The organism is Streptomyces auratus (genome assembly GCF_050433025.1).
Classification (GTDB): Bacteria; Actinomycetota; Actinomycetes; order Streptomycetales; family Streptomycetaceae; genus Streptomyces; species Streptomyces sioyaensis.
In genome coordinates this window covers 3,026,436-3,140,605 of sequence record NZ_JBNGCB010000003.1, presented here as the reverse complement: position 1 = coordinate 3,140,605, position 114,170 = coordinate 3,026,436, and the positions used below count along the sequence as shown (strand labels likewise).

Annotated in this window: 100 protein-coding genes and 1 pseudogene (1 of these 101 only partly in view); 52 read left to right on the top strand and 49 right to left on the bottom strand. The window is 71.5% G+C overall.

Going from position 1 to position 114,170, the window contains the following annotated elements:
* Positions 1 to 276: the 3' end of an SCO4651 family lipoprotein gene (locus tag BKA18_RS33470; protein WP_366047231.1), read on the top strand. 597 nt of this gene lie to the left of the window's left edge; only the last 276 of its 873 coding nucleotides appear in the window; its start codon lies beyond the left edge, outside the window; the stop codon is at positions 274 to 276.
* 8 nt (positions 277 to 284) lie between these two features.
* On the opposite strand, the gene BKA18_RS33465 is transcribed toward BKA18_RS33470, so the two are convergent.
* Entirely contained in the window at positions 285 to 1,151 is an 867-nt protein-coding gene (locus BKA18_RS33465; protein WP_366047230.1) for an SCO6745 family protein, read from the bottom strand.
* A gap of 133 nt (positions 1,152 to 1,284) precedes the next feature.
* On the opposite strand from BKA18_RS33465, the gene BKA18_RS33460 reads away from it, so the two are divergent.
* Complete coding sequence (locus BKA18_RS33460; RefSeq protein ID WP_366047229.1) at positions 1,285 to 2,175, top strand: S41 family peptidase; 891 nt, start codon at positions 1,285 to 1,287, stop codon at positions 2,173 to 2,175.
* A gap of 254 nt (positions 2,176 to 2,429) precedes the next feature.
* Here the strand turns inward: BKA18_RS33460 and BKA18_RS33455 are convergent, their stop codons facing one another.
* The 4 genes from BKA18_RS33455 to BKA18_RS33440 form a co-directional block, all read right to left on the bottom strand.
* Positions 2,430 to 2,660 (bottom strand): hypothetical protein, encoded by a 231-nt coding sequence (locus tag BKA18_RS33455; protein WP_006601676.1) that lies wholly within the window; start codon positions 2,658 to 2,660, stop codon positions 2,430 to 2,432.
* Between the two features lie 2 nt (positions 2,661 to 2,662).
* Entirely contained in the window at positions 2,663 to 2,899 is a 237-nt protein-coding gene (locus BKA18_RS33450) for a DUF6400 family protein (protein ID WP_173909705.1), read from the bottom strand.
* A gap of 175 nt (positions 2,900 to 3,074) precedes the next feature.
* The gene (locus BKA18_RS33445; protein ID WP_366047228.1) at positions 3,075 to 4,328 is read right to left on the bottom strand and encodes a PP2C family protein-serine/threonine phosphatase; all 1,254 of its coding nucleotides are present in this window, start codon (positions 4,326 to 4,328) and stop codon (positions 3,075 to 3,077) included.
* 175 nt (positions 4,329 to 4,503) lie between these two features.
* Positions 4,504 to 5,208 carry a TetR/AcrR family transcriptional regulator gene (locus tag BKA18_RS33440; RefSeq protein WP_366047227.1) on the bottom strand — a complete coding sequence of 235 codons (705 nt, stop codon included), beginning with the start codon at positions 5,206 to 5,208 and terminating at the stop codon, positions 4,504 to 4,506.
* A gap of 286 nt (positions 5,209 to 5,494) precedes the next feature.
* Here BKA18_RS33440 and BKA18_RS33435 point away from each other — a divergent pair, with 286 nt between their 5' ends.
* Entirely contained in the window at positions 5,495 to 7,024 is a 1,530-nt protein-coding gene (locus BKA18_RS33435) for an APC family permease (RefSeq protein ID WP_366047226.1), read from the top strand.
* A 97-nt stretch (positions 7,025 to 7,121) separates the two neighbouring features.
* Positions 7,122 to 8,837: an amidohydrolase gene (locus BKA18_RS33430; protein ID WP_366047225.1), complete on the top strand. Its 1,716-nt coding sequence runs from the start codon at positions 7,122 to 7,124 to the stop codon at positions 8,835 to 8,837.
* A 122-nt stretch (positions 8,838 to 8,959) separates the two neighbouring features.
* Here the strand turns inward: BKA18_RS33430 and BKA18_RS33425 are convergent, their stop codons facing one another.
* Complete coding sequence (locus tag BKA18_RS33425) at positions 8,960 to 9,370, bottom strand: organic hydroperoxide resistance protein (protein WP_006601682.1); 411 nt, start codon at positions 9,368 to 9,370, stop codon at positions 8,960 to 8,962.
* 126 nt (positions 9,371 to 9,496) lie between these two features.
* Between BKA18_RS33425 and BKA18_RS33420 the strand changes: the two genes are divergently transcribed.
* The 7 genes from BKA18_RS33420 to BKA18_RS33390 all read left to right on the top strand — a co-directional run bounded on the left by BKA18_RS33420 (position 9,497) and on the right by BKA18_RS33390 (position 15,143).
* A complete protein-coding gene (locus BKA18_RS33420; RefSeq protein ID WP_366047224.1) occupies positions 9,497 to 9,958 on the top strand; it encodes a MarR family winged helix-turn-helix transcriptional regulator in 462 nt (153 codons plus the stop codon).
* Positions 9,959 to 10,227: 269 nt separating this feature from the next.
* The gene (locus BKA18_RS33415; RefSeq protein WP_006601684.1) at positions 10,228 to 10,461 is read left to right on the top strand and encodes an acyl carrier protein; all 234 of its coding nucleotides are present in this window, start codon (positions 10,228 to 10,230) and stop codon (positions 10,459 to 10,461) included.
* A complete protein-coding gene (locus BKA18_RS33410) occupies positions 10,458 to 11,696 on the top strand; it encodes a beta-ketoacyl-[acyl-carrier-protein] synthase family protein (protein WP_006601685.1) in 1,239 nt (412 codons plus the stop codon). The genes BKA18_RS33415 and BKA18_RS33410 overlap by 4 nt, the downstream gene beginning before the upstream one ends.
* A 115-nt stretch (positions 11,697 to 11,811) precedes the next feature.
* A complete protein-coding gene (locus BKA18_RS33405) occupies positions 11,812 to 12,711 on the top strand; it encodes an alpha/beta fold hydrolase (RefSeq protein ID WP_366047223.1) in 900 nt (299 codons plus the stop codon).
* A 58-nt stretch (positions 12,712 to 12,769) separates the two neighbouring features.
* Positions 12,770 to 13,087: an ArsR/SmtB family transcription factor gene (locus BKA18_RS33400; RefSeq protein ID WP_366047222.1), complete on the top strand. Its 318-nt coding sequence runs from the start codon at positions 12,770 to 12,772 to the stop codon at positions 13,085 to 13,087.
* The gene (locus tag BKA18_RS33395; RefSeq protein ID WP_366047221.1) at positions 13,084 to 13,932 is read left to right on the top strand and encodes an SRPBCC family protein; all 849 of its coding nucleotides are present in this window, start codon (positions 13,084 to 13,086) and stop codon (positions 13,930 to 13,932) included. Before BKA18_RS33400 ends, BKA18_RS33395 begins: the two co-directional genes overlap by 4 nt.
* 482 nt (positions 13,933 to 14,414) lie before the next feature.
* A complete protein-coding gene (locus tag BKA18_RS33390; RefSeq protein ID WP_366047220.1) occupies positions 14,415 to 15,143 on the top strand; it encodes a transglycosylase SLT domain-containing protein in 729 nt (242 codons plus the stop codon).
* Between the two features lie 145 nt (positions 15,144 to 15,288).
* Here the strand turns inward: BKA18_RS33390 and BKA18_RS33385 are convergent, their stop codons facing one another.
* The gene (locus BKA18_RS33385; RefSeq protein ID WP_366047219.1) at positions 15,289 to 15,477 is read right to left on the bottom strand and encodes a hypothetical protein; all 189 of its coding nucleotides are present in this window, start codon (positions 15,475 to 15,477) and stop codon (positions 15,289 to 15,291) included.
* A 733-nt stretch (positions 15,478 to 16,210) separates the two neighbouring features.
* On the opposite strand from BKA18_RS33385, the gene BKA18_RS33380 reads away from it, so the two are divergent.
* The 3 genes from BKA18_RS33380 to BKA18_RS33370 all read left to right on the top strand — a co-directional run bounded on the left by BKA18_RS33380 (position 16,211) and on the right by BKA18_RS33370 (position 18,794).
* The gene (locus tag BKA18_RS33380) at positions 16,211 to 16,864 is read left to right on the top strand and encodes a transglycosylase SLT domain-containing protein (RefSeq protein ID WP_366047218.1); all 654 of its coding nucleotides are present in this window, start codon (positions 16,211 to 16,213) and stop codon (positions 16,862 to 16,864) included.
* A gap of 379 nt (positions 16,865 to 17,243) precedes the next feature.
* Positions 17,244 to 18,104, top strand: coding sequence for a lysozyme (locus tag BKA18_RS33375; RefSeq protein WP_366047217.1), 861 nt, complete (start codon positions 17,244 to 17,246; stop codon positions 18,102 to 18,104).
* Between the two features lie 240 nt (positions 18,105 to 18,344).
* The gene (locus BKA18_RS33370) at positions 18,345 to 18,794 is read left to right on the top strand and encodes a spore-associated protein A (RefSeq protein ID WP_382967364.1); all 450 of its coding nucleotides are present in this window, start codon (positions 18,345 to 18,347) and stop codon (positions 18,792 to 18,794) included.
* 130 nt (positions 18,795 to 18,924) lie between these two features.
* Here the strand turns inward: BKA18_RS33370 and BKA18_RS33365 are convergent, their stop codons facing one another.
* Complete coding sequence (locus BKA18_RS33365; protein WP_366047216.1) at positions 18,925 to 20,457, bottom strand: SDR family oxidoreductase; 1,533 nt, start codon at positions 20,455 to 20,457, stop codon at positions 18,925 to 18,927.
* Between the two features lie 319 nt (positions 20,458 to 20,776).
* The gene (locus BKA18_RS33360) at positions 20,777 to 21,100 is read right to left on the bottom strand and encodes a hypothetical protein (RefSeq protein WP_366047215.1); all 324 of its coding nucleotides are present in this window, start codon (positions 21,098 to 21,100) and stop codon (positions 20,777 to 20,779) included.
* A 358-nt stretch (positions 21,101 to 21,458) separates the two neighbouring features.
* Between BKA18_RS33360 and BKA18_RS33355 the strand changes: the two genes are divergently transcribed.
* Entirely contained in the window at positions 21,459 to 21,653 is a 195-nt protein-coding gene (locus BKA18_RS33355; protein WP_006601695.1) for an antitoxin, read from the top strand.
* 206 nt (positions 21,654 to 21,859) lie between these two features.
* Here the strand turns inward: BKA18_RS33355 and BKA18_RS33350 are convergent, their stop codons facing one another.
* The 4 genes from BKA18_RS33350 to BKA18_RS33335 form a co-directional block, all read right to left on the bottom strand.
* On the bottom strand, positions 21,860 to 22,063 hold the full coding sequence (locus BKA18_RS33350) for a cold-shock protein (protein ID WP_006601696.1): 204 nt from the start codon (positions 22,061 to 22,063) through the stop codon (positions 21,860 to 21,862).
* 292 nt (positions 22,064 to 22,355) lie between these two features.
* On the bottom strand, positions 22,356 to 23,627 hold the full coding sequence (locus tag BKA18_RS33345) for a D-alanyl-D-alanine carboxypeptidase family protein (protein WP_366047214.1): 1,272 nt from the start codon (positions 23,625 to 23,627) through the stop codon (positions 22,356 to 22,358).
* A gap of 139 nt (positions 23,628 to 23,766) precedes the next feature.
* Positions 23,767 to 24,663: an endonuclease I family protein gene (locus BKA18_RS33340; protein ID WP_366047213.1), complete on the bottom strand. Its 897-nt coding sequence runs from the start codon at positions 24,661 to 24,663 to the stop codon at positions 23,767 to 23,769.
* Positions 24,664 to 25,015: 352 nt separating this feature from the next.
* Positions 25,016 to 25,645 (bottom strand): class I SAM-dependent methyltransferase, encoded by a 630-nt coding sequence (locus BKA18_RS33335; protein ID WP_366047212.1) that lies wholly within the window; start codon positions 25,643 to 25,645, stop codon positions 25,016 to 25,018.
* A 193-nt stretch (positions 25,646 to 25,838) separates the two neighbouring features.
* Between BKA18_RS33335 and BKA18_RS33330 the strand changes: the two genes are divergently transcribed.
* Entirely contained in the window at positions 25,839 to 26,267 is a 429-nt protein-coding gene (locus BKA18_RS33330; RefSeq protein ID WP_366047211.1) for a hypothetical protein, read from the top strand.
* A gap of 17 nt (positions 26,268 to 26,284) precedes the next feature.
* Here BKA18_RS33330 and murJ read toward each other — a convergent pair whose 3' ends face one another.
* The gene (murJ, locus tag BKA18_RS33325; protein WP_366047210.1) at positions 26,285 to 28,069 is read right to left on the bottom strand and encodes a murein biosynthesis integral membrane protein MurJ; all 1,785 of its coding nucleotides are present in this window, start codon (positions 28,067 to 28,069) and stop codon (positions 26,285 to 26,287) included.
* A gap of 9 nt (positions 28,070 to 28,078) precedes the next feature.
* Entirely contained in the window at positions 28,079 to 29,026 is a 948-nt protein-coding gene (ligD, locus tag BKA18_RS33320) for a non-homologous end-joining DNA ligase (protein ID WP_366047209.1), read from the bottom strand.
* 27 nt (positions 29,027 to 29,053) lie between these two features.
* Between ligD and ku the strand changes: the two genes are divergently transcribed.
* Entirely contained in the window at positions 29,054 to 30,187 is a 1,134-nt protein-coding gene (gene ku, locus BKA18_RS33315) for a non-homologous end joining protein Ku (RefSeq protein ID WP_488169148.1), read from the top strand.
* 47 nt (positions 30,188 to 30,234) lie between these two features.
* Entirely contained in the window at positions 30,235 to 30,609 is a 375-nt protein-coding gene (locus BKA18_RS33310; RefSeq protein ID WP_129249248.1) for an RNA-binding S4 domain-containing protein, read from the top strand.
* A gap of 48 nt (positions 30,610 to 30,657) precedes the next feature.
* Here BKA18_RS33310 and BKA18_RS33305 read toward each other — a convergent pair whose 3' ends face one another.
* On the bottom strand, positions 30,658 to 31,086 hold the full coding sequence (locus tag BKA18_RS33305; protein ID WP_366047207.1) for a YchJ family protein: 429 nt from the start codon (positions 31,084 to 31,086) through the stop codon (positions 30,658 to 30,660).
* A gap of 196 nt (positions 31,087 to 31,282) precedes the next feature.
* Here BKA18_RS33305 and BKA18_RS33300 point away from each other — a divergent pair, with 196 nt between their 5' ends.
* Both BKA18_RS33300 and BKA18_RS33295 read left to right on the top strand, forming a co-directional pair.
* Positions 31,283 to 31,477 carry a hypothetical protein gene (locus BKA18_RS33300; RefSeq protein WP_006601706.1) on the top strand — a complete coding sequence of 65 codons (195 nt, stop codon included), beginning with the start codon at positions 31,283 to 31,285 and terminating at the stop codon, positions 31,475 to 31,477.
* Between the two features lie 181 nt (positions 31,478 to 31,658).
* Positions 31,659 to 33,554 (top strand): hypothetical protein, encoded by a 1,896-nt coding sequence (locus tag BKA18_RS33295; RefSeq protein WP_366047206.1) that lies wholly within the window; start codon positions 31,659 to 31,661, stop codon positions 33,552 to 33,554.
* Between the two features lie 37 nt (positions 33,555 to 33,591).
* Here BKA18_RS33295 and BKA18_RS33290 read toward each other — a convergent pair whose 3' ends face one another.
* Positions 33,592 to 35,097 (bottom strand): SCO1417 family PLP biosynthesis transcription factor, encoded by a 1,506-nt coding sequence (locus BKA18_RS33290; RefSeq protein WP_093487425.1) that lies wholly within the window; start codon positions 35,095 to 35,097, stop codon positions 33,592 to 33,594.
* 107 nt (positions 35,098 to 35,204) lie between these two features.
* Between BKA18_RS33290 and yczE the strand changes: the two genes are divergently transcribed.
* The 3 genes from yczE (at position 35,205) to BKA18_RS33275 (ending at position 37,616) form a co-directional block, all read left to right on the top strand.
* On the top strand, positions 35,205 to 35,882 hold the full coding sequence (gene yczE, locus BKA18_RS33285) for a membrane protein YczE (RefSeq protein ID WP_366047205.1): 678 nt from the start codon (positions 35,205 to 35,207) through the stop codon (positions 35,880 to 35,882).
* Positions 35,879 to 36,679: a glycerophosphodiester phosphodiesterase family protein gene (locus BKA18_RS33280; protein WP_366047204.1), complete on the top strand. Its 801-nt coding sequence runs from the start codon at positions 35,879 to 35,881 to the stop codon at positions 36,677 to 36,679. Before yczE ends, BKA18_RS33280 begins: the two co-directional genes overlap by 4 nt.
* Positions 36,680 to 37,238: 559 nt before the next feature.
* Positions 37,239 to 37,616 (top strand): RNA polymerase-binding protein RbpA, encoded by a 378-nt coding sequence (locus BKA18_RS33275; protein WP_006601711.1) that lies wholly within the window; start codon positions 37,239 to 37,241, stop codon positions 37,614 to 37,616.
* Positions 37,617 to 37,723: 107 nt separating this feature from the next.
* On the opposite strand, the gene fxsA is transcribed toward BKA18_RS33275, so the two are convergent.
* The 5 genes from fxsA to BKA18_RS33250 all read right to left on the bottom strand — a co-directional run bounded on the left by fxsA (position 37,724) and on the right by BKA18_RS33250 (position 43,527).
* Positions 37,724 to 38,311, bottom strand: a complete 588-nt coding sequence (gene fxsA / locus BKA18_RS33270; RefSeq protein ID WP_366047203.1) for an FxsA family membrane protein — start codon at positions 38,309 to 38,311, stop codon at positions 37,724 to 37,726.
* Between the two features lie 88 nt (positions 38,312 to 38,399).
* Complete coding sequence (locus tag BKA18_RS33265; RefSeq protein ID WP_366047202.1) at positions 38,400 to 39,155, bottom strand: polyprenol monophosphomannose synthase; 756 nt, start codon at positions 39,153 to 39,155, stop codon at positions 38,400 to 38,402.
* The gene (gene lnt / locus BKA18_RS33260) at positions 39,152 to 40,825 is read right to left on the bottom strand and encodes an apolipoprotein N-acyltransferase (protein WP_366047201.1); all 1,674 of its coding nucleotides are present in this window, start codon (positions 40,823 to 40,825) and stop codon (positions 39,152 to 39,154) included. The genes BKA18_RS33265 and lnt overlap by 4 nt, the downstream gene beginning before the upstream one ends.
* Before the next feature lie 522 nt (positions 40,826 to 41,347).
* Positions 41,348 to 43,030 (bottom strand): amidohydrolase, encoded by a 1,683-nt coding sequence (locus BKA18_RS33255; RefSeq protein ID WP_366047200.1) that lies wholly within the window; start codon positions 43,028 to 43,030, stop codon positions 41,348 to 41,350.
* 56 nt (positions 43,031 to 43,086) lie between these two features.
* Positions 43,087 to 43,527, bottom strand: a complete 441-nt coding sequence (locus tag BKA18_RS33250; RefSeq protein WP_003984197.1) for an Lrp/AsnC family transcriptional regulator — start codon at positions 43,525 to 43,527, stop codon at positions 43,087 to 43,089.
* A gap of 209 nt (positions 43,528 to 43,736) precedes the next feature.
* On the opposite strand from BKA18_RS33250, the gene BKA18_RS33245 reads away from it, so the two are divergent.
* Positions 43,737 to 44,156, top strand: a complete 420-nt coding sequence (locus BKA18_RS33245; protein WP_358915109.1) for a hypothetical protein — start codon at positions 43,737 to 43,739, stop codon at positions 44,154 to 44,156.
* Between the two features lie 37 nt (positions 44,157 to 44,193).
* Here BKA18_RS33245 and BKA18_RS33240 read toward each other — a convergent pair whose 3' ends face one another.
* The 3 genes from BKA18_RS33240 to BKA18_RS33230 form a co-directional block, all read right to left on the bottom strand.
* Positions 44,194 to 45,333 (bottom strand): phosphotransferase family protein, encoded by a 1,140-nt coding sequence (locus tag BKA18_RS33240; protein ID WP_366047199.1) that lies wholly within the window; start codon positions 45,331 to 45,333, stop codon positions 44,194 to 44,196.
* Complete coding sequence (locus BKA18_RS33235; RefSeq protein WP_366047198.1) at positions 45,330 to 46,466, bottom strand: Rv3169 family protein; 1,137 nt, start codon at positions 46,464 to 46,466, stop codon at positions 45,330 to 45,332. The genes BKA18_RS33240 and BKA18_RS33235 overlap by 4 nt, the downstream gene beginning before the upstream one ends.
* A gap of 171 nt (positions 46,467 to 46,637) precedes the next feature.
* Positions 46,638 to 47,810 carry an acyl-CoA dehydrogenase family protein gene (locus BKA18_RS33230; RefSeq protein WP_235445723.1) on the bottom strand — a complete coding sequence of 391 codons (1,173 nt, stop codon included), beginning with the start codon at positions 47,808 to 47,810 and terminating at the stop codon, positions 46,638 to 46,640.
* 347 nt (positions 47,811 to 48,157) lie between these two features.
* Here BKA18_RS33230 and BKA18_RS33225 point away from each other — a divergent pair, with 347 nt between their 5' ends.
* From BKA18_RS33225 to adh, 3 genes are all read left to right on the top strand, one after another.
* Entirely contained in the window at positions 48,158 to 49,441 is a 1,284-nt protein-coding gene (locus BKA18_RS33225; protein ID WP_366047197.1) for a glycoside hydrolase family 18 protein, read from the top strand.
* A gap of 274 nt (positions 49,442 to 49,715) precedes the next feature.
* Positions 49,716 to 51,038 carry a GAF domain-containing protein gene (locus BKA18_RS33220; RefSeq protein WP_366047196.1) on the top strand — a complete coding sequence of 441 codons (1,323 nt, stop codon included), beginning with the start codon at positions 49,716 to 49,718 and terminating at the stop codon, positions 51,036 to 51,038.
* A gap of 67 nt (positions 51,039 to 51,105) precedes the next feature.
* Positions 51,106 to 52,629: an aldehyde dehydrogenase gene (gene adh / locus BKA18_RS33215; protein ID WP_366047194.1), complete on the top strand. Its 1,524-nt coding sequence runs from the start codon at positions 51,106 to 51,108 to the stop codon at positions 52,627 to 52,629.
* Positions 52,630 to 53,532: 903 nt separating this feature from the next.
* Here adh and BKA18_RS33210 read toward each other — a convergent pair.
* From BKA18_RS33210 to leuD (BKA18_RS33190), 5 genes and pseudogenes are all read right to left on the bottom strand, one after another.
* Entirely contained in the window at positions 53,533 to 54,567 is a 1,035-nt protein-coding gene (locus tag BKA18_RS33210) for a 3-isopropylmalate dehydrogenase (protein ID WP_429638788.1), read from the bottom strand.
* A 15-nt stretch (positions 54,568 to 54,582) separates the two neighbouring features.
* Positions 54,583 to 55,164, bottom strand: a pseudogene (leuD, locus tag BKA18_RS33205) (3-isopropylmalate dehydratase small subunit); the annotation flags it as partial.
* A gap of 3 nt (positions 55,165 to 55,167) precedes the next feature.
* The gene (leuC, locus tag BKA18_RS33200) at positions 55,168 to 56,598 is read right to left on the bottom strand and encodes a 3-isopropylmalate dehydratase large subunit (protein WP_429638633.1); all 1,431 of its coding nucleotides are present in this window, start codon (positions 56,596 to 56,598) and stop codon (positions 55,168 to 55,170) included.
* Between the two features lie 211 nt (positions 56,599 to 56,809).
* Positions 56,810 to 57,310, bottom strand: coding sequence for an Lrp/AsnC family transcriptional regulator (locus BKA18_RS33195; RefSeq protein ID WP_366046451.1), 501 nt, complete (start codon positions 57,308 to 57,310; stop codon positions 56,810 to 56,812).
* Between the two features lie 189 nt (positions 57,311 to 57,499).
* Positions 57,500 to 58,096 (bottom strand): 3-isopropylmalate dehydratase small subunit, encoded by a 597-nt coding sequence (gene leuD / locus BKA18_RS33190; RefSeq protein ID WP_366046450.1) that lies wholly within the window; start codon positions 58,094 to 58,096, stop codon positions 57,500 to 57,502.
* Positions 58,097 to 58,395: 299 nt separating this feature from the next.
* Between leuD (BKA18_RS33190) and cimA the strand changes: the two genes are divergently transcribed.
* On the top strand, positions 58,396 to 60,048 hold the full coding sequence (gene cimA / locus BKA18_RS33185; protein WP_366046449.1) for a citramalate synthase: 1,653 nt from the start codon (positions 58,396 to 58,398) through the stop codon (positions 60,046 to 60,048).
* A 365-nt stretch (positions 60,049 to 60,413) separates the two neighbouring features.
* On the top strand, positions 60,414 to 61,670 hold the full coding sequence (locus BKA18_RS33180) for an APC family permease (RefSeq protein WP_366046448.1): 1,257 nt from the start codon (positions 60,414 to 60,416) through the stop codon (positions 61,668 to 61,670).
* A gap of 22 nt (positions 61,671 to 61,692) precedes the next feature.
* Here the strand turns inward: BKA18_RS33180 and BKA18_RS33175 are convergent, their stop codons facing one another.
* Genes BKA18_RS33175 through BKA18_RS33165 form a run of 3 tightly spaced genes read right to left on the bottom strand, consistent with a single transcriptional unit; the run spans position 61,693 to position 65,551 of the window.
* Positions 61,693 to 62,919, bottom strand: coding sequence for an MFS transporter (locus BKA18_RS33175; protein WP_366046447.1), 1,227 nt, complete (start codon positions 62,917 to 62,919; stop codon positions 61,693 to 61,695).
* Between the two features lie 23 nt (positions 62,920 to 62,942).
* On the bottom strand, positions 62,943 to 63,746 hold the full coding sequence (locus tag BKA18_RS33170; RefSeq protein WP_366046446.1) for a thioesterase II family protein: 804 nt from the start codon (positions 63,744 to 63,746) through the stop codon (positions 62,943 to 62,945).
* Positions 63,743 to 65,551 (bottom strand): non-ribosomal peptide synthetase, encoded by a 1,809-nt coding sequence (locus BKA18_RS33165; RefSeq protein WP_366046445.1) that lies wholly within the window; start codon positions 65,549 to 65,551, stop codon positions 63,743 to 63,745. Before BKA18_RS33165 ends, BKA18_RS33170 begins: the two co-directional genes overlap by 4 nt.
* A gap of 228 nt (positions 65,552 to 65,779) precedes the next feature.
* Between BKA18_RS33165 and BKA18_RS33160 the strand changes: the two genes are divergently transcribed.
* The 4 genes from BKA18_RS33160 to BKA18_RS33145 are packed head-to-tail and all read left to right on the top strand — an operon-like array spanning position 65,780 to position 75,324.
* Complete coding sequence (locus tag BKA18_RS33160; protein ID WP_366046444.1) at positions 65,780 to 66,547, top strand: TylF/MycF family methyltransferase; 768 nt, start codon at positions 65,780 to 65,782, stop codon at positions 66,545 to 66,547.
* On the top strand, positions 66,544 to 71,469 hold the full coding sequence (locus BKA18_RS33155; protein ID WP_366046443.1) for a MupA/Atu3671 family FMN-dependent luciferase-like monooxygenase: 4,926 nt from the start codon (positions 66,544 to 66,546) through the stop codon (positions 71,467 to 71,469). Before BKA18_RS33160 ends, BKA18_RS33155 begins: the two co-directional genes overlap by 4 nt.
* 1 nt (position 71,470) lies before the next feature.
* Complete coding sequence (locus BKA18_RS33150) at positions 71,471 to 74,566, top strand: type I polyketide synthase (RefSeq protein ID WP_366046442.1); 3,096 nt, start codon at positions 71,471 to 71,473, stop codon at positions 74,564 to 74,566.
* Positions 74,563 to 75,324, top strand: coding sequence for a hypothetical protein (locus tag BKA18_RS33145; protein WP_366046441.1), 762 nt, complete (start codon positions 74,563 to 74,565; stop codon positions 75,322 to 75,324). Before BKA18_RS33150 ends, BKA18_RS33145 begins: the two co-directional genes overlap by 4 nt.
* A gap of 21 nt (positions 75,325 to 75,345) precedes the next feature.
* Here the strand turns inward: BKA18_RS33145 and BKA18_RS33140 are convergent, their stop codons facing one another.
* The 6 genes from BKA18_RS33140 to BKA18_RS33115 all read right to left on the bottom strand — a co-directional run bounded on the left by BKA18_RS33140 (position 75,346) and on the right by BKA18_RS33115 (position 81,448).
* On the bottom strand, positions 75,346 to 76,278 hold the full coding sequence (locus BKA18_RS33140) for a DMT family transporter (RefSeq protein WP_366046440.1): 933 nt from the start codon (positions 76,276 to 76,278) through the stop codon (positions 75,346 to 75,348).
* Between the two features lie 11 nt (positions 76,279 to 76,289).
* Positions 76,290 to 77,522, bottom strand: a complete 1,233-nt coding sequence (locus tag BKA18_RS33135) for an ATP-grasp domain-containing protein (RefSeq protein ID WP_366046439.1) — start codon at positions 77,520 to 77,522, stop codon at positions 76,290 to 76,292.
* Positions 77,519 to 78,979 carry an FAD/NAD(P)-binding protein gene (locus BKA18_RS33130; RefSeq protein WP_366046438.1) on the bottom strand — a complete coding sequence of 487 codons (1,461 nt, stop codon included), beginning with the start codon at positions 78,977 to 78,979 and terminating at the stop codon, positions 77,519 to 77,521. The genes BKA18_RS33135 and BKA18_RS33130 overlap by 4 nt, the downstream gene beginning before the upstream one ends.
* A gap of 133 nt (positions 78,980 to 79,112) precedes the next feature.
* Positions 79,113 to 79,823, bottom strand: a complete 711-nt coding sequence (locus BKA18_RS33125) for an IclR family transcriptional regulator (RefSeq protein ID WP_366046437.1) — start codon at positions 79,821 to 79,823, stop codon at positions 79,113 to 79,115.
* Positions 79,824 to 79,850: 27 nt separating this feature from the next.
* Positions 79,851 to 80,228: a nuclear transport factor 2 family protein gene (locus BKA18_RS33120; RefSeq protein ID WP_366046436.1), complete on the bottom strand. Its 378-nt coding sequence runs from the start codon at positions 80,226 to 80,228 to the stop codon at positions 79,851 to 79,853.
* A gap of 5 nt (positions 80,229 to 80,233) precedes the next feature.
* On the bottom strand, positions 80,234 to 81,448 hold the full coding sequence (locus tag BKA18_RS33115) for a LeuA family protein (protein WP_366046435.1): 1,215 nt from the start codon (positions 81,446 to 81,448) through the stop codon (positions 80,234 to 80,236).
* Between the two features lie 1,543 nt (positions 81,449 to 82,991).
* Here BKA18_RS33115 and folE point away from each other — a divergent pair.
* The 3 genes from folE to BKA18_RS33100 all read left to right on the top strand — a co-directional run bounded on the left by folE (position 82,992) and on the right by BKA18_RS33100 (position 85,686).
* Positions 82,992 to 83,525: a GTP cyclohydrolase I gene (folE, locus tag BKA18_RS33110; RefSeq protein ID WP_006601724.1), complete on the top strand. Its 534-nt coding sequence runs from the start codon at positions 82,992 to 82,994 to the stop codon at positions 83,523 to 83,525.
* Positions 83,526 to 83,645: 120 nt separating this feature from the next.
* Positions 83,646 to 84,956 carry an MFS transporter gene (locus tag BKA18_RS33105; protein WP_366046434.1) on the top strand — a complete coding sequence of 437 codons (1,311 nt, stop codon included), beginning with the start codon at positions 83,646 to 83,648 and terminating at the stop codon, positions 84,954 to 84,956.
* Between the two features lie 79 nt (positions 84,957 to 85,035).
* Complete coding sequence (locus tag BKA18_RS33100; RefSeq protein ID WP_366046433.1) at positions 85,036 to 85,686, top strand: NUDIX hydrolase; 651 nt, start codon at positions 85,036 to 85,038, stop codon at positions 85,684 to 85,686.
* A gap of 84 nt (positions 85,687 to 85,770) precedes the next feature.
* Here the strand turns inward: BKA18_RS33100 and BKA18_RS33095 are convergent, their stop codons facing one another.
* Positions 85,771 to 86,724 carry an NAD(P)-dependent alcohol dehydrogenase gene (locus BKA18_RS33095; RefSeq protein WP_366046432.1) on the bottom strand — a complete coding sequence of 318 codons (954 nt, stop codon included), beginning with the start codon at positions 86,722 to 86,724 and terminating at the stop codon, positions 85,771 to 85,773.
* 98 nt (positions 86,725 to 86,822) lie between these two features.
* Positions 86,823 to 87,737, bottom strand: coding sequence for an NADP-dependent oxidoreductase (locus BKA18_RS33090; protein ID WP_429638731.1), 915 nt, complete (start codon positions 87,735 to 87,737; stop codon positions 86,823 to 86,825).
* Between the two features lie 143 nt (positions 87,738 to 87,880).
* On the opposite strand from BKA18_RS33090, the gene BKA18_RS33085 reads away from it, so the two are divergent.
* From BKA18_RS33085 to BKA18_RS33075, 3 genes are all read left to right on the top strand, one after another.
* Positions 87,881 to 88,519, top strand: coding sequence for a TetR/AcrR family transcriptional regulator (locus tag BKA18_RS33085; protein ID WP_366046430.1), 639 nt, complete (start codon positions 87,881 to 87,883; stop codon positions 88,517 to 88,519).
* A gap of 419 nt (positions 88,520 to 88,938) precedes the next feature.
* Positions 88,939 to 90,042 carry a hypothetical protein gene (locus tag BKA18_RS33080; protein WP_366046429.1) on the top strand — a complete coding sequence of 368 codons (1,104 nt, stop codon included), beginning with the start codon at positions 88,939 to 88,941 and terminating at the stop codon, positions 90,040 to 90,042.
* 4 nt (positions 90,043 to 90,046) lie between these two features.
* Positions 90,047 to 90,823, top strand: coding sequence for a hypothetical protein (locus tag BKA18_RS33075; protein WP_366046428.1), 777 nt, complete (start codon positions 90,047 to 90,049; stop codon positions 90,821 to 90,823).
* 101 nt (positions 90,824 to 90,924) lie between these two features.
* On the opposite strand, the gene BKA18_RS33070 is transcribed toward BKA18_RS33075, so the two are convergent.
* Together BKA18_RS33070 and bla are read right to left on the bottom strand one after the other, a co-directional pair.
* Entirely contained in the window at positions 90,925 to 91,779 is an 855-nt protein-coding gene (locus BKA18_RS33070) for a dienelactone hydrolase family protein (RefSeq protein WP_366046427.1), read from the bottom strand.
* Between the two features lie 364 nt (positions 91,780 to 92,143).
* Positions 92,144 to 93,067, bottom strand: coding sequence for a class A beta-lactamase (gene bla / locus BKA18_RS33065; protein WP_366046426.1), 924 nt, complete (start codon positions 93,065 to 93,067; stop codon positions 92,144 to 92,146).
* A gap of 247 nt (positions 93,068 to 93,314) precedes the next feature.
* Between bla and BKA18_RS33060 the strand changes: the two genes are divergently transcribed.
* The 3 genes from BKA18_RS33060 to BKA18_RS33050 all read left to right on the top strand — a co-directional run bounded on the left by BKA18_RS33060 (position 93,315) and on the right by BKA18_RS33050 (position 96,270).
* Positions 93,315 to 94,274, top strand: coding sequence for a LysR family transcriptional regulator (locus tag BKA18_RS33060; RefSeq protein ID WP_366046425.1), 960 nt, complete (start codon positions 93,315 to 93,317; stop codon positions 94,272 to 94,274).
* Complete coding sequence (locus tag BKA18_RS33055) at positions 94,271 to 95,167, top strand: serine hydrolase (RefSeq protein WP_366046424.1); 897 nt, start codon at positions 94,271 to 94,273, stop codon at positions 95,165 to 95,167. The genes BKA18_RS33060 and BKA18_RS33055 overlap by 4 nt, the downstream gene beginning before the upstream one ends.
* Before the next feature lie 314 nt (positions 95,168 to 95,481).
* Entirely contained in the window at positions 95,482 to 96,270 is a 789-nt protein-coding gene (locus BKA18_RS33050) for an Fpg/Nei family DNA glycosylase (protein WP_366046423.1), read from the top strand.
* 19 nt (positions 96,271 to 96,289) lie between these two features.
* On the opposite strand, the gene BKA18_RS33045 is transcribed toward BKA18_RS33050, so the two are convergent.
* The gene (locus BKA18_RS33045; protein ID WP_366046422.1) at positions 96,290 to 97,180 is read right to left on the bottom strand and encodes a Rieske (2Fe-2S) protein; all 891 of its coding nucleotides are present in this window, start codon (positions 97,178 to 97,180) and stop codon (positions 96,290 to 96,292) included.
* Positions 97,181 to 97,417: 237 nt separating this feature from the next.
* On the opposite strand from BKA18_RS33045, the gene BKA18_RS33040 reads away from it, so the two are divergent.
* The gene (locus BKA18_RS33040) at positions 97,418 to 98,044 is read left to right on the top strand and encodes a DNA polymerase ligase N-terminal domain-containing protein (protein ID WP_366046421.1); all 627 of its coding nucleotides are present in this window, start codon (positions 97,418 to 97,420) and stop codon (positions 98,042 to 98,044) included.
* A 24-nt stretch (positions 98,045 to 98,068) separates the two neighbouring features.
* On the opposite strand, the gene BKA18_RS33035 is transcribed toward BKA18_RS33040, so the two are convergent.
* The 3 genes from BKA18_RS33035 to BKA18_RS33025 form a co-directional block, all read right to left on the bottom strand.
* A complete protein-coding gene (locus BKA18_RS33035) occupies positions 98,069 to 98,533 on the bottom strand; it encodes a universal stress protein (protein ID WP_366046420.1) in 465 nt (154 codons plus the stop codon).
* Between the two features lie 511 nt (positions 98,534 to 99,044).
* On the bottom strand, positions 99,045 to 99,761 hold the full coding sequence (locus BKA18_RS33030) for an alpha/beta fold hydrolase (RefSeq protein ID WP_366046419.1): 717 nt from the start codon (positions 99,759 to 99,761) through the stop codon (positions 99,045 to 99,047).
* Between the two features lie 124 nt (positions 99,762 to 99,885).
* Positions 99,886 to 100,032, bottom strand: coding sequence for a hypothetical protein (locus tag BKA18_RS33025; RefSeq protein ID WP_366046418.1), 147 nt, complete (start codon positions 100,030 to 100,032; stop codon positions 99,886 to 99,888).
* Between the two features lie 592 nt (positions 100,033 to 100,624).
* Between BKA18_RS33025 and BKA18_RS33020 the strand changes: the two genes are divergently transcribed.
* The 6 genes from BKA18_RS33020 (at position 100,625) to BKA18_RS32995 (ending at position 110,730) form a co-directional block, all read left to right on the top strand.
* Entirely contained in the window at positions 100,625 to 102,712 is a 2,088-nt protein-coding gene (locus BKA18_RS33020; RefSeq protein WP_366046417.1) for a SpoIIE family protein phosphatase, read from the top strand.
* A gap of 38 nt (positions 102,713 to 102,750) precedes the next feature.
* Positions 102,751 to 103,719, top strand: a complete 969-nt coding sequence (locus BKA18_RS33015; RefSeq protein WP_366046416.1) for a cyclase family protein — start codon at positions 102,751 to 102,753, stop codon at positions 103,717 to 103,719.
* A gap of 167 nt (positions 103,720 to 103,886) precedes the next feature.
* Positions 103,887 to 106,772 carry a SpoIIE family protein phosphatase gene (locus BKA18_RS33010; protein WP_366046415.1) on the top strand — a complete coding sequence of 962 codons (2,886 nt, stop codon included), beginning with the start codon at positions 103,887 to 103,889 and terminating at the stop codon, positions 106,770 to 106,772.
* Positions 106,773 to 106,955: 183 nt separating this feature from the next.
* The gene (locus BKA18_RS33005) at positions 106,956 to 108,485 is read left to right on the top strand and encodes a sugar ABC transporter ATP-binding protein (RefSeq protein WP_366046414.1); all 1,530 of its coding nucleotides are present in this window, start codon (positions 106,956 to 106,958) and stop codon (positions 108,483 to 108,485) included.
* A 2-nt stretch (positions 108,486 to 108,487) separates the two neighbouring features.
* Complete coding sequence (locus tag BKA18_RS33000) at positions 108,488 to 109,528, top strand: ABC transporter permease (RefSeq protein ID WP_366046461.1); 1,041 nt, start codon at positions 108,488 to 108,490, stop codon at positions 109,526 to 109,528.
* Between the two features lie 41 nt (positions 109,529 to 109,569).
* Positions 109,570 to 110,730, top strand: coding sequence for a substrate-binding domain-containing protein (locus tag BKA18_RS32995; protein ID WP_366046413.1), 1,161 nt, complete (start codon positions 109,570 to 109,572; stop codon positions 110,728 to 110,730).
* Positions 110,731 to 110,825: 95 nt separating this feature from the next.
* Here the strand turns inward: BKA18_RS32995 and BKA18_RS32990 are convergent, their stop codons facing one another.
* Positions 110,826 to 111,770 (bottom strand): LysR family transcriptional regulator, encoded by a 945-nt coding sequence (locus tag BKA18_RS32990; RefSeq protein ID WP_366046412.1) that lies wholly within the window; start codon positions 111,768 to 111,770, stop codon positions 110,826 to 110,828.
* 89 nt (positions 111,771 to 111,859) lie between these two features.
* Between BKA18_RS32990 and BKA18_RS32985 the strand changes: the two genes are divergently transcribed.
* The 3 genes from BKA18_RS32985 (at position 111,860) to BKA18_RS32975 (ending at position 112,830) form a co-directional block, all read left to right on the top strand.
* Positions 111,860 to 112,291 carry a tautomerase family protein gene (locus BKA18_RS32985; RefSeq protein ID WP_366046411.1) on the top strand — a complete coding sequence of 144 codons (432 nt, stop codon included), beginning with the start codon at positions 111,860 to 111,862 and terminating at the stop codon, positions 112,289 to 112,291.
* Positions 112,292 to 112,399: 108 nt separating this feature from the next.
* The gene (locus BKA18_RS32980) at positions 112,400 to 112,567 is read left to right on the top strand and encodes a hypothetical protein (protein WP_040899613.1); all 168 of its coding nucleotides are present in this window, start codon (positions 112,400 to 112,402) and stop codon (positions 112,565 to 112,567) included.
* Positions 112,564 to 112,830, top strand: coding sequence for a DUF4190 domain-containing protein (locus BKA18_RS32975; protein ID WP_366046410.1), 267 nt, complete (start codon positions 112,564 to 112,566; stop codon positions 112,828 to 112,830). Before BKA18_RS32980 ends, BKA18_RS32975 begins: the two co-directional genes overlap by 4 nt.
* Before the next feature lie 132 nt (positions 112,831 to 112,962).
* Here the strand turns inward: BKA18_RS32975 and BKA18_RS32970 are convergent, their stop codons facing one another.
* The gene (locus tag BKA18_RS32970) at positions 112,963 to 114,075 is read right to left on the bottom strand and encodes a chitinase (RefSeq protein WP_366046409.1); all 1,113 of its coding nucleotides are present in this window, start codon (positions 114,073 to 114,075) and stop codon (positions 112,963 to 112,965) included.
* Positions 114,076 to 114,170: the final 95 nt, after the last annotated feature.

Genomic DNA, 114,170 nt, shown 5'->3' with positions numbered 1-114,170 from the left:
CCCAAGAGCGGGTTGGACGCCGCGCGCCGCAAGAAGGTGGTGGAGCAGTACAGGCAGCTCGGGGTGCGGAAGCTGCACCTCGACATGTGGATCGGTCCCGATGACCGGACCGTGAAGTTCCGGGAGCGTGCGCAGACGGCCCAGGGCCCGCTGGACCTGACCATACGGTTCTCCGACGTCAACAAGCCGGTCACGGTCCAGGCGCCGCCGGCTTCGGACACGGTGGATCTGGAGCAGAAGCTGAAGGAGGGCGGCATACTGCCGCACTCCTCCTGACGGACGCCTCAGTGCGGCATGGGCTCATCGAGGTGCGGCAGGCCGATCGGGTTGGGGAAGGGGAGCACCTCCGCGGCGAGGATGCGGCGGACCACGGGTTCCAGCGAGTGCAGCATCGCCTCGGTCTGCGCCTCAGGCAGCGAGTGCAGCAGCCGGCCGGCCAGCCGGTCGGTGGCTGCCTCGATGCGCTCCCGTTCCGTCCTGCCGTGTTCGGTCGCGTCGCCGCGGGCGTCCACGAGATCACGGGCCCGCAGCCGGTCCGCGGCGGCGGCCCACTCCTCCTCGCTCCAGCCGCGGTCCTGCCGCATGGTGTCCCCGGGGACCCGACCGGCCGCCGCGGCCAGGACCAGGGCCTCGCATCCGTCGAGTCCCTCGTCGGCGAGTACGGCAAGGTGCGCATCGCCTCTGAACTCTCTTACGGCGGTGACCAGTTGCCACAGGCGCTCGACGGGATCGGCGTGGTCGCACAGCGCGCGGTTGGCGGCGAACAGCGGACGTGCGGTGCCCGGCGCCTCGTCGACGATCGTCTGGAGCGGGGGCAGCAGCTCGGCGGCGCGCTGCTCCAGTTCGGGGTCGATCCCGCGCAACGCCCGGGCCGCACGGCTGCCGCGCTCGTCGAGGACATGAGCCGGGCTGACGACGCTCCAGGCCGCGGGCAGCGCCCGGGCGACCATCCCCGGCGCGAACACCCCGAGGACGGCGGTGGCCGCGGCGGGTTCCAGGGCTCCCATGGGTGCCGTGCGTGCCGCGAAATACCCCATCCAGAAGCCCTTGAGGCCCAGGTCCTTGCCCATGTCGCGGCAGTGGTCGTCGAAGTAGCAGACCGCATGCAGCGGCTCGGTCAGCAGCCAAAGCGATCGTGCGTGCAGCTCCATGCCCGGCACGCTACCGCTGCCGGAGGTCCGACGCACCGCATGCGCCGCCCGTGCCACCCCCGTCGGACGAGCCCGGCCCGGGAGTGGCGGCCGGGCGGGATGACGCACCCGCCCCGTAGAGAGGATCAGCAGCATGACCACCCACGCACAGATCATCGATCTCGCCCTGGACCGGATAGTGACGGGCTATGTCTTTCCCCAGCGCGCCGTGGAGATCGACCAGGCGATCCGCGCCCGGCTGGCGTCCGGTGCGTATGACGGGCTGAGCGGTGCCGCGTTCTGCGCGGCGGTGACCGCGCATCTGCAGGAGGTCTGCCCGGACAAGCACCTCAGGCTGCTGTGGCAGGACGAGCCCCGGGTCACCGAGTCCGCCCAGGAGGACGCGGGCCGGGCGGCCTTCCTTGCGCTGATGCGGGCCGAGAACCATGGCATCCGCCGCTGCGAGCAGCTCGACGGCAATATCGGCTATCTGGACGTCCGGTGGATGGCCGACGCCGGGGAAGGTGCCCGCGCGATCGGTGCGGCCATGGAGCTGGTCGCGCACACCCGGGCCCTCCTTCTCGATCTGCGGGAGTGCCGGGGCGGCTCGCCCGCGGGTGCCGCGATGTGGTGCAGCTATTTCTTCCCCGACGATCAGGTGCACCTCAATGACTTCTACGAGCGCTCCACCGACTCCACCCGGCAGTACTGGACCCTCTCGCACCTGCCCGCGCCGCGCTATCTCTACCGTCCGGTGTACGTCCTCACCAGCACGACCACCTTCTCGGGCGGGGAGGACGTGGCGTACACCCTGCAGGCGTACGAGCGCGCGGAGGTGATCGGGGAGACGACCCGCGGCGGGGCGCACCCCACCGAGCGGTATCCGGTGACGGAGCACATCACGGTCACCGTGCCCACGGCCCGGACCACCAATGCCGTCACGGGCACCAACTGGGAGGGCGTCGGTGTGCAGCCGGATCGTGACGTGCCGGCCGACACGGCATTCGAGGTGGCGTATAAGGAAGCGCTGGGAGGGCCGGCGTAGGTCGTGATCCACGGGAGCGCGCACGGGTAGGGGTGGCCCTGCGCAACAGGCCGTGGTCGGCCGCAGGCCGTGGTCGGCCGGTGGAGGGGCGAAGCCCGGCGAGGCCCGGCGGCCGGTGGAGGCCCAGCGGCCGGTGGGGGCCCGGCGGCAGGTGAAGGCCCGCTGGCCAGTGGAAGCTCAGCGCCGGTGAAGGCCCGCCGGCCGGTGGAAGCTCAGCGCCGGTGGGGGGGGCGGCGGCCGGTGGCGTTCCGTCGTCAGCCGTCGGTGCGGCCGCCCGCTCCGAATCCGGACTGCCAGGCCCACAGGTGGGTGCAGTTGGGGCACTGCAGATGCAGCACACTGCCCTTGTTCGACAGGAGGTAGCGCCAGTGGTCGCCACAGGTGCGGCCGTCGAGGCAGGTGCCGCAGTCCTGGTGGTCCTGGCAGCCGGGGCACGGCACCCAGGCCCGGCGGCCGATATCAGCGGTGGGGTCGAGTGGCAGCATGCTCAGGCCCGTCCGGGGGCCGGTAGCACTCCCGCGGAGACCAGCATGTCGTAGGTGGCCTGCTGCTCCGCGTCCAGGTCCGAGTAGAGGAGCCGGTAGGCGTCGGCCTCGCCCTCCATCACCGCGAGGGGGTCCCAGGTGTCACCCAGCGCCGCGACGACTTCGGTGCGCCGCCGGGCCTCGTGTGCGGTGAGGTCGAACTCGACTATCTGGTGGTCCGAGGTGTTGCGGTCGATCATGGTGCGCGTCCCATGCCACTTGCGGGTGATTCGGACGTGTTTATCAAGCGGGGCGGCACTGAGGAAGCGTCAGTCGGAGCGCACCCTGGAATCGTCCGGAATGCGGAATGGTCGGTGGCGCAGTGTGTAGAAAGTGGCACGCAGAGCGATGCGACCGGCGGGCTGCAGAGTCGCCTCAGTGCCCGTCCGGCCGCCCGGCGCGCAGCGACCCGGCGGGCGGCGACCCGGCGGACAGGCGCCGCACCGCGACCGCGGCGGCATCGTCGCCCAGCCGGCCGTTGGTGTGCGCCAGCAGATCCGCGCGCAGTAGCCGCAGGACCTGCCGCGGGCTGCGGCCGCTCCAGGCGCCCGCGCGCTCGGCCAGCGGGTAGAACTCCCCCCTGCCGTCGCGGGCCTCGGTCACCCCGTCCGTGTAGAGCAGCAGCACATCACCGGCCTCGAAGGGGAACGTCTCGACTTCGTAGCCGGGGGCGCCGGCCAGGCCGCCGAGTCCGATCGGCAGCGCGGTCCGCTCCGAGTGCAGGGTGTGGGCCCGTCCGTCGCGCAGCAGCAGCGCGGGCGGGTGGCCGCAATTGATGGTGCGCAGCACGGGCCAGTGGTCGGGGGCGTCCAGCAGCAGAACGGTCGCGAAGGTCTCATCGGTGTCGAGGGCCGATCCGCCGGCGGGCTCGGGAGGGGGGTCCACGGCGGCGGGGACGGAGCGAGCGTGCGCGTCGCCTGCCTCACCGGTCGCCGGCGCGCCATCCGGCGCGTCGGCCCACTGGCTGCTGTCCCAGCGCACGGCGCCGTCGAGGTGAATGGCCAGCCTGGGCAGGGTGGCCTGACGGTGGGCGGCGGCCCGGAAGGCACCGAGGAGGAGGGCCGCGTGGCTGTAGGCGGGCGGCCCCTTGCCCCGGACGTCGCCGATGATCAACCGCGTACTGGTGGTGGTGCGCGCCGCCGCGAACAGATCGCCGCCCATCTCCGCCTCCTCCTCGGCCGCCAGGTAGAAGGAGGCGATCTCCAGGGGGCCACTACGGGCGGGCAGCGGTCTGAGCAGAACCTGCTGGGCGACGGCGGCCACCGAGCGGCTTTGCCTGAGGCGACGCTCGCCGCGGTCCCGGGCGACGGTGAAGACCACGACCAGTGCGGAGACGACGATCAGCGCGGCGATCTGGGTCTCAATATTCTCGGTGAACAGCACATGGCGCGCAGTACCGATGAACACCTGGGCGGCCACCGCCAGCGCACCGATCGCCGCCGTCAGCCCGGGCCCGGCGAAGGCCGCGGTGAGCGTGGGGGCCGCCACCAGCAGCGGCCCCAGGTGGATGTCGGGCGGCGCGAGGACATCGATCGTGCAGACCGCCACGATGAGCCCGATCGGGATCAGCACCAGGACGTGGCTGAGTTCCCGTCGTCCCTGTAGCTGCGGCAGCCGTTGGAAGGGCATGCCTCATGTTTGCACCCGGGAGAGCTAAATGCCCGGATAGTCCCTTCGGGGCGCCCCCGGAGGCCCCTCGGCCCCCTCAGCCCGCTCCCCCGCCAACCCGCTCGGCCCGCCCTCTCACCCCACTCCCGCAGCCCGCCCGTCGGCAGGGGCCTGCCCCGCAGGCCCCTCCACCCCCTCACTCCCCCCGCTCCCCCGCCTCCCGACGCATCGCCGCAACGAGCAGATCGAGCGCGCGCTCGACGGCCGAGCCCGCCATGAGCGGGAGATGCTCCCGTACGCGGTGCAGGCTCGGGTACTCATCCGCGGGCAGGCTGCCGTACTGCGCCTGCCAGGCCTGCTCGTCCGCCGCGCGCTGGGCGGGCGCCAGCCGCAGCACGCCGGCGTCCAGGGCCGCATGGCCGAGGGCGGTGTCCACGAGCGCGTGGTAGTGGCGGACGGCGGTGGCCTCGTCGAAGCCGGCCCGGAGCAGCAGGCCGATGCCCGTGTCGACCGCGCGCTGCTCATGGGGCCGGCCCGTGACCCGTACCGTGCTGAACACCGCGATCTGCGGATGGCGCAGCGCGGAACGGTAGGCGCGCAGGCCCAGTTCGCGCAGGTCGGCGGCCCAGTCGCCGCTGGATGCGAAACCGACCATGGACTCGCCGATGAGCCGGTCGGCCAGCGCCAGCAGCAGATCCTCGGTGTTGCGGAAGTAGCGGTAGACGGCGGAGGGATCGGCGCCGAGGGCCGCACCGAGTTTGCGCACGGTGAAGGCCTGCGCGCCCTGGGCGTCGATCAGTTCGCGGGCGGCGTCGACGATGAGATCGGCGGACAGGACCACCCCCGAACTGGTCGGCCGACGCCGCTTGCGCTCGGCCGGCACGCGCTCGCTCTCCGTCACGCCGGTCCCCTCCCTAGTGCTCCGTCGCCGGCCCCCGGGCCCCGTGCGGGCCAGTTAATCACCAGGTTACGTCAACACCGTTGACACAAGGATGAACGGACGGTTTCATCGGCGGACATACACGGACCGCCGCGGCGCCGTACCCCGCACCGCACCTCTCTTTCCACGACGCGGCCAGGCCCCGATCCCGGGCCCGGCCCGTGCCGCCCTGCCCCGCCACGCCTCCCGCACCTCCCCCTGGCCCGGCTCCAGTCCGGTCCGGGCAGCCGTCCAAGGAGTGAGTGCCATGCCTTCCCCCGTGCAGCAGGACCCCGGCCAGCCGAGAATGCGCCGCTCACTGGGGGTGAAGGACGGCGTGGCCATCGCCGCGTCGAGCACCGCCGCCACCACCAGCATCGGCATCGGGATGGGCTCGCTGGCCGCGTACGCCGGGCGCCAGACGCCCGCCCTGCTGCTGCTCGCCTTCCTCCCCATCCTCGGCATCGCCCTGTCGTACGCACGCCTCAATCGCACCGAGCCGAACTGCGGCAGCGGCTACACCTGGGTGGGCCGGTCCATCGGCCCCTGGCCCGGATTTCTGACCGGGTGGGTGGTGCTGATCGGTAACGTGATCTTCATGGCGTACACGGGGGCGGTGACCGGCTCCGTCGTGCTCCAGTTCCTCAACAAGCTCGGCCTGCACAGCGTGTGGGGGCTCCGGCTGGATCCGTCCTCGACCGGTATCAGCACCGCCGTCGGCCTGGTCGCGCTGGTCGTCGTCACGATCACCGCCATCACCGGCGTGCAGGCCGCGACCCGGCTCCAGATGTGGCTGCTGATCTTCGAGTACACGGTGCTGGTGGCCTTCTGCGGCTACGCCCTGTACACCGGCGACCAGCCGTTCTCGCTGTCCTGGCTCAACCCCTTCGACATCGGCTCACCGCAGGCGCTGGCCCAGGGGATGGTGATCGCGGTGTTCATCTACTGGGGCTGGGATGCCGCGTTCAGCGTCAACGAGGAGACCCGCAACGCCTCCGACGCGGCCCGCGGCGGACTGATCGCGCTGGTGGCGATGCTGGGGCTGTTCCTGATCGGTGCGCTCGCGTTCCAGCGGGTGATGAGCACGGGCGAACTCATGCACAACGGTCCGCAGGCACTGACCTTCCTCGGCAGCTCCCTGGCACCGGAACCCTGGGCCTCGCTGCCCCTGGCGGCCCTGATGTGCTCCGCCTTCGCCTCGCTCCAGTCGAGCGTGATCCCCACCGCCCGGGGCGCGTTGGCGATGGCCCGCGACCGGACGCTGGGCCCGGTGTGGCAGCGCCTGCATCCGCGCTACGGCTCGCCCGCCGTGGGCACCCTCGTAATCATGGCGCTCGCGGCGCTGCTGGCCGTGCTCGCGGTCGGCATCCCCAAGCTCAACGACATGATCCTCACCGCGGTCAACTCCATCGGCCTGACCGTGGCCCTCTACTACGGCCTGACCGCGCTCGCCTGCGCGGTGCGCTTCCGCAGCAGCCTGCGCGACGGAGCGGTGCGCGCGCTGCGGGACGTGGTCGTCCCGGCGGCGAGCGCGCTGACCCTCTTCGGGCTCGGTGCTTACCTCGTCTGGGACTACGCGACCATGAGCGACCACTTCGAGGCCAGCCCGGACAACGGCTGGTTCATGCTGCTGCTCCCCGCGCTGTTCCTCCTGCTGGGCCTGGCCACCGCCGCCTGGGCCAAGTGGGTGCGCCGCGCCCCGTACTTCCGCACCGGGCGGGGGACGGACGCCGACGCGCTCACCCTGCCGATGGACGGGGACGCCGGCGCCCCGCTGCCGCGCCCCGTGGAGAGCTGACCGCAGCGCCCGTGGAGAGCCCACCGCCCGCCCGGTCCCCGCCCCGGCCCCTGCGAAGACCGCACCACCCACCCCACATCACTGGAGCAGCAACCTCATGGATCTCAGCACCACCGCGCACCCCGAGCCCGGCCCGGACGCCTCCTCCCCCGGCTCCCCCGGCGACCACCGCGCCGACCTCGTCTTCCTCTCCGGCCCCGTGCACACCGTCGACTCCGCGCGGACCCGGGCGAGCGCGGTGGCGGTCCGCGGGGACCGGATCATCGCCGTCGGGCACGACGCGGCGGTGCGCGAGCTGATCGGTCCCGGCACGGAGGTCGTCGATCTGGGCGGCAAGCTGCTGATCCCCGGCTTCCAGGACGCCCATGTCCATCCGGTCGGCGGCGGGCTGGAGTTGGCGCTGTGCGATCTGAGTGCGGCGGAGACGGCCACCGCGTACCGCGCGCTGATCGGCGCGTATGCGGCGGCACATCCACAGGTTCCGTGGATCACGGGCGGCGGTTGGTCGCTGGAGGCGTTCCCCGGCGGGATGCCGACCCGGGAGTTTCTGGACGAGCTCGTCCGCGACCGCCCGGTGTTCCTCGTCAACCGTGATCACCACGGCGCCTGGGCCAACAGCTGCGCACTGGAGCGAGCCGGGATCACCGCCGGTACGCCGGACCCGGCCGACGGGCGCATCGAGCGGGACGCCGACGGCCGCCCTACGGGCATGCTGCAGGAGGGAGCCATGCGGCTGGTCGGCGATCTGGTGCCGGCACCGACGCTCGCCGAGCAGACCGCCGGCCTGCTCAGGGCGCAGCGTCTGCTGCACGGGTACGGGGTGACCGCCTGGCAGGACGCGATGCTGGGCCGCGCTCCGGGGTCGTCCGATGTCACTCCCGCCTACGTGGCCGCGCGCAGCGAGGGGAAGCTCACCGCGCGGGTGCGCGGGGCGCTGTGGTGGGAGCGGGACCGCGGAGTGGAGCAGATCCCCGAACTTCTCGCCCGACGGGAGGAGTTGACGGGCGGGCGACTCCAGGCGACCAGCGTCAAGATCATGCAGGACGGGATCGCCGAGAACCACACGGCCGCCATGCTCACCCCCTACCTCACCGCCTGCGGCTGCGCCTCCGACAACAGCGGCATCTCCTTCATCGACCCCGAGGAGCTGCGCACCTACGTCACCCGGCTGGACGCGGAAGGCTTCCAGGTGCACTTCCACGCCCTGGGCGATCGGGCGGTACGCGAGGCGCTGGACGCGGTCGAGGCGGCCCGGCGGACGAACGGCCGGACCGACACCCGGCCGCACCTCGCGCATCTCCAGGTGGTCCACCCCGACGACGTACCGCGCTTCCGCCGGCTCGGCGCGACCGCGAACATCCAGGCGCTCTGGGCGGCCCACGAACCGCAGATGGACGAGCTGACGATCCCCTTCCTGGGCGCCCAACGGGCCGCCTGGCAGTACCCGTTCGGCGATCTGCTGCGCTCGGGCGCCACTCTCGCGGCAGGCAGCGACTGGCCGGTCAGCTCCCCCGACCCGATCGCCGCCCTGCATGTCGCGGTCAACCGCCGGACCCCGGACGCCCCGGACTCGGCACCGGCCTTCCTGCCCGAACAGCGCATCGACCTGGGTGCGGCACTGGCCGCGTACACGGCCGGCAGCGCCTACGCCAACCACCTCGACGACACCGGCACCATCCGGCCGGGCATGCTGGCCGACCTGGCCGTCCTCGACCGCGACCCGTTCGACGGCCCCGAGGACGAGATCGCCGCGACCCGTGTGCTGCAGACGTTCGTCGGGGGCCGCCGGGTGTACGCGGCCGACGACGCCTGAGGCGGACGGCGCGGCCGGGGCCCCGCGCCCCGCCCGTGCGCCGCACACCGCCGCCCGCGCCGTACCCCCGGTGGACCGGCCCCGCGATCCCGTCGGGCCGGTCCACCGGGTGCGCCGTACCCCTACTCGATGACGAGCTCGACGTCGATGTTGCCGCGGGTGGCCTTGGAGTACGGGCAGAACTCGTGCGTCGCCTCGACCAGCTTCCGCCCGGTCTCGCCCGCGAGGGTCTCCGGCAGCTCCACCCGCATGACGACGCCGAGGCCGAAGCCGGTGCCGTCCTTGCCGATCGAGACCTCGGCGGTGACCGAGACGTCCTTGGTGTCGATCTTCATCTGGCGGCCGACATTGCTCATCGCGCTGGCGAAGCAGGCCGCATAGCCGGCGGCGAAGAGCTGCTCCGGGTTCGTGCCCGCGCCGTTGCCGCCCAGCTCGGGGGGCATGGCCAGGGCCAGGTCGATCCGGCCGTCGGAGCTGACGGCCCGTCCCTCACGGCCGTTGGCAGTGGCGACAGCGGTGTACAGCGCGTCCATCACGGTTCCCTTCGTGGCACGGCGGCCGCTTCCCGGCCGTCCGATGGGCACTACAGTCGCACACATCTAAATTGTGCGCAACTAAGTTGCGCGCAATTAAATGACTCGGCGAGCTAACCTGGACCCATGACCCCTACGACCAGACCTCCGGTGCCCGACGCCGAACTGCTCCGCCTCGACCACCAGCTCTGCTTCGCACTGCACGCCGCCTCGCGCGCCTTCGGTGGCGTCTACCGGGACGCGCTCAAGGGCCTGGGCCTGACCTACCCCCAGTACCTGGTCATGCTGGTCCTGTGGGAGCACGGCCCCCAGCCGGTCAAGGCCATCGGCGAGCAGCTCCGACTGGATTCCGGCACCCTCTCCCCGCTGCTCAAGCGGTTGGAGTCGGCCGGCCTGGTACGGCGCGAACGGAGCACCGAGGACGAGCGCTCGGTCACCATCCACCTCACGCCCGCCGGCGACGAGCTGCGCACCCAGGCCCTGCCGGTCCCGCGCCGAATGCTGGCCGCGACCGGCCTCACCATCGAGGAACTGCGCACGCTCCAGGGCCTGTTGGGGCGGGTGACCAGCGCCCTCGACGAGGCCTGAGCCCACCGTTCCCCCGAGTCCGCCGGCATCCGGCCCGTACCTCTCGACGGTCCGCGGCGTTACGTACGTAGGTGCTTTCCGCGGCATCCGCAAGGCGAGGCACGGACGCCTTGCCCACCCTGGTGCGCTCATCACCCCATTGAGCTACCAAGGTTGGGGAGTCATCAGGACAAAGGCGTATAAAGGGTGGTCAAACCAGCCGGAGCCGCCGGTGAAATCCCGCCCACGACGCGGTTGGCAGCATCGCCTACGACAAGGAGGAGCGCCACGTGAATGCGGCAGAAGTTGTCACCACCATGCTGGTCCAACGGTTCGGGGTCTCCTCGGGCGACATCACCGACGGGACTCCGCTGCGCAGCCTGCGGCTGGACTCCCTGGCACTGGAAGAGCTCCGCGTGCTCATCGAGGAGCGGCTGGACATCGACCTCGACGAGGTGACGCTGACCCCGCGGAACACCGTGGGCCAGCTGGTGGCGGCCGTCGACGGCAAAGTTCCGGCATGACGGGCCGCCAGGAGCCGTTCTCCGCGGCCGTAACAGGACTGGGACTGGTCACCGCGGCGGGCGTCGGCGCGAAGGCCACCTGGCACTCCGTCACCCAGGACACGGTGCCCACCGGCGTGGCGCGCCACGAGGAACTCGCCGATCTGCCCTGCGACTTCATGTACACCGTGACGGATCTGGACACCCTCGGGCTGCTGGGTGTGGCCACCCAGCGGCTGATGGACCGCTTCTCGCAGCTGGCGGTCATCGCCGCCCGGGAGGCCGTCTCCGATGCCGGACTCGACACGGAATCCTGGGACAGCAGCCGCGTCGCGGTGGTCATCGGCTCCGCGCACGGCGGGCTGCCGTTCTACGACCAGCAGCATGTGGCGATGGCCGGGCGCGGCGCCCGGCGGGTCTCGCCCAAGCTCGCCCCGCTGACCGTCGTCAACAGCGCCGCCAGCAGTGTCTGCACGGATCTCGGCGCCCACGGCCCCAGCCTGGGCGTGGCCACGGCCTGCTCCTCCGGCACCGTCGCGCTGGGCACCGCGCACCAGCTGCTGCGCGCCGGGGTCTGCGACATCGCCATCGCCGGCGGGGCGGAGTCGGTGCTGTCCCGGCTGCTGATCGCCAGCGCCTGCCAGATGAAGGCGGTCTCCACCCGCCGGGACGACCCGGCCGCGGCCTGCCGCCCCTTCGATGCGGGCCGGGACGGCTTCGTGGTCGGCGAGGGCGCCGGGCTCCTGGTGCTGGAGCGCCCCGAGCACGCCCGGGCCCGCCGGGCGCCCGTCCGCGCGCATATCCGCGGATACGGCGCGTCCAGCGACGCCTACGCCGCGGTGGCCCCGGACCCCGAGGGCAACGGCATCGAGCGGGCGCTGCGTACCGCGCTGGCGGACGCGGAGGTGCAGCCGGGCGACGTCGGGCACGTCAATGCGCACGGCACCTCGACGGTGGTCAATGACCGGATCGAGGCGGTCATGCTGCACCGGGTGCTCGGCGATCATCCCCTGGTCACCTCGACGAAGGCGATGACCGGACACGCCCTGGGCGCCGCCGGCGGCATCGAGACCGCGCTCACCGTGCTCGCCCTGGAGCAGCAGCTGGTGCCGCCGACCGCCAACCTCGACGTGCCGGATCCGCGGATCCCGATCGACATCGTGCGCAAGGAAGCCCGGCAGGCGGCCTTCGACTGTGCGGTCAAGACGTCGCTCGGCTTCGGCGGGCACAATGCCGCGCTGGTACTGACCCGCTAGGGCGGCTCTTTCGGATCCGCCCGGATCAGGCCGCGGCCCCGGGGTGATCCGAGACCCGCCCTGGACCGCCCATCGGCGCGCACGCTCCCGCCGGTGCCCCGAGAAGGAATCTGCCATGTCCGAGGAAATGATCCGCACCCTGTCGGTGTGCGGGCTGTCCTATTCCTACCGGCGGCTGCGGCAGCCGGAGCGGAGCACCGAGCCCGTGCTGGTGCTGGGCGGCGCACTGCAGGGGATGTTCGGCTGGGCGCAGATGGAAGACCATGTCGGGCCGGTGGCGGATGTGGTGACCGCCGACCTGCCGGGCATGGGGAACGCCGATCCGCTCCCCCCGGGGCCGAGCATCGATCTCGTCTGCGCGGCGATCGAGCGGATCATCGACGATCTGGACGTTCCGCGGGTCAATCTCTTCGGCTTCTCCTACGGCGCGGGCCTGGCGTACGGGTGCGCCCGGCGGTTCCCCGGGCGCATCGCACGGCTCGCCCTCGGCGGGGTTCCGGCCCATATCAGCGAGGCGCAGGTGGAGCTGTGGCGGCGGGCTTCCGACCACCTGGTGGACGGCGACACCGAGTCCTTCGCCACCCTCGTCACCGAGGGGCTGATGTGTCTCGACACCGGCCGGCACGTCGTCCACCGTGAGCTGGCGTACCGCTACGTCAGGCGCTCGATGCTGCACGCGGCCCGGAACTCCCGGCACACCGTCGAAGCGCTGAACCGCGGGCTCCTGGACCGCCCGGACTTCTCCGGCGGACTGGCCGGCATCCCCACCCTCGTCTTCAGTGGCGAGCACGACACGGTGACCTCCCCGGCCCGCCAGCGTGACTTCGCGGCCACCATCCCGGGCAGCCGCTTTCTGACGATTCCCGATGCCGATCACTGGGTGGTGCTCGAACGCCCGCAGGAGGTAGGGGACTTGGCCGCCCGGTTCTTCACCGATGGCCCGCTGAGCTCGGCACCCTGCCTCGCGCCGGTGGTGCGCAGGGAGCCGTCCGCGGCCGACCCGGCGTGTGCGTGATCCACGGAGCCGGGTAGATCCCCTTGAGGTTATATAACCTTCGAGGCATGCTGGGGCCATGCCCATACCGTTCGACGTGCTCGCCGAGCCGAGCCGGCGCAAGATCCTCGACCTGCTCCTGGAGCGACCGCGCCTGGTCGGCGAGCTCACGGAGCTGCTCGGGCTGAGCCAGCCCGGCACCTCCAAGCATCTGCGGGTGCTCCGCGAGGCCGGACTCGTCCGGGTCCGGCGGGACGCCCAGCGCCGGTGGTACGAGCTCCGACCCGAGCCCCTGGCGGAGCTGGACGCCTGGCTCGCCCACTACCGGCACCTGTGGGCCGGGAGCCTTGACGCCCTGGAACGGCACCTCGACGCCATGGAGGACGACCCCCGATGAACCCGCACTCCGACTCCCTCACCACCTCCGACGGCCGCACCGCGCTGCGCATGGAGCGCAGGCTCGCCCACCCGCCCGCGAAGGTCTGGTCGGCGATCACCGACCCGGCGCAGATCGGGCAGTGGTTCCCCTCCGAGGTCACCGTCGAACTCCGGCCCGGCGGTGCGATGACCTTCACCATGCCCGGCGTCAGCGGGATCGCCATGACCGGAACGGTCACCGATGCCGAGGAGCCCCGACTGTTCGCCTTCACCTGGGGCGAGGACCATCTGCGCTGGGAGATCGCCCCGGACGGGGAGGGCTCGCTGCTGACCTTGGTGCACACCTTCGGCGACCGCTTCGGCGGCGCCAGCTTCGCGTCCGGCTGGCATCTGTGTCTCACCGCACTGTCGCAGCTCCTGGACGGCACCTCGACCGCCGTGGAGCGCGATATGGGCGAGCTGCACGAGGCGTACGTCGAGCAGTTCGATCTCGGGCACGGCGTGATCGAGGACACCGCGGACGGCCCGCGGATCCGCTTCGAGCGTCAGCTCGTCAAGCCCGCCGAGACGGTCTGGGCCGCGCTGACCTCGGGCGAGGAGCCCGCGGCCGGTGCACCGGCGCCGGAGGGCTTCACCGCGGGGGAGGCGGCGGCCGGGCCCGTCACCGAGGTACAGGCCCCGTCGGTGCTCGCCTACCGCTGGCATCCGCAGGGCATGGTCCGCTGGGAGCTGGGCCGGGGCACCGGCCACGGCGCCCGTCTCGTCCTCACCCAGACCGGCCCGCGGGGTTTCGACACGGCCGCCGCGCTGGATGCCTGGCACGACCGCATCGAGCACCTCGCGGCGCGCCTGCTCGCCGACTGATATTCCGCATTTCCCCGCCCCCGCTTCGTCGCGCCCCCTGGGGATTCCCCGGGGGCGCGAGCGACAAGGCGCTCGGTGATCGATCCGGATCGCCGCTTCCCGCCGCTTCCCGCCGCGGAAATACCTCTTCCCCGTGTGAGCCAGGCAACTTTGCGGGGCTTCGGAGAAGCCTTTGACGTCCTTGCCGGGTGATGCACGGCACGCGACGTACGTCACGTACGAGCGCCCCTAGTCGCCGCCTTTCCCGGTATTACCGCATAGCGCCGTATTTATAAGGGACATCTCGCCCCATCTCACGAAGATAAGTAGTACAAAGCATCATTGCCACCATCCAGGGCCCGCGTTAACCATGTTCCGCGTAGCACCGAGAACGAGCCTGCGGACTCAGCCAGAACGGCGGACGCGGCCATGACCCTCGGTTCTCACGCGCCAACCGAAGGCCGCCTCCCCCGCCACCAAGCCCTGGAAGAGGTCACACCCGCATGCCCGGTTTCACCCTGCCCCGCACCGTCCGTACGACCCGCATCACCCGCGCCCACAAGATCTCCGCGGCAGTGGTGGCGTCCGCAAGCTGTGCCGCCGCCCTGGCGCTCACCGCGGCGCCGAGCAACGCCGAGACCACCGCCGCCCATGCGCCGGCCGCGGTGAAGCCGGTCAGCGCCAACGGCCTGCCGCTCACCGCGAAGGACCGGGCCGACGCCGGCAAGAAGGACCAGCAGCTCGCCTCGTCCCTCACCACCGGCCTCAAGGTCACCGCCGTCGCGAAGCAGGGCCACGCGGCCAAGCAGGCCGCCGACCGGTCCGCGGACCGCAAGGTCATCGCCGCGCCGAAGGCCGCCGCTCCCAAGGCCGCCCCCAAGGCCGCGCCGAAGGCCTCCCCCAAGCGCTACGCGAACAACCTCGACGGCTGGATCCGTGAGTCGCTCGACATCATGAAGTCCAAGCGCATACCGGGCTCGTACGAGGGCCTGCACCGCAACATCATGCGGGAGTCCAGCGGCAACCCGAACGCCGTCAACGACTGGGACATCAATGCCATCAACGGCATCCCGTCCAAGGGCCTGCTGCAGGTGATCCAGCCCACGTTCAACACGTACCACGTGTCGGGCACGCCCCATAAGCTCACCGACCCGGTCGCCAACATCACCGCCGCGGCCAACTACGCGGCGCACCGCTACGGCTCGATCGACAACGTCAACTCGGCCTACTGAGCCGACGGGACACGACCGTGCGGACGGTCGGAGCAGACTGAGACGGGTGCCGCCCAGGCGGCCCCAGGCATGGCAACGGCAGTGGCCCTGCCCGCAACTCGCGGGTGGGGCCATTGCCGTTGCCGCGGTGCGGGTGCGCCGCCCGTCAGTAGCGGTCCCGTTGCACCGGAGCGCCGAAGAGGACGTCGAGGACCTGCTCGGCCACGCGAAGTCCCTCCCGTTCCTTGGGGGTGAGATGACGGTGGCCATCGGCCGGCGCCGCGGCCGCGGGGCCGGCGGCGAGGAAGCCCGTGACGAGAAGACCGGTGAGAACGACGGCAAGACGACGGAGCATGAGCACTTCCCTACGGTGGGTGCGGACAGTGTGCGGTGTCACCCTCCGGGAGCGGAGGGCCCGTAGTCATGCGACAGCCCCGGAAGCTGCTGCGAACGGCCCAGCGGCACCGCCGTATCGCCGTATCCCAGGCTCACCAACGGCCGAGCGGACGCCGCCCCTCCCCCGCGTCGCGCGCCCGTGACGGCGGGCCACGACCCGGCCGTGAAGGGGCCGTGAATCGGCCGTGAGTCGGGCCACAATTACCGCCTTTTTCGGGCCCGGACACAGTGCCCCTCGCCACATTTACGGATTCCCGGTGCGCCGCGCAGGTCCCTCGCCCGGATAAATCGGCGGCCGCCGGCGGGTAAAGCGGTGCCGGAGAGCGGCAATTCCGGTGTGAGCCAGGCAACTTATAGCCGGGACTCCAGGGGTCTTTGCGGCCGCTCTCGGGTGACCCGACGCACGCGACGTATGTCACTTACGACTGTGCCTAGTCGATAGCGTGTGGCCAATCCGGGTCAACAGAGCCAGAAACGCTTATCACTTCGGGGATGCAGGTTTCTCTCACGAAGAGGAGTAGTACAGAGCACCATTGCCTCAATTCGGGACGGGCGTTAACCATGGATTCCGACGCGCTGAGAGCGAGTTTGCGATTCACGCCCCAAGGCGAACGCAGCGAAGACCTCCGGTTCGTCTCGCGCCGCCAAAAAGGCCGCCTCCCCGTCCCCGTACCTGGAAGAGGTCACTCTGCATGCCCAGCTTCACCCTGCCCCGCGCTGCCCGTATCACCCGCATCACCCGCACCCACAAGATCGCCGTGGCCGTTCTGGCCGCCGCGGGTGCCACCTCGGGCCTGGCCCTCACCTCGGCTCCGGACGCCGCTCAGGCCGCTTCTGAGCACGCCCCGGCCGCGGTCCAGACCGTCGATGCGAAGGGCCAGCCGGCGAAGGCCGACGACGCCAAGCCCAGCCGCGCGGTGACCGCCTCGGTCGCCGACCGCGTGAAGGTCAGCGGCGTCGCGAAGCAGCACAGCGCCCTGCAGGCCGCCAACCGCTCCACCGAGCGCAAGGCCGTCAAGCACTACCCGAACAACCTGGACGGCTGGATCCGCCAGTCCCTGGACATCATGAAGGCCAAGGGCATCCCGGGCTCCTACGAGGGCCTGCACCGCAACATCATGCGGGAGTCCAGCGGCGACCCGAACGCCGTCAACGGCTGGGACGTCAACGCCGTCAACGGCATACCGTCCAAGGGCCTGCTGCAGGTGATCCAGCCCACGTTCGACCAGTACCACGTGGCCGGCACCGCCAACAAGCTCACCGACCCGGTCGCCAACATCACCGCCGCGGCCAACTACGCGGCCGACCGCTACGGCTCGATCGACAACGTCGACTCGGCCTACTGAGCCGACGCGGCCGAAGAGCCGTCGCCCACGCACCGAGGCCGGACCGACCGGATGAGGCAACGGGTATGACGGACCCCACAAGCGAGCCGACAGGCTCTGCATAAGGCAGCTTGCGAAGCGGCGGAATGGCGCGTTCGCCGCTGCGCGGTGAAGCGGGTCCCGGCACAGCCGGGGCCCGCTTCGCTCTGTCCTCGGACACGTGCTCGGACGGGGGCCCGGCCGCTTCGGCCGCCAGACGGGTGAGATGCGGGGCCGGTCGGCGGACTGACGGCCTGTTGGGCCATGGCGTCAGGCGGTTCTGCGTATAAGTCTCTTATCGGCAGGATTCTGCTCAAAAGCTGCCGAACCTGACTCAACCGAAGGCCTTCGGAGGCATGCGATGCCCTTGCGCAGATCCGGTCCGGCCCGCCGTACTGTCCCTATTGCGGCCGGAACTCTTGTCTCTCTTCTCTCCGTGCTGCCCCTCGCGCTGTCCGGCGCCGCCACGGCGCAGGATGCCGGGAAGAGACCCGCCCACCCCGACCAGGACTGGATGGGGTCCACCATCGTGGCCCATGAGGGCACCCTCCGGGCCGCGGCCGGTGGCCTCGCACCACGGGCCTCGTCCAGAAGGGGCGTGTCCGGCGTCGACGTCTCCAGCCACAACCGCAAAGTCGGCTGGTCGGGACTGCGCAGGTCCGGGGTGCGGTTCGCCTACGTCAAGGCCACCGAGGGGACCAACTACACGAACCCGTACTTCGCGCAGCAGTACCGGGGCTCGTACAACTCCGGCATGATCCACGGCGCGTACCACTTCGCGCTGCCCGACCACTCCAGCGGCGGTTCCCAGGCGGAGTACTTCGCCGACCACGGCGGCGACTGGTCCCGGGACGGCAGGACGCTGCCCGGCGCCCTCGACATGGAGTACAACCCCTACGGCGCGACCTGCTACGGCAAGAGCCACAAGGGGATGGTCAACTGGATCCACGACTTCGTGCAGACCTACCGGGAGGAGACCGGCCGCTACCCGGTCATCTACACCTCCACCAACTGGTGGAAGCGGTGCACCGGCAACTCCGGCAAGTTCGGCAGGACGAATCCGCTGTGGATCCCGCGCTACGGCTCCTCCGTCGGCAAACTGCCCCACGGCTGGGGCTACCACAGCATCTGGCAGCACACCTCCTCCGGTCACCCGGTGGGCGACCGCAACCGCTTCAACGGTTCGTACGGCCGCCTCAAGGTCCTCGCCAACGGCCGCTGAGCCCGCACCCCCGCCACCCCCGGCCGGTCCCCGGCGCCCTCTCCGGCGCCGGGGACCGGCCTTTTGCCGTACCCCTTGCGCCCCTGCCGCCACAGCATTCACGGAAACCCCTTGTCCCAGCATCTCAACTCGGCCAGAAAAAAGGGAATTCAGGTCTGTGGTGCAACCATCCAGGACCGGTCGGTGTCCAACACTGCGCAACGACCAATGCACGGCACTGCACCCAACGGGGGTATTCACATGAAGCGTTCACGTGCCATCGCAGGATCGGCAATGCTGGCCGTGGCGGGAATCGCCACGATGGCGACGGCCACCACCGCAACCGCCGCGCCGAAGGCAGCCGCGTACAACGGAGCCTGCGGAAGCGGCTACAGAGTAGTGAATTCCGTACCGGTCACCGGAAAGGGGACCGTGTACCTGACGTACAGCGCAAAGACCGGAAAGAACTGTGTCGTCACGGTGCGGAACAAGGCCGGTAAGGCCGTGCAGATGTCCGCCTATGTCACGGCCACCAACGGCAGTTCCCCGTGGGTGTACGACAGCGGTAAGTACACCGCCTACGCCGGTCCCGTCTATCTGCCCGGTAAGGGCATCTGCGTGGACTGGGGCGGCTCGATCGAGTCGGTCGCGGTCAGCGTCTCCGGCTCCAACTGCGGCCGGTTCGCGGCCGGTGTGGTGACGCACCACTGAGTCACTCATGACAGCGGGTTCCCGGGCGACGCAGGCCCGGGGCCCGCTGTCGGCGTGTCCGAGGGGACGATCAGCACCCTTGTGGCGACCGGGAGTTCGGCCGACCCGACAGCAGCCTGTTCCTCGGCGGTCACTCCCGACGGGCCCGGTGTTCGGCCTCCGCGGTGGCGGCGATGTTGCGGGCCATGCCGCCGAACACCGCGGCGTGGAAGGGCGAGACGGACCACCAGTACGCATGGCCGGTCAGTCCGTGCGGGTGGAACAGGGCCCGCTGGCCGTAGCGCGTCCGGCCCTGGGCGTCGCGGCCGACGGTCAGCTCCAGCCAGGCCAGGCCGGGGAGCCGCATCTCGGCGCGCAGCCGCAGCAGGCGCCCCGGGTCGACCTCCTCGACGCGCCAGAAGTCGAGCGAGTCACCGACCCGCAGCCGGCGGGCGTCCCGTCTGCCCCTGCGCAGCCCCACCCCGCCGACCAGCCGGTCCAGCCAGCCGCGCACCGCCCAGGCGAGCGGGAAGGAGTACCAGCCGTTGTCGCCGCCGATGCCTTCGACCACCCGCCACAGCGCCTCGGGCGGCGCGTCCACGGTCCGCTCCCGCCGGTCGGTGTAGAGGCTGCCGCCGGCCCAGTCGGGGTCGGTGGGCAGGGGATCGCTCGGCGCGCCGGGCACCGCGGCGTTCGACCAGCGGGTGGCGACCTCGGCGTCCCGCACCCGGCGCAGCGCCAGTCGCAGCGCCTCGTCGAAGGCGATGGGGTGGCCCGGCGGGTCCGGGTCGGGGACGTACCGGGCGATGTCGTGCTCGCGGCAGACGACCTCGTACCGCAGCGATTCGGCCAGCGGACGGGCCAGGCCGGGCGGTACGGGCGTGACCAGGCCGATCCAGAGGCTGGACAGGCGCGGGGTGAGCATCGGCACCGGCAGGATCAGCCGTTCGGGTAGCTCGGCGACGTGTGCGTAGCGCTGCATCATGGCGCGGTAGGTGAGCACTTCGGGTCCGCCGATGTCGAAGGCCCGGCTGACGTCGTCGGGCAGGCGGGCACAGCCCACCAGGTAGCGCAGCACGTCGCGGACGGCGACCGGCTGGATACGGGTGCGCACCCAGCTGGGGGTGACCATGACCGGCAGCCGCTCGGTGAGATAGCGCAGCATCTCGAACGAGGCCGAGCCGGAGCCGATGATGACGGCGGCGCGCAGCACGGCGGTGGGGACGCCGGACGCCAGCAGGATGTCCGCGACCTCGGCGCGGGAGCGCAGATGGGGTGAGAGGTCCTGCTCGGGGATGCCCGCCGGGGCGAGGCCGCCGAGGTAGACGATCCGGCGCACTCCGGCGGCGCGGGCCTGCCGGGCGAAGATCTGGGCGGCCTTGCGGTCGGTGTCCTCGAACCGCGTACCGCTGCCCAGGGCGTGCACCAGGTAGTAGGCGATGTCGACGCCGTCCATGGCAGTGGCCACCGACTCGGCGTCGGTGACATCGCCGCGCAGCACCTCCGTCTGCGTCGCCCAGGGATGGTCGCGCAGCTTCTCGGGGGTCCTGGCCAGTGCGCGTACGGCGTACCCGGCCGTGAGCAGCTCGGGGATCAGACGGCCGCCGATGTAGCCGGTGGCACCGGTGACCAGGGCGCGCGGGCGCGTCCCGGGCCGCGCGGGGACCTCGCCTGTGCCGGACATCTGCACAGCCTCCTCCGGCGGGTAGCGGGTCGATGACCTGCGACGCCAAGTCTGTCACCGGTGCCGCTACGAGGCATCGTGGCACCGTCCGGGAGCGCCCTGCGGGGCCGCACGGTGCGGATGTGACGCGCGATCAGTCCGGCGCGGGAGCGGGGCGGGAGCGGGGCCGGGCCCCCGTCCGAGGGGAGGGTCGGCGGGACCGGCGGGGGAACACGATCCGGCTGCTTCTCCGCCCGTTCCCGATCGTGGCCCTGCTGCTGAGCGGGAGGGCGCCGGCGTGCGGCCGAACGGGGGGGACGCAGGCCCCGCCGGCCGCGGCCTATGCCCGCGGCCCGCCCGAGCGTGACCGGGCGTCCCGGCAGGTGTCCCGGCGTGGCTCGGGCCGCCGCTCACGCTCACGGCCGGCGCTCCGCCCGGCCCCCGGGCCACCGCCACACTCGTGGCCATGGCCCGGATCCTGGCAGCAGGGCGGCTCGGCGTCCGCGTCACGGCTCGGGTCCAGGCCCAGCATGTCCATCAACATCGACAGGTCGGCCGCGTTCCGCGCATGGCCGGCCAGTGCCTTCCTGGCGAGCCGTCGGTCCTCGTCACACGGCACGGCGCGCGGCGCGGCGTCTTCGGCACTGCGGTGTTCATCGCTCACCGCTGCATTCTCAGCCGGACCGCGGCGCCGTGCCCGTCGAGTGGGCCGACGGCAGTTCCGGGGAATTTCCGCGGGGACACTGCTCCACACGGGTGGGCGGGAGCCTCCGACGGGCAGCGGCGGCGCGGGACCCTCGCCGCTGCGCGCCACGGCAGGAGCCGTCCGCTTCCCGTGGCGATGCCGCTGCGCCCCCGGACACCGGCTCACCGCGGCGCCGGCGGCCCTCCGGCAGCCGGGAATTCACCGCCTCACCGGTGCCCTACCCCGGCAGCGGGCGCCCTGCCGGGCCCCCTGATGCAGATCCCCCGGGACAGGACGATGCTGGAGTCGTGGGGGATCGTGGTGAGGAGGACGACTCATGTCCATGATGGACAAGATCAAGAGCATGCTGAAGGGCCACGAAAGCCAGACCGACAAGGGCGTCGAAAAGGCCGGTGACATGGTCGACGACAAGACCCAGGGCAAGTACAAGGGCCAGGTCGACACGGGCCAGGAGAAGCTCAGGGACGAGTTCGGCGGCGGACCGGGCCAGGACCGGCCACCGCAGACCTGAGCGGCCCGCCCGGCGGCGGTCACCTTCCGCCGCTCCGCCGTACGCCGCACGGATGAGCACCGCGCCATCCGGCCGGCCCGCGCCCGGTGCCCCCGCGCCCACGGGGTGCCGGTGGACGGGGCCGATGGGGTGAGGCCGGCGCCGTAGCGCATGCGACGGTGCCCGCCCCGGGATCGGGAGCGGGCACCGAGGGGCGAGTCCGCGTATTACGCCAGCCGGATCTTCTCCGCCTGGGGGCCCTTGTGCCCCTGGGTGACCTCGAAGGTCACCTTCTGGCCCTCTTGCAGCTCGCGGAAGCCCGTGGCGTCGATGTTCGAGTAGTGCGCGAAGACGTCGGCACCGCCGCCGTCCTGGGCGATAAAGCCGAAGCCTTTCTCCGAGTTGAACCACTTCACCGTGCCGGAAGCCATGTCCGTCTCCTTCGTTCAATGGGCTTGAGTCGGCTTCCGCGTGCTGCGGAACCCGGAGGTGATCGCCCTGGTCCGGAGACGCGCTACACAGCAAGGACGCCCGTGAATGCGACACGGGCGTCCGGCACTTCGGAACCACGACAGCTGATCAGGACGCTACACCGAGCAACCCCCGGCAGGCCGCACAACCATGACGGACGCGTCGCCCTTCACCGGCCGAGGCCATCGCACGTCCTCCGTATCCCTGACCGATCGGACAGATGTACGACAGCCTGGCGGTGCGGGCGGCGGCTCAGCCGGACTCCCCGGCCTCCCCGCCCTCGCTCTCACTCGCGCCCGCGCCCGCGCCCGCGCCCGCGCTCAGCTTGCGCCGGCGCCACCACACCCCGGTACCGAGGCCCGCGACGGCGACGGCCCCGATGGCCGACAGCATCCACCAGTACCGACCCTGCCATCCGGCGTCCGTCTGCGGCCCGATCGCCGCCTTGTGCAGGGCGGGCTGCCGCTGATGGGCGGCATGCTCCGATCCGCCGTCGGCATCGCCGGGCGACCAGGCCGGGAGCGCGCCGACGGGCGTGGTGTGCCCGGCCGCCTCGAAGCCCCAGTCCAGCAGGGTGCGGGTTTCCTCGTAGACGGCGTTCGGGGCCCCGGACTGCGGGTTCATGAGGGTGACCAGCAGCGTCCGCCCGTCGCGCCGGGCCGCGGCGATCAGGGTGTTGCCGGCGTGGCTGGTGTAGCCGTTCTTCACCCCGATCAGCCCGTCGTACGGCCTGACGCCGTGTGAGCCGACCAGCAGCCGGTTGGTGTTCTGGATGCCGAACGAGTCCGGGCCGCCGTCCTGCGGAAGCTGTGCCTGCTTCGTCGCCGCGAAGTCGGCGAAGTCCGGGTTGTGCAGACCGGCCCGCCCGAAGAGCGTCAGGTCGTAGGCCGAGGAGACCTGGCCCGGCGTGTCGAACCCGTCGGCCGACTCCACCCGCGTGTCGCGGGCGCCGAGGCGGCGCGCGGTCTCCTGCATGTCGTCGATCGTCTTGTTCCAGCCGCCGTTCATGGCGGCCAGGGTGTGGACGGCATCGCTGCCCGAGCGCAGGAAGACGCCACGCCACAGGTCATCGACGTGGTAGGGCATGTCCTCCCTGAGGCCGGCGAGCGAACTCCCGGCCTCGATACCGGACAGGTCCGCCAGCGAGACGGTGTGCACCTCCCTCTGGGCGAACCTCGGCAGCACCGTCACGGCGAAGAGCGTCTTGAGGGTGCTGGCGGGCGGCAGGGGCCGGTGGGCGTTCTTGGCCGCCAGGACCTTGCCGCTCTCCATGTCCGTCACCATCCAGGACAGGGCGGAGACGTCCGGTGGCTCGGGCACGTCCGCCCGGGGCAGGAACTGCACGCCGCGCCGGTCCAGGCCGTTCTCGGCAACGGCCGGATCGACCAGGTGCGCTCCGGGCCGCAGGTCGTCGATGCCGTTGGGGCCATCGGCGGCTGCCTGGCCGGGCACGGCCCACAGGCCGGCGGCACAAAGGGTGGCGGTGGTGGCGACTCTGACGGGGACCCAACTCACGCGAGACATGTGGCCCACGCTAAAAACGACCCGGGCGCGCCGCCGTCTGGCATACGCCATCCGATGTGCGAGCGCCCCGACTGCCGTACGCGGCGGGCCGGGACCGGCGGGCCGACCACCGGTCCCGGCCCGCGCGGCCGGCTGCCGCTTACCAGATCTCGTCGACCCACTCCGGGTGGTCGATGAACGGGTTCCGGTTGTGCTGGTACTTGTCGAATATCACCTGGTTGCGGTGCTTCTCAAAGGCGTCCGGCGGGTCCTGCCTGCTCCACTGCTTCAGTACGGAGAGCTTGCCGATGTGCGGCTCGGTGCCGTTGCCGACCTTGTCGTTGGGCTCCAGGTCCGGGAAGCCGTCACCGCCGTCGTAACGGACGGCCATGTAGAGGATCATGCGGGCAACATCGCCCTTGACCGCGTCACGGGGCTCGAAGGAGTCGTCGTCGGTGTAGTTGCCCGGCGCCTCGGGGACCTCCGCACCGCCCTTGTCGAAGTCCTTGTCGCCGCGGGCGCTGTTGACGGAGACATTGGCCGGGCGCAGGTGGTGGAGGTCGGTGCCGGGGCCGGTGTCGGTACCGAAGTCGCCGTGGGACTTCGCCCAGACGTGTTCGCGGTTCCAGTCGTCCGGGCCGCCGCCGTTGGCGTTCTTGCTCGCCGACCGGCCGGAGTACAGCAGAATCACGTTCGCGCTGTTGGCCGGGTCCTGGTCGGTGTCCTTGAGCGCGTCCCAGACCGCGTCGTACGTCAGCTTTCCGGTCTGGGTGGTGCTGATGATCCGGTGCAGTGATTCCTTGAGCGCCGGGCCGGTCTTGCCGAGGGCGTCCTTGTAGTACGTGTCGTCATACGACGTGGTGTCATGCGACGCGGCGTCAAATGTCCTGAGGGAATGGGACGAGTGCGGAGCGATGGGTGCGGCAGCGACATGGTGGCGTGCGGGCACGGTGGCCGTCGCACTGGCCGGGATCTGTACGACCACCGCCGTCAGCACCGTTCCGGTGGCAAGCGCCAGTGCGGTACGGGCGCGACGGGTCACGCGAGTGGTATCCACGAAGGGTGTCCTCTCCCCGAATTGTGGCGCCGAGTCGCGAAATGTGGGGGCGCGACCCGCGCCGGCCGTTGGGAAACACGGCCGCAGGCAGCTTTCCATTGCCGGAATCACCACGGTGTGAACAGCTGGGGCGAGTCATGTGTCCACTGCGTGGCAATCACTGAATTCCCCCGAAAAACAGCACTACCGCCGATACCCCGTCAGGAAGGCAAGGACCACGTGAGGTTGGGCCTGGGGAACTCCGACGCCTGCTATCGGTGGGGCAGGGCCTCAGGTCATCCCGTCGCGGGGAAGGAAAAGCGCTGCCGGCGCCGGCGAGTTGGCGCCCCGCTCACCCTCCGACCGCCCGCATTCAGGAACCCGGTTTGTCCCACACCCACGCATAGCGCCACAGCAGATGGCGGCGGACGCGGCTGCCCGGCAGCATGTCCTGTGCCGCGCGCCGGATCTCACTCCACGTCATGTCGGGATCCTGCATCGGCAGGCCCGACGGTCCGGACTTGCCGAGGTTGCGGCGGGCGAGGAACAAGGAGGCGGGCAGGCCCGCCACGCCGATGAGCCAGTCCAGCGGCGTCCCGTTGTTCGCCAGGCCGATGACGACGAGGCGCCCGCCGGGCGCGAGCAGGTCGGCCATCCGGCGAACCGCGGCCGTGAAGTCCAGGTGATGGAGGACGGCCACGGCGGAGAGGAAGTCGTAGGGGCCGGGAAGAACGCCGTCCGCCGCCGTCATGAAGTCCGCCTCGACAAAGGTGGCATTCGGGGTCCGGGCCCCGGCCTCGCGAGCCAGCCGGATCATCGCCGACGAGCGGTCCACGCCGGTCACCTCGGGAATCCGCCGCGCGAGTTTGCGGACCAGCAGGCCGTCGCCGCATCCGATGTCCAGTGCCCGGGTGCAGCCGTCCGGCACGGCGTCCAGCACGAGCCGGTGATAGTGCACATTGTGATTCCAGTACGGGTTCGGCAGTTCTTCCGGGCTCGGCATGCGGCCACGCTAACGAAACAACCGGCGCACTTTGGCCTTATCGGGTGAACTCGCACCTCACCCGCAACCGGACGGGCACGGTCCGGCTTCCGAAGAACTGACAGCTTGTTCATCGAATGCCCCGAACCCCACCGATCCCCCGAATTCCCCGAATCCCCTCGAACCCTTCGGACCGTGAGTTGTGGAGGCCCCCATGTCGCAGTACCGCCCCACTCCCCCGCCGTACGGTGCCACGCCGGGCTATGTGCTCGCTCCCCCGCGCCCCGAGGAGCGTCTCGGTGCGCCGGCGAACCCGCAGGAGCGCCCGTCCGCGTACCGCGCAGACCCCGTTCTCCCGCCGCCCCGCCCGGAGGACCGGCTGCACTTCGAGCCGCTGCTCCCGCAGGAGCGGCCGCCGGCTCCGCCGCGCCCCGAGGAGCAGCGGCAGGGGCCGGTGGCGATGCCCGACCGCCGCCGGCAGGAGCTCCAGGCCGCGCTCACCGCGGCGGGCGTCGCTCCCGCCGACGGCGATCTGACGGCCCTGACGGAGATCGCGAGCCTCGGCGACACCACGGTCGCCGCCGTCATCGGCTGGCTCGGGGCCGCCGCCCGGGCGTCCTGGCCGCGGCCCCGAGCGGTGTGACGGAGCGCGCTGCCCGGTCAGCGCAGACCGGGCAGACTGCGCAGCTCAGCGACCTTCAGGACGCGGGCCAGCAGCACGAAGGCCAGCGCCATGGTGAGGCCGCCGGCGGCCAGGGCCGGCACAGAGGCCCAGCCCGCCGGGATGGACACACCGGAGCAGGCACCCGCCACGAGCCGGCCCAGCGCGGCGGCCGCGGCCGCGGAGAGGGCCAACTTGCCGTAGGTACGACACAGCCGCCGGCCGTCGAGGCGTCCGGCGAGCCGGCGGCGCAGCAGCACCACGGTGAGCAGCAGCCCGATTCCGTACGCGACGGCGTAGGCGGCGGCCATCCCGATGACCGCCCAGCGGGCGGGCAGCCAGAGGTGGCAGGCCGCGGCCAGGCCGATGTTGACGGCGGCGATGCACAGCGCCGTCCAGAACGGCGTACGGGTGTCCTCGAAGGCGTAGAAGCCGCGCAGCAGCAGGTACTGGGCGGAGTACGGGATCAGCCCGAGCCCGAAGGCCTGCAGCATCTGCCCTGCGGGCACGGCCGACGCCGCGTCCACGGCGCCGTGGGCGAACAGGAGTTGGTCGGTCTGCGGGCCGAGCGCGAGGAAGAAGAAGGCGGCCGGGACGATGAGGACCCCGCTGATCCGCAGCCCGTGGGAGAGATCGGCGCGCATGTCGTCCAGGCGGTGCTCGGCGACCGCCCGGCTCATCCGTGGCAGCAGCGCGGTCACCAACGAGACGGTGATGATCGACTGCGGCAGCACCCAGATGCTCTGGGCAAGGCTGTAGCCGGTATATCCGACGCCCCCGGTGGGGAGTTGCTGGTCCGCGGCGCCGGCGAAGTGGGTGACGACGGTCATCGCGGCCAGGTTGGCGAGCACCAGCAGCAGCGTCCACCGGGCGGCCGCGATGCTCTTGCGCAGACCGCTGCCGCGCCAGTCGAAGCGCGGCCGGAAGCGGAAGCCGGATGCGCGGACGAAGGGGATCAGGGCCAGGCCCTGGACGGCGATACCGCCCGTGGTGACGATGCCCAGGAAGTCGATCTGGCCCGGGGTGATGTCCTCGATGCGGTCCGGGCCGGCCAGCAGGCCGAGGTAGAGGCCGAACATCGTGATCAGCACGACGTTGTTGAGCACCGGTGTCCACATCATCGCGCCGAACTTGCTCCGGGCGTTGAGGACTTGGCCGAGGATGAAGAACAGGCCGTAGAAGAAGATCTGCGGCAGCAGAAAGCGGGCGAAGACCACGGTGAGCTCGAAGGCGGCGTGGTTCTTGGGGGTGTCGCTGGTGTAGACGGCGACGATCTGCGGCGCGGCCCAGACCGACAGCACGGTGCCGGCCGCGAGGACGCTCAGGACCAGGGTGACCAGGCGCTGTTCATAGGCGCGTCCGCCGTCCGGGTGCTCGGCCCTGGCCCGTACCAGCTGCGGCACCAGCACCGAATTGAGCGCGCCGCCGATCATCAGGGTGTAGATGCTCATCGGGATGACATTGGCCATGTTGTACGTGGTGGCGAGCAGTCCGGTGCCGAGTGCGCCCGCCTGGAGCATCGTGCGGATCATTCCGGTGGCCCGGGAGACCACGGTCCCCAGCGCCATCAGGAGCGAGGAGCGTCGCAGCCCGCCGTCCGCGCCCTCCCCCTTGTCCGCGGCGGGCCGGCCCCGCCCCGGCTGCGGCGTACGGCCTTCCCCGCCCCCCTCGCCGCCGGGCGCCGGCCCGTCGCCGGCTATCTCGTCGTCGGCCCGGCGGTCCGGCAGCCGCATCGCCAGCGTGTCGCGCGGGTTGTGTGGTGTGTGTGGTGTCCCCTCCAGCATTCCGCCAATCTACGGGGAATCACGGGCGGACCTGGACCGCCGGGGCGTCGCCCGCGCACGGGACGGCCGCGCGGCGGGCAGCGGGCGGGCGCGGTCCGGGTCGAGGAGCGGGGCGAGCAGATCGCCGTGGCGGGCGAGGCGCGGGGCGATCTCGCCGAAGAGGAAGGTGAGCTGCTGCGGGTCGGTGCAGTCGGCGATCTCGTCCCAGGTGACCGGGGCGGAGACGGTGGGGGTGTCGCGGGCCCGCAGGGTGTAGGCGGCCGCGGTGGTCTTGGCGGCGGCGTTCTGGGAGAAGTCGATGAAGACCTTGCCGGGGCGCAGCGTCTTGGTCATCTTGTGCACGACGAGTTCCGGGAGGGCCGCCGCGGCCTCGACGGCGAGGGCCTTGGCGTAGGCGGTGGTCCGCTCGGCCGGGGTGGGCTCGACGGGCACGACGAGGTGCAGGCCCTTGGCCCCGCTGGTCTTGGCGTGGACGTCCAGGCCGTCGGCTGCCAGCCGGTCGTGCAGCCACTGGGCCGCGGTGCAGCACTCCACGATGGTGGCCGGGGCCCCGGGATCGAGGTCGAAGACGAGCCGGTCGGCGATGCCCGGTGCCCGCCACGTCCACTGCGGGGTGTGCAGCTCGACGACCAGGTTCGCGGCCCAGACGAGCGAGGGCAGGTCCTGCAGCAGGACCTGGCGGGTGGGCCCGGACGTCGAATGGGGGACCTCGCACGTCTTCACCCAGGAGGGTGCGCCGGGCGGCACGTTCTTGGTGAAAAAGCGCTGGCCGTCCGGCCCGTCGGGATAGCGCAGAAAGGACAGCGGCCGGTCGCGGAGGTGGCTGAGCAGCGGATCTGCGGTGGTGGTGCAGTAGTGCAGCACCTCACCCTTGGTGGTGCCGGTCCCCGGATAGAGGACCTTGTCCAGGTTGGTCAGCGAGAGGCGCCGCCCCTCCACGACGGTGATCGGCGACATACCATGAGAATCCCACACAAGGGATGAATGATGCGTTCTATCTGGAATGGGTCCATATCGTTTGGCCTGGTCACCATCCCGGTGAAGACCTACAGCGCCACCGACCGCACCTCGTCGGTCTCCTTCGTGCGCATTCACGAGAAGGACGGTGCGCCGGTCCAGTACCGGAAGATCTGTGAGCTGGACGGCAACGAGGTCCCGAACGAGGAGGTCGGCAAGGGCTATCAGCCGCCCGGCGACGACACCATCGTGCCGATCACCGACGACGATCTGTCCCGGCTGCCGATGCCGACCGCCAAGACGCTGTCGATCCTGTCGTTCGTCGACCCCACCGAGATCGATCCGCTCCAGATGGACAAGTCCTACTACCTGGCGCCCAACGGAGCGTCCGCCGCCAAGCCGTACACGCTGCTGCGGGAGGCGCTGGAACACCACCGGAAGGTCGCGATCGGCAAGGTGGCGATGCGGGGGCGGGAGTCGCTGGCGATGCTGCGGGCGCACGACGGGGCGCTGGTGATGCATCAGCTGCTGTGGCCGGATCAGATCCGGCCCGCCACCGAGGTGGTGCCCGACGACGTCGAGATCCGCGAGAACGAGATGACGCTGGCCGAGACCCTGATGGACTCCCTCGGCGAGCTGGACCCCGCCGAACTCCACGACGACTACCGCGAGGCCGTCGAGGAGCTGGTCGCCGCCAAGCTGGAGGGCGAGGAGCCGGTCGCCCCCGCGGCCGCCGCGGCCGGCGCCCAGGTCATCGATCTGACGGCGGCCCTGGAGAAGAGCGTGCGGGCGGCGCAGGGCGGGGACACCGGCGCGGAGTCGGAGTCGGCGTCCGTGACCCCCCTGCGGGGACGCGCGAAGAAATCCGCAGCGAAGAGCACCGCCAAGAAGAGCGGTACGACGCAGCGGGCCTCGGCCCGGAAGACCGGCGCGGCCGGCACGAAGAAGGCCCCCGCGAAGAAGACGGCGGCGAAGAAGTCCGCGACCGCGCCGAAGGCCGCCGGCGGGCGGACGAAGGCGGCTTCGGCCACCGGAAAGTCCACGGCCTCCCGCGGCACCGCGGCCGCCACGTCCGGGAAGTCCGCGTCGAAGAGCACCGCCAAGAAAACCGCCGCCAAAAAGACCACGGCCAAGAAGACGGGCAAGCGGTCGTCGGCATAGGGCCGTCGGGCCGCCTCTCCCCTGGGCGCCCGTTCTAGAGTCGGGGTATGGCTTCAGACGAGGGGACCACCCGCATCGACAGCTGGATCTGGTCCGTACGGCTCACCAAGACGCGCTCGCTGGCCGCGGCGGCCTGTCGTGCGGGGCACGTACGGGTCAACGGTGAACGGGTGAAGCCGGCGCACGGTGTGCACAACGGCGACGAGGTGCGGCTGCGGCACGCGGGCCGGGAGCGGATCGTGGTGGTCTCGCGGCTGGTGCGCAAGCGGGTGGGCGCGGCCATCGCCGCGGAGTGCTACGTCGACAACTCGCCGCCGGCCCCGCCGCGCGAGGAGGTCCCGGTGATCGCGCTTCGCGACCGCGGCACCGGCCGCCCCACCAAGCGCGAGCGCCGCGAGATCGACCAGCTGCGCGGGCACTGAAGGGACCGGGTCCGCGGTTCAGCCGCCGGGCGGTTGCGGACCCCGCCCCTAGGCCGGCGGCAGCGCGTCGAGATAGACCCACTGGCCGGCCTCGCGGACGAAGCGGCTGTGCTCGTACTGGCTGTCCGCGTGGCCGTGCACGGTGTAGTGCGCGCGGAATTCCACGGTGCCTTCGGTGTGGAAGGCGCTGCCGCCGGTCGTGCCGAGGATGTCGAGTCCGGTCCACCGCTGCGCCGGGTCGAGGTCGAGGCCGCCCGGCCGGGTCGTCGGGTGCCAGGTGCGCAGCAGATATCCGGTGTCACCGACGGCGAAGGCGCTGTACCGCGAGCGCATCAGGCGCTCCGCGGTCGGGGCGGTGGCCCGTCCCTCGTGGAAGGCGGCGCAGCAGTCGCGGTAGGTCGCGGCGCGGCCACAGGGGCAGGGCGAGGCGGGGGCGACGGGGGCCGGGCGGCGGGGGGTGTTCTTCGGTTTCGGCACCCCACGATTGTGCCGGGTGGTCCGGAGCGGTCTGCGACACGCCGGGCATCCGCTGGAGCGGCCCACGTGGAAGCTGCGCCCATTTAGGGAATTTCAACGATAAATCACCCATTTGCAGCTTTTGGTGGCTTGATCCGTGCTGTGAGGCTGGAAGAACTCATGGTGACCGTCCCCACCACCCAGGAGAGAACCCCCCATGATTCTGTCCATTTCCGGCGTCGTCCTGCTCGGTGTCATCGTCTTCCTGTTCTTCCGCAAAGACGGCCTGAAGCTGTCCCACGCCCTGGTCTCCGCGCTCTTCGGGTTCTACCTCGCCAGCTCCGCCATCGCGCCCAGCATCAAGGCCGGCGGGGCGAGCCTGGCCAACCTCCTCGGGGGGATCAAGATCTAGCCCGTCCGGAACTCCCGTCCGGAGTTCTCGTCCGGCGCCACCCCACCGGTCCCACACCCCACCGGTCCCGCCCGAACGGGCCGCGCCTGCTCCCGTCCGGGCGGCTCCGCGTGCAGCACGCTCCCCGGCTCGCCGCCCACGCCGAGCCCTCACGACCACCGCACGAGCAACAGGAGAAGACGTGGCCCGGCGCCCCCTGCCCCGCATCCTGACCAGCGGCCAACCCCTCGCCCGCATGACCAACAGCGCCTCCCTCGCCCGCGGCCGCGAACTGGCGCGCACCGCCGCCGAGAGCGCCGCCGACGTGTTCCACCCGCTGATCATCATCGCCCGCGGGCTGCGCCGGCTGGGCGCGGCCGGCCGTGGACGCTGGATCGCGACCCCCAGGGAGCACCGCGGCCCGACGGCCTTCTTCGTCGGCGCGTGCGTACTGGTCGTGTGCCTGGTGCCGTACGGACCGCTGCTCGCCCTGATCACGCTGATGGGGGCGGGGGCCTGGGCGGGCCGGGAGCGCACACCGGTGGAGACCGGCCCCGGCGAGGCCGCGACCGAGCGGCTGCGGGCGCTGTACGAGGCGTTGGTGCCGTACCTCTGCGTCGACGGTGACCCCAGCCCCCTGTACACGCCGGACGGTGACTGGGAGCGGGCCTTCCCCGAGTACGCCTTCGACGACAGCGGGCGGCTCGAACGGCTGCAGCTGAAGTACCCGGCGTACTTCACCGACGGCGAGGACGGCGCCCGGGCCCGGATCGAGCAGGTGCTGTACGCCAAGGCCGGACGCGGCCGGGAGTACCACTTCGCCTGGGACGAGCTGACCAATCAGCTCACCCTGACCGCCCTGGGCCCGCTGCCCACCGACGTCGCCGCCCAGCGCTTCGTCACCTCGCCGGGCGAGCTGGTGCTCGGGTTCACCGACCCGGACTTCGTCCAGCGGACCCTGCCGGTCACCGGCGGGGAGGAGACGCGGGATGCGCCGCCGGTGGTCTGGCGTACCGGCCCGCGCTCCACCGAACCGCATCTGCTCGCCCTGGGGCAGCCGGGGACGGGCGCCACGACGCTGCTGCGCTCGCTCGCCCTCCAGGCGCTGCAGCACGGCGATGTGCTGGTCATCGACGGCGGCGGCACCGGCGAGTACGGGTGTCTGGCCGGGCGCCGTGGCGTGCTGGGCGTGGAGAGCGGGCTGGCGGGGGCGCTGGCGACGCTGGAGTGGGCCTCCCATGAGACCGAGCGTCGGCTGATCGCGGCGAACCGGGCGCGGCAGGCCGGCCGGCCCGCGCCGGACGACACCCGCCGACCGCTGTGGATCCTCGCGGACCGTCCCACCGCGCTGGCCCATATCGCGTCCGCGGAGGGCCGGGAGGATCCGCAGGAGTGGCTCCAGGTGCCGCTGCGGCACGGCCGGGCCGCCCATGTCACGGTGGTCGTGGCCGAGCATTTCGAGAGCGCCGAGCTGCTGAGCGAGCCGGTGCGGGCGCACACCAAGGCCCGGGTGGTGCTCGGCCCCGCCACGGCCGAAGAGGTACGGGCGGTGCTCGGGGCGCCGCCGCACACCACGCCGGTCGCGCAGGTGCCGCCGGGGCGCGGGTATGCGCGCCTGGGCAACGCTCCCGTGCTACGGCTCCAGGTGCCGGCCACCCCCGACCCGCTCGACGACGCCACCGGTCAGGCGCACCGCGAGGCCGTCCTGGCGCTGCTGCCGGAGCGTACGGTCCCGGCCGACGGAGCCGGTCCCGCCGAGCCGGTGGAGGCACCGCGGCCCGTGGACATCCGCAAGGCGGGAGACGCCCCCAAGAGGGGAGACGCGCGGAAGACGGTGGACGTCCGCACGGCGGGAGACGGCACGGCGGGAGACGTCCGCAAGCCGGTGGACATCCGCAAGGTGGACCGTCGGAAGGCCGGGGGCGCGGCCGCCGCGGAGCGGGCGGGCGGGCCCGCCGCGGCCGAGGGGGCGCCGCAGGAGGGGGAAGGCGGGTCCGCCGGCGAACCGGTGGGCGCGGCCGTCCGCGCGGCGCACGGCAAGGGCGGCGAACCCCGGGTGGTCAACGGGTCGGCGGACGCGTCCCGGCCGGAGGGCTGAGGCTCGGCCGACCGGCGGCCCCGTACGCGCCCGGCGGTCAGGCCACGAAGACGTGCCGGGACTCCGTCTCCACCGGCGCACCCGTCGCGACCAGCCGCGCAGCGCCGGCCAGCCGGACCGCGGCCTCGTCGGCGACGGCCCCGCTGACCGTGAACGGCAGCCGTACGAAGCCCTCGAAGGCACCGTCGACGCCGAAGCGCGGACCGGAGGGCACCCGCACCCCGAGCCGCTCCCCCGCCTCGGCGATCCTGGAACCGGAGAGTCCGCCGGTACGCGCCCACAGCGTGAGCCCGCCGCGGGGAACGCTGAACTCCCAGTCGGGGAGGTGCCGTTGCAGGGCTTCGACGATCGCCTGGCGATTCTCGCGGGCCTGTTCGCGACGGATCTCGACGGCCTGTTCCCAGCCGCCGTTCTTCAGGAGTGAGGCGATGGCGAGCTGTTCGAGGACCGGTGAGCCCAGGTCGGAGTAGGCGCGGGCGGCGACCAGACTGCGGATGATGTCGGGGGCGGCGCGCACCCAGCCGATCCGCATCCCGGCCCAGAACGCCTTGCTCGCCGAGCCGACGGTGATCACCGCACTGCCCGCGGGGTCGAAGGCGCAGACCGGGCGCGGCGGCTCGGGGTCCTCATCCAGCCCGAGTTCGGTCATGGTCTCGTCGACGACGAGCAGCGTCCCGGCCGACTTGGCGGCGTCGACCAGGCGGCGGCGCTGGTCGTCGGTGGCGAGGGTGCCGGTGGGGTTGTGGAAGTCGGCGACGACATAGGCCATCCGGGGCGCGGCATCGCGCATCACCTGGCGCCAGACGGGGATGTCCCAGCCGGCCAGCCGCTCCCCGAGGGCGACCGGGACGAGCCGGGCGCCGGCGTCCCGCATCAGCTGGAGGATGTTGGCGTACGACGGGGAGTCGACGGCCACCCGCTCGCCGGGGCTCGTACACAGCCGGCAGATCGCGGCCACCGCACCCATCGCGCCCGTGGTCACCATGATCTGTTCGGGCATGGTGGGGATACCGCGGGCGGTGTAGCGGTCGGCGAGGGCCTGGCGCAGGACCGGCAGACCGGCGGGGTAGTCGCCGTGGGTGTGGGCGTAGAGCGGAAGGTCGGCCATGGCGCCCTGGACGGCGCGGGTGAGCCAGGGCTCGGGGGCCGGGAGGGCGGCGCAGCCGAGGTCGATCATGGATCCGGCGGCCTCCGGGGGCAGCGGTTCCAGACCGCGGGTGGGCAGCGGATTGCCGGCCGGGACGGCGGTCCAACTGCCCGAGCCGCGCCGGGACTCCAGGAAGCCCTCGGCCCGCAGCGCTTCGTAGGCGGCGGCGACGGTGGTGCGGCTGACGCCGAAGGCCGCGGCCAGTTCGCGTTCGGCGGGCAGGCGGGCGGCGACCGGTATCCGGCCTTCCAGTACGAGCAGACGCACACCGTCGGCGAGGCTGCGGTAGGCGGGCAACCGGCGTCCGCCGACCGCGAGTTGCGCGTCGTACGGGTCCTGCGAGCGGAGCAGGCGGGCGAGTTGGGGCGCGCCTACCGCTGAAGTCCACTGAGCCATGAAGATCAGTCCACCTTCGCCGAATTGGCTCTACTTCCCGAGCCCGGACATGCCACATGGTGTCACGCGTCGGTCCAATCCTGCCAGGAGGGGGAAAAGTCGTGTCCATGATCAAGGAAGCCGGCCCGGGGAGGGCCCTGATGGCGCGCCGGTTGTTCCAGCTGTACACGGGACTGGCGCTGTACGGCGTGAGCATGGGACTGATGGTCCGCGCGGACCTGGGCCTGGAGCCCTGGAGCGTGCTCAACCAGGGCATATCCCGGCATACGGGACTGACGATCGGCACGGTCACCATCGTGTCCGGCGCGCTGATCCTGCTGCTGTGGATCCCGCTGCGCCAGCGTCCCGGGCTGGGCACGGTGTCCAACGTGGTGATCCTCGGGCTGGTGATGGACGCGACGATGGCCGTGACGCCGGAGCCGGCCTCGCTGGGTGCCCGTATCCCGCTGCTGGCGTTCGCCGTCGTCCTCAACGGCGCCGCGACCGGCCTCTACATCTCCGCCCGCTTCGGCCCGGGCCCGCGCGACGGACTGATGACCGGGCTGCACCGGCGCACCGGCCGCCCGGTACGGCTGGTGCGGACCTGCATCGAGGTGACGGTGCTCGCGGTCGGCTATCTGCTCGGCGGGTCCCTCGGGGTCGGCACCGTGATCTATGCGCTGGCCATCGGGCCCCTGGCGCAGTTCTTCCTCCGCAGCTTCGCGATCAAGGACCTGACCGGGGAGCCGTCCCCCGTGGTGGCCCGCGGAGGGACTTCATCCGAGCGCGCGATACTGCCGGAGTGACCTCAGCGATACGCCCACGCCACGCCTATCTCGACCACCCCGCGCCGCTGCCCTTCGCCCACCGGGGCGGGGCCGCCGACGGCCTGGAGAACACCGCCGCCGCCTTCCGGCGCGCGGTGGCCCTCGGCTACCGCTATCTGGAGACCGATGTGCACGCCACATCGGACGGGCACCTCGTCGCCTTCCACGACCCGACGCTCGACCGCGTCACCGACACCCGCGGCGCGATCGAAGCGCTCCCCTGGCGAGCGGTGCGCCGGGCCCGGGTCGCCGGCCGCGAACCGCTGCCGCTGTTCGAGGAGCTCCTGGAGGAGTTCCCCAACGCGCACTGGAACGTCGACCTCAAAGCGGAGGCCGCACTGCCGCCGCTGCTGGACCTGCTGCGCCGCACCAACGCCTGGGACCGGGTGTGCGTCGGTTCGTTCTCGGAGGCCCGGGTGGCACGGGCCCAGCGGCTGGCCGGCCGGCAGATGGCGAGCTCGCTCGGCACCCGCGGCGTGGCCGGCCTGCGCCTGCGCTCGTACGGCCGCGGAGTGCTGCCGCTCGACCGGCTGCTGGGCGCGGCGGTGCGGCGCAGCGCGGTCTGCGTACAGGTCCCCGAGCGGCAGTCCGGCATCCCGGTCGTCGATCCACTGTTCCTGCGCGCCGCACACGCACTGGGCATGCAGGTCCACGTCTGGACGGTCAATGACGCGGACCGGATGACCGCACTGCTCGACCTGGGCGTGGACGGGATCATGACCGATGACATCGAGACGCTGCGGACGGTACTGACCGAGCGGGGGTCCTGGGTCTGAACGGGGCGCTGGGCCCGAGCGGGGGCGCCGGTGGTACGACTGGACCAACGGCGCCTCTTCGAGGACCGTGGTGACCGTCTTCGCCGACGAGCGCGGTCGGCTGCTTCCTTCCGGCCGGGGCACCCGTGTGGTTCTTCGCGCCGGTCACCGGCACCGGTCCGACCCTCGGCTCGGTCTGTTCTGCCCTGCCGGCGAGGGTGCCGGTGAGCCGGACGATCACGGCGGCCGGAAATCCCGTGCCTGACCGGATTTAGTCCCAGGGCGTGCGGGGCGGTAGTGTACGCCTTTGGCTCACCAGGCGGACCGTTACTGCGCGCTCAACCATGTATGGCGCTGGGTGACATCTGCTGCCAGATGTGACAAACCGGGCAATGGTGGGTACAACAAGGGGCGGCACGAAGGAAGGCAGCGGCGCGCAGCGCCTCCATCATGGGCGGTGGTGGGCGACGGGTGGGCGCATCTCCCGATTGCGGGAATCTTCACCGCCGACCGGACGTTGACCGGATGACGACGACAGCGACACCTGTCCTGTGGGCGACAAGCCCGGGAGGCACGATTCATGAGTGAGCGAGCTCTCCGCGGCACGCGACTCGTGGTGACCAGCTACGAGACCGACCGCGGCATCGACCTGGCCCCGCGCCAGGCGGTGGAGTACGCATGCCAGAACGGACATCGATTCGAGATGCCGTTCTCGGTTGAGGCCGAGATTCCGCCGGAGTGGGAGTGCAAGGTATGCGGTGCACCCTCGCTTCTGGTGGATGGCGATGGCCCCGAGGAGAAGAAGGGTAAGCCCGCGCGTACGCACTGGGACATGCTCATGGAGCGGCGCACCCGCGAGGAGCTCGAGGAGGTGCTGGCCGAACGGCTGGCCGTCCTGCGCTCCGGCACCATGAACATTGCCGTGCATCCGCGCGACACCAACCGCAAGTCCGCCTGACGGCGGGATTGCACCGAGCAGCACACAAGGGCCGGGGTCACTGCACTGCGCAGTGACCCCGGCCCTTGTCCTGTTCGCGGCTCCCCCGCCGCCGGGCGCCGGGGCGCTCAGCCGGTCAGCGGCGGGTCCTGGCGGCGCGGGGACGGCGGATCGTCGTCGCGGATGACCTCGCCCTGCACGACCTTGCCGTCCGGCCGGTGCATCCGGGCCTGCTGGAAGGCGTCACCGAACGTACCCGGGGCGTACTGCGCCCGCCGGGACAGCAGCTTCTCGGTCCGGCGCTGGATCAGCTTCCCGGTCGGCGGGAACAGGCAGAGCAGTCCCAGCGCGTCGGACACCAGCCCCGGCACCATCAGCAGCAGTCCGCCGGCCATCGGGAGCGTGTTGCCGCTGCCCGATGTGGCGTTGCCGGACGACGCGGGGCCGCCGGGGGCCGACGGGTCGCCGCTGCCCTGCATGCTCTCGGTGAGCTTCTGCCAGGCGCGGCGGCCGGCCCGCTTGATCACATAGCCGCCGACGATCACTCCGGCGATCAGCAACAGCGCGACCGTCAGTCCGCTGGTGGCCCCGGCGACCACGGTCAGCAGCCAGATCTCCAGCACCACCCAGGCGGCGATGCCCAAGGGGAGGTACCGGCGGGCGCGCGAGCGCTGGGGTGGCCGGGGGCCCGGCGAGGGCGTGGCTCCGAACGTCATGCCTCAAGTGTGCCTGGCCCGTTCCGGCGCCCTCTGCGAGGGTCGCGGGGCGGAACAACTCCGCACGGTCCCGGCACGCCGGGCGGCATCAGCGGCCGCGGAGCTTGTCCACCCGGGAGCCGATCCCCCAGGCGGTGACCCGCCACAGCGCCTCGACGACGATGTCACGGCTCATCTTGCTGTCGCCCAGTTCCCGTTCGACGAAGGTGATCGGGACCTCGACGACGTGAAAGCCGGCCTGTACGGCGCGGCGGGCGAGGTCGACCTGGAAGCAGTAGCCCTGGGAGGCCACCTCGTCCAGGCCCAGGCCCTTGAGGGTCTCCGCGCGAAAGGCCCGGTAGCCGCCGGTGAGGTCGCGCAGCGGCAGATCCAGCGCCAGCCGGGAGTAGGTGCTGCCGCCGCGGGAGATGAGCTGGCGGTATTTGGGCCAGTTGACGGTGCGGCCGCCGGGCACCCAGCGCGAGCCGAGGACGAGATCGGCGCCCTTGAGCGCGGTGAGCAGGCGCGGCAGTTCCTCGGGCTGGTGCGAGCCGTCGGCGTCCATCTCGACCAGCACGCCGTAGCCGTTGTCGATGCCCCACCGGAAGCCCGCGAGGTAGGCGGCGCCGAGGCCTTCCTTGCCCTTGCGGTGCAGGACGTGGACGTGCGCGTCGTCGGCGGCCAGCTCATCGGCGAACTTGCCGGTGCCGTCTGGGCTGTTGTCGTCCGCGACCAGGACATGCGCCTCGGGCACGGCGGCCCGCACCCGCGAGACGATCGGCTTGATGTTCTCCGCCTCGTTGTAGGTCGGAATGATCACCAAGGTGGTGCCGAGCGGACCGTACTGCCGCTGACCGTCTGTCACTGCTGCCCCTTCTCGTCCTTCGTGCGACCGCGCCTGCCGCTGACCACCGCGGCGGCACAGGACAGAAGGCCCACGATAGCGAGCGCCCACTCAGGAGCGGCTCCAACGCGGTCGGCGAGCGTCGTTTCGTCGCGCAGCGGGATTCGCGCGGAGACCACGCCTTGGGTGAACTCGGGGATGCGGTGGGTGACCGTGCCGTCCGGAGCGACCACCGCGCTGATGCCGCTGGTGGCCGCGGTGACCACGGCCCGGCCGTGTTCGACGGCGCGCAGCTTGGACATCGCCAGCTGCTGCTCGGGTTGGCCGGTGCGGCCGTAGGTGGCGTTGTTGGTCTGGATGACCAGGGCGCGGGCACCGGCGTCGACGGTGTCGTGCACGATCTCGTCGTAGGCGACCTCGAAGCAGATGACGTCGCCGAGCCGGGCGGGGCCGAGCTGGAGCACCCCGGTGTGGTTGCCGGGGTAGAAGTCGCGGGGGACCCGCTGGAAGCGCGTGATGATCTTGCTGAGCTGCTCCCGGAACGGGACGTACTCGCCGAACGGCACCGGATGCTGCTTGGTGTAGGAGGCGCCCGGCCCCTTCTTCGGGTCCCAGACGATGCCCTCGTTGAACACGTACCCCTTCTTGGAGGGGTGGTCGACCAGGGCGCCGACGAGGACGGGCACGCCGATGGCCTTCACGGCCCGGTCGATCCGGTCGTAGGCCTGCGGGTACTGGAACGGGTCGAGGTCGGAGGAGTTCTCCGGCCAGATGACCAGGTCCGGCTTCTTGGCCCGGCCGGCCTTGATGTCCGCGGCGAGCTTCTCGGTGGCCGAGGCGTGGTTGTCGAGGATCTTCATCGGGCGGCCCAGGAAGTCCATACCGGCCTGCTGGACATTGCCCTGGACGATCGCGATGTCCGCGGTGTCGTCGGCCTTCGTGGGAACGGGGACGGCGAGGCCGGCCAGGGTGACCGCGGCGGCGAGCCCGAACGCCTCGAAGGCCGGCACGGCCCGGCGCAGGGTCCCGTTGCCGCGCAGCCCCCAGAGGGTGGCGGCGCAGCCGGCGATCAGCGCAGCGGCCAGCGCGACGGCGAAGGTCACCAGCGGGGCGCCACCGAGCGCGGCGAGCGGGGTGAACGGCGAGCCGGTGTGGGCGAACGCCAGCCGGCCCCAGGGGAACCCGCCGAACGGGAGCCGGTCGCGGGCCCACTCCTCGGCGACCCACAGGCAGGCGGTCCACAGCGGCCAGAGCGGCAGCCGCGACGTGACGGCGAGCGCGGCACCCAGCAGCGTCACGAAGAGCGTCTCGGCGATCGAGAGGCCCACCACCGCGTCCCAGCCGACGACATGCAGCCACTTCAGCAGGATCAGGAAGAACGGCAGCCCGAAAACGAAGCCCGTCCAGGCACCCTGTCGCGCGCTCCGGCCGCGGATCAGCAGCGACAGCGCGGCGACCGCCGCCAGGGACAGCGGCCACAGGTCGTACGGCGGGAAGGCGAGCCCGAGCGCGAGGCCGGAGACCACCGCGAGGCCGGTGCGCAGCGCCTCACGGCGGACCAGTGCGGCCAGCCGCCGGGCGCGCCGGGGCCGGGCGGTCACGGCGGTGGCGCCCAACTCGGCGGAGGGCACCGGGCCGTCGGGCGAGGTGCCGCTGACGGCTTCTTCGGTGGTATCGGAACCCGATGGCACGGTCGCGGGCCTTCCTGCAGGTCGTGCGGTAGTGAGCAGACCGTACATCGGGAGGCGCGGATCGCGGATGCGGGGTGCACAAAAGGTAAAAGAACGCCGCGGGCGGGCCGCGGCGTGGTGCGGATAGGGGCCCGGCACGCCCTTCGGGCCGACCTGGGACCCGCTGGCTGCGGGTCGACCGAGAGCCGTTGTCTACTGAGCGTCCGGGCCCCACCCGGGTCGCACCTGCCGATCGGGCGAGACGTTCCGTCGCCCCGTGCCGCTGGTGCTGGACCTGGCTCCCAGTGGTGGCGTGCCGAGTGGCACACCGCCCCATGGCCCAGCTGCGTTCGACGACTGCGCGGAGGTCTCCCGGTCGGACGTCCTGTGGTGGACTCGGCCGAACCTACCGGCCGCCGACCGTCTGCTGTCAACAGGTGCTCCGCCTGCGTCGTTTCGCGTCGCCCCAGGTCAGCCCCGAGCGCCCCCAGAAGAGCCAAGGAGCGCCAAGCACGGTCCGCGGCGGCACCTGCCCGCGCGATGTCACTCGTTCGGCGGCCCGAAGACCGTTCGCCCGCCGACGACCGTGGTCAGGCACACCGGGAGGTCGTTGCCGGGGGTGAGATCGGGCAGGCCGGGGGTGCCGGAGCGGGGGTCGGTCGACCAGCGTTCCACCCGCTCGTCGGGCGCCTGGACGATCAGCTCGCCGGTGCGCCAGACCGCGTAGTCGGCGGGCGCGCCGGGCACCAGGACGCCCGCGTCGTCACGGCCGACGGCGCGCCAACCGCCGCGGGTGTGGGCGGTGAACGCGGCGCGGGCGGAGATGCCGTGGGCACGGGTGCGGTGGAAGACGGCGGCGCGGACGGTGCCCCAGGGGTCGAGCGGGGTGACGGGGCTGTCGGACCCGAGGGCGAGCGGGACACCCGCCTTGAGCAGCGCGGCGTACGGGTTGAGGGTGCGGGCCCGGTCGGCGCCCAGGCGGGCGGCGTACATCCCGTCCTCGCCGCCCCAGGCCGCGTCGAAGGCGGGCTGGACGGAGGCGGTCAGAGCCAGCTCGGCGAAGCCGGCGATGGTGCGCTCGGTGAGCATCTCGGCGTGTTCGACGCGGTGCCGGGCGGCGCGGATCCGGCCCAGGCCGACGCGCTCGGCGGCGACCCGTACGCCGTCGACGACGCTGGTGAGGGCGGCGTCCCCGATGGCGTGGAAACCTGCCTGGAGCCCGGCCTCGGTGCAGGCGGCGACGTGGGCGGCGACGTCCTCGGCGTCCAGGTGCGCGACGCCGGTGTGGCCGGGGGAGTCCGCGTACGGGGCGTGGAGGTGGGCGGTGTGCGATCCGAGCGAGCCGTCGGCGAACAGATCGCCCGCGGCGCCGATCGCCCCGAGCTCGCGGATCCGCTGCGCATCCTTTGCGGATGCGACCACCTCGGCCCAGTAGCCGACCACCCGCGGGCCGGCCCCCTCCCGGGCGAGGGCGAGCAGCCCGGTGAAGTCGTCCTCGCCGGAGATGTCCGGGCCCGCGCACTCGTGCAGGGTGCCGATACCGAGCGCAGCGGCCCGGGCGAGCGCGGCGGTCTGGGCCTCGGTGCGCTGGGCGGGCGTGAGGGTGGCGTACGCGGCCTTGCGCACCGCGTGGTGGGCGTCGCCGGTCAGCGGGGCGTCGGCGCGGAATCCGGTCCGTTCGCGCACGCCGGGCACCAGGTCCAGCAGCGCCGTCGTCACGACCGCGGAGTGCACATCGACCCGGGTGAGATAGAGCGGGCGGCCGCCGGCGGCCTCGTCCAGCTCGGCGCGGGACGGCGGGCGGTCCTCCGGCCAGACAGCGGCGTCCCAGCCGTGCCCGAGCAGGACCCGGTCCGCGGGGCGGGCGTCGGCGTAGGCACGGATCCGGGCCAGCGCCTCGGGCAGGGTGGCGGCGCCGGACAGGTCGAGCCCGGTGAGCGCCAGCCCGGTCGCCGTGGTGTGCACATGTGCGTCCGTGAACGCCGGGGTGACCAGCGCACCGTCGAGCTGCACGACCTCGTCGACGCCGTCGGCGAAGGAGTCGGCCGCGCCCTCCTCGCCGACCCAGGCGATGCGGTCACCCTCCACGACCATGGCGGTGGCGAAGGGGTCCGCGGGGCTGTGCACCTCGCCACCGCGCAGCAGGACAGTGCGGGACCGGGCCGGGCGGGAAAAGTGCTGCTTGGCCGGGCGGGAAGGGGCCGGTTCGGGAACGTGCTCGCTCATACCGGACAGTTTGGCCCCTGCGCGGGGGCGGGCCGCGCGCGGGGGGCGATCAACGGTCAGATACGCGGCGGGCGGGCCTCGTAGGGCGTGGAGAGCACGACGGTGGTGCGGGTGGAGACGCCGGCCAGGGTGCGGATGCGGGTGAGCAGATGCTCCAGCTCCAGCGGGGTGGCCACCCGGACCTTGAGGATGTAGTTCTCGTCGCCGGCGACGCTGTGGCAGGCCTCCAGCTCGGGCACCTCGGCGAGGCGGTCGGCGATGTCGTCCGGCGCGCTGGGGTCGAAGGGTTTGACCGAGATGAAGGCCGTGAGCGGCAGGCCCACGGCTTCGGGGTCCACGATGGCGGCATAGCCCCGTATGACACCGCGCTGTTCCAGGCGGCGCACCCGCTGGTGCACCGCCGAGGTGGACAGGCCGGTGGCCTTGCCCAGGTCGGTGTAGCTCATCCGCCCGTCCTTGACGAGCAGCTCCACGATTTGTCGGTCCAACTCCTCCACCCGTTCAACCTACTGCGCGCGGGCGCAGATGCGCACCGCGCGCCGGCTCGTGGACACCCTCGCGCCGGGTTGTGTGACCAATGCCACATGGGTGAACCGGTGTCCGCCGGGTGCCCGCGATTATGCGCGCGGCATGAAGGGAATTGCTGGTGGTGGCCAGGACCGCCCGTCACAGGAAGTCAGCGATCCGATCGGCCCACCCGAGGGGGATGGACATCATGCGACGCCTTAAGCAGGACTCCGCTGCCGCGAACGCCGGCGCCCAGGAGGGCGAAAGTCTCGGCGCCGTGGGCGAGGACGACTCGTTCGACACCTATGAGATCTACCGTGTGACCTGCCCCGACTGCCGCCAGCCGATCGCGCTGCTGGCGGACGAGGACATCCTCCCGGAGCACGCCCGGTGCCCCTCGCCGTGGAACCCGTTCGGCCTGACGGTGTGCCAGGGCTCCGGCCGGGCGGCGTCCGAGGCCCCGGAGACCGAGGACACCCTGGACACCCCTCAGGAGCAGGACGCGGCCGTGCTGCTGACCCTGCCGGCCGGCCTGGACTGGCGCCGCCAGCCGTTCTCGCACGTCGGCGGCCCGGGCACCCGGCCGGTCCGGGTGCCGCGGATGCGTCCGCGCGCCTGAGTGCCCCTCCGCGCCCGTCCGTACGGGCGCTGCGGCCTCACCAGTAGCGGCCCTCGATCATCGCCTCCAGGGTGTCCCGGTGGAGGATCAGCGCATCGGCGTCGGCCGGAGCCGGCGCCTCGCCGAAGTGGATCCGGCGGTAGGCCACCCGCAGCATGACGATGGCGTGCCGCAGGGCCGCATAGAGGGTGTGGAATTCCATGTCGCGGGGCCGGTGCCCGGTGAGCCGGGCATAGCGGCTCTCGACGCGGTCACGGCACAGGAAGCCGGGCAGTCCCCGCTGTCCGCCGGCTTCGGCCAGGTCCTGGAAGAAGCGGTGGAGATAGATCATCCAGCCCAGGTCGAGTTCGCGCGGGCCCAAAGCCGCCATTTCCCAGTCGAGGACGGCGGCCGGCTCGAAGCCGTCGTAGACGATATTGCCGATCCTGGCGTCTCCCCAGCTCAGTACGGTCTCCCCGGGATCCGGCGGCCAGAGGTCGGCGAGCCGGGCGAAGCCCCGCTCGATCAGCGGGGAACGCGGCCGGCCGTCCACCACCCAGGCGTAGTAGGCACGTTGGGACTCGACGTGCCGGTGCAGTGCACTGCCGGTGCCCGGCGTGGCGAGGAAGCCGGCCGCGGCGAGCGGGACTTGGTCGTGCAGCCGGGCGAGCACCGAGACGCTGGCGGCCTCCAGCCGGTCGCGCTCGGCGCCGGTGGCGGCATGGAGCCAATTCCCCTCGTACGTATAGGGCATGACGTCCGGCGGGACCCGGCCGGCGGCGCGGGACATGACGAAGAACGGCGCGCCGAGGTGCGCCGGGTCCTCTTCGAGCCAGAGGGTGCGGGGCACCGGGACGTCCGTATGGGCGGCGACCAGGCGCATGGTGCGGTACTGCCGCGCCATGTCGTACCGCGGGAAGACGCAGTACGCGGCGGGGTCGGCGGCGAGGCGCAGCGCGCAGGCGGCCTCCGGCGGCTCGGGGTGGTCGATGTCGAAGAGCAGGGTCTCGCTGGACATCCCGTTGGCGTCCGGGACGGTCGCGGCCAGGGCGCGGGCGCCGGGGAGCCGGGTGCCGAGCCAGGCGGTGAGACGGCGGGTGAGCACCTCGGGGTCGCGGGTGGTGGTGCGGGGACGCGCCGCGGCCGGGGCGGCGGAGCGGTCGGTGTCCGAGGCCGCGGGAAGCGGGTGATCCGTCACCGTCCGGCCTCCCCCGCGACCGAGTCGTAGCCGGTGAAGCCACTCGGATCGTGCCGGCCGAAGCTGCCGTGTTCGAAGATGCCGTGACCGGTCCGGCCGTCCAGGGTGAAGCGGGCGGCGTGGTCGGTGACGCCGTATGCGGCGAGCGGGTGTGCGGCCGGGTCGGAGAGGTCGTAGCTGCGGCGGTCGGTCCAGCCGCGGCCGCGCCAGGTGCCGTGCTGCCAGTCGTCGGCGGGGAGGTAGCCGGCACCCACGGCAAGGGGCGAGGAGGTGAGGATCTCGGCGGTGAGTTCGCGGGGCGTGCGGTCGGGCCCGGTGAGGTGGAGGACGGCGCGTTCGGGGTGCCGGGTGCCGGGGCGGTAGCTGATGTCGGTGTGCGGCCAGCCGAGTTGGACGTCGCGGGCGCCGTCGCCGCGGACCGAGACCGCCTCGTTCAGGGTGCGGTGGCCGTCGGCGTCCTCCTGGACGATGACCATCACGAAGCAGTCGTCGAAGCGCACCGGGCACCAGATCCAGTGGAAGCCCTCGGGCCGCCATTCCTCGTCGGCCCGCCCGCCGTCCTCGCCCGGTATCGGGCGCACCCCCCAGCTGCGGTCGCGGGTGCCGGTCCACTCCCCCGCCGTGACGGCGAGCTCCTGCCCCGCGACGCGGATACGCCCGGTGCAGGTGCCGGCCTGGACGAACCGCCGGCCTTCGAGCGTCAGCCGGTCGCCTCGGTACTGGGTGTGGTGCGGCTCCCACGTGGCCGGGAACGCCGCGGACCAGGTCAGGTCGTACGCCAGGCCGTCCGGATCGTCGGGGTCCGCGGCGCAGGTCAACCGGAGGCGGGCGAGCGGCTCCTCGACGGTGATGGTGAGCGGGCCGACGGTGAGTGCGAGGCGGTCGTCGGTGAGCGCGTCGGAGGCCCGTACGGCGTGCAGCCGGTCGCCGAGGCGGAGGGTGGCGTAGGCGTCGATGACGCCGGTGTTGGGATAGACCCCGAGGCCGGCGATCAGCAGGGCGCGGCCGGAGTGGTCCATGACGTGGAAGATGCAGCGGTCGTAGGCGTTGCGGTCACCGGTGGCGACGTGCCGCATGGACAGCGGGACCTGGTGGATCGGGTACTCGTCGAGCGCGATCGGGCGGTCGGGCACGGTCTCCTCCTGGGCGCGCGCGGTCGGCGGACGCCGCAGGAACGTCCGGCCCCGCGGCGGGAGTTGACGGTACGTCAGCTACCGGCGGACGGCCAGGCCCCTGACGCGCGCGGGGCGGATCGCGCAGCACGGAGCGGGCCGAGGTCACCCCCGGCCCGCCCCCGCTCCCTCTCAGCGCGTTTCCGGCCCCGCGAGGTGGCGGGCGATGACCATCCGCTGGATCTGGTTGGTGCCCTCGACGATCTGCAGGACCTTGGCCTCGCGCATATAGCGCTCGGCCGGGAAGTCGAGGGTGTAGCCGTAGCCGCCGAGGAGCTGGACGGCGTCGGTGGTCACCCGCATCGCGGTGTCCGTGCAGAACAGCTTGGCCATCGCCGCTTCCTTGGAGAACGGCAGTCCGGCGTCGCGCAGCCGGGCGGCGGTGAGGTAGAGCGCGCGGCCGGCCTCGATCTGGGTGGCCATGTCGGCGAGCATGAAGCGCAGACCCTGGAAGTCGAGGATCGGGCGCCCGAATTGCTGGCGTTCGGCGGTGTACGCGAGCGCCTCGTCCAGCGCCGCCTGGGCGACGCCGATGGCACAGGCCGCGATGCCCAGCCGCCCGGAATCCAGGGCGGACAGCGCGATGGCGAAGCCCTGGCCCTCGTCCCCGAGGCGGCGGGCGTCGGGGATGCGGACGGCGTCGAAGTGCAGCTGGGCCGTCGGGGAGCCCTTCATGCCCATCTTGCGCTCGGGCGCCGCGGCGCTCAGGCCCTCGGCGTCGCCGGGGACCAGGAAGGCCGTGATGCCATGGGCGCCGCTGCCGCCGGTGCGGGCCAGCACGGTGTAGAAGTCGGCCACGCCGCCGTGGGTGGTCCAGGCCTTGGTGCCCTCCAGGGTCCAGATGTCCCCCTCGCGGGTGGCCCGGGTGGTCAGGGACGCGGCGTCGGAGCCCGAGGAGGGCTCGGAGAGGCAGTACGCACCGAGGAGGCCGCCGCCGAGCATGTCCGGAAGGTGTTCGGCGCGCTGCTCCTTGGTGCCGAATCCGGCGAGGGCATGACACGCGAGGGTGTGCACACTGACGCCGAGGCCGACGGTGAGCCGGGCGGCGGCGAGTTCCTCCACGACCTGGAGGTAGACCTCGTAGGGCTGGCCACCGCCGCCGAATTCCTCGTCGTAGGGCAGCGAGAGCAGACCGGATTCGGACAGCAGGGTGAAGGTCTCGCGCGGGAAGCGGCCGGCGTCCTCTTCCTCGCCCGCCGTGGGCCTGATCTCGCGCTCGGCAAGCTCGCGTACGAGTGTCAGCAGATCGCGGGCTTCCTCCGTGGGCAACCTGCGGTCCACCGGCCGGGGGCCGTACTCGGTCATGGCGGCGCTCTCCTCCCTGTCGGGCGCTGCGGCGACTCGCGCGCGGGGTGGGCGTGCGGTGCCGGTTTCCATAATGCCGGTCCGATGATCGCTTTCCGGGTCTCGGAAGGCGATGACCTGCGACTGTGGCGCTAGGAGTATGCCCGATCGGAGGCTCCGCGTCACGGGTTGATCATCACCGGCCGCGGGGATGGGGCCTCGTTCCCCGCGGCCGGGAAATTGGTCCGAACCATTGACGCACTGGTCTAGTCCTTCTACCTTTCCTGCAACGTTCAACGCGTTCATGCCAATTCGGAACGCAGGTCAGGTCAGGCACCATCCCTCGCCCCCCTCCGAGGAGAGACGACATGCTCAGACCGCCCCGGATGCACTCACCACGCAGACTGATCGCCGCCGCCACCGCGCTGTGCACGGCGGCGCTGGCCGGCACCCTGCTCGCCGGCCCCGCCTCCGCCGTCCCCACCGGCGCCCCCACCGCGCACCACCCGGCCACGGCCGCCGCGCCCCGGACGGCACCGGCCGCAGCGGGCAACAAGGTCGTCGGATACTTCACCAACTGGGGTGTCTACGACCGCAATTACCACGTCAAGAACATCGAGACCTCGGGGTCGGCGGCCAAGCTGACCCACATCAACTACGCCTTCGGCAACGTGCAGGGCGGCAAGTGCGCCATCGGTGACTCCTACGCCGACTACGACAAGGCGTACACCGCCGACCAGAGCGTCGACGGCACCGCGGACACCTGGGACAACGGCGCCCTGCGCGGCAACTTCAACCAGCTGCGCAAGCTCAAGAAGCTGCACCCGGGCCTGAAGGTGATCTGGTCGTTCGGCGGCTGGACCTGGTCGGGCGGCTTCACCGAGGCCGCCAAGAACCCCGACGCGTTCGCCCAGTCCTGCCTGGACCTGGTCGAGGACAAGCGCTGGGCAGATGTCTTCGACGGCATCGACATCGACTGGGAATACCCCAACGCCTGCGGCCTGACCTGCGACACCAGCGGCAAGGACGCCTTCACCGGCGTCATGCGGGCGCTGCGGTCCAAGTTCGGCCGGAACAATCTGGTGACCGCGGCGATCACCGCGGACGCCTCGGCCGGCGGGAAGATGGACGCCGCCGACTACGCGGGCGCGGCCCAGTACGTCGACTGGTACAACCCGATGACCTACGACTACTTCGGCGCCTGGGACGCCAAGGGCCCGACGGCCCCGCACTCCCCGCTCACCTCGTACCACGGCATTCCGAAGGCCGGCTTCAACACCACCGACACCCTCACCAAGCTCAAGGGCCTCGGTGTGCCGGCGGGCAAGCTGCTGCTGGGCATCGGCTTCTACGGCCGCGGCTGGTCGGGCGTCGCCCAGGACGCTCCGGGCGGCACGGCGACCGGTGCGGCACCGGGCAAGTACGAGGCCGGCATCGACGACTACAAGGTGCTCAAGACCCGCTGCCCGGCCACCGGGACGGTGGGCGGCACCGCCTACGCCAAGTGCGGCGACCAGTGGTGGAGCTATGACACCCCGCAGACCATCGCCGGCAAGATGGCCTTCAAGGACGCCCAGGGCCTGGGCGGCACGTTCTTCTGGGAACTGAGCGGCGACACCGCGGGCGGCGAGCTGATCAAGGCGATCAGGTAGCACGGAGACGACGCGGGCCGGCCGGGCGGGAGGCGGTTTCTCCCGCCCGGCCGGCGTGTACGGAACGGCCGCATGGCGCCGCCGCGGAGGGTGCGGGCGGCCGGGACAAGGATGGTGAGGCGGCACGCCGGCAACCAGCCGCCACTACAGGTGCGTTGGCAATCGCTCCACCGGGGGGGCGCGAGTCCCGCATGCGCCCCCGTGGGGTTTACGGCTGCGCCCCGTACGAGCACCATCGCCCCAAGGAGCAGGAGCCGCATCGAAGAGGTGTCACGTGGTCAACCCTTGGCTGGCGATGGAGGCCGGTGCCGATCCGGTGGAGCGCACCCGCACGGTGCGCCGGGCCCATGCGGCCTTCGTGGCGGACGGCACCGTCGCACCGCCGGTGCGCCAAGTGGTCGCCGACTCCTGGCGCCGCTCCGCGGACGCCCATGCCGCAGCGGACGGCGCCGCCCCCATCGAGCTGGACGAGCCCGCGCTGGGCGCCTACCGGGACGGGCATCCGCTCGCCCGCGCCATGCCCGTCTTCCGGGAGCTGCTGGGCAGCTTCGCGCAGGACGGCGCCCATCTGCTGGCCGTCTGCGATCCGCAGGGACGGCTGCTGTGGGTGGAGGGGCACCGCGGGGTGCGGCGCAGCGCCGAGCGGATGAACTTCGTCGTCGGCGCCCGCTGGGACGAGCGGCACGCCGGCACCAACGCCCCGGGCACCGCCCTCGCCGCCGATCACGCCGTACAGATCTTCGCCGCCGAGCACTACAACCGGCAGGTGCAGCGCTGGACCTGCGCCGCCGCTCCCCTGCACGATCCGCGGACCGGGCGGCTGCTGGGCGCGGTGGACATCACCGGCGGCGACCATCTGGCGAGCCCGCACAGCCTGGCCCTGGTGCAGGCCACCGCACGCGCCGCGGAGGCTCATCTCGCCGCCGGCGTACCGGAGTGGGGCGTGTGTCTGTCGGCGCTCGGCCGGGACGAGGCGCTGCTGGTCGTGGACGGGGAGCGGCTGCGGCTCGGCCGGCGGCACAGCGAGATCCTGGTGCTGCTGGCCGAACACCCCGAGGGGCTCACGGGCGATCAGCTCTCGGTGCTGCTGTACGGCGAGCGCGCGGTGCGCCCGGTGACGCTGCGGGCCGAGCTGTCCCGGCTGCGGCAGCTCGTAGGCACCCTGCTCCACTCCCGTCCGTACCGGCTCAGCCGGCCCGTCGAGACCGATGTGCGCACGGTCGAGGAGGCGTTGGCGGCCGGCGAGGTGCACTCCGCGCTGGCCGCCTACCGCGGTCCGCTGCTGCCGCTGTCGGAGGCACCGGGCATCCAGCGGCTGCGCGGTGCGCTGGAGGACCGGACCCGGTGTGCGCTGCTCGGCGCGCACGACCCCGGTCTGCTCCGCGAATGGTCGCGCACCCCCTGGGGCGAGGACGACCTGACGATCTGGGAGGCCCTGGTGGACGCCCTGCCGGAGCGCTCCCCGGCTCGCGCCGCCCCCATGGCCACGGCCGACCGGCTGCGCGCCGCATACGGCCTGACCGGCGGTTCCCGGGCCGGCGCGGAGGCCCGCGTCCCCTCGCGCGTCGCAACCTTCCCGCAACCTCCGCGGCCCTAGCCTGCGCACATCGCCCGTCGCACGGGAATGGCGGGCACCGCGCCGAGAGCGATTGGGAGGCCGCCCCATGGCCCGTTACGCCAGCCCGGGTTCCGCCGACGCCGTCATGAGCTATCTGCCCCGCTACGACCACTGGATCGGCGGCGAGTTCGTCGCGCCGGCGCTGGGCCGGTACTTCGAGAATCCGACGCCGGTCAACGGACAGCCGTTCACGGAGGTCGCCCGGGGCACGGCCGAGGACGTCGAGCGGGCCCTCGACGCCGCTCACGCGGCCGCGCCCGGCTGGGCCCGCACCCCCGCCGCCGATCGCGCCGCCGTCCTCAACAAGATCGCCGACCGGATGGAGCAGAACCTGGAGAAGCTGGCGGTCGCGGAGAGCTGGGAGAACGGCAAGCCCGTACGGGAGTCCCTGGCGGCCGACATCCCGCTCGCCATCGACCACTTCCGCTACTTCGCGGGCGCCATCCGCGCGCAGGAGGGCTCGCTGTCGGAGATCGACGGGGACACCGTCGCGTACCACTTCCACGAGCCGCTCGGCGTCGTCGCCCAGATCATCCCCTGGAACTTCCCCCTCCTCATGGCGACCTGGAAGCTCGCCCCCGCACTGGCCGCCGGCAACACCGTGGTCCTCAAGCCGGCCGAACAGACCCCCGCTTCGGTGCACTTCTGGATGAGCCTGATCGCCGATCTCCTGCCACCGGGCGTGGTGAACATCGTCAACGGCTTCGGCGCGGAGGCCGGAAAGCCGCTGGCCTCCAGCCCCCGGGTCGCGAAGGTCGCCTTCACCGGCGAGACCACCACCGGCCGTCTGATCATGCAGTACGCGTCCGAGCATCTGCGGCCGGTGACGCTCGAACTGGGCGGCAAGAGCCCCAACATCTTCTTCGACGACGTCTCGTCGAAGGCGGACGACTTCCACGACAAGGCGCTGGAAGGCTTCACCATGTTCGCCCTCAACCAGGGCGAGGTGTGCACCTGCCCGTCCCGGGCGCTGATCCAGGGCGGGCACTATGACGACTTCCTGGCGGCCGGAGTGGCCCGTACCGAGAAGATCGTCCAGGGACACCCGCTGGACACCGACACGATGATCGGCGCCCAGGCCTCCAACGACCAGCTGGAGAAGATCCTCTCCTACCTGGACATCGGCCAGAAGGAGGGCGCCCGCATCCTGACCGGCGGCTCCCGGGCCGAGTTGGGCGGCGAGTTGGAGGGCGGCTACTACGTCCGGCCGACCATCTTCGAGGGCAACAACGGCATGCGGGTCTTCCAGGAGGAGATCTTCGGCCCCGTGGTGGCCGTGGCACCGTTCTCCGACTTCGAGGACGCCATCGGCATCGCCAACGACACCCTGTACGGCCTGGGCGCCGGCGTCTGGACCCGCGACGGCTCCACCGCCTACCGCGCCGGCCGCGCCATCCAGGCCGGCCGCGTATGGACCAACTGCTACCACGCCTACCCGGCGCACGCCGCCTTCGGCGGCTACAAGCAGTCCGGAATCGGCAGGGAGACCCACAAGATGATGCTGGATCATTATCAGCAGACGAAGAATCTGTTGGTGAGCTACTCGGCGAAGAAGCTGGGGTTCTTCTAAGCGCATGAAAAGAGGCGTCTGACCTGGGCTTTCGCCGGGCAGACGCCTCTCGTTCGGCTCGCTCACAGTCAAGGTATCCCCCGTAACGCCCGCATCCGTCGCACCGTTACGCGGTGGACTCCTCCGTCCTTCGCAGTGCCGTCCTGGCGAGCACCGTGGTCGATTCCCTTGCCGGCTGCCCTGCACCCCAAGCTGAAGCCCCGCCAGGCGTGACTCGCGGGGCTTCGGATTTGCTACGCGGCGGCAAATCCACGAACGGCGAAGATTTTAATTCAGTCCATCGTCGAGCGGAGATTGCATTTCCTGCCATCCGACATGCTGATCACGCCAGGATATACTCTCATAGAGAGCCGTTTTCGCTTCCGGCAATGACAGGCCGCCCGGCGTTCGGGTAGCTGAAGTCCTCGACGGCGGAGGGCATTTCGGTTGCTGCTGCGGGGGGCGGATCGTCCTGCGGGGCGGCTTGCGCGAGGGTCAGCCCGGCCATCACAGCCGACAGCGCCATTGCGCCAACAAGGCTGATTGACAGGGCCTTTCGGGCATGAGGTATCACTACGGCGTCCTTCTGCCCAAAGGGGCGGATGTCAACATGTGTCGTTGTGGTGAAGAAGTAAAGCGTATGTAAGGCACACGTGAACGCGCCTATGTCACGTTCACGGCGACAGTCGCCAACTCCCGCCCATACGAGGCATCGGAGCCCCCTGATTTACGGGTCGACAACGAGCAGGGCGGCGTGACTCGACGCCGACCTCGGCGCCTCGATACGAGACAACGCTCCCGGGACGTAGGTACACCCCCGAAGCGCCGCTTCTTCCGAGGGCGTGCAGAAAGGCGCCCGACTGGGCTTTTGCCCGTCAGGGGCGCCTTTCTGCATGCGGCGGTGAGGTGGTCAGGACCGGCGGGTCAGCAGACCCGGGCGGCGAGGGCGTCGCCGATCTCGTCGGTGGTGCGCGGGGCGTCGCCGCGGGCCTCCAGGTCGGCCGCGACGGCCTCCTCGATGCGGGCGGCCTGCGGCGCGTAGCCGAGGTGGCGCAGCAGCAGGGCGACGGAGAGGACCGTTGCGGTCGGGTCGGCCTTGCCGGTGCCGGCGATGTCCGGTGCGGAGCCGTGCACCGGCTCGAACATCGAGGGGAACTCGCCGGTCGGGTTGATGTTCCCGGAGGCGGCCAGACCGATGCCGCCGGTGACGGCCGCGGCGAGGTCGGTGAGGATGTCGCCGAAGAGGTTGTCGGTGACGATCACGTCGAACCGCTCGGGCTGGGTGACGAAGAAGATCGTCGCGGCGTCGACGTGCAGGTAGTCGGTGGTGACCTCGGGGTACTCCTGGCCGACCTTGTCGAAGATGTTCTTCCACATGTGGCCCGCGTAGACCAGCACGTTGTTCTTGTGCACCAGCGTCAGCTTCTTGCGGGGGCGGGCGTTGGCCCGCTCGTACGCGTCGCGCACCACGCGCTCCACGCCGTAGGCGGTGTTGAGGCTGACCTCGGTGGCGACCTCGGCCGGGGTGCCGGTGCGCAGCGAGCCGCCGTTGCCCGTGTACGGACCCTCGGTCCCCTCACGGACGACGACGAAGTCGATGTCGGGACGGCCGGCCAGCGGCGTGGAGGTGTTCGGGAACAGCTTCGACGGGCGCAGGTTCACGAAGTGGTCGAAGGCGAAACGGAGCTTGAGCAGCAGCCCGCGCTCCAGCACACCGGACGGCACCGACGGGTCACCGATCGCACCGAGCAGCAGCGCATCGTGCTGCTTGAGCGACTCCAGCTCCTCGTCCGGCAGGGTCTCACCGGTCGCATGCCATCGCCGGGCACCGAGGTCGTACTCCTTGGTTTCCAGCTTGACGTCCTGCGGGAGGACCGCGGTCAGAACCTTCAGGCCCTGGGCCACGACTTCCTGGCCGATACCGTCACCGGGGATCACTGCGAGGCGAATGCTGCGGATCTCGTCAGTGGTCTGCGTGTGCGGCTTGAAGGCGGGGCGGGATGCCTCGTACCTCGCGATGGTGTCCGCGTCCTGCAGGGTGAGGCTGATGTCGTCCAGCCCCTCCAGGAGGCGCCAACGCGCATTCTCGTCCAGCTCGAAGTCGGCGGTGATGCCCTCGGCACGGACCTGCCTGCCGACCAGGTCGACCGTCACCTCGGCGCTGGGGTCGGCCTCCAGCAGCTGCTGGAGACGGTCGACGGTCTCCTGCGGCAGGACCACCGTCAGCAACCCGTTCTTCAGCGAGTTGCCGCGGAAGATGTCGGCGAAACGCGAGGAGATAACGGCCTTGAAACCGTAGTTCTGCAGCGCCCAGACGGCGTGCTCACGCGAGGAGCCGGTACCGAAGTCGGGGCCGGCGACCAGCACGGTGGCGCCCTTGTACCGCTCCTGGTTCAAGGCGAACTCCGGGTCCTTGCGCCAGGCCTCGAACAGCCCGTCCTCAAACCCGTCACGGGTGACCTTCTTGAGCCAGTGAGCAGGGATGATCTGGTCGGTGTCGACATTGCTGCGGCGCAGCGGGACGGCCCGGCCGGTGTGGGTGGTGAAGGCTTCCATGGTTCAGACTCCCGCGGGCGTGGCGACGGCGACGTCAGAGAGATCGGCCGGTGAGGCCAGATGGCCGAGAACCGCTGTTGCGGCGGCGACCTGCGGCGAGACCAGGTGGGTGCGGCCACCCTTGCCCTGGCGGCCCTCGAAGTTGCGGTTGGAGGTGGAGGCGGAGCGCTCGCCGGGCGCCAGCTGGTCGGGGTTCATACCCAGACACATCGAGCAACCCGCGTGCCGCCATTCGGCGCCGGCGGCGGTGAAGACCTTGTCCAGGCCCTCGGCGACGGCCTCCAGGGAGACGCGGACCGAGCCGGGCACGACCAGCATCCGTACGCCGTCGGCGACCTGGCGGCCCTGAAGGATCGCGGCCGCGGAGCGCAGGTCCTCGATGCGGCCGTTGGTGCACGAACCTACGAAGACGGTGTCCACCGTGATGTCGCGCAGCGGCTGGCCCGCCGTCAACCCCATGTATTCCAGGGCCTTTTCGGCGGCGTAGCGCTCCGAGGCGTCCTCGTACGAAGCCGGGTCGGGGACGCTGGACGAAAGCGGTGCGCCCTGGCCGGGGTTGGTGCCCCAGGTGACGAACGGCGCCAGCGCGGAAGCGTCGATGTGCACCTCGGCGTCGAAGACCGCGTCCTCGTCGGTGCGCAGGGTCTTCCAGTAGGCGACCGCGGCGTCCCACTCCTCGCCCTGGGGGGCGTGGTCGCGGCCCTGCAGGTAGTCGAAGGTGGTCTTGTCGGGGGCGATCATGCCGGCCCGCGCGCCCGCCTCGATGGACATGTTGCAGATGGTCATCCGGGCTTCCATCGACAGTTTCTCGATGGCCGGGCCGCGGTACTCCAGGACGTAGCCCTGGCCGCCACCGGTGCCGATCCGCGCGATGATCGCCAGGATCAGGTCCTTGGCGGTGACGCCCTCGGGCAGCTCACCGTCCACGGTGATCGCCATGGTCTTGAACGGGGCCAGCGGCAGCGTCTGGGTGGCCAGGACGTGCTCGACCTGGCTGGTGCCGATGCCGAACGCCAGCGCGCCGAAGGCGCCGTGGGTGGAGGTGTGGCTGTCACCGCAGACCACGGTGGTGCCGGGCTGGGTCAGTCCCAACTGCGGTCCCACGACGTGGACAACGCCCTGCTCGACATCGCCCAGCGGGTGCAGCCGCACCCCGAACTCCGCACAGTTCTTGCGCAGCGTCTCCAGCTGCGTGCGCGAAACCGGGTCGGCGATCGGCTTGTCGATATCGAGGGTCGGGGTGTTGTGATCCTCGGTGGCGATGGTCAGATCCGTCCGACGCACCCGACGACCCGCCTTACGCAGACCATCGAAGGCCTGCGGGCTGGTGACCTCGTGCAGCAGGTGCAGATCGATGAAGAGAAGGTCGGGCTCGCCTTCCGCGCGCCGGACGACATGATCGTCCCAGACCTTCTCCGCGAGTGTCCGTCCCATCGCTTTTTCCTTTCTTGGCGCAGCACATCCCGGACGGTGTACGACCGTCCGGCGCGGTGCTTCACGTTACGGACGAACGCAGGGCTGCCATCCGGCCTTGTCGGCCAGTGGAAAAGAGGAGGGGAAGGCCCTCGGCACGAACCCCGGGTGACAGCGCACGGGGTGTGCAGCCGGTACGGGTTCCGGCTGCACACCCCGGGCATGACGGATCTCATCTCTCGTTACGGCGTCGCGATGGTTTGGATTCGGACGTCACGGCCGGGTCGATGATCTGGGTTTCCAAGTGCTCGTAGACGATCGAGGTGTGCACATCCGCCACCTCTTTGCGCTCCGTCAGCCGATCGATGACGAAGGCATAGAGGTGGTCCGTGCCGGGCACCGCCAAGTGCAACAGAAAGTCGTGGTCCCCGGTGGTGACGAAGAGTCCGACGATCCCGGGAAGGGTGCGGACCCACTCACGGAACTCCTCCAGAATTTTCCGCGACGGCGGGCGGATGCGGACGGCCACGAGCGCTTGCACCGGACGTCCCAGCGCCGCGAGGTCGACCTCGGCGGTGAAGCCGCGGATGACGCCGCGGCGCCGTAGCGTGCGGAGCCGCTCCAGAGAGGTGGAGGGCGCAACGCCAACGGCTGAGGCTAAGTCCCGGTTGCTTCTCCGCGCATCCGCTTGGATAGCGCGGAGGAGTGCTCGGTCCAATGCGTCCAACTCCACGACACAACCCCTTGTCGTCCCCGGTGCTCGGTGGGCGACATGAGGGGGCGCGGTCGACGGCCCGCACTCGGCAGCCCGCAACGATCATGCCCAGCATCCTCATCGGCAAGGAACCCTGTCTCATTTCCCGAGACGGAGCAGTAGTTCACATCGGGCGTACTGCGCGAATCCGCATGCCGATCGCCGCTTCTACACGGCGAGCAGGGTGCGGGGGAGCCACGCCGGCCGCTTCTCCTCATAGGAGGCAATAGCGGATTCATGGGACAGGGTCATGGTGATGTCGTCCCAACCGCGCAGCAGCATACGGCGGTTGTACTCGTTCACGGCGAAGGGGAATGCGGCATCACGGCAGCGCAGCACACAGCTTTCCAGGTCGACGGTGAAAATCGCTGCGGGGTCGTCCTCGGCGAGCTGCCAGCAGCGTTCGACCGCTGCCGGTGAAATCTCGACCGACAGCAGCCCGTTGTTGAGCGCGTTGCCCCGGAAGATGTCGCTGAACGAGGGGGCGACCACGGCCCGGAAACCATGGTCCAGCAATGCCCAGACGGCGTGTTCCCGGGACGATCCGATGCCGAAGTTCGGTCCGGTGATGAGCACCGACGCGTCCGCGTACTCCGGCTTGGCCAGCAGGTAGCCGGGCTCCTCACGCCAGTTGGCGAAGAGGGCGTCGGCGTATCCCGTGCGCCCGGTGCGCTTGCAGTACTCGCCGGGGATCAGTTGGTCCGTGTCGATGTCGCGGCGCCGAAGCGGCGCAGCCGTTCCGCGATGAACCGTGAATTGCTGCACGTTGTCGCCAGTCCTCGGTCGTGGGAGGGGGTCCGTATGCGGGTACGCGACGAACGCGCGACGTTCCGGCCGCGAGCCCGTGCGCCCCGCTCGGCCTTGGAGTCTTGCGGTCCACGGTACGGGCGGCAAATCTTCCTTGCGTTCAGTGGAAAACGCGTGCGCCCGGCCCGCTGCCTCCGTGCTGGAATCCGTGACGTGGGGACCGGTCGGAGAAACGGTGCCCCGAGGCCGTCCCGCGTCTTGAGCTGGAGGAGGCGCGGGGTGCCCTGACTGGCCATCACCACTAGGACGGCACTGCCATGAAGAAGAGCATGGACTGCTTCCACGTCTTCGACACGACGCTGCGCGACGGTGCGCAGCGTGAGGGCATCAACCTCACCGTCGCGGACAAGCTGACCATCGCCCGGCACCTGGACGACTTCGGCGTGGGGTTCATCGAGGGCGGGTGGCCGGGGGCGAACCCCCGGGACACGGAGTTCTTCGCCCGCGCCCACGCGGAGATCGACTTCCGGCACGCCCAGCTGGTGGCCTTCGGCTCCACCCGCCGGGCCGGGGTCGCGGCCGAGGACGACCCACAGGTCGCGGCCCTGCTGGACTCCGGGGCCCCGGTGGTCACCCTGGTGGCCAAGTCGCATGACCGACATGTGCAGTTGGCGCTGCGCACCACGCTGGAGGAGAACCTGGCGATGGTCCGCGACACCGTTCGCCATCTGCGCGCCCAGGGCCGCCGGGTGTTCGTGGACTGCGAGCACTTCTTCGACGGCTACCGGGCCAACCCTGGCTACGCCCAGCAGGTGGTGCGCACCGCGCACGAGGCGGGGGCGGAGGTGGTGGCGTTGTGCGACACCAACGGCGGCATGCTGCCGGCTCAGGTGCAGTCGATGGTGGCCACGGTGCTGGCGGAGACCGGGGCGCGCCTCGGCATCCACGCCCAGGACGACAGCGGCTGCGCAGTGGCCAACACCCTGGCCGCGGTGGACGCCGGCGCCACGCATGTGCAGTGCACGGCCAATGGCTACGGCGAGCGGGTCGGCAACGCCAACCTGTTCCCGGTGGTGGCGGCGCTGGAGCTGAAGTACGGCCGGCGGGTGCTGCCGGAGGGCAAGCTATCCGAGATGACGCGGATCTCGCAGGCCATCGCCGAGGTGGTCAACCTCACCGCTGCCACGCACCAGCCGTACGTGGGGGTGTCCGCCTTCGCGCACAAGGCCGGGCTGCACGCCTCGGCGATCAAGGTGGATCCGGATCTGTACCAGCACATCGCCCCGGAGCAGGTCGGCAACACCATGCGGATGCTGGTGTCCGACATGGCCGGGCAGGCCTCGGTGGAGCTCAAGGCCAAGGAGCTGGGCATCGACCTGGGCGAGAACCGGGAGCTGGTCGGCCGGGTCGTGGCGCGGGTCAAGGAGCGGGAGCTGGCCGGCTACACCTACGAGGCGGCCGACGCCTCCTTCGAACTGCTGCTGCGCGAGGAGGTGGCGGAGCACAACCCTCACTCCTTCCGGGTGGAGTCCTGGCGAACGATCGTGGAGAACCGCCCGGACGGCAGCCATGCGAACGAGGCCACGGTCAAGCTATGGGCCGAGGGCGAGCGGGTCGTGGTCACCGCGGAGGGCAACGGCCCGGTCAACGCCCTGGACCGGGCGCTGCGGTGGGCCTTGGAGAAGTGCTACCCACAGATGGCCAAGCTGGAGTTGGTCGACTACAAGGTGCGCATTCTGGAGGGCCGGCACGGCACCCGGTCCACGACCCGGGTACTGATCTGCACCAGCGACGGCAGCGGCGAGTGGTCGACCGTCGGCGTCGGGGACAACGTGATCGCCGCCTCCTGGCAGGCCCTGAAAGACGCCTACGCCTACGGCCTGTTGCGCAGCGAGCGGAAAGACGGCTCCGCTGAGCGTCCTGCCCCTGCGACGGCGTACCCGGCGGCGGCCGAAGCCGCCTCCGTGTGAGCCAAGCCGCGGCGCGGCCTCCCGGCGGAAGGGGAGGTCTTTTCGTCGGCAGTCAAGGGTTCGATGTTCCGTCCCGTCAGGCGGCATGACTTCGACGATCACCCGCGTTCCACCGTATGTCCGCATGTTCAACCGGCCATCCGGCGAAGGATGTTCGACGCGGACCGGCCCGCGCTCCTGCGGCACGAATTTCCTGCAGCCCTTGCGGCGGCGGAAGCAATACCCCTCTAGCATCGACGCGCGGCGCAAGGGAACAGGAATTTTCCCATGATTTTCCGCGGCCGCATTTCAATCCTTCCGCTGTCGAAGAAAGTGAGGGCTGCCCTATGTCGGGTGGACGCCTGGGTCTCGGAGAAGGGACCGCCTTGTATATCGGCGCCGTACTGGGGCCCGGCGTTCTCGCGCTGCCCGCACTCGCCGCTGCCGCCGCCGGTCCTGCGTCCGTTGTGGCCTGGGCCGGGCTGCTGGCCTTGAGTGTCCCCGTCGCGGTGGTGTTCGCCACGCTCGGTACCCGCTTTCCGGACGGGGGCGGCGTTTCCACTTTCACAGCCAAAGCATTCGGGCCGTCCGCTTCCGCAACCGTGGGGTGGTGGTTCTATGCCGCCGTTCCCTTCGGAGTCGTTTCGGGGGCGATGATCGGCGGGGAATATGTGGCCGAGGCGTTGGGGATGGGCGAGGGAATTGCTTTGGCCAGCGCCGCGGTGATTCTGCTCGCCGCTGTGGTGGCGAACTGCGTCGGCCTTTCGTTGTCCGGGCGACTGCAGTTGATTCTGGTCGGCGTGCTCGTCCTGCTGCTGGTCGGAGCCATGGCTGCGGCTTCTCCCGATGCCTCGTGGGAGAACTTCACGCCGTTCGCCCCGCACGGCTGGGGATCCATCGGGTCCGCCGCCGTGCTGATCTTCTACGCGTTCAGCGGCTGGGAGGCGGCCAGCCATCTGTCCGCCGAGTTCTCCCACCCGCGCCGGGACCTCCCGACCGCGACCGGGGTGACCCTCGTCGTGGTGGGCGCGCTGTACCTGGGACTGTGCCTGGTCACGATCGCCGTGCTCGGTGACAGCGCGGGCAACTCGCACGTCCCGCTGATGATGCTGCTGGAGGTCGGCCTGGGACCGGCTGCGCGCATCCTGACCGCGGTGGCGGCCGTGTGTCTGACCTTCGGCGCCGTGAACACGTTCATCGCCGGCGCGGTCCGTCTGGGGGCCGCCCTCGGCCGCGACGGCGTGCTGCCCCGGTACCTGGCGAAGGGCTCGAACGCCGGTGAGGTGCCGCGCCGCAGCCTGAGTGTGCAGGCGGCACTGGTGGCACTCCTGATGGGCGCCGTTGTGGCAGTGGGGATCGACCTCGATCCGCTGATGCGGGTGACGTCGGTGCTGCTCTCCGCCGTCACCACGGCCGGTATGGCGGCCGGCGTGGCACTGCTGCCGACCCGCCGGCCCCTGTGGTGGGCGGCCGTGATGGCGTGTGCGGTGAGCGCTCTTGTGCTGCTGTGGAGTGGCTGGATGGTGCTGCTGCCGGTGGGCCTGGCCGGCTGCGCCCTGGGCGCCAAGCGGCGTCTGAACCGCCCGGTGCCCGAAGCGGAGCAGACCGCCGTGCCGAGCCTGGTGACGTCCCGCGAGGGCTGACCGCGGGCAGGCCCGCCGCGTCCTACCGGGGTGTCGGCCGTGGCTCGCGGGTCGGCCGAGCCGTGACCGGCTCCCGGCGCCGGAAGAGCAGTTCGGGAACCACGGCGAGGGCACAGAGGGCGGCCGCCGGCAGCGGCGTCCATTGCTCCGGCAGCCACGCGAGCAGGGCGCCGCCGAGTGCGCCGCCGGCCGCTCCGCCCAGGTAGATCACCGAACTGTTCACGGACACCGCCAGCGGGCCGGCCGGACCGGACTGGCGCAGCAGACGGTGCTGTTGGGGGGTCGCATACATCCAGCCCGCGATCCCCCACAGGGCCACGCAGACCAGGGCGGCGGGGTAGCAGGCGGTGGTCCAGGGCATGACGAGGAACGCGACCGCCATTCCGGCCAGGGAGAGCAGCACCAGATGCCGGCCCAGGGGGCGGTCGAGGAAGGCTCCCGCGGCGGAGTTGCCCACCAAACCGCCCACACCGAACACCAGCAGCAGAAGGCCGAGGCGTCCGCCGTCGTGACCCGTGGCAGGGGCGAACACCGCGCCCGCGTAGGTGAGGAGGGAGTACTCCGCCACCACGGCGAGCGCGGTGACGCTCAGGAGCAGACGGACCTGCGGCGAGCGCAGGGTTGCGAGCTGCTCGCGCAGGCTTATCGGACGAGGACCCTCGGCATGGCCGCGCAGACCGCTCACCAGCGCCGAGGCCACCACCGCCGTCCCCAGCCCGAGGACGGTCAGGGAGATCCGCCAATTCGTGGCCTCGGCCGCCCAGGTGCTCGCCGGCACGCCGATCACCGAGCCGGCGACGAGTCCGCCGTTGACGACGGCGAGGGCTCTGCCGCGCCGCTGCTCGGTCACCGAGGCCGCGGCGAGGGCGGCGACATGCGGGGTGAACTGGCAGGCACCCGCGGCCACCAGAACCCGGCCGAGGAAGGCCACCATCAGCGAGGGCGCCCCGGCGCACACCAGGTTGCCGGCCGCCACCGCGCACAGGGCACCCGTCACACACGTACGGGGAGACCAGCGGCTGAGGACGGTCGACAGGACCGGGCCGAGCACCGCGTAGCTGAGGGAGAAGACCGTCATCAGCTGACCCGCGGCCGACAGGCCGACGTCCAGCGAGGCACTGAGCGCGGGCAGCATCCCCGCTATCGCGAACACGTCCGTGCCGATCAAGAACGTGCCCAGCGCCAGCAGGTACAGATGCGGCGGCAACTGCGCATGCGCGCGGGGAGCGGAAGTCGTGGGAGGGTGCATCGGGTCCTCTGCGGTCTCGGCGGTCAGGTCAGAAAGGTCTCGGCCTTCACCGCTGCCGTGACCGCGGACGGGAAGCCGTCGAGGTAGAAGTGGCCGCCGGGAAACACACGCAACCGGAAGGCACGGCGCGTGTGGTGGGCCCAGGCGCAGGCCGCGCGTTCGTCGAGGAGCGGGTCCTCGGAGCCGGTGAAGACCGAGATCGGGCACCCCACCGTGGCGTCGGGAGCGGGGCGGTACGAGTCCACCGCGCGGTGGTCGCTGCGCAGGGCCGGCAGGATCATCTCCTGCAGCTCGGGGTTGCGCAGCAGGCCGGGGTCGATGCCGCGCAGACGGGCCAGGTCGGCGAGGATCTCGGGGCCGTCCCCGAGCGCCACGGACGGCAGCCGGGTGGGTGGCGGCATCCCGGAGACGATGAGCAGGCCAGGGCTGACTCCGTGGGCCGCCTCCAGGCACCGGGCCGTCTCGAAGGCGAGCAGCGCCCCCATACTGTGACCGAAGAGGACCGGCGCCGGATGCCCGCCGGCGGCCACCTGCCGGGCGATGTGCTCCGCGAGGACGGTCAGGTCTTCGATCGGCCGTTCGCCGGCCCGGTCCTGGCGCCCCGGGTACTGCACCGCTTCCACCCGGATCCCGGGGGCAAGCGCCTCGGACAGCGGGAAGTACGCCCCCGCCGACCCTCCCGCGTAGGGGAAACACACCAGGCGGCGCACCGGCCCTGGCGACGTGGAGGAGGGGGGCGCGGGGTGGAACTGGCGGAGCCAGGACGGGTGGCCGCCCGCCCGGCCCCCGGCCGGGGCGGGTGCCGGCCGGCGGTGCGGGGAGGTCATGCCCCGGCCCGCTCGGTGATCAGGGCGCTCAACGCACCGACGGTCGGTGTCCGGAGAAATTCCTGGAGGTCGATCCGGACTCCGTAGCGCGCATGCAGCCGCGTGACCACGACCGCGGCGGACAGCGAGGTGCCGCCCAGGTCCACGAAACTGTGGCCGGGATCCGTGACCTGCACGCCGAGGACCTCTGTCCAGATGCGGGCGACCGCGTCCGCCACCGGCCCGCCCGCCGGGGTGCCGCCCGGCCCCGGGGCGGACGAGCCGGGCTCGGGCACCACAGACGGTGCCGGGAGGCGCCGGCGGTCGACCTTGCCGTTGGGGGAGAGCGGCAGGGCGGTGGCCGTCACGACGTGGCGGGGCACCATGTGGTCGGGGAGCAGGGCAGCCAGATGTGCGCGCAGCGCGGCGCGGTCCGGCGGGTGTCCCGCCTCGGGCACCACATGCGCGACCAGCTGCCGTTCGGCCCCGGCCGGGGGCTCCCAGGCGACGACGGCGCACTCCCGTACCGCCGGGTGGCGGCCCAGGGCGCACTCGACCTCCCCGGGTTCGACCCGGTACCCGCGGATCTTCACCTGGTCATCGACCCGCCCCGCGTACTCCAGGAGGCCGTCCTGGCGGCGATGGACCAGATCCCCGGTGCGGTACGCCCGCACCGTCCCCTCCTCGGTGGGCAGCGGGGCGAAGCTCTGGGCCGTGCGTTCCTCGTCCCGCAGATAGCCGTGGGCCAGCCCCACGCCCGACAGCCACAACTCGGTGTCCCCTTGGGACGCCCGGTCGTCCCGGCGCCCGGAGACAGGCCGCAGATGGGCTGCCATCCCAGGGACGGGCCGGCCGATCGGGGGCGCGTCCGGCCAGGTACGGGGCGGACCCGTCAGGGTGTGGGCGAGCGCCACATGGGTCTCGGCGGGGCCGTAGTGGTTGTGCAGTCGGGCGTCCGGCAGCCGGGCGAACAGTTCGCGGATGCCGGGCGTGATACGTAACGCCTCGCCCGCGGCGGCCACTTCCCGCAGGTCCTCGGGTACCGGCCCCAGTGTCCCGGCGAGATCGGCGAGCCTGCTCAGCGCCACCGGGGGCACGAACAGGCGCTGGATCCTCCACCGGGAGAGCAGCTCCAGGACCCGTTGCAGGTCGCTGCGCTGCTCGTCGGCCGGGACGTACAGACAGCCCCCGCTGCACCAGGCCGTGAACACCTCCTGGACGAAGACGTCGAAGCCCAGTGGTGCGAACATCAGGGTGCGCAGCGGCTCGGCGCTGGTGCCGGCCAGCGTCCAGGCGACGAGGTTGTCCAGGCAGCGGTGCGGCATGGCGATGGCCTTGGGTCCGCCGCTGGACCCCGAGGTGAACACGGCGTAGGCCAGGTCGGTCGGCAGCGGGGGCGCCAACTCGGGCCCGGTGGGCCCCGCATCGTCGGCAGGGAGCTGTCCGGGGCGGACCGTGTCGGGCACGAGCAGCCGCGGCCCGGGCTCCGGCGCCGCGTCCGGGCCGGCCACGAGGGCGAGGCGGGCACCGCTGTGCCGCCACATGTGGCGGATGCGCTCGGGCGGGTAGCTAGGGTCCACCACGCACACGGCGCCCCTGGCGCGCAGCACCCCGAGGACGCTGACGCCGAGCGTCACTCCGCGCGGCAGCTGCACCAGCACGACGTCGCCCGGCCGGACGCCCTGGCGCACCAAGTGCCGCGCCAGTGCGGTGGCACGCCGGTCCAGTGCGGCGTAGGTGAGGCTCCCGTCCGGCGCGACCAGGGCGGGCGCTTCGGGATGACAACGTATGTGATGCGCCATCAGCTCACCCACTCGACCGGGCATCGTGCGGCTCCTCCCCCGCGGCACCGTGCCGCATGAGCCGACGATCACACGCGCGCCAGAGCCGCCGTCGCGGGGCTTCCACTCCCCGGAAGGCCGCGCCGCGGGCACCCGCGACCTCCCTAGTGTCGTGACCGGACCACGTGGGTGGTCCGGTCGCCGCCGTCAGCTGCCCGTGCGCCGCCGCCGGTATCCGGGCCCCACCGGCCACCGGCTCTTCGGAAGGTTCTCGTGCCCTCGACCACGCAGCTCTATCTGGACCTCATGAAACGCGTCCTGACCAACACGATCTACGAGGATCCGCCGATCCCCGCGAGCTGGGCCCCTGCCGAGACGTACGACGAACTCAACCGGCGGCTGGGGGTGGACTGGCCGACCGTCGCACACACGATGGTGGGAATGCGGCGCCTGGAGAACGTGGAGAGCTGCGTCAAGACCGTGCTGCGGGACGGCGTTCCAGGCGACCTCATCGAGACCGGCGTCTGGCGCGGCGGCACCTGCATCTTCATGCGCGCCGTCCTTGCGGCGTACGGCGTGACGGACCGGCGGGTGTGGGTCGCGGACTCGTTCCAGGGGATGCCGCCCGCGGAGGCCTCCGCATACGAAGGTGACCGGCTGCTCGCGACGGACCGCTACAACGCGTTCCTGGCGACCGATCTGGGCACCGTGCGCGGCAACTTCGAGCGGTACGGCCTGCTGGACGACCAGGTGAAGTTCCTGCCCGGGTGGTTCAAGGACACCCTGCCGCATGCTCCGGTGCCGCGGATCGCGGTGCTGCGCCTGGACAGCGACCTCTACGAATCCACCATGGACACGCTCATCCACCTCTATCCGAAGCTCTCGCCCGGTGGCTTCGTCATCATCGACGACTACCACATCCCCGTCTGCCGAGAGGCAGTGCACGACTGGCGCGCGCGCCACGGAGTCAGCGATCCGATCGAAGACATCGACGGGCTCGGTGCGTTCTGGCGACGCGGCGAAGGAGGATCCGCGCGGTGACACAGACCAGCCAGGACGTTCTGTCCCTGATAGCACGCCATATCGGCCGTACCGTCGGCGAGTTGGACCTCGACCGCACCTTCGTGGCCTCCGGGGCGGACTCGCTGGCGCTGATGGCCCTGGCACGGGAGCTGGAGTCCGGTTCCGGGGTGCGGGTGCCGGTGCGCGAACTGTTCGAGGGCGCGGACACCCCGCGGGGGCTCCTCACGCTGCTGTCCGTACCGGAGGCGCCCGACGGGGACGGCACAGCGGACCGCACACCTCCGGCGGAGCCCGCCGGCAACACGGAGCTCGTCGGCAGCACGGGGCCCGCCGGCAGCACGGAGCCCGCCGAGCCGACGAAGGATGTATGCGCCGTCATCGACGGTCAATTGCGGCTTGCCGAGAGCATGCTGGAGAAGTTCACCGAGCTGGCGGGGGAACAGCTCCGGGCGCTGGAGGACCTGCGCAGGGACCCGCCGGCCGGGCCGGGGGGAGACGAAGGCCTGCCGGAATGCCCCACGGACCGCGCCCCGCGGCGGCCGCAGGCCGCACCCACCGGGTCCGCGCCGCCGCGGTCCGTCACGGAGCGGCCGGTCGCGCGTCCACAGCCGCGACCATCGCCGCAGGCAGCCGCCGGCCGCCCCGACTTCAGTCTCTACTTTTTCGGTGACTACACGGACCCGGACGCCACCGCCGGCTACCGGCACCTGATGGACGCCGCGACCTTCGCCGACGACCACGGCTTCCACGCCATCTGGATACCGGAGCGCCACTTCCACTCCTTCGGCGCCCTCTTCCCGAGCCCCGCGGTGCTCGCAGCGTCGCTGGCCGCGCGGACCTCCCGTATTCGGCTGCATGCCGGCTCGGTCGTGCTGCCCCTGCACAACCCCCTGCGCGTCGCCGAGGAATGGTCCGTCATCGACAACCTGTCCGGTGGTCGCGTCGGCCTCGGCTTCGCCTCCGGCTGGCACTCGCGCGACTTCGTCCTGGCCCCCGAGAACTACGGTCGCCAGCGCGAGATCCTGCACGAACACCTCGACACGTTCCAGGAATTGTGGGCCGGGCGCGCCGTTCGCGCGGCGTCGGGCACCGGTGAGCAGGTCGAGGTCAGGCTGCACCCGCGTCCGGTGCAGGAGGCCCCTCCCCTGTTCCTGGCGGTCCTGTCGAACCCGGAGAGCTACGAACGGGCCGGCGCGGCGGGCCTCGGTGTCGTCACCAACCTCATGACGCAGAGCGTCGATGATCTGCGCGACAACATCGCCCGGTACCGCAGGGCCAGAGCGGCCCACGGTTTCGATCCCGCCGGCGGGCGGGTGACGGTCCTCGTCCACACCTACCTCGGTGCGGACGCCGAGCGGGCCGTCCGGCAGGCCCACCGCCCCTTCCGCGACTATCTTCGGTCCTCGCTTCAGCTCCTCGACACCATGGCCAACAGCCTCGGCCTGGACGTCGACCTGTCCGCGACGCCCCCCGAGGACCTCGATTTCGTCCTCGACCGGGCGTATGACCAATACCGCGCGACGCGTGCGCTCATCGGCAGCCCGGCGAGCGTCCGCCCGGTGCTCGACTCGCTGGTCGACGCGGGGGTGGACGAAGTGGGCTGCTTCATCGACTTCGGCGTGGAGCCGGGGCTCATGCTCGACGCACTCCCCCACCTCGACGAGCTGCGGCGGTGCTACACCGCGCCGGAGCCCGGTCCGTCCCTTCCTCCGGCCGCGGTTGCGCCCCTCCCGGAGCAGGCAGCGTGCTCCGCGCCGGCCTCCGCCCTTCAGCGCCGGATGTGGCTGCTGGACCGGATACGGCCCGGGCAGCACACGTACCACGAGCCCAAGGCGCTCCTCCTGGAGGGCCCGCTCGACCTCGACGCCCTGCGTGTCGCGCTGCGCCGCACGGTCGACCGGCACCCGCAGCTGCGCACTGTCTTCCGCGAACGCAGCCACGACGGTGTGCTCGAACAGGTGGTGCCGGCCCCCCTCGCCGTCGACTGCCCGGTCGTCGACCTGACCGGCCTGGACGACGACGCCGCCCTGGAGCGGATGCGGGACGACGAGGACCTGCTCGACTTCGACCTCGCACGCGGTCCGCTGCTCCGGGCGAAGCTCGGGCGGCTCGCCGAGGACCGGCACCTGCTGTACCTGGTGGCCCACCACATCGTGTTCGACGCGCTGTCCACTCCGGTCTTCTGCCAGGACCTCACCGCCTTCTACCGGGCCTGGCCCGGTGAACCCGAGGACCTCGTCGAGCCCGGCTCCGGTGAGGTCCCGGAGCCCGAACCGGCCGCAGTGGAGAGGTCCTTGGCGTTCTGGAAGCGTGAGCTGGACGGCGTCGCGCCCCTGGAACTCCCCACCGACCGGTGCCGGCAGAACACGGCCCCGGTCGTCGGCGCCACCCTGGAACACGTCCTCGACCCCGGCCTCTCACAGGAGGTCCGCACCTTCAGCCGGGCCGGGAACTGCACCGTGTTCATGACGCTGCTCGGCGCGGTGGGCGCTGTGCTCGGCAGGTTCGCCGGCCAGGACGACGTCGTGCTGGGAACGGCCGTGAACCGCCGCCCGCAGAGCGCCGGCCACGCCGTCGGCATGTTCGTGGAGACGGCCGCGCTGCGCATCGATCTGTCGGGGGACCCTGCCTTCGAGGCACTCGTACACCGCGTGCGGTCCCGCCTCAGCACGGCGATCGAGCACCTGGAGGCCCCCTTCGACCAGGTGGTCGAGGCCGTCAACCCAACTCGTGCGGCGGGCGGCAACCCGCTGTTCCGGGCCATGGTGGAGTTCGAGAACGAGACCGCGCTCGACTTCTCCGGCACCGGCCTGGCCGCCCGGCTGCTCGACGTACCCCGCAAGCAGGCCCCGTTCGACCTCTCGTTCTACTTCGCCGACCGGTCCGACGGCATCCGCTGTGCGGTCGAGTACGACACCGGGCTCTTCGACGAGGACACCGTCCGCCGCGTAGTGGAGTACGTGGTGGACCTGCTGCGGCATGCCGTGGCCGCCCCGGACCGGCCGCTGTCCCTGCTTCCCTCGCTCACCTCGCGCGACGCGCAGGACCTCGCCCGATGGCAAGGCCGACGCACCGAGGCCGACGCCGCATGCCTGCATGAGCTCTTCGAGGAACAGGCGCTGGCCCGGCCGGACGCCCTGGCGCTCACCGGTGACGGTGAGCCGATGAGCTACGGCACCCTGGACGCGGCCGCGAACCGCCTCGCGCACCGCCTCGCCGAGCGGGGACTGGCCTGCGGCGACCGGGCCGCGGTGTGCGTGCCCCGCGGCGCCGGACTGGTGGTGGCGATCCTCGCGGTCCTCAAGTGCGGCGCCGCCTATGTGCCGTTGGACCGCTCGTTGCCGGCCGAGCGGCGCCGGTTCATGCTGGAGGACAGCGCGGCCGAGCTGGTGATCGCCGACCGCGCCGCGGAGGAGGGCTCGGAGCACGGCCTGGCCGGCTCCGACGGCACGCTCCCGTGCCCCGTCCAGTGGCTGGATGACGTGGAGCCCGGCCTGCCTGAGGCCCCACTCGGGGTGCCGGTCCGCCCGGACGACACGGCGTACCACCTCTACACCTCGGGAACCAGCGGGCGGCCCAAGGCAGTGGCCGTACCGCACCGCGGACCGGTGAACCTGATCCGGTGGCAGACCGCGACCCTGGGGGCGCTGCGCACGGTGCAGTGGGCTTCGGCCGGCTTCGACGTCAGCGTCCAGGAGATCTTCGCCACCCTGGCCTCGGGAGCCGCGCTGGTCCTCCTCGACGACGAGACGCGCTACGATCCGGCGGCCGTCGCCGAGCACCTGCGGCAGCACGAGGTGCAGCGGATGAGCGTCCCGTACACCCCGCTCAAGCACCTGGCCCGGGAACTGGCCCACGTCCCGTCGCTGCGCCAGCTGCTGGTCGGCGGGGAACGGCTGGTGATCACCCCTGAACTGCGGGCGCTGGCCGAGGCGAACCCACAGCTGGAGATCCACAACCACTACGGGCCGACGGAGACCTCGGTGGTGGTGATCTCGCACCGGGTCGACCCGCTGACCGAGACGGTCCCGCCGATCGGCCGCCCGGTCGACAACGTGATGCTGCGCGTGCTCGACGACCACGGCCGGGACGTTCCGGTCGGTGTGCCGGGTGAACTCCTCATCGGCGGCGTCCAGGTGGCGCGCGGCTACTTCGGCAGGCCCGCCCTGACGGCGGAGCGCTTCGGCGCGAAGGCGGCCGGTCCCGCGGGCGGACCGGCCGCCGGGGACAGCCCCGGGGGCCGGGGCGCGGAGGAGCGGTTCTACCGCACCGGGGACCTGGTGCGGCTGCGCAACGACGGCACCGTGGAGTACCTCGGACGCATCGACGGGCAGGTGAAGATCCGCGGCAACCGGGTGGAACCCGACGAGGCCGGGCGGGTGCTCGCCGGCCTGCCCGGCGTGCGTGAAGCGGTGGTGCTGGCCCGCCCCGACCACACGGGCGAGAGCGAACTCGCCGCCTACGTCGTCCTGGACGACCCCGCACCGGCCGACGAGGACTGGAGCACCCCGCTGCGCAGCCGGCTCGCGGCCACCCTGCCGCACTATCTGATCCCGCAGTCCTGGAGGCGTCTGGACCGCGTCCCGTACACCGCCCACGGAAAGCTGGACCGCGCCGCGCTGCTCGCGCTGGGCGGTGGTGCCGCCGGAGCCCCGGTCTCCGCCGGCACCGGAGCGCCGGACGCCGCCACGGACACCGGCGGCGCCGCGGGGCCCCAGGAGGTGCTGCGCAAGCTGTGGGCCATGGAGCTCGGAGACCGGGTCGCGGCGGGCGTACCGGTGGACCGGTCGTTCTTCGACGTCGGCGGCAACTCGCTGTCCGCGGTACGGCTGCTGGAGCGGATACGCAGCGAGTTCGGGCTCCGGATCCCGGTGGCGGAGTTCTTCGGTTCGCCGACCCTCCAGGCACTCACGGAGCGGCTCCGGCAGGAGGCTGCCTGAGATGACCGAGCCCGGACAGCAGCACCTGCTGCAGCAGATCCGCACGGCGGTCGAGACGGTGCTGGGGCGGGAAGCCGATCCGCAGACGTCCTTCTTCGAGCTGGGACTGACCTCGCTGGCCCTGACCCGGGTCCGGCTGCTGCTCCAGCGCAGCCTGGGGCGTCCCCTGGCCGACACCGCCCTCTTCGAGCACTCCAGCGTGGCGGCGCTCGCGGCGCACCTGGCGGGCCCACTGCCCGCTCCGGACCAGGCGCCGACCACCACCGCCGACGGGAATGGGCAACGGATCGCGGTCATCGGCATGGCGGCGCGGTTCCCCGGCGCCCCGGACGTGGACACGTATTGGCGCAACCTGCGCGAGGGCGTGTGCGCGGTACGTTCCTTCGCCGGGTCGTCGCGGCAGGGACATGTGCCGGTCGCCGGGGTGCTCGACGACATCGACCGGTTCGACGCCGCCTACTTCGGTATGAGTGCGCAGGAGGCCGGGCTCACCGATCCGGCCCACCGGCTGTTTCTGGAGGTGTGCCAGCACGCCCTGGAGCACGGCGGGTACGCCGGCCGGGACGACAGCCGGCGTATCGGCGTGTACGCGGGTACGGGCATGAACCTCTACGGCCCCCGCCTCCCGTACTACGCACGGCACGGCCTGGGCACCGGGAGTGAGACGGACGGCATCGAGACGCGGATGCAGGGGCTGATCGGCGCTCAACAAGACTTTCTGGCCACCCGGGTGGCGTACCGGCTGTCGCTGACCGGCGCGGCCGTCGGCGTGCAGAGCGCCTGCTCGACCTCGCTGGTCGCCGTCCACCTCGCCGCCCAGTCCCTGCTGACCGGGGAGAACGATCTGGCCCTCGCGGGTGCGGCCGCCGTGCAGCTGCCCCAGGACGCCGGATACGACCACGAGCCCGGGTTCATCCTCTCCCCCAGCGGGGTCTGCCGTGCCTTCGACGCGGCTTCCGACGGCACGGTGGGCGGGAACGGGGTGGCCGCGGTACTGCTCAAGCGGCTCGACCGGGCACTGGCCGACGGCGACGAGATCCAGGCCGTCCTCCTCGGCTCCGCGGTGAACAACGACGGAGACGCCAAGGCAGGGTTCACGGCGCCCGGCGTTCGCGGCCACACCGACGCGGCGCGCCGGGCGCTGGCCCGCGCAGGAGCCGCCCCCGAGACCGTCAGCCATGTGGAGGCGCACGGCACCGGCACCGCGCTGGGCGACCGGGTCGAGTTCGAAGCGCTGTCGCGCGCCTATCGCCGGAGCGACGGGGCCACCGGGCGGTGTGCACTGGGCTCGGTCAAGCCCGCTGTCGGCCATCTGGACACCTGCGCGGGGATGGCGGGGCTGCTCAAGACGGTGCTGATGCTCAGGCACCGCACGCTGGTCCCCACCGTCAACCACACCCGCCCCGACCCGCGGTTGCCCTGGCAGGACAGCCCCTTCCGGCTGGTCACCCGGGCGCGCGAGTGGACGGCCGAGGACGGCGGGCCGCGGCGGGCAGGGGTCAGTGCGCTCGGCTTCGGCGGCACCAACGCCCATCTGATCCTGGAGGAACCGCCCACGCGGGCGCCCGCGCGACCGGCCTCCGCGCCGGTCGCGGTACCGCTGAGCGCGCACGGGCCGGTGGCGCTGCGCCAGTATGCGCGGCGGCTGCGCGACCATCTCCGCGACCACCCCGGCTTGTCCGCGTACGACATCCAGACCAGTCTGGCGGCCGGGCGGCCGCATCTGCGCTACCGCGCGGTGGTGCACGGCAGCAACGGGCCGGAGTTGGCCGACGCGTTGGACGCCCTGCTGTCCGCGCCCGGCGAAGCGGAGCCGGTCCGGGCCACCGGGGCGCCCGTCCTGGCCTTCTCGGGGCAGGGCGTTCCTGCCGTGGGGGCGGCGCTCGGCTGGTATCACGAGTGGGACGCGGCGCGGAGCGTGCTCGACACCTGCGAGGAGATCCACCGGCAGGAAGGGTACGGAAGTCTGCTCGACGTCCTGCTGCGGGACCCGGCTGACGCCGCGGGGGCCGACGAGACGCCGCAAGCCGCGCTGTTCGCCCTGCAGATGGCACAGGCGCGGCTGTGGCGTTCGCTCGGCGTGGAACCCGCCGGTGTGCTCGGGCACAGCCTGGGCGAAATCGCCGCCCTCTGCGACGCCGGGGCCTTCTCGGTCGAGGACGGCCTGCGCTTCACGGCTGCGCGGGGGCGGGCGATGGCCACCGGGCAGGCGGCCGGGCGCATGCTGGCGGTCGCCGCGGACCCGGACACCGTGGCAGAGGTGTGCGCTGCCACCGGGGCGGACCTCGCGGCGGCCAACGGGCCCCGCTCCCATGTGCTGTCCGGGACCGCGTCCCAAGTCGACGATGCGCGGCGGCGGTTGGAGGAACGCGGCCTCGCCTGCCGCGAGCTCCCGGTGGACCGGGCCTTCCACTCGTCGCGGCTCGTCCCGGTGCTGCCCGAACTGCGGGAGGCGGCCGCGGCGGTGCGGTTCACCCCGTTGCACACCCCGTGCGGGGACACCGCACGCGGCGTCGTGCTCCCCGTCGGTACCGTCCTCGACGCGGAGCATCTGGTGCGGCAGGCGCGGCAGCCGGTGCTGTTCGCCGCCACGCTCGCGGCGGTGCGCGCGCTCGGCTGCGCCGACTTCGTGGAGATCGGCCCCGGCGACGTCCTGACCCGCCTGGGGCGCGCTGCGCTGCCCGGCACCTGGTGGACCCCGAGCCGCTCCCCCGGTACCCGGTCGCCCCGGGAGGCGCTCGCCGCGCTGTACGGCCACGGTGTGCCCCTGGACTGGGCGCGGATCGCCCACGGAGGCCGGCGCGTGGCGCTGCCCGGCAGGCCGTTCCTCGGCGAGCGCTTTCCCGTACCCGCCCTGCCGCCCGTTGCGGGGTCTGCCGTCGTGGACCGTGCCGTTACGGGTTCCACTGTGCCGCGGGCCGCGGCTCCCGGGGCCGCTCCGGACGGTGCGGGCCCGGTGGGCCGTACCGCGGTCCGGCAGCTCGCGGTGATGGGCCGGCTGCTCGACGACACGACCGATCTCCTGACCGCACAGCTGCGCGCGCTGCCGGGACGCCGGAGCCCGCGCGAGGGAGACCGAAGGGACGCTCCGCAATGACCCACCCCGCCGAGGAACCACTGCTGGTCGCGCTCGACTACCCCGGATACCGGGCGGAGGCCCGACTGGCGGAGCTACGGCTGCCCGAGCACGGCCTGGGTGTGCACGAGCTGCTGAGGAGGCCGCTGCCGCGTGCGACCCGCGGCACGGACCACGCGGCACACCTGCTGGCGAGCCATCCCCTGCCCGGCGGGCCGGGCACCCGGGGGGTTGCCGCGGTCGCCGCGTACTGCGCCTCGGCGCCGCTGGCGTTCGAGGTCGCGGCCCGGCTCGGGGCCGATGCCGGAAGGCCCCCTCTGCTCATCCTGTTCGACGCCGAACCGGACACCCGGCGCCCTGCCCTGGACAGCTACCGGGAGGCCGTTGCCCAGTTCGGCGTCTCCCCTTCCGAGCCCCCGGAACCAGACCTTCTGGACCACGCGCCGGAAGCATTCGTGGAGAGCCTGGTGGGCAGGCTGCGGGGCCATGCGGTCGCCGCGCTGCACGCGCTCGGCAGCGACCAGGAGGAGGCCGTCGCAAGCGCCGCGCAGATGGCGGACGCGTACGCCGACTGGCTCCGCCATCTCGTCGCGGCGCACCACTCGGCGGTGACGGACTGGACCGGGGACGTCCTGCACATCGTCTCGGCGGACGGTGCGCCGCCGCCCTTCCCGCACGGCGCCCGCTCGGTGCGGCGGACTCAGATCGACTGTGCCCGTAAGGACCTGCTGCGGTGTGCGGAGACCCGCAGCGCGGTCCTGGCGGCGGTGGAGCGCTGAGGCACCGGCAGCGCTCCCCGCTCACTGCTCCTGGCGCACGGCCGGCACCCGTTCCGCAGACGACTGCCGGACACCGCTGTGCCCGGAGGCCGGCCGCGGGCTGCGCGCGTACCAGGCCGCCGCCGCGACCAGGCAGCAGATCAGCGCGAGGGTCGCCGGATCGAAGCCGCCGTGGAACGCGGTCTCCGCGAGGTACGTGGCTCCGGGCAGGGTGGTGAGCAGCACCATCGCCACCATGGGGTCGGTGCGTTGCAGCCCCCTCTGGAGCAGGAACAGCGGAATGGTCACGGCGAGGACGCCCGTCGCGACGAGGGCCGGGAGCCCCGCCGCCCACCGGTGGCCCGCACCGCCCGTGGCCGCGAGCAGCACACCGCCGCACAGATAGGTGAGGTGGAAGCGGTGCGCGGTGACCCGTACGGGGTCGACGCCCCGGCGGCCCAGATCCGCTGACACCAGGGCAAGAAGAGCGGCGCCGGTACCGGCCAGGACCGCCAGGCCGATGCCGGCCAGGCCCGTTGTCGAGCCCAGGTCGGCGGTGCCGGTGAAGCGCCAGGCGACGGCCAGCCCGAGCACGACCAGGGCAGCGCACCCCACCCAGGCACGCCCGGTCGGGCGCCTGCCCACCCCCGCGAGCCCGAGCAGGGCGACGGCCAGCGGACCCACCGTGGTCTCGATGGCCGTGGCGAGGCCCGAGGGTATCCAGCTCAACGCCGCGTAGAAGCCGAGAAAGGTGACCGCGGTGAGGGCGTTCATCGCCAGCAGCGGCCCCGTGACCCGCTCCGACGGGGCCACGGCACCCCCGTCGCGCCGCCGCACCAGGAGCACCACGTTGAAGACGAGGGCGGCGGTACCGAAGCCCGCGCAGGACAGGGCGAGGCTGTCCGCGGCGCCGAGCCGCCCCGACACCAGCCCGTAGACGGTCGCCTGGAGCAGCACCGAGGCCACGATGGACACGGCCGGCATGGTCAGACCCCCGCATCCGTGATGCGAAAAAGGCCGCCGGAGTCCTCCAGGTCGTGCAGCACGCCCAGGCTGTGTTCCAGCAGCTCATGGTCCTCGTGCACGAAGAACGCGATCCCGCAGGTGCCGGTGGTCAGATGCCCGTGGCGGACGGTGTCCCCGGGCTGGGGCATGCGGGCCACGCTGTGGAACCCCGGCAGGCGGCGCACCAGCCGCAGCCCGTCGAGCGCCTCCAGGACCCCGCTGCGGTGCGCGCGCAGATAGACCTTCGCCAGGGAGGCCGCGGGGCCGTACGGCAGGTCGAAGCGGTTCTCGAACTCCCCGGGGCGCAGGAACCGTTCGGCGACCAGGTGCGGGCTGCTGTAGCCGTACGCGGCGTGGTAGGCGTCGGCGGCCAGGTGAGGCCCCATCAGCCGGGAGTTGACCTCGACCAGGCGCGGCCCGTCCGCGGTGCGCATCACCTCGGTGTGCGCCGCGCCTTCGCGCACGCCGAGAGCGTCGAGGCAGCGCAGGACGTACTGGACGAGGTCCTGTTCGGACTCGTCCAGGGTGAGCCGGGAAACGATGTGCCGGAGCACGGGCTCGCCGTGCAGCTGATCGATGCGCTCCGCGTACACCTCGGCGGGCAGATGGCGGCCCGCCATGCTGACCGTGTTGACGATGTACTGGGAACCGGCCAGGAACTCCTGGACGAGCGCACCATGGTTGACCTCCCCCATGAGGTTGCGCCGGCCCACGGTGGCGGTGAAGGCCTCCCGGGCCTCCGCCGGCCCGGGGCAGATCCGGCACCCGTCGCCGCCCGCACTGTTCAGCGGCTTGACGACGACCGGGTACGCGGTCCAGTCCGTCAGCACACGGTCGAGTTCGGCCTCGCTGTGCACGGCGACGGTCCGCGCGTGCGGCAGCCCGGCGTCCGCGAGGGCCAGGGCCATCCGGTACTTGTCCCGACGGGCGGACCGCAGGGCGTGCCGGTGGTGCGGCAGGCCGAGCCGTTCGGAGAGTTCGTCGGCGAGCGTCACGCCGAACTCGCTGCCGGCTATCACGGCGGTCGTGCCCAGCGCCTGCAGTTCGTCCGCCGTGACCTCCACGTCGCGGTGCAGGACCGCCTTGACGGGGCGGGCCGCGGGTGCTGCGGCAGCGTGTTCCTCGGCGTAGACCTCCACGAACGCAGCGCCCTCCTCCAGGAGGGCCTCGGCGAGCTGCACTCCGCTGGAGACGGGGTTCACGAGAGCGATCACAGGACTGTCCTTTCGGCCGGCGGCCGGGCCTCGGTAACGCCCGGCCGCGCGAACTGCTCGGCGACGACGGCCGCGTGCTGGGCCGCGGCGCGTAGGTAGTTCACGATGGGGAAGCGCGTACCTGCGGCCGCGCCGACGACCCAGATGCGCTCGGCGGGCCGCCCCGGCGCGAGCCGGATCCGGAGGCTGTCGAGGATCTCCGGGCGGGGGCCGTCCTCCGGGCCGCCGATGCGCAAGCCACCGTCGGTGACGGTCAGCGGGCCGACCCGGTAACCGGAGGCGCAGACGACGTGGTCGAACTCCTCGGCCGAGCCGTCCGGCCAGCGCACCGCCCACCCGTCGCCGCGAGGCGTCGCGCTCCGGGGGTAGCGGGGGGCGACGCGCAGCCTCCCCCGGTCGAGGTATCCGCTCAGCAGCGCGGCATTGCGGACCGGGATCGCCGAGATGTAGCGGGACATCAGCGGCCGGTAGCGCGGCAGGACGCGGGCGCGGGTCTCGGGGGACCAGTGCGGGACGGCGGCGTTGAGCGTGTCGATGAGCTCCGCCATGACGTCCTCCCAGGGAATCCTGCGCTGCTCGGCGAGCGCGCTCTCCTGGCACAGCAGTTCCTCGGCGACACCTGAGACGGTGGCGGGGCGGACCCGCTGTTCCGACCCCACGGACCGTATGGCAGCGACGAGTTGGCGGGTCACGGCCCGGTCGAGGGCCGCCTCGTCCCGGACCGGCCGGGTCCAGGCCGCGCGGTGCAGCCGTGGTGCATCCGGGCGGCGCAGCCGATTGCGTACGGCCGGCAGCATGCCCGACGGGGAGGTCATGACGACGCTCCGCCGGCCGCTGCCGCACAGGACCAGTGCGGCGTCGACCGCCGACTGCTTGGTACCGAGGACCAGCACCCGCGCGTCCTCGGGAATCCGCCGCAGGCGCTGCGCGGGGTGCGGGGAGTGGGTGAGCCGCGGGTGGTCGGCATGCGCGCGCACCAGAGGCGGCAGCAAGGGGGTGTCGACGCCGGCGCAGAACACGACGTCGGTTCCGGTCACCGAGCCGCCGTCGGCCAGTTCCACCCGGTAGCCCTGGCCGGTGCGGTGTATCGCGACGGCGCGGTCGCGGACGTGCGCGACGCGGACACCGGCCCGCCCCGCCGCCTTGGCCAGCCTGCGGAAGCGCTCGCGGCAGTACTGCCCGACAAGGTGGCGGGGCACGAAGTCGTCGCGGTGGACGGGGTGTCCGCGCGACGCGAGGTAGTCGAGGAGGTCGGAGCGTCCCTCGGCCCGCAGGGAGGTCACATCGACGGAGGTGTTGCACAGCAGCGTGGGGTCGGTGGTGCCGAAGGCGGTACCCAGACCGATGGGGCCGGGCGCGACGAACGTCACGCGGGACAAGCCCGGGGCGGCCGCCAACTGGGCGAAGGCACTCACCGCGGCAGCACCGCCGCCGACGAAGACGATTTGCCTGGTCACAAAGATGCCTCATCGGAAGTCGTGCGGGGGATTCGGGTGGGCGGGCGCCGCGACGGCCGGACTGTCCGGCCGTCGCGGGCATGAGCAGGGCGCCCGGCCTGGGTGGTGCCGGGCGCCCCGGTGCCGCTGCCGGTCAGGCGGCGACGGCTCGTCGGCGCGAGAGCGCGCGTTGAATGCCGGCCGTGGCAGCTATCAGCAGCTCCCGCCCGTGCCCGAGGGCGGCCTCGTCCGGCAGGGTCAGTCCGACGGCGGCGACAGCGGTCAGGTCGTCCCCGACCACGGGCATGGCCACCGTCTTCCGGCCGGCCCGCGGTTCGCCGGGGCGCACCACGCAGCCGTATTTGCGGTACAGCGGCAGACAGCGCTGCACCGCGGTGCCGCCCGCTCCCCGGTGGGCGAGGAGTGCCAAGCCGCAGGCCGATTCCTGCAGAGGGCGGCGCAGTCCTCTGAGGTCGGTGCCGCGCCGGTCGTCGCGGGCGCCGAGGTGCTCCACGCATACGGCGTCCCCGCCGTCCGCGACCACCAGGCGCACCTCCTCACGGGACGCTTCGAGGAGCGAGAGCAGGGACGGCAGAGCCGCTTCGCGCAGTCCGGTCCGGCTCGGGGTCAGGGCCCCCAGCTCCCAGATGCGCAACCCGATGCGGTACCGCCCGTCGAGCCCGCGGCTGAGCGCGCCCCAGCTCTGGAGTTCTCTGATGAGCCGATGGGCGGTGGCGAGCGGAAGGCCGGTTCTCCGGGAGAGTTCGGAGAGCGACAGGCCGCTGTGCACCGCGTCGAACGCCCCAAGAATGGCCAGCGCCCGACTCGTCACCGAGACGCCCACGGTTTTGAGGTTGTCAGCCACTTTTACCTCATCAATGCAGCGCCGGATTCACACCAGCGGAGAATAGAAGTACGTTTCGCGGTGGCTGAACCTGCCATCGGTCCCTACCGTGAAGAAGTCGGCGAATTCAAGGGAGACCTGCTTACCGCTTCTGAGCGTCCCGGTGAATTCTCCGGAAACCGCGACCCGGGGCAGCTGTTCGGTCACGGTCACCACGGTGTGGGTGCCGTGTTCGATGACGCGTTCACTCCGGTAGAAGGCGTTGAGCGCGTCGCGGCCCCGCATCGGTTCGTAGCCGGGACGCCGGTAAACGGCCTCGGGGTCGAACAGGTCGAGCACGCCGTCCACATCGCCCGCATCGACCCGCTGGTAGTAGCTGCGGACCAGGTCGGCCGCGGGAGGCACTGCCTGGCTTGCGCGGTCCATGGGGCTCACCGGCCCTTCCGCGGCCAGGAGGCGAGCTCCCGGTCGAGCCGGTCGCGCACCACCGAGAGGTCCTCGCAGTCACTGCCCGGACGCTCGGAGACATGAGCCCGGTAGAGCTCCTCCACCTGTGCGTCGTCGGCGATGATGCCGAGCTCGTCGAGGAGGTGGCGCAGGACGGCACGCCCGGAATGGCGGCCGATGAGGATCTCCGTCTTGCGGCCGAACCGGGCCGGCTCCACGTACTCGTACGTCTCGGGGTTGCGCAGGAGTCCCTGCTGGTGGATGCCGGCGGCGGAGCCGAAGGCGTAGGCGCCGACGATCGGCTTGTTCCGCGGCTCCTCCATCTTGATGATCCGGCGGAGCGCCGTGTAGGCCTCATACATCCCGGCGATGTCGACGGTGCTGTACGCGCCGTAGAAGTCGCTCTTGTAGGCGAGGGTCGCCGCGAACTGCTCCAGGGAGGTGTTGCCCGCGCGCTCACCGATGCCGCCCAGGGTGACCTGAACCTCGTCGGCGCCCGCTGACATGCCGGCCAGGGCGTTGGCCAGCGAGAGCCCGAAGTCGTCATGGCAGTGGGTGGAGATCCGGGCCGCGGGAGCCCACTCCCGGAATTTGGCAATCAGCTCGCCGTACTCGCCGGGCACCATGGCACCCACCGTGTCGGGTACGACGATGCAGGAGGCGCCGGCTTCCAGCACGGCTTCGGTGGTGGCACGCAGATGTTCCTCGGCGCCGCGCGTGGCGTCCTCGATCGCGACGGCGACCTCCTCGACGCCGAACGACTTCGCGAACTCGACCACATCGACGATCTCTTCTATCGCCTCACGCCGGCTGATGCCCCGCTTGTACCGGAGGTGGACATCGCTGCCGACCGTCACTGTTTCGACCTGGTGGTTGGCAGTGCCGCCCGCCTCGACCGCGGCCTCCACGTCACCCCGTACCGCCCGGCAGAACGTCACGAACTGAGCGTCCTTGAGGCCCTTGGAGATGAGCTGCGTGGCCTCGAAGTCCCGCGGCGAGGCAGCGGGGAAACCGGCCTCGATCCGGTCTGCGCCCAGCTCCTCGATGCGCAGCGCCATTTCGAGTTTCTGCTCCGGCGTCATGGCATTCCCCGGCGCCTGCTCACCGTCTCGCAGCGTGGTGTCGAAGACAGATATGCGACGTGCTGTCCTGGCAGGTGACACGACTCCCCCAATCCTTGGTGTCCATATATTCGGCATGTGACCGGCGAGCCGAATCGCCTGCACCGCCGAGGGAAACGTAACGATTCCCGGAGGGCAGGGCGAAGGTCGCCGAATTACATTTCGCTGCACGTACACCACGGACGTCATTCATTCGGGCCGGGGAGCCTCATGCCCGGATTGCTCGAACACTCGCGATGCCGGGCGGCCCCGACTGTCTGCTGACCGAGCATCAACGTCTCACATATTGGGATACCCACTCGGGGTGCGGCACGCGCGGACGCGCCTCCGTCACCGCCTCCGCCACCGGCGCGGTCACCGCCGCCGCCCACCGACGCCACTCACCGACGACCGCGGGCGCACGCTCACCTTGCGCGGCTTGGAACATCAAGGACAAGACGCACCGCGGCGGCGGTTACTGCGCGTTCGACAAGGACGGCCGCTTCTCGCCAACAAAGAACAGACCGCACGTCCCTGTGCCCCCGCGCTCGCAGGCACGGTACGCGAGCAGCACTACGCCGCTACGACTCCAACGTTCCGCCTCGTCTACGACTCCTCGGGCCCGGCCGACGTCATCGATCTGTCCACTCCGCCCACGGCCACGGATGGCAGATGTCGGTGCACGGGCCGGCCATGACCTGCCCGCGTGTCGTAACGGCCGCGGAGCGAGGCAGACATGACTGCCGGCCGCACACGCTTCACACAAGGCAGCATCTGGTCCCTGACCCACGCGGCGATCTCCCGGTAGGTGGTGTCATCCACTCCCTCGAGCCGGTCCGGGGCGGCCCGCAGGTGTTCGGGCGTCAGCTTCGCATTTCCGAGGAAGACGGGGGTCAGGCGCAGCCCGAGACCAACGAACACCCTTCGTGCCACTCACTCACGCCGCGGGGATATACGTACTCCCCCCTTAACTCCCACGGGGGTTTCCTCTCCGACCGGCTAGTTCCGCGGCACTTCCGGGGCATTTCCGATTCAGATTCCACTGAGCCTTCATCAACAGCATCCGGGCGCCCTCCCCACTTCCGCAGGGAGTCTTCGATCAGACGATTGGCATGGTCTACATCGACGCCCCCAGCCCCCGACCCCCGGACAGGAAATAACTCGGCGTAGTACGGAACAGCATGCATGTTCCGTCCAGCACAACCGACACATACAGACACTTTCAGCCGGATCGACTCCAGCCAACCAGCAGGAAATGCCAGCATAGTGACGCGTCGTTTTTGCATTTCCTGAGGACTCGTCGGGGTCCGTCAGCTACCCCCATCGAGCGCCGAGCCCGGGGGCGCATTGCCCCCGCTCGGCGCGACGCAACAAGTGAGCGGGTGTGCTCCGGCGCTCAGCAGGCACTTACTCCCTCCCCATTCAAGCCCCGCCTTCCCACCGCCCACTCGCTTCAACCCTCACGGAAACGTTAATTCTGCGTGCGGATTTGCATACTTAGCCATTAGCGCATCACCTGCACATTGGTCTGATCGGGTGCGGGCTAATGAATGGATATTCTCAATGAACGCAAGTGGGTGGATAGTGAAAAGCCTCCACCGGGATTCGGATCCCTTGGTGCGAGCAGGAATGGAGGCCGCAAGTGACCATTGAAGAATGGCTCAAAACTAATGTCACCACCGACACGAGGGCACTCGGGTGGTACAGCGGTCCGGAATGCGAGGACCGCATCGTCCGGGCCTATCGAGAGCTGCTGAGTGGCTATGAGATCGACACCTCGAAGATCCTCAAGACCACCTGCATGGTGAACGGCGAGCACACCGGCGTGGTGCGTATCCAGGAGAACAACTTCTTCTCGATCTGCGCTCACCACTTCCTGCCGTTCTTCGGGAAGGTAAACATCTCCTACGTGCCCGGTGACCGCATCCTCGGACTCGGGAAATTCCCTCGTCTGGTACAGGCGTTCAGCAAGCGCTTCCAGATCCAGGAGTACCTCGTCAAGGACATCGCCGAAGAGATCATGTCCTCCGGCGGCGCACAGGCCGTAAGAGTCACCTCCCGTAGCCGCCACATGTGCATGTGCAGCCGTGGTCCCTCCGACCAGACGGTGACCACCGACACCTCTTACGTGGCAGGCGATCAGGAGTTGATGGCCAGATTCGGCCTGGACGACTGATGCGGACTCGCGTGGCGGGAGGTGAGCTCAGTGATCCCTCCCGCCACGCGACCCCCGGTCGTCCCGTCCCTCGACGGCCGACCGCGCGCGACAACGCGCCGGCCGGCACAAGGAGAACCCGTGCGCGACAGGAAGAGAGGCACTCACCGCCGCGCCTCGACGTCGCCCTGGATGTACGCCCTCGCGACATGGCTCGCCGGCGTGCTGGCGGCAGTCGGTCTGGGCGCCGTCTCACCGGCGGGTTCCGCCCTGCGTTCGTCACTGGGCCTGTCCGCCGGTGCGCTCGCATGGGCCACCTCGAGTATCACGGCGGTGAGCGCCCTCCTCGGCATCCCGGCGGCATGGTGGGTCCGCCGCTTCGGCGCCGAACGGTCCCTGTCCTGGGGCCTCCTCGTGATGTCGGTGGCAGCCCTCGGCAGCGCAGCCGCCGGATCCTGGGGACTGCTGCTGGGGTCACGTATCGCTGAAGGAGTCGGCTACCTGCTGGTGTTCGTGGCGGGTCCGGTCGTGCTCACCCGCATGACGCAGGGCGGCATCCGAGCGGCAGCGCTCGCGTTGTGGGGCACGTGCGTCCCGACGGGGCTCGCCATCGCCGCGGCCACGGGCGGAGCCCTGGCATCCTGGTGGACGTGGAACCAATGGCTGGCCCTCACAGCAGTGGGTCCGCTGATCATGGCCGCAGTACTCACGGCCGTCCTGCCCAAGCTGCCGAGGACGGCGGTCCGGTGCGCGCACCGCGAAGCCGGCGCCTGGAACGGGGCGCTGAGGCTCGGCGTGGCGTACGGAAGTCTCTCGCTGGTCGGCGTCGCCGTGGTGATGGTGCTGCCCCCTTTTCTCACCGAGCATCGGCGGGCTACGCCGACGGTGACCGGTACCGTGATGGCAGTCGTCTGCCTGGGGAGCACGCTCGGAGGGCTCGCCGCCAGTTGGCTGCTGCGGCGCGGCTTGGCCCTCTCCTCACTGGTCCTGCTGGGCGCGTTGATGCCGGTGGCCTGCCTCCCCGCCTTCTCGGCCGAATTCCCACTCGCGGTCAGCGGAGGAGCGGCCACGCTTGTTCTTGTCGTCGACGGACTGCTCATCTCCGCTGTCTTCGCTGCCGTCCCCGCCTCGGTGAGCAGTCCGGAGCAGGTCGACGTGGCCAATGGCATCCTCAACCAGCTCGGCAGTGTGGGGATTCTGCTGGGACCACCGCTCTTCGGGCTGGTCATCGCCGCCGCGGGATGGGGCGCCGTCGCTGCTGCGACCCTGGTCTTCGGCGGACTGGGCACGGTCCTGCTGCTGACGACCGCGCGCACATCCGCGACCGTGACCGATTCGGCAGCCGGCGTGTCCCAGTCGCCCGACGCGCCTGATGGGATGGACATGAGGAAAGGATCGGACCCCTTGGGGAAGGCGGCGGACGTCGGCAAGCCCCACTTCACGAGACCGTGACCGGGCCACGGAAGTGTGGCCTTCCCCGGCTGCTCGGCTGTAGCAGCCGACGGCAGTCCTTCACCTCGGAAAGGGCAGGATGAAACTCGACTTCCTTCGGTTGCGGGCCAACACCTATGGCGAGTACTGCCTGTACTGCCACGCGGAGACGGTCACATGGATCGTCGTGGACGGAAGGAAGCGCTGCACCTGCGCTTCGTGCGGCCGCGAGGCGGAACGAGCCATCGTCGTCGACCCCCGCATCTGCTGGTGGACCGATGCAGACGGCGAGTACTGGCACGAGAGCGCCGGGGTATTCGTACGCGACCGCCAAGCGAGGTTTCTCTTCTTCCAGCGAACCGCCTTTCCCTACTCTCTGACCGTCCCCGCAGGCCACGTCGAACGCGGGGAGGAATCCAGGTGCGCGGCCGCGCGGGAACTGTGGGAGGAAGTGGGAATCCGCGTCGCGAACGGGGACCTCCGGCTCGTTGCGGACGAGTATTTGAAGGGAGACGTGTGCAGAAGGGGTTCGGACGCGCATCGTTGGCACGCCTATCTTCTGGAGGTCGATGAGCACCGGGAATCAGGAGCCCATGGTGAGGTGACCGTGAATGAGGAGGGCGAGGCGCCCGTCTGGCTCACTCTCGACCAAGCGCGGTCCCGCCAGACGACGTTCGCGGTGGAACGCATCATCGATCGGCACTGCGAGAGGCTCCTCCCTGCCGTCCCGGGTACTCCCCCACCGCGGTGACCCCGTCGCGGAAATGACGGTGCTGTGTGTGGGAGGCCCATCTCCTTGGGACCGGCAGTCCAACGCGCTTTCAGCGCAGCCGAGTTACTCCCCGGACACGGCTATCACCTGCTTGCCCACCGCTCCGCCTCGCGCGAATGCCAGATGCGCCGAGACGATGTCTGCCAGCGGATACACGCTGTCGATGACGGGCCGCAGTCCATCAGAGGTCACATGGTCGGCCAGGTCGCGCAGCAGGGCCGTGTCGGGGTTGGCGCTTAACGTGCGGATGCGGCGGCCGCCGTGCACGCTCGACGCGGCGATCGCGGCCATGGAGGAGGCCGACAGGGCGATGGTGGCCATCCTGCCTTCGCGGGTCAGTCGACGCCGGTAGGAGTTCAGTTCCGAGCCGACCGTGTCCAGGATCACGTCGAAGGGTCCGAGCTGCTCCGGCGTGGTGGCGCCGTAGTCGAAGACCTCGTCGGCTCCCAGCTCACGCAGCGCCCCGGCATGGCGGCCGCGGGACAGCGCGGTGACGTGCCCGCCCCTCGCGTGGGCGAGTTGTACGGCGGCCGTGCCGACTCCGCCGGCGGCGCCACGGACCAGGAGGCGTTCACCGCTCGTGAGGTGCAGCGTGTCCCGCAGTGCGATCAGCGCGGTCGTTCCTGCGACGACCAGGGAAGCCGCCTCCACCGGCGAGAGATCTGCCGGTGCGGGCCCGATACGGTCCGCGGGCACCACGACGTATTCGGCAGCTCCACCGAGAGTGTGCCGCTTGAGCGGGTGCACCGTGCCCCACACTCGGTCTCCCACCTGGTGGTGAGGAACGTCGGCGCCGGTTGCGGCGACGACACCGGCGAAGTCCAGTCCCACACCGATCGGGAACCGGTGTCCGGTCACGATCCGCATTCCCCCTGCGCGGACGATCGTGTCGAGTCCGTTCACGCTTGACGCCTCGACCGATATCAGGACCTCGCCTGCACCGGGCGCGGGGCGGTCAACGTCGTTGACCTGCAGGACATCTGGTGCGCCGAAGCCGGTGATCTGAGCGGCCTTCATGTCATTTCCTATCGGGAGATCGCTGGTCAGGGCAGTAGAGGACGTCGGGTTCCCGGAGGGGACTCGCACGACGGGCTTGGGCGAGGTGGTGGCTCTGGTCAGGGAAGGAGGACGACCTTGCCCTGGTTGCGGTGGGCTTCGATGTCGGCGTGCGCTCGGGCGGCCTCGGCGAGGGGGTACGCGTGCCAGACGGGGACGTCGAGCTTGCCGGCGGCGATCAGGGCGGCCAGCTGCGGCAGCGCCTCGGGGAAGCGGTCGGCCGGGTCCATGCCGGTGAACCGCACGCCGTGCTGGGCGAAGGACGGGTCGGCGATGGTGATGACCTTGTCCGCATCGCCGACCAGGGCGACGGAGTCGGCGAGTACGCCCGCGCCCGAGGTGTCGAACACGGAGTCCACACCGTCCGGGGCAGCGGCCTTGACCCGCTCCGCCCAGCCCTCGCCGTAGAGCACGGCGCGAGCGCCGAGGGCGTTGACGCGCTCGGTGTCCTGCTCGGCGACAGTGCCGATCACGGTGATGCCGCGGGCGGCGGCCACCTGTACGGCGACGGTGCCCACGCTGCCGCCGGCGCCGTGGATGAGCAGTGTCTGTCCCGGCTGTACGCCGAGGTGCTCGATCGCGCGGCAGGCGGCCTCGCCGACCGTGACCATCGCAGCCGCGGTCTCGAACGACACCTCCGCGGGCTTGGCGAACGGCCGATCGAGCAGGGCGTACTGGCTGTAGCCGCCGGCCGAGGCGACGCCGAAGACCTCATCGCCGACCGACGCGGTGGCGGCCTCGCCGGCCTTGTCGACGACACCGGCCACATCCCAGCCCGGGACCATCGGGAAGGCGACCGGGAAGACGCCCTGCATCGCCCCGGCGCGGATCCGCACGTCGATCGGGTTGACCGCGGTCGCCCGCACGCGGATGCGGACCTGGCCCGGCCCCGGTTCGGGGATGGCGACCTGGGACAGGGCGAGGACCTCGGGGCCGCCGTACTCGGAGAAGGTAATTGCAGTGGACATCGACATCAGACACTTCCTGGGCAGAGGACCGGATCGCACCCACCATGAATCATCCAGTGCGTGTGATTTCTTTGTATCACACGCAGCGTATGATTCGATGTGTGGCTTGAATCACACGTTACGTATGATTGATCGGTAGGATGGGGGCCATGCCGCAGCCCCTCCATCGGCGTCAGCCGACCCCGAGCAACCCGCGCGTCCAGCGCACCCGCCATCGCGTCCTGACCGTCGCCCGTGAACTGCTGCCCCAGGTCGGACCGGCCGGGCTGACGTACGCACTGCTGGCCGAGCGCGCCGACGTCACCCGCCAGACGCTCTACCGCCACTGGCCCAACCGGGCCGCGCTGCTCTTCGACCTGATCCTGGAGGGCCCCGACCTCGGCAACTACCCGGAGCCGGGCAGCGACGTACGCACCGTTGCCACCGATTGGCTGAAGAGCCTGCGCGCCGGCATCAGCGAACCGGCCATCCGTACCGCGGTGCTGGCCGTCACCGCCCAGGCCGACCACGACCCCGACAGCGCCCAGGCTTTGGCGCGCATCGGCCAGGACCGCCGCGCGGCCCTGAACAAACTGCTGGAGCCCTCCGGCGTCCAGCTCGACGACGCCGAGTACACCCTGCTCTACGGGCCGGTACTCGCCCGGCTCTTCCTCGACCGCAGCGACGTGACCGACGAGTTCATCGACATCGTCGTCGCACAGTGGCTCACCACACTCGAAGCCGGCGAGCACATCGACACGAGGAGGGCACCGGGGGCGGGATCGCATGACCGCAACGCGGAATCCTGAGCGGGATCGGGAAGCGTGCAGCCCGCCGCCGCGCACCCGGCGACGGGACGTACGCCGCTGAGGCTCTCGCTGCTGACGAGCAGAAGCGCTGCCTTCGGCTCGCTGTCCGCTCCGCCGCTCGCACCTGTTCCGGCCGCATCGGGAGAATCCTGCTTCATCTTCACACCGCGATTGCGCAATCGCCGCCCCCAGTACACCCTGTGTCGGCACGCTCTGGTGCTCTGGTGCACGTGCGTCGGCTTCGGGGGGAACGAGTGGACGACCCAGCTCCGCTGACCGATCCAGCTCCCACTTCGCCAACGACCGAACCGTCGCTGGCCGTCGTACGAGCCCCTCGCTCCTTATGGCCGCGCGTCCTCCGTGCGCTGACGCTGGCCGTGGTCATGGCCCTGACGGTGACGGGGATCGTCTCTCTGACGATGACGCAGCACCTCCTGCTGCCGTTTGAACAGGTCACCACCCTCAAGGGCCGGCTGGCGTCCATCAGCGACTTCTTCGAGGACCCACAGGTCATCCGGATCCTGCGCAAGCACGGATTGCGCGTGGAAGCCTTCAATGCAGGCTCCCGCCAGGTGGCGACCGGCAGCTTGAAGGGCCTCGACTTCGTCTTCCCCTCCGGCAAGCCCGCCGCGGACCGGATCAACGACGCACGGCAGGCGACCGGGGAATACAGCAAGAACTTTCACCCCTTCGACAGCCCCCTGGTCCTGGCCAGCTTCCGTGCGTACGCAAAAGCCCTGCAAGCCCGGCATGTGGCCTGGCCCCAGCGCGCTCCCGGCGGCGGACAGCCGCTCTACTACACGCTCGACATGGCCAAGTTCCTGAGCCTGACCCGGCAGCGCCTGAGCTGGAACGACCTGCACGTCGACCGCTACGGCATCAGCAACGACAACCTCGTGGTGGCCCAGACCTCCGACATCTGCCAGTCCAACTCGGCGGACAGCTACCTGGGTCTGGTGGCCTCCACCCGGCACCACAACGCTCCGCCCACCGAAACCACGTCGGCTCGGGCGTTGGCCCGCGGCATCTCGTCGCTGCTGCTCAGTCAGGGCAGCGCCAGCGACAGCCTGTACACGTACTACATCGACTCCAACGGCATCAGCCAGGACCCGATCGCCGTCCTGTACGAGCACCAGTACCTGGCCTACCAGGCCACGTACCGTGCCGCACACGGGACGGCGGACACCGAGCGGGTGCTGCTCTACCCACGGGCCGAGATGATGTCGCAGCCGCACTTCATCGCCCTGAACCACAAGGCCGACCAGCTCGGCAAGCTGCTGGAGGCCGACCCCGAGCTGCGCCGCCGTGAGACACAACTCGGCTACCAGCTCGTCCCTTCCGGGAGCGTCGACGAGCTGGCCACGTATCTGAACGGCGAGGGCATCCCCGCCCCGCAGCCCTCCAGCGGCGAGCAGACGGTGGCGAAAATGCCCGACTGGCAGGTGCTGGAGCAGATGATCGCAGCCGTCAAGCAGTGCCCGAAGCCGGTGTCGGACCAGGACCAACAGAAACCGAGTGGGTGACCGCATGCCTGTCTTCAGCGACCGACTGTGGTGGGAGCTCAACTGGCGCTGGATGCTCGTGTGGCTGACGACCGCCGCGTGCATGGTGGTCCTGTTGGTTCTGCTCAACGGCGCCCGGCGGCGGCGCAGGCGGCCATCGGAGCGGCTGGTGGGCGACAGCACCTGCATCTACCTCGACGACCGGAAGATCATGGACGTGTACCAGATGAACCGGTACGCCACGGCGCTCCGCAAGGAGGTCGAGCAGCGGACCAGGACCAGCTGGACCGCCAGGCTCCAGATGCTCGTGCCGTCGTTCCTCCAACCGAGCGCCGACTACGAACGCAGCCGCGAGGTCGTCACGAACTACATCGAGGTGGCCGAAGCCATTTCCGTGATCAGCGTCCTCGTCGACGGCTTGGAGCGCAGCGATGCCATCGTCCACGCCAACCTGCGCCGCGGCACCGTACGCCGCAATGCGGCGCTGACCAAGGCCTGTTCCGAGGGCTCCCGGAAGGAGCCGGCCCGCCTCAGCGTCATCGACCGCGGGTTCGTCCTCCTCACCGGCGACTTCGAGAGGGACGAGGCCGCCTCGTCCGATACCCGCACCGTCCTCACGGCCCCCTACGGCTCCACCGCAACCGCCCGCGTACGCCTGTCCTGTCGCACTGCGGGCCTGCGCTCGGAGGAGGAGGTGGAACCGGACTCCGGCCCCTTCTTCGCCCTCTGCCTGGGCAAGGTCCGCAGATGGCGGCCCACGGACGCGGTCCTGGAAGTCCGCCCCCTGGCGATCTTCAGCTGATCGCGGAGGCCCAGGCGGCGCCCCCTTGCCGCCGCCATCCGTCCCGGGTGCGCACGCAGGACCTGGTGACAGTCCGACGGGCCCCGATTCGGTTCTCTCCGTCAGGTACCCGTCACCGCCGTCGTGTCGCGGTGCTGCTCATCGAGCAAGCGGGTACGGAAGAGGTCGAGCACCTCGTCCAGCGCGGCGCGGGTCGGCTGGCCGGGGGCGTCGATGAGGTGCTCGGTCAGCACGGAGTGCGGCGGCAGCACGGCGTCGGGATGCGCGGCGGAGTCGTCCAGTTCGACGGCGGTGAACGCCGCACCGAGTTCGCGGCGCAGAAAGGCGAACCGGTCGCCCGGCACCAACCGGTCGCCGCGGAACCGCAGCCCCATGACCCGAAGTCCCGCACGCTCGCAGCGGCCCCGGACGGCGGCCAGGTCTTCGGCGGAGACATCGATGGTGCCGGCCCGGCTCCTGGTGAGGGCCAGCGGCAAGGACGGCTGGGACACGACGGGGGCGAGCAGGCGCTCGTCGGTCGCCATCGCGAGGGCGAAGCCGCCGGTGAGACACATGCCGACGGCCCCGACGCCGGGGCCGCCGCAGCGCCGGTGCTCGTGCGCGGCCAGGGCTCGCAGCCAGGTCACCACGGGGGACGTTTTCCCGGTGGCCAGCACGGTGAATTCCCGGCTCACGCACACCTGCCACATCGATGAGGCCGTGTAGAGCGCGGAGTTCAGCCGGCCGTGGGCCGCGGGGTGGGCATCGCGACCGGGCTTGCCGAAGAGCACCGGGAGTACGGCGGTGCAGCCGATGGCGGCCACGCGTTCCGCGAACTCCAGCACCTTGGGCGTGATCCCCGGAATCTCCGCCATCACGATCACCGCGGGTCCCGTGCCACGCCGCAGAATCCGGCGGGTGTGGCCGTCATGGGTGAAGGTGCTGCGGTCGAACCCGGTGAGATCGTGATCTGCCATGGATGGCCGCCGTCCTGGTTGGTTGCTGGTGGGGCTCTCCGTAAACGGGCGCCTCGCTCCCCATCGGGGCGCCTCGCCCTTGTCGGGGCGCCTCGTCCCCGTCGGGACGCCTCGTCCCCGTCAGGACGCCTCGCCCCCGCCGACGTCGTGCGAGTGCGAGGTGGTGGGTCGATGGGGTGAGCCGATGGGGTGAGGCCCTGTGGTGGGTCGAGGTGGTTCGACGTGAGACTACCCAGCGAGGATCCCGGCGCGCCCATACTTTTGCTGCGCGGGGCGCCGTTCACATCGACGACTTGCCCCGCCAACTGGCCGCCACCAACTGCGTGGAACTGAGCGACTGTTGACGGAGTGCGCCCTCCAGGAATCAGGCGAGTGCCTTGGCCAGCAGCGCGGCCGTTTTGGCGACCAGCGGGTTGTCGGCCGTCGCATCGGGCTCGTGCTTCGTCGTCAGGACGGCCATGACGATCGGTGAGCGGCCGGGCGGCCAGGTGAGGCCCACGTCGTGGTTGGTCCCGTACTTGCCGCCCGCGGTCTTGTCCGCGACGGCCCAGTCGGACGGCAGGCCGGCCCGGAATTTCTCGCCGCTGGTGGTGGTGGCCCGCAGCCACTCGGTGAGCCGCTTGCGGTCCTTGGGCGTGAGCGCGGTACCGAGGGTGAGGCGCGCGTAGGTCTGTCCGATGGCGCGGGGGCTGGTGGTGTCGGTGATACGCGAGGGTTCGGCCGAGTTCAGGTCGGGCTCGCATCGGTCGAGGCGGGTGGTGCTGTCCCCGGTCGAGCGGCAGAAACGGGTTATCGCGGTCGGTCCGCCCAGCTCGCGGAGCAGGAGGTTGCCGGCAGCATTGTCGCTGTAGGAGATTGCGGCGGCGCACAGGTCGGCGACCGTCATGCCGCGAGCGAGGTTCTCGGGCGTACCGGTGACCGGTGCGTAGCCCGCGTCCCTGACGTCCTTCGTGGTGTACCGGATGCGCTTGGCCAGGAACTCGCCGTGGTGGTCGAGATCCCGCAGGACGGCTGCGGCGGCGAGCGTCTTGAAGAGCGAGCACATGGGGAAGCGCTCGTCCGCGCGGTGGAGCACGCTCCGGCCGGTGGCGGTGTTGTGGGCGAACACCCCCAGGCGGGCGGAGTGCTGCTGCTCAAGGTCCCTCAGCCGGCGCGAGAGCTCGTCGGCGTGCGGTGCTGAGGCGTACGCGCTGCCGCTCCGGGGCACGGCAACGGCCAGTACGGCGCCGGTACCCAGCGCGAGCACGGTACGGCGGGAGGTGTTCGATCCTGTGGCGGGCACAGTCATCTCCTTTTGCAATCAACGAACTTCGGTCAAGGACGGGACTTCGGTCAGGAAGGGAGGGCGGCTTTCCTCATTGTTTTGGCGCCGGGGCCATGGCCGTCGAGGCGGCGAGGACCGCGCCGTGGCGGGATCCCCGCGCCGAGGCGAATCGGAAGATGCGGGCATGCCCCGAGAAGAGCATCGGAGAGCCGTTCATGTCCAAGATGCATATCGTGCACGTATCCATCTGCTTTTGATATTCTTGCTGCTCATGGACCTATTGGGGCATCTCCGGTGCTTTGTGGCTGTTGCTGAAGAGTCACACTTCGGCCGGGCGGCAGCCCGCCTGGGCATGGGCCAGCCGCCGCTGTCGCAGCGCATCCAGCGCCTGGAGCGCGAACTGGGCATCCGGCTCTTCGAGCGCTCCAGCCGACACGTGACGATCACCCACGGCGGCACCTTGCTGCTGGCGGAGGCGCGCGAGATCCTCACCCGGTCCGAGGCGCTTCTGGCCACCGCGCGCCGGATCCGCGACGGTGAGAGCGGACTCCTGCGCGCCGCGCTCCCTCCGGACGTCTCCGGCGAGACCATCGCCGCGCTCCTGGCGGACTTCGCGGAACGCCAGGCCGGCACGGAGCTGGAGCTGCACGAGCTGACGACCGCCCAGCAACTCGACCGGTTCGGCGCCGGAGCCCTCGATGTCGGGCTCGTCCACCATCCCTGCGACGTGTCCGGGCTGGAGATCGGCCCCCTGCTGCGGCGCGAGCTCGGCGTCCTCCTGCGGCACGACCATCCCGCCGCCCAGCTGACCGACGTGCCGCTGGCCGCCCTGACCGGGCACGACCTGGTCCTCTTCCCGCGGGCCGATGCCCCCGCGCTGCATGACGAGCTGCTGACCACCTGTGCCCGTAACGGCTACACGCCCACCGCCGTCCGCCACGGCCAAAGCCCCAGCTTCATCCGCGGCCTGATCCTCTCCTCGCAGGCCGTCGCCTTCAGCCCCAGGGACACCCAGCCCGCGCCACCGCACCCGCAGATCATCTGGCGCCACCTGGCCGGCACCCCGCTGGCCTGGCGGCACTCGGTCGCCTGGCGCCAGGGGCACCGGGACGCCGCGGTCGACGCCTTCGCCGAAGCGGTCACCCAGGCGCTGTGGGGCACTGACACAGTGGGCATGGACCAGCCCCTGCCCCCTCTCCACCTACGCCCCACAGCGGAGTACTGGCTATGACCCGCACCCAGGACCACATCCGAACCGCCTTCGCGGACGCGGCTGTCACGGGCTGGCTGCATGCCTGCGACATCGACACCGGCGCGGAGATCGGCTTCCACCCCGACCATCCGGTCGTCACGGCCAGCGTCCACAAGCTCTGTCTGCTCGTCGCCCTCCACCAGTGCGCCGCACAGGGCGACTTCGAGCTCACCGAGCAGATCGAGGTGCCACCCACCGGCCGCACCTTCGGGCTCACGGGCCTGGGCGCCATGCTCGATCCCGCGCGGGTGTCACTGCGCGACGCCGCCTATCTGATGATGAGCGTCAGCGACAACATCGCCGCCGATCTCCTCCTGGAACGGGTCGGCCTCGACGCCGTCAATCGCACCACCACGCAGCTCGGCCTCTCCCACACCCTCGCCATCCACACCTTCCAGCAACTCCTCGACACCATCAAGAAGGACGCCGGACCGAGCGGCACACGGGCGCTGACCGACCCGCACACCCTCACCCGGCTCACCGCTCTCGACCCGGCCCGCACCAACCGCAGCACCCCGCGGGACATGACCCGCCTGCTGTCCTGCATCTGGCGTGATGAGGCCGGCACCCCCGACCACGGCGCCGCGATCCGCCGGCTCCTCGGGCTCCAGGTCTGGCCGCACCGCCTCGCCTCCGGCTTCCCGTTCGACGACGTGCACGTCGCCGGCAAGACCGGCAGCCTCCCCACGCTGCGCAACGAGGTCGGCGTCGTCGAATACCCCGACGGCGGCCGCTACGCCGTCGCCGTCTTCACCCGGGCCGCCAACACCGCCGCCACCCTGCCCGCGGCCGACGCCGTCATCGGCACCGCCGCCCGGATCGCCGTCGACGCCCTCCGGGCACCCCGCACTCGGCGACGGTCGGGCGCGTAGGGCGTGTCTTTCGGATCATCCCGGGATCCGCGGCGCCACGCGCGTGTCGGGCGTGGACGGAGACCAGGGCGCCCGGCGAAGGCGCTGTCCTGCGGCTAGGGCTGCCGGCGGGTGCATCCGGAGCAATTCCCGTGGTGGTTCGTTAGCCCCGGGGAGGGCCGGGAACTCGTGACATCCGTGCGGTGCTTTCCTCGTACGTGGCTCACGCGGGGGCCGCCGGGCAGCGCACCGGGGCCGCGCCACCTCCCGGCCGCGGACCCGCATGCCTCATGCCTCGTCCGGAGGCTTTCAGCGCACCATCGACGGAGGGCCAGATGCCTGAACTTCCCGATGTGGAGGCCTTCCGGAGGGTTCTCGACTCCTGTGCGCGGGGCGCCCCTCTGCGGCGGATCGAGGTGCACGACGAGGGTGTGCTCCACGGGGTGAGCGCGCGCCGGCTGCGGCGCTCGTTGGAGGGGCGGCGGTTCGCCGCGCCCCAGCGGCGGGGAAAGTGGCTGTTGGCGCCCACCGAGAAGGGCCCGACCCTGATGCTGCACTTCGGCATGACCGGGCAGCTTCTGTGCTGTCCCCCGGCCGAGGCGCTGCACCCTCATGACCGCGTGACGTTCACGGTCGGTGACGACCGGCAGCTCCGCTACCGCGATCAGCGCAAGCTCAAGGGGCTCTGGCTGGCGGACGAATCCGCCGTGGCCCGCATGATGAAGAGTCAGGGGCCCGACGCGCTGACGGTCGACCGCCCCGGCTTCGAGGACGCGCTGTCCGGCCGACGCGGCGGCATCAAGTCGACGCTGCTCGACCAGTCGGTCCTGGCCGGCCTCGGCAACCTGCTGGCCGACGAGATCCTGTGGCGTGCGAAGCTGCACCCCGCTCGGCCGGTCGGCACACTCACCGACCAGGAGCTGGGCCGGTTGTACACGCACATGCGCCGGACGCTGCGCTCGGCGGTGGCGGCCGGCCGGGTACCGCCGCGCAGAGCGTGGCTCACCGGCCGCCGTGACGAGGCCGATCCGGTCTGCCCCCGCTGCGACGAACGGCTCTGCAGCGGGCGTACGGCCGGCCGACGTACGGTGTGGTGCGCTCGGTGCCAGCCGGCAGCGGTCTGAGTTGCCCGGGCCGTGCGCGTCAGCCGGCGCCCGGCAGCCGCACCTCCACCACGCCGCCCGCACTCACGCGGGTTTCGAAGGAAGGCTGCGGGGCGGTGGCCGGGCCCCGTACGTTCCAACCGTCCGTCAGCCGGAAAACGCTGCCGTGCCAGGGGCACTCCACACAGCCGTCCACGAGCCTGCCCTCGGACAGCGGGCCCGAGAAATGGCTGCACCTGTCCGCAAGGGCATGGATGTCGCCGCCGCTGTCCCGGACCACCAGCACGGGCACCTCCCCCAGCTCCCGGCGCACCGCCTCACCGACGGGAAACTCCGCTACGGCGCCCACGGCCTGCCACTCGGGCTCCAGCAGATGCGGCACCGGCTCCGTCTTGTTGGCGCCGGCCGCCTGCCGGAACGCCAGGTGGCCGCCCAGCATCGCGCCGGCGCTCGCCAGACCCAGTCCCGCGTACCCCAAGGCCCTGCCCCAGCCGTACCGATGGCGGCCGCGCGCCACCCAGGAGCCGGCGTACAGCCCGACAGCGGCGGCATTCGCGACGGCGTGTACCAGGCCGGTGCGCATCTGCTGTTCGTGCTGCTCGGCCCAGTCCACGGAGCCGGACACGGCTGCGGGGACGGCTGCCATGAGGCCCGCCCCCACCAGAAGACGGGCGCTTTTCCGCGTACCGGGAACGGCATCCAGCAGCGCGGCGGACAGCCAGGCCCCCATCGGAAGCTGCACGAGGGCCGGGTGGAGCGGATGTCCCAGCTGACGGCCGTGGAGCACATCGCGGTTCCTGCCCCATGGCACGGCCCGTACCGCCCGCTGGAGGACGCTGATCGCCGGATCGAGCCGCTGCAGGTCGCCCAGGGCGTCGAGCGCCTTCAGGAACGACCCGGTGCTGTGCGAGGTGCGGCTGTCACGTTCCACGTGCTGCCTCCTTAAGGGCACGGCAAGGGGGGCGTGGGTGTCCCCAGGGCCCCCTGAAAAGCATGCACAAGCCGGGCCGCCCTCGCCCGTCGAAGGGGCTTCCCGGATGATCGCCCCCGGATGTCGGCCGGCGGTGCGTCCGTACGGGTCATTGCGTCCATGGCGCGCGCATGCGGCCCCGCCCGTCGCACGCCACAGTGAGAGAGGTGGCCCTCGGACGGAAGGGGAGGCGGTCACGTGGGCGGCAACGACGGACTGATGGCGTACCGCGGCAAACGGCACTTCGACCGCACCCGCGAGCCGCGGGGCGAGCAGGCGGCCGCCGGCGAGGCGCCCTGCTTCGTCGTACAGATCCATGACGCGAGCACGCTGCACTTCGACTTCCGGCTGGAGGTCGACGGCGTGCTGAAATCCTGGTCCGTCCCCAAGGGCCCGTCCACCGACCCCCACGACAAGCGACTCGCGATGCCGACGGAGGACCATCCGCTGGAGTACCGCACATTCGAGGGCGTCATCCCGCGGGGCGAATACGGCGGGGGCACCGTGATCGTCTGGGACGAGGGCACCTACCGGCCGTTGGTCCGGAAGAAGAAGGGCCGCACGCTCTCGTTCGGCCAGTCGCTGGAGGACGGCCACGCCTCCTTCTGGCTGGACGGCCGCAAGCTCCGCGGCGGCTACGCCCTCACCCGCTTCCGTGGCGGCAAGGACTCCGGGGCACGCGAAGCCTGGCTGCTGGTGAAGGAGAAGGACGACCGGGCCGGGCGCGGCGGCACCCCCGACCCCTGGCGGGCCCGGTCGGTGCACAGCGGGCGCACGCTCAAGCAGGTGGCCGCCGAGGAGGCGGCGAAGGGGGACGAAGCCTGAGGGCCGGGCTCCTGCAGTCACTCGCTACGCCCGCCGGCTCCGTTCGCTGACGACGACCACCGGGCACGGCGCGTGCCGGGTGACGTGCCGGCTCAGGGAACCGCGGAGCGCGCCCAGGATCCCGCGCGTGCGGCGGCCCACGACCAGCAACGAAGCGTCCTGCGCCGCGTGTTGGAGCACTCCGGACGGCGTTCCGTACGCCACGGTGGCAGCGACCCGCGGGGCGTCATGCGCGCGGACGACCTCGCTGATCGCGCCGTCCAGCGTCTGATCCGCCCGTACCTTCAGGTCGGTCGCGAGTGCCTGGGGTGCGTCGATCCAGCCGATCGAGCCGTACAGCGGCGGGTACTCCCAGGCCAGCACCGCGTTGACGGTGGAGTGGTCCAACTCCGCCTGGCGTACCGCCCAGTGCAGGGCTTCCTTGGACGACTCCGAGCCGTCGACCCCCACGACGATGCACTCGCTTCCGTTCGGTTGGCTGCTGTTCATGGTCACCTCCGCAGCAGGGCGTGCCGGGATGGTTCTCCTGGCATCGCCGGATTGGCCGGCCGTGTCGTCTCTCCCCTCCTTGGACGTGCCGCGGGTGTGGGTGCACAGGGGTAGTGGGCCAGGTACACCGGAGCCGGACGGCCCCGCGCGGCGGCCGGACCGAAGGGAACGGAACGGACGGCGGGCCCACCCACACGTCGGGAGACGACGGCCTGAAAGTGGCGAGGAGGGCTGCCCGCTTCTCGCGGGCCCGGACTGTGCGGTGCGCGGACTCTCCGCTGTTCCGCGTCGCCTGTGCTCCTCGTCCCTTTCAGTAGAGCCCACCCAGCCGCCCAGGACCACGTCCGATGGGCCTGACCAGGGGGGCGACCGGTCCCGGGTGCGGGGCAGGGCCAGGTGCCCGCGCGCGCGGGCCCTTCGGCACCTTCCCCGGGCCGTTCGGCCTGCGCGGCCGGGAGCCCGGGCACGACGCGTGGACACGGCGGGGCCGGGCACGCCGAGGCCCCGCCGGTCAGTCCCCGGCGATGCGCGAGAGCAGCTCCGCTGTCGCCTCCGGCGCGGCGAGCATCATGTCGTGTCCGTACGGCAGGTCGTACGTCTCCCAGCCGGCGGCCAGGGCCTGTTCGTAAAAGCCCGTCAGGCTCGGCAGGGGCGGGGCGGTGTGCCGCACGTAGACCTTGCGGATCCGGTCGAGGGCGGAGGGGTCGTAGTCGACCCGGTCCGTCTGGCAGCGGAACGGGAAGTCGGTCAGCCGCGGTGCGACCCATGCGCGCAGGTCGGGGTCGGTGACACCCCACAGGTCGAGGAAGTCCGGGCTCGCCGGGAGCCGCCACCCGTCCCCGGCGGCCACCGTACGGCGGTAGCGGGCAGCGGTCTCAGCGGGTTCGACGTCCAGCAACGACTGCCCGGGACCGGCGAGGAAGGCGCCGAGGAAGACCAGGCCGGCCAGCCGGGCGCCGGCCCGCTGCGCCAACGGCCCGGCGAGGATTCCCGCGTAGCTGTGCAGCACCAGGTGCACCTCGCGCAGATCCTCGAACCAGAGCAGCTCGGTGAGATCGGCGAGGTGCGTCTCGACGCCGACCGCAGGCGTGCGCGACTGACGGCGTTCGCCCTGCCCGGTGAGGGTCGGGGTGAACACGAGATGCCCGGCTCGCTGGAGTCGCGCCCGCACCTCGCGCCAGGCCCATCCCCCGTGCATGGCTCCGTGGACGAGGACGAACGTCGCCATGGCTCAGAGCCTCTCCCTCACCACCGGCTGGACACACCACCGGGCGCACCCCGCGGGGCAGCCTCGGCGATTGTGGCACCGATGACCGGCTGCCTCACGGACCGGCAGGGCAGCCGGGCCGCGCTCACTCCTTGAGGGGGTTGGAGACCAGGTCGACCAGGTTCTTGCGCGGGTCGGACGTGACATACCGGTTGAACTGCGCGAGACAGGAGAGCACCAGGAGACGGCTGACGCGGGGGTCATGCGCCCGGCGCGCCTGAAATCCCGACATGGGCGCGCCTGAAATCCCGACATGAAGGACCCTCCCCGTTGGGCGTTGCAGGAAAGAGCATCGAGGTATGGCGGTATCCCCGCACAGACCCGGTGGCGCGACGTACTTGTGGGCTCCTGAACCGAAGCCCACAGGGAGGCTAGGCACCGCGAGTTGCAGTCTGACCATGGGTTTCTTTTGTCGGAGTTTCCGCGGCCCCAAAGGTTGTTTAATTAACAATTTGCTTTTCATTTGCCTTTCGGGTGGCGGACTCACCGAGTGCTTTGCGTGCGCCGCCCGCGCGGTGTCAGAAACTCGAATTTCCCGGCAGGGGCGCAGGGCACATTTCAGAACGCACGCGGCAGTTGTGCCGTGAAAACCTCGCGTCGGGTCCATTCCGAGCGCGGGCGCCGCGCGGGCCCGGCTGCTGCGCACCCGGCCGCGGCGCAGCCCGGCGCACGCCCGGACGGAGGTGCGGTCGGGCGCTCCAGGAGGACCATGGAAGCCGGAGCAGTCGCCGGGCAGGGCAGGCCACCGGACAAAAACGTGGACAGGCCACGGAACGGAGTGAGGGGAAGGGGCCCCCGGCCCGGCTGACGGAAGGAGTGCCGGGGTGAGCGCAGCCGACCTGCGTCCCGCTGACGCCGGTGAACCGGACGGAAGGTCGTCGCAGCCGAGCGGGCTGCTGGACCTGCTCGCCGTCGCCGCGGTGCTGGTGGACGACGAGGGGCGGATCGTGCTGTGGAGCCCGCAGGCCGAGGAGCTGTACGGCTACTCCGCCGAGGAAGCCCTCGGGCAGTACGCGGCGCCGCTGCTCATCCACCAGGAGCACTGGGGCCTGGTGATCAAGAAGTTCGCCGACGTCATGGAGACCGGCACGAGCTGGGGCGGCACCTTCCCGGTCCGGCACAAGGACGGTGCGGCACGGCTGGTGGAGCTGCGCACCATGCGGCTGACGGACGACCACGGCGAGTTCTACGCGCTCGGGCTCGCCACCGACTCACCGACGCTGCGCGAGGTGGAGCGCGATGTCGCGCTGTCCACCCGGCTGATCTCGCAGTCCCCCATCGGGCTGGCGATACTCGACACCGAGCTGCGCTATGTGGCCGTCAACCCCGCCCTGGAACGGATGCACGGCATCCCCGCGAAGGACCATCTCGGCCGGCACTACCGCGAGATCATGACCGCCGCGAAGTTCGAGGTGCCCGAGGCCGCGATGCGGCAGGTCCTGGAGACCGGGGCCCCCATGGTCGACCAGTCCACCGTCGTCGGCCGCACCCCCTCCGACCCGGAGCACAAGCACGCCTGGTCGATCTCGTTGTACCGGCTGGAGGACCCCCAGGGGCGCGTGCTCGGAGTGGCCGACCTGGTGGTGGACGTCACCGACCGTTATCAGGCGGCCATCGAGGCCACCGAAGCCCGGCGGCGGCTGGCCCTGATCGCGGACGGCTCGGCGCGCATCGGCACCACCCTGGAGGTCGAGCAGACCGCGCGGGAGCTGGCCGAGGTCGCCGTGCCCGAAATCGCCGACCTGGTCACGGTCGATGTGCTCGACTCGGTGCTGGATGAGCACCGCCGCGCCCGCAGTGAGGGCCCCGCGGTCTTCCGCGCGCTCGCCGTGAAGGCCGCCTACCCCACGGTGGCGCTCCAGGCCGCCGACCCTCCCGGTCAGACCGCCGCCTACGAGGCCGACCGCCTGGCCACGCAGTGCGTGCGCACCGGGCGCCCGATCCTGGTCTCCCATGCGGACGGCGACGACCTGGCGCACATCGCCCGCAGCGAGCACGCCGCCACGTTGCTGGCCCGCGCCGGAGTGCACTCCTACCTGCTGGCGCCGCTCATCGCCCGCGGCCACATCCTCGGGTGCCTGGGGCTCACCCGGGCCGGCAACCCGCAGCCCTTCGACGAGGACGACCTCGCCCTCGCCGCCGAGCTGGCCTCCCGCGCGGCCGTGTGCATCGACAACGCCCGCTCACACCAGAGCGTGCGCAACGCCGCCGAGACGCTGCAGCGCAGCCTGCTCCCCGACCACCCGCCGCACCTCCCCGGTCTGCAGATCGCCTCCCGGTACCGGCCCGCGCAGGCCACGTACGAGATCGGCGGCGACTGGTACGACGTCCTCCCGCTCGACGACGACAAGACGGCGCTCGTGGTGGGCGACGTGATGGGCAGCGGTATCGACGCCGCCGCCACCATGGGCCGGCTGCGCACCGCCACCAGTGCCTTCGCCGATCTCGACCTCGATCCGGCCCAGGTCCTCCAGCACCTCGACAAGATCACCTCAGGGCTGGAGCACTACATCGCCACCTGCGTCTATGCGACCTACGATCCCCACCACGGCGCATGCCACCTCGCCACCGCCGGTCATCTGCCGCCCGTCCTGGTACGCCGCGGCAAGCACCCCGAACTCCTCGACCTGCCCACCGGCACCCCGCTCGGCGTCGGCGGCGTCCCCTTCGAGACCGTCACCTTCGGCCTCGACCCCGGCGACCAACTGGTCCTGTACACCGACGGGCTGGTCGAAACCCGCCACCACCCCATCGACGAGCGGCTGGAAACCCTTCGCCGCCTGCTGGACGCGCCCGACCGCTCCCTGGAGGAGACCTGCGACCGGCTCCTGGCCGAGCTCCGGCGTCCCGACGATCCCGATGATGTGGCGCTGCTGATCGCCCGCACCCAGCCCTTCGGCCCCGGCTCGTAGCGCGTCACCCGGCCCGTCCCCCTTGGAGCGCTGAGCAGATGACCCGCCACCCCAGCGATGCACCGACTCCCCCGCCGGCCGGTACGGACAACGGGCCCGCCGTCTCCCGCGAGGAGTTCGACGCACTGTTCGCGACGGTCCGCGCATGGGGCCGCTGGTCCCCCGCCGACCGCGGCGCCTGGAACCGGGTGACCCCGGACCTGGTGCGGCGGGCCACCGCCCTCGTCCGCTCCGGAACGGTGCTCCCGATGGCCCGCCCCTGGGACACCTCCCCCGGCCCGGACAACAGCCGGCCCGCCCTGCACTACATGTCCGAACTCGGCGACCTCGAAGCCGCCGAGCCGTCCACCCACAAGGACTTCATCGCCGTCGACTACCACGGCAAGGCCGTCAGTCATCTGGATGCGCTGTCCCACGTGGCCTACCGCGGGCAGCTCTACGACGGCCGCACGGCGCGGGACTGCGTGGACGCCGGAGGGGCCCGCTTCGGCGCCGTCTCGGCGCTGGGCCCCCTCGTGACCAGGGGCGTACTCCTCGACCTGCCGGCCGTGCTGGGCTGCCGGTGGCTGACGCCCGGACGGGCGGTGCACGCCGACGACCTCGTGTCCGCGGAGCAGGCACTCGGCGTGACCATCGGCGAGGGCGACGCGGTGCTGGTGCGGTCCGGCAGCCTCCGCCGCCGCCGGGAGGAGGGCGCCTGGGACCCCGGCGCGGCGAGCGCGGGGCTGCACGTGGACGCCATGCCGCTGCTGGCCGGGCGCGGTATCGCCCTGCTCGGCGGCGACGGCGACAGCGATGTCCGGCCCTCGCCGGTCGAGGGCCTGCATTCGCCCGTCCACGCGCTCGCCCTCGCCGCGATGGGCGTCCCGCTCCTGGACAACCTCGACCTCGAAGCGCTCTCCGCCGCCGGCGCCGAGGAGGGCCGGTACGCGTTCCTCCTCGTGGTGGCGCCGCTGCACATCCCGGGCGGCACGGGCTCGCCGGTCACGCCGGTCGCGGTCCTGTAACGGCCCCCCGACGGCCGGGAGCGGGGCCTAGGGGGTGTCTCTCCGTGAACCGACCGGCCCGGGCCCCCTCCCCCTCCGTACTTGCTACCGATATATGTACAAAGCTCTACAATTAGACCTGACGGTGCAGCTGCTCCGACGACGGGCGGCCATAGCAGCACGTACCGATGTGGCAGGTGATCGGCATGGGGCTTGGGGCAGGCGACTTCGGCCCCGCACGCGCCCGTGACCAGTTCCTTCACGGTGGGCCGGTCGAGGGGACAACCGTGCGCAGCCCGATCCTGAATTCCTGGCAGCGCTCCCGGTCCCTGGGGCTCACTCCGGAGGGATGCGAGCTTCCCTTCCGTCAGGACCTCGATCTGGACGGCCGGCTCGTCCGTGCCGCCGGCCCCGTGCTGGACCGGCTCCAGGCCAGGTTCACGGGCAGAAACATGAACGTGTGCCTCGCCGATGGACACGGGGCGGTGCTGCAACGCCGCTTCGGCGAAGCCTCGCTGGTCAGGCATCTGGCGGCGATCCAGAGCGTCCCGGGCTTCGTGTTCGCCGAGCAGTTCGGCGGGACGAACGGTATCGGCCTGGCGCTGGCGGAGCGGCAGCTGATCACCGTCTACGGCGCCGAGCACTTCGCCGAACGCTCGCAGACCAACGCCTGTGCGGCCATTCCCGTCCGGGACCCGCTCAGCGGACGCATTGAAGGCGTCCTGTGCTTCGGCTACCCGCCCGCCGAGGCGGATGCGGGCCTGAACACCGTGATCAGCCGGGCGGCCGGCGCCATCGAACGGCGGCTGCTGGACCAGAGTTCGATGCGCGAACGTGCCCTGCTCCAGGCGTACCTCGACGCCAGGAGCCGCGCCCCGGCCGGCGAGACCACGGGCAACGGTCAGCTCGGCGAGGCGGCCGGGAGCGGACTGGACTGGCGCGACGAGATGATCCTCAAGGAGAAGGCCGCGGATCTGATCGCCTCCGCCCAGCGCGCCGCCGTCGAGGTCTTCCTGCCCGGTGGCCGGCGAGCCACCCTGCTGAGCCGCCCGGTGACCGGCCCCTCCGGCCTGGAGGGCATCGTCATCGAGGCGGTCCTCCCCACGCCGCATCGGCACCTCGCCGTCCTCGCCGAAGCCGGCGCCCCGGCCGACGCCCCGCCCGGCGCCCCGGCGCCGCCGGCCCCCGCCCCTGCCGTTCCGCCGCCCGGACACCTCTACGCCCCCGAACCCGGCCGGCCGGTCACGACGGCCCGCCCGCCGGACACGCTGGGCACCACCGGACCGGACACCGGCGGTGCCACCGGCGGGGTGGTGCTGATCGGCGAGCCCGGGGTGGGCTCGTACGCCGTGGCGGCCCGGCGCCGGCTGGAGCTGCTGTCCGAGGCGAGCACCCGGATCGGCACCACCCTGGACGTGAGCCGTACCGCCCGGGAACTCGCCGAGATGGCCGTCCCGCGGCTGGCCGACTACGTCACCATCGACCTTCCCGAGGCGGTGCTGCGCGGCGAGGAGCCGACCGACCTGCAAACCGGCCTGCACCGCACGGTGGTGCACGGCATCCGCGCGCACTGCCCCTTCTACCCTGCCGGTGATCGGGTCGCCCTGCGCCCGACCACCCCGCAGATCCGGTGCCTGATCGACCGTCAGCCCATCCTGGAACCCGATCTGACGGCCGCCCCGGACTGGATCGCCCAGGACGCCGCACACGCCCGGCACATCCTCGATCACGGCATCCACTCCCTGATCGCCGTGCCCCTCCTCGCCCGCGGCATCGCGCTGGGCATCGCCAGCTTCTACCGCTCGCAGGACCCCGCCCCCTTCGGAGACGACGACCGTTCGCTGGCCCAGGAGCTCGCCACCCGCGCCGCCATCTGCATCGACAACGCCCGCCGCTTCACCCGCGAACACACCGTGGTCCTCGCCCTGCAGCGCAGCCTGCTGCCGCAGCGCTTCCCCGAACAGAGCGCCGTCGAGGTCGCCCACCGCTATCTGCCGGCCGCATCCGGGGTCGGCGGCGACTGGTTCGACGTCATTCCGCTCTCCGGCACCCGCGTCGCCCTCGTCGTCGGGGATGTCGTCGGCCACGGGCTGCACGCCGCCGCGACCATGGGCCGGCTGCGCACCGCCGCGCGCAACTTCGCCGAACTGGACCTCCCTCCGGACGAAGTCCTCACCCACCTCGACAATCTCGTCGGACGCCTCGACCGGGACGAAGGCACCGAGGACGGCTCCTGCGACAGCACCGGCATCATCGGTGCCAGCTGCCTGTACGCCATTTACGACCCCACCTCGCAGGTGTGTGTGATGGCCCGGTCCGGCCACCCCCCGCCCGCGCTGGTCCGCCCCGACGGCACCGTCACCTTCCCCGACCTGCCCGCCGGCCCGCCCCTGGGCCTGGGCGGTCTGCCCTTCGAGACCGCCACCTTCCACCTCCCCGAAGGCAGCCGGCTCGTCCTGTACACCGACGGGCTCATCGGTAACCGCCGGCGCGACGTCGATACGGCCCTCGACCAGCTGCGCCGGGCCCTGGCTCACCCGAGCCGGTCGCCCGAGGACACCTGCGCGGAAGTGGTCCGGACGGTGGTGCCCGAGCACCCCGACGACGACATCGCCCTGCTCGTCGCCCGCACCCACGCACTGGACCCCCGGCGGATCGCCACCTGGGAGCTGCCCGCCGACCCGTCGCTGGTCTCCGGCATCCGCGCCGCCGTGACGCGCCAACTGGCCGCATGGGGACTGGAGGAGGTCGTCTTCGCCACCGAACTCCTGCTCAGCGAGCTGGTCACCAATGCCATCCGCTACGGCAACGGCCCCATCCAGGTCCGCCTGCTCCACGACCGCACGCTGATCTGCGAAGTCTCCGACACCAGCAGCACCGCCCCGCATCTGCGCCACGCGGCCAGCACCGACGAGGGCGGCCGCGGCCTGTTCCTCGTCGCCCAACTCGCCCAGGCGTGGGGCACCCGCTACACCGCCGACGGCAAGGTCATCTGGGCCGAGTGCGCCCTGGAGGCCCCTGGAGGACAGTCCGACGCCACCGAGAGGTATTTCGACGACATCCCCGCCCTCTAGTGCCCCATACGGCCGCCAAGCCCCAGCGGGCCGTACCATGACGGAATTGCAGATACCGGCACGAAACGGTGCACCGCGGATTCACCCCACGCGCCGCCCGCACCGCCGCCGAGCGCCCCGCAGCGCGGACCGGCCAGTCGGGACAAGCAGGAAGAACCACGAGGCCGACCCCCGGAGAAGTCCGTGCATGACGCTCCAGACAGCAGCCCTCCCCCGCGCGGTGCCCCGGAGCCCCTAGTCCGCGTACGCGGTCTCAGCAAACGGTTCGGCGGCACCCTCGCACTCGACGGCGTCGACCTCGACATCCGTCCCGGCCGGATCCTCGCCCTGCTCGGTCCCAACGGCGCGGGGAAGTCCACCCTCATCAAGGTGCTCGCGGGCGTCCACCACGCGGACGAGGGCGAGGTGACGGTCGCCGGGCACCCGCTCGGCACCGAAGCGGCCGCCCGCGCCATGTCCTTCATCCACCAGGACCTGGGACTGGTCGAGTGGATGACGGTCGCCGAGAACATCGCCCTGGGCGCCGGGTACCCCCGCCGCGCGGGGCTGCTCTCCTGGCGGCGGACCCGCCGGCAGGCCACCGCTGCCCTGGACATCGTCGCCGCGCATCTCGACCCGGGCACGCCCCTCACCGACCTCCCGCGCGCCGAACGCTCCCTGGTCGCCATCGCCCGCGCACTGTCCACCCGGGCCGCGCTCATCGTCCTCGACGAGCCGACCGCCAGCCTCCCGGCAGCGGACTGCGCCCGGCTCTTCGACGTCCTGCACACCCTGCGCGACCAGGGCCACGCTCTGGTCTACGTCACCCACCGGATCGACGAGGTGTACAAGGTCGCCGATGTCTTCGCCGTGCTGCGCGACGGCCGCCTCATCGGCCAGGGCCCGCTCGCCGGTTACTCCCCGGCCCGGCTGGTGCACGACATCGTGGGCCACGCACCGGGCGGCTACCGGTTCGCACCCGCCGCGGGCCCGGCCGTCCTGAGCCTGGACCGGGTACGGACCGAGAACACCGCACCGGTCAGCCTGGAACTGCGCACCGGGGAGATCCTCGGCATGGTGGGCCTCACCGGCGCCGGGCACATGGAGTTGGGCCGCGCCCTCGCCGGCGCCGGGCACCTCCTCGGCGGACGCGCCCTGCTCGACGGGCGCCCGTACGCACCGGACACGGTCGCCGCCGCGGTCGCCGCCGGCGTGGGCCTGGTGACCAGCAACCGTCAGGAAGAGGGCTGCGCCGCCGAACTGACCGTGCGGGAGAACTTCCTGGCCAACCCCCGGGCGGGCGGGGTGCCGGCGTTCCGCTGGACCGGCCCCCGGCGGGAGCGCGCCGAAGCCGCCGCCCTGGTCGAGCGGTTCTCGGTGTCCCCCAGCGACACCGAGGCACCGATCGCGACCCTGTCCGGGGGGAGCCAGCAGAAGGTCTTGGTCGGCCGGTGGCTCGGGATGCACCGGCGCCTGCTGATCCTCGAAGAGCCGACCGCCGGGGTGGACGTCGGTGCCAAGACGGCGCTCTACCGCCTGCTCCAGGAGGCGCTGGCCGACGGCCTCGCGGTCCTCCTCCTCTCCACCGACTTCGAGGAGGTCGCCGACGTGTGCCATCGGGCCCTGGTGTTCGTCCGCGGGGCGGTGACCGTGCAGTTGAGCGGCGAAGGTCTCACGGCCGCCGGACTCGCCCGCGCCTCCTCGGCCATGCCCGCACTCACCGGGACGGGGTGACGATGCCGCCCTTCTCCCGGCCCCCGCTGGGCCGCCGGTGGGGGCACCTCCTCGGTGCCTACGGTCTCCTGGCCCTCACCGTCCTGCTGTTCCTGGCCTTCTCCCTGGCGCTGCCGGACACCTTTCCCACCCTGGACAACATCTCCGAGGTCCTGTCCAACCAGTCGATCCCCGCCGTCCTCGCGCTCGGCGCGATGATCCCCATCGTCACCGCGAACTTCGACCTGTCCATCGGCTACGGGCTCGGCCTCGCGCACGTCATGACGATGCAGCTGATCGCCAACGAAGGGTGGCCGTGGCCGCCGGCCTGCCTCGTGGTGGTCCTGGGCGGGGCGGTCGTCGGCACCTTCAACGGTGTCGTCGTCGAATTCGCGAAGATCGACTCGTTTATCGCCACCCTCGGCACCGGCAGCATCCTGTACGCCCTCACCGGCTGGATCACCAACGGCGCCCGGATCGTCCCCGGGCCACAGGGCCTGCCGGCGGCCTTCACCGACCTCTACGACTCCAGGTTCCTCGGCCTGCCGGTCTCCGCGTGCTACGTCCTCGCCCTCACCGCCGTTCTGTGGCTGCTCCTGGAACGGCTGCCGCTGGGCCGGTACCTGTACGTCATCGGCTCCAACCCCCGCGCCGCCGAGCTGGTGGGCATCCCCGTCCGGCGCTACGTCATCTACGCCTTCGCCGGATCGGGTCTGGTCGTCGGTATCGCCGGGGTCCTGCTGGCCGCCCAGCAGCGCATCGGCAACCCCAGCGTCGGCCTGGACTACCTGCTGCCCGCCTTCGTCGGTGCGCTGCTCGGCTCCACGGCGATCAGACCCGGCCGCGCCAACGCCCTGGGCACCCTGGTCGCCGTCGTCATCCTCGCCATCGGCCTGGCCGGCATCGGTCAGCTCGGCGCCCAGTTCTGGGTCACCCCGCTGTTCAACGGCGCGACCCTGCTCATCGCCGTCGGCATGGCCGGCTATGCCGCGCGCCGGCAGCTGCGCCGGGGGCGGGCGGCACCTCCCCGGCCCCGCCATGACGTGCCGCAAACCACCCCTTGACCGCCGGCTGCCCCCCTGTCGCCCCTCCGCAAGGAGTGCCCGTGCCCTCGCACCACAGGACCGCCCGCGCCGGCGCCGTCGTTCCGGCAGTGGTTGCCGCCTGGCTCACCGTGCTCACCGGCTGCGAGCGCGGCACCTCGACCGGCGGCGGGTCCTCCTCGCCGGGGCCGGCACGGACCGGCTGCCCCACCGTCCTGGCCGGTGCCCGGACGGCCGTTGAGCGGGCCATGACGACCCACTCCGCATGGGACGGCCCCACCACCGGCCCCCGGGCGGTGTCCGGCAAGCGGATCGTCTATGTCGCGCAGACCATGAACAACCCCGGCGTCGCCGGTGCCGCCAAGGGCGTGCAGGAGGCCGCGAAGGCCATCGGCTGGAACGTCCGGGTGATCGACGGCCAGGGCACCCCGGCCGGGATCCAGGCGGCCTTCAGCCAGGCCATCACCCTGCGGCCCTCGGGCATCGTCATCGGCGGCTTCGACCCGCATCTGACGTCGCAGCAGGTGGCGAAGGCCAACGCGGCACACATCCCGCTCATCGGCTGGCACGCCGTCGACGCCCCCGGCCCGAGCAAGGAGCCCAAGCTCTTCAGCAACGTCACCACCCGGGTCCAGGACGTCGCGAAGATCAGCGCGGACTGGATCATCGCGCACTCCCACGGCCACGCCGGGGTCGTCGTGTTCACCGATGCCTCGATCCCGTTCGCCAGGAACAAGTCCGAGCTGATCAAGAAGGCGCTGGCCACCTGCTCCGGCGTGCGGCTGCTGGCCGAGGAGAACATCCCGATCTCGGACACCAGCAGCCGGACCCCCCAGGAAGCCTCCTCGCTGCTCTCCCGCTTCCGGGACCGCTGGACCCACTCCGTCGCCATCAACGACGTGTACTTCGCCGATGCCGCCCCGGCACTGCGGGCCGCACGCAAGAAGGGCGGCGGCGCCCCCTTCAACATCGGTGCGGGCGACGGCGATCCGTCCGCCTTCCAGCGCATCAACAGCAGGGAGTTCCAGGCGGCCACCGTTCCCGAACCCTTCGCCCAGCAGGGCTGGCAGATCCTCGACGAATTCAACCGCTCCTTCTCCGGCCGGCCCGCCAGCGGATACGTCTCCCCCGTGCACATCTCCACGGCCGCCAACAGCGGCGGCGCCACGACGTGGGACCCGCCCGGATACCGCGCGGCCTATCTGAAGATCTGGGGGAGGTAAGCGCCCGCCCGGCTCAACACCGGTGCGTGCGCCGTCCGTTGGCGGCGGTGGCCGACCGGGGTACGTGGCTGCCCCGGCGCCTCACCCGGGCACAGTCAGACGAGACCGCTCGCCCCCGTCGGCAGCTGCGCCACGGAGTCCACGAGGGTCCGCACCGCCGGCTGCCAGGGACGGTTCTGCGGGCCGCACAGGACCAGGTTCCTGCTGTGGTGCGGGGTGATCGGCACCAGGACGAGGTCGTCCGGGACCAGCGGACGGGAGACCTCCGGCTGGATCGAGACGCCGAGGCCGGCCTGGACCATGCTGATGAGCGTGCCGAGGTCCTGTACGCGATGGGCCGGGGTGTACTCCTCCCCCGCCAGTCGGTGGAGGGTGCGGATGTGCCGCTCACAGCCGTTCGGCGAGAGGATCAGCGGGTCGTCCGCGAGGTCCGCGACATGGACGGTCTCCTCACCCGCCAGGGGGTGGTCCTGCGGGAGCAGAGCGAGGAAGGGGTCGGTCGCCAGCAGCGCGCCGCTGCCGGCACGGGGGTCTTCCCGGCCGGCGACCGGGGGCGGGTCGACCACGACGGCGGCGTCCGCCGCCGCGCTCGCGAGCCAGTCCTCGGTCTCCTCGCCGCTGCCTTCGAAAACCCGGATGTGGAGGGCCGGCAGCCGCTCGGACCAGTGGCGCAGCAGCGAGGGCAGCAGTCCCTGGCAGACCGTGGGGGTGGCGGCGAGGCGCACCGTGCCGCCCGCCGTCGCGGTGTGCCGGGCCGCGGCGTCGACGACCGCGTCCGCCGCCGCGAGCGCCGAGCGGGCGTGGGAGAGGACCGCATCGCCAAGGGCCGTGGTGCGTACGGGAGTCGAGCGGACCAACAGCAGGCCGGCGAGGGTGCGCTCCAACGAGGCGACGGCGTGCGAGACCGCCGACTGGCTCAGCCCCAGGTCCACCGCCGCGGTACCGAACCCGCCCGCGTCGACGACCGCGACGAACGCGCGCAACTGCGGCAGATTCAGCGCCACGCTGCCTCCCCACCCCTCGTCATGAGGCTCCCTCATGAGCCCATCAACCCTCCGCGTTGGACTCATCCTCCCTGACCGGAAAGGGTCATGAGCATCCACTCCCCCTTCTGGAAAGGCGTCGCCCCGTGCCGTACATCCGCGTCACCGTCTCCGACCCGAACCTTGCGCCCGCCCGCCGGCAGGCGCTCGCGGAAGGCCTGACGGACCTGGCCGTCTCCGCCCTCGGAAAGTCCGCCGCCCGCACCACGGTCCATGTGCACCCGGCCCCGGCCGGCCACTTCTTCGTCGCCGGACGCCCCGTCCGGGAGGCCACCGGCGCGCATGTGGAGGTGAGCATCACCGCGGGCACCAACAGCGCCGACGAGAAGGGGCGGTTCATCACCGGGGCCTACGCGCTGCTGCGGGAGACCCTGGGCGTGCTGCCTCCGGTCGCCGGGGTCGCGCTGTACGAACTCCACCCCGAGAGCTACGGCTACAACGGCATCACACAGCTCGACCACTACCGGCGCGCGCCCCGGCCCGCCCCCGAGGCCGTGGAAGGCGGAACGCGCCCATAGGTGTGCGAGATGCGGGTACCAGGCTTCACGCAAGCCGCCGCAACGGAGCGGCAGGTGCCCGCTCAGGCCGGCTGCGGCATGCACCGGCCTTCGCACGAAAGGCACAGCATGCTCTTCCTGGTTGTCGCCCTCTTCCTCTTCGGTGCGCTGCTCGGGACCGCAGGCCATGTCCCGGTGTCCGTCACCGTGGTGGGTGGGATCGCCATCACGGCCTGGCTCACGGTGTTCTTCCTGCGGGAACGCCGTAAGAGCGGCATGAAGGGAGCCTCGCGATGACATCGACCTGGATCCCGCTGAAGACCGGCCCCCGTCCGCAGGCCGACCGGATGGCCGTCGCCGCCTTCGTCTGCGGTCTGTTGGGGAGCGTGATCTTCAATGTCTTCTTCGGCCCGTGCGCCGTCCTGTTCGGCATCCTGGCGCTCTCCCGGGGCACGATCCGCCGTCTGCGCGCCTGGCTGGGCCTGGCGTTCGGCGTGCTCGACCTCGTGTTACTCGTCGTCCTGACCGCGGCCGACGGGACCGTCAGCTGGCATGTCTAGGGCCTGGGGCCGTCCCGGAGCAGCCGTATCGGCGCCCGACCGGTGGCCGGGCGCCGATACCGTCAGGTCAGGCCGGTGACGTGACCGCGCGGCCGAGATGCCGGGCGAAGAACATGACCACGGCAGCACTCGTCAGCCGGTGAAGGCCCGTACGAACTCGTTGGAGTTCTTCCCGATGCTGGAACAGGTCGCCTGTGCCTTGATGTTCGCGCCTTCCGGGCAGGGCTTGTCGCGGGTGAGGGACCACATCGACAGCCGGCCGAGCCCCTTCTTCTCGGCGAACGCCTTGAGTTCGGCCGCGTCGTCGGGCCGGAAGACCTCGCCCTTGACGTCGTTCACCCCGATCATCGGCGTGACCCCGACCGTTTTCCAGGCCGCGGCCTCGCCGTGGATGCCCAGCACCGTCTTGAGCTGCCGGTGGGTGGCGGTGGCGGCGTCGATGGCGTACTTGCCCATGTCGCCGTCGTAGTAGGTGCCGTAGTCCATGGCCATGATGTTCACGGCGGAGACCCGGACGCCGTTCTTCTTCGCGCTGTTCAGCACCGCGAGGGAGTCCCGGTTCAGGCCGGAGGGGATCACCGGCAGCGTGAAGGAGACATCCAGCTTCCGGCTCCGCTGGAGCCGGGCGATCGCCCGGGCGCGCAGGTCGTTGGCCTTGGTGTCCGTCAGGGCGGGGCCCTCGATGTCGAAGTCGGCCTTCGTCAGGTGGTAGGCGTCGATGACCTTGCGGTAGGCGTCGACCAGCTTGTCCACCGAGCCGCAGACCCGGGCCAGTTCGTTACCGCTCTGGCCGCCGAAGGAGATCCGCACCTCGCCCCCCTGGGAGCGCAGTCGGTCCGCCTGCCGGGCCACCGGGTTGGCGGCCAGGTCCTGCCGTCCGCCCCACTTGGGCACACAGCCGTCTCCCGGCGAGACGAACGCCAGGTTGTACTCCTTCACACCGGTCTCCCGGGCGCCCTTGAGGAGGTCGTAGGAGGGCCGGAGCGAGGTGTCGACGTACGGCGCGAAAATGCCGGGCGCCGGGGCGGGGGTGGACGGAGCGTGCGGGGGCGCCTTCGGGGAGGGGGCCTTGCTCTTGTGCGGCGCGGACGCCCCCGGCCCGGGGCTCTTGGCGTCCTTCTGGTCCCCGGCCGAGCAGCCGGCGAGCAGCGACGCGGCGAGTGCCGCAGCCGTCGCCGCCGCGGCGGTGGCCGCTATCCGGGTGCGGCTCCTGCGCACAGCGGGCTCGTGTGTGTGGTTCGTCATACTCGGGCTGCATCCTTTGTGGGGGGGTGGGCAGTGGTGTGGGGACCCGGCGTCCCGCGCGGCAGCCGCGGTCCTCCCCCACCGCCCCGGGAGCG

Bases quoted from the DNA above. Each gene is read 5' to 3' on its own strand.
- BKA18_RS33465 (WP_366047230.1), bottom strand. From the start codon at position 1,151: ATGGAGCTGCACGCACGATCGCTTTGGCTGCTGACCGAGCCGCTGCAT.
- BKA18_RS33460 (WP_366047229.1), top strand. From the start codon at position 1,285: ATGACCACCCACGCACAGATCATCGATCTCGCCCTGGACCGGATAGTG.
- BKA18_RS33455 (WP_006601676.1), bottom strand. From the start codon at position 2,660: ATGCTGCCACTCGACCCCACCGCTGATATCGGCCGCCGGGCCTGGGTG.
- BKA18_RS33450 (WP_173909705.1), bottom strand. From the start codon at position 2,899: ATGATCGACCGCAACACCTCGGACCACCAGATAGTCGAGTTCGACCTC.
- BKA18_RS33445 (WP_366047228.1), bottom strand. From the start codon at position 4,328: ATGCCCTTCCAACGGCTGCCGCAGCTACAGGGACGACGGGAACTCAGC.
- BKA18_RS33435 (WP_366047226.1), top strand. From the start codon at position 5,495: ATGCCTTCCCCCGTGCAGCAGGACCCCGGCCAGCCGAGAATGCGCCGC.
- BKA18_RS33430 (WP_366047225.1), top strand. From the start codon at position 7,122: ATGGATCTCAGCACCACCGCGCACCCCGAGCCCGGCCCGGACGCCTCC.
- BKA18_RS33425 (WP_006601682.1), bottom strand. From the start codon at position 9,370: ATGGACGCGCTGTACACCGCTGTCGCCACTGCCAACGGCCGTGAGGGA.
- BKA18_RS33420 (WP_366047224.1), top strand. From the start codon at position 9,497: ATGACCCCTACGACCAGACCTCCGGTGCCCGACGCCGAACTGCTCCGC.
- BKA18_RS33410 (WP_006601685.1), top strand. From the start codon at position 10,458: ATGACGGGCCGCCAGGAGCCGTTCTCCGCGGCCGTAACAGGACTGGGA.
- BKA18_RS33405 (WP_366047223.1), top strand. From the start codon at position 11,812: ATGTCCGAGGAAATGATCCGCACCCTGTCGGTGTGCGGGCTGTCCTAT.
- BKA18_RS33400 (WP_366047222.1), top strand. From the start codon at position 12,770: ATGCCCATACCGTTCGACGTGCTCGCCGAGCCGAGCCGGCGCAAGATC.
- BKA18_RS33395 (WP_366047221.1), top strand. From the start codon at position 13,084: ATGAACCCGCACTCCGACTCCCTCACCACCTCCGACGGCCGCACCGCG.
- BKA18_RS33390 (WP_366047220.1), top strand. From the start codon at position 14,415: ATGCCCGGTTTCACCCTGCCCCGCACCGTCCGTACGACCCGCATCACC.
- BKA18_RS33385 (WP_366047219.1), bottom strand. From the start codon at position 15,477: ATGCTCCGTCGTCTTGCCGTCGTTCTCACCGGTCTTCTCGTCACGGGC.
- BKA18_RS33380 (WP_366047218.1), top strand. From the start codon at position 16,211: ATGCCCAGCTTCACCCTGCCCCGCGCTGCCCGTATCACCCGCATCACC.
- BKA18_RS33375 (WP_366047217.1), top strand. From the start codon at position 17,244: ATGCCCTTGCGCAGATCCGGTCCGGCCCGCCGTACTGTCCCTATTGCG.
- BKA18_RS33370 (WP_382967364.1), top strand. From the start codon at position 18,345: ATGAAGCGTTCACGTGCCATCGCAGGATCGGCAATGCTGGCCGTGGCG.
- BKA18_RS33365 (WP_366047216.1), bottom strand. From the start codon at position 20,457: ATGTCCGGCACAGGCGAGGTCCCCGCGCGGCCCGGGACGCGCCCGCGC.
- BKA18_RS33355 (WP_006601695.1), top strand. From the start codon at position 21,459: ATGTCCATGATGGACAAGATCAAGAGCATGCTGAAGGGCCACGAAAGC.
- BKA18_RS33350 (WP_006601696.1), bottom strand. From the start codon at position 22,063: ATGGCTTCCGGCACGGTGAAGTGGTTCAACTCGGAGAAAGGCTTCGGC.
- BKA18_RS33345 (WP_366047214.1), bottom strand. From the start codon at position 23,627: ATGTCTCGCGTGAGTTGGGTCCCCGTCAGAGTCGCCACCACCGCCACC.
- BKA18_RS33335 (WP_366047212.1), bottom strand. From the start codon at position 25,645: ATGCCGAGCCCGGAAGAACTGCCGAACCCGTACTGGAATCACAATGTG.
- BKA18_RS33330 (WP_366047211.1), top strand. From the start codon at position 25,839: ATGTCGCAGTACCGCCCCACTCCCCCGCCGTACGGTGCCACGCCGGGC.
- murJ (WP_366047210.1), bottom strand. From the start codon at position 28,069: ATGCTGGAGGGGACACCACACACACCACACAACCCGCGCGACACGCTG.
- ligD (WP_366047209.1), bottom strand. From the start codon at position 29,026: ATGTCGCCGATCACCGTCGTGGAGGGGCGGCGCCTCTCGCTGACCAAC.
- ku (WP_488169148.1), top strand. From the start codon at position 29,054: ATGATGCGTTCTATCTGGAATGGGTCCATATCGTTTGGCCTGGTCACC.
- BKA18_RS33310 (WP_129249248.1), top strand. From the start codon at position 30,235: ATGGCTTCAGACGAGGGGACCACCCGCATCGACAGCTGGATCTGGTCC.
- BKA18_RS33300 (WP_006601706.1), top strand. From the start codon at position 31,283: ATGATTCTGTCCATTTCCGGCGTCGTCCTGCTCGGTGTCATCGTCTTC.
- BKA18_RS33290 (WP_093487425.1), bottom strand. From the start codon at position 35,097: ATGGCTCAGTGGACTTCAGCGGTAGGCGCGCCCCAACTCGCCCGCCTG.
- yczE (WP_366047205.1), top strand. From the start codon at position 35,205: ATGATCAAGGAAGCCGGCCCGGGGAGGGCCCTGATGGCGCGCCGGTTG.
- BKA18_RS33275 (WP_006601711.1), top strand. From the start codon at position 37,239: ATGAGTGAGCGAGCTCTCCGCGGCACGCGACTCGTGGTGACCAGCTAC.
- fxsA (WP_366047203.1), bottom strand. From the start codon at position 38,311: ATGACGTTCGGAGCCACGCCCTCGCCGGGCCCCCGGCCACCCCAGCGC.
- BKA18_RS33255 (WP_366047200.1), bottom strand. From the start codon at position 43,030: ATGAGCGAGCACGTTCCCGAACCGGCCCCTTCCCGCCCGGCCAAGCAG.
- BKA18_RS33245 (WP_358915109.1), top strand. From the start codon at position 43,737: ATGGACATCATGCGACGCCTTAAGCAGGACTCCGCTGCCGCGAACGCC.
- BKA18_RS33230 (WP_235445723.1), bottom strand. From the start codon at position 47,810: ATGACCGAGTACGGCCCCCGGCCGGTGGACCGCAGGTTGCCCACGGAG.
- BKA18_RS33225 (WP_366047197.1), top strand. From the start codon at position 48,158: ATGCTCAGACCGCCCCGGATGCACTCACCACGCAGACTGATCGCCGCC.
- adh (WP_366047194.1), top strand. From the start codon at position 51,106: ATGGCCCGTTACGCCAGCCCGGGTTCCGCCGACGCCGTCATGAGCTAT.
- leuC (WP_429638633.1), bottom strand. From the start codon at position 56,598: ATGGGACGGACACTCGCGGAGAAGGTCTGGGACGATCATGTCGTCCGG.
- cimA (WP_366046449.1), top strand. From the start codon at position 58,396: ATGAAGAAGAGCATGGACTGCTTCCACGTCTTCGACACGACGCTGCGC.
- BKA18_RS33175 (WP_366046447.1), bottom strand. From the start codon at position 62,919: ATGCACCCTCCCACGACTTCCGCTCCCCGCGCGCATGCGCAGTTGCCG.
- BKA18_RS33170 (WP_366046446.1), bottom strand. From the start codon at position 63,746: ATGACCTCCCCGCACCGCCGGCCGGCACCCGCCCCGGCCGGGGGCCGG.
- BKA18_RS33165 (WP_366046445.1), bottom strand. From the start codon at position 65,551: ATGCCCGGTCGAGTGGGTGAGCTGATGGCGCATCACATACGTTGTCAT.
- BKA18_RS33150 (WP_366046442.1), top strand. From the start codon at position 71,471: ATGACCGAGCCCGGACAGCAGCACCTGCTGCAGCAGATCCGCACGGCG.
- BKA18_RS33145 (WP_366046441.1), top strand. From the start codon at position 74,563: ATGACCCACCCCGCCGAGGAACCACTGCTGGTCGCGCTCGACTACCCC.
- BKA18_RS33120 (WP_366046436.1), bottom strand. From the start codon at position 80,228: ATGGACCGCGCAAGCCAGGCAGTGCCTCCCGCGGCCGACCTGGTCCGC.
- BKA18_RS33115 (WP_366046435.1), bottom strand. From the start codon at position 81,448: ATGCCGAATATATGGACACCAAGGATTGGGGGAGTCGTGTCACCTGCC.
- BKA18_RS33100 (WP_366046433.1), top strand. From the start codon at position 85,036: ATGAAACTCGACTTCCTTCGGTTGCGGGCCAACACCTATGGCGAGTAC.
- BKA18_RS33095 (WP_366046432.1), bottom strand. From the start codon at position 86,724: ATGAAGGCCGCTCAGATCACCGGCTTCGGCGCACCAGATGTCCTGCAG.
- BKA18_RS33090 (WP_429638731.1), bottom strand. From the start codon at position 87,737: ATGTCGATGTCCACTGCAATTACCTTCTCCGAGTACGGCGGCCCCGAG.
- BKA18_RS33085 (WP_366046430.1), top strand. From the start codon at position 87,881: ATGCCGCAGCCCCTCCATCGGCGTCAGCCGACCCCGAGCAACCCGCGC.
- BKA18_RS33080 (WP_366046429.1), top strand. From the start codon at position 88,939: ATGACGCAGCACCTCCTGCTGCCGTTTGAACAGGTCACCACCCTCAAG.
- BKA18_RS33075 (WP_366046428.1), top strand. From the start codon at position 90,047: ATGCCTGTCTTCAGCGACCGACTGTGGTGGGAGCTCAACTGGCGCTGG.
- BKA18_RS33070 (WP_366046427.1), bottom strand. From the start codon at position 91,779: ATGGCAGATCACGATCTCACCGGGTTCGACCGCAGCACCTTCACCCAT.
- bla (WP_366046426.1), bottom strand. From the start codon at position 93,067: ATGACTGTGCCCGCCACAGGATCGAACACCTCCCGCCGTACCGTGCTC.
- BKA18_RS33060 (WP_366046425.1), top strand. From the start codon at position 93,315: ATGGACCTATTGGGGCATCTCCGGTGCTTTGTGGCTGTTGCTGAAGAG.
- BKA18_RS33055 (WP_366046424.1), top strand. From the start codon at position 94,271: ATGACCCGCACCCAGGACCACATCCGAACCGCCTTCGCGGACGCGGCT.
- BKA18_RS33050 (WP_366046423.1), top strand. From the start codon at position 95,482: ATGCCTGAACTTCCCGATGTGGAGGCCTTCCGGAGGGTTCTCGACTCC.
- BKA18_RS33035 (WP_366046420.1), bottom strand. From the start codon at position 98,533: ATGAACAGCAGCCAACCGAACGGAAGCGAGTGCATCGTCGTGGGGGTC.
- BKA18_RS33030 (WP_366046419.1), bottom strand. From the start codon at position 99,761: ATGGCGACGTTCGTCCTCGTCCACGGAGCCATGCACGGGGGATGGGCC.
- BKA18_RS33025 (WP_366046418.1), bottom strand. From the start codon at position 100,032: ATGTCGGGATTTCAGGCGCGCCGGGCGCATGACCCCCGCGTCAGCCGT.
- BKA18_RS33015 (WP_366046416.1), top strand. From the start codon at position 102,751: ATGACCCGCCACCCCAGCGATGCACCGACTCCCCCGCCGGCCGGTACG.
- BKA18_RS33010 (WP_366046415.1), top strand. From the start codon at position 103,887: ATGTGGCAGGTGATCGGCATGGGGCTTGGGGCAGGCGACTTCGGCCCC.
- BKA18_RS33000 (WP_366046461.1), top strand. From the start codon at position 108,488: ATGCCGCCCTTCTCCCGGCCCCCGCTGGGCCGCCGGTGGGGGCACCTC.
- BKA18_RS32990 (WP_366046412.1), bottom strand. From the start codon at position 111,770: ATGAGGGAGCCTCATGACGAGGGGTGGGGAGGCAGCGTGGCGCTGAAT.
- BKA18_RS32980 (WP_040899613.1), top strand. From the start codon at position 112,400: ATGCTCTTCCTGGTTGTCGCCCTCTTCCTCTTCGGTGCGCTGCTCGGG.
- BKA18_RS32975 (WP_366046410.1), top strand. From the start codon at position 112,564: ATGACATCGACCTGGATCCCGCTGAAGACCGGCCCCCGTCCGCAGGCC.
- BKA18_RS32970 (WP_366046409.1), bottom strand. From the start codon at position 114,075: ATGACGAACCACACACACGAGCCCGCTGTGCGCAGGAGCCGCACCCGG.